The sequence below is a fragment of the Saccharothrix sp. genome (genome assembly GCF_031180885.1).
Taxonomy (GTDB): Bacteria; Actinomycetota; Actinomycetes; order Mycobacteriales; family Pseudonocardiaceae; genus Actinosynnema.
The window spans coordinates 346,029-441,358 of the sequence record NZ_JAPSLK010000002.1; the positions used below are offsets into that span (position 1 = coordinate 346,029).

The 95,330-nt window shown below is 71.3% G+C and carries 81 protein-coding genes, 1 pseudogene and 1 riboswitch (1 of these 83 only partly in view); of the genes and pseudogenes, 32 read left to right on the forward strand and 50 right to left on the reverse strand.

Annotation, left to right across the window (positions count from 1 at the left end):
* The 3 genes from RIN75_RS05700 to RIN75_RS05710 all read right to left on the reverse strand — a co-directional run.
* On the reverse strand, positions 1–189 hold the 5' portion of the coding sequence (locus RIN75_RS05700; protein ID WP_309110703.1) for a hypothetical protein. 36 nt of this gene lie to the left of the window's left edge; the window shows 189 of its 225 coding nt (coding positions 1–189); the start codon lies at positions 187–189; the stop codon falls past the left edge of the window.
* 65 nt (positions 190–254) lie between these two features.
* Positions 255–1,022: an ABC transporter permease gene (locus tag RIN75_RS05705; RefSeq protein WP_309110704.1), complete on the reverse strand. Its 768-nt coding sequence runs from the start codon at positions 1,020–1,022 to the stop codon at positions 255–257.
* Positions 1,019–1,921 (reverse strand): ATP-binding cassette domain-containing protein, encoded by a 903-nt coding sequence (locus RIN75_RS05710; protein WP_309110705.1) that lies wholly within the window; start codon positions 1,919–1,921, stop codon positions 1,019–1,021. The genes RIN75_RS05705 and RIN75_RS05710 overlap by 4 nt, the downstream gene beginning before the upstream one ends.
* Before the next feature lie 109 nt (positions 1,922–2,030).
* Between RIN75_RS05710 and RIN75_RS05715 the strand changes: the two genes are divergently transcribed.
* Together RIN75_RS05715 and RIN75_RS05720 are read left to right on the forward strand one after the other, a co-directional pair.
* Complete coding sequence (locus RIN75_RS05715; RefSeq protein ID WP_309110706.1) at positions 2,031–3,137, forward strand: histidine kinase; 1,107 nt, start codon at positions 2,031–2,033, stop codon at positions 3,135–3,137.
* Entirely contained in the window at positions 3,134–3,784 is a 651-nt protein-coding gene (locus tag RIN75_RS05720; protein ID WP_309110707.1) for a response regulator transcription factor, read from the forward strand. The genes RIN75_RS05715 and RIN75_RS05720 overlap by 4 nt, the downstream gene beginning before the upstream one ends.
* 66 nt (positions 3,785–3,850) lie before the next feature.
* Here the strand turns inward: RIN75_RS05720 and arc are convergent, their stop codons facing one another.
* Positions 3,851–5,647 carry a proteasome ATPase gene (arc, locus tag RIN75_RS05725; RefSeq protein ID WP_309110708.1) on the reverse strand — a complete coding sequence of 599 codons (1,797 nt, stop codon included), beginning with the start codon at positions 5,645–5,647 and terminating at the stop codon, positions 3,851–3,853.
* 239 nt (positions 5,648–5,886) lie between these two features.
* Here arc and RIN75_RS05730 point away from each other — a divergent pair, with 239 nt between their 5' ends.
* Complete coding sequence (locus RIN75_RS05730) at positions 5,887–6,666, forward strand: hypothetical protein (RefSeq protein WP_309110709.1); 780 nt, start codon at positions 5,887–5,889, stop codon at positions 6,664–6,666.
* Between the two features lie 158 nt (positions 6,667–6,824).
* Here the strand turns inward: RIN75_RS05730 and RIN75_RS05735 are convergent, their stop codons facing one another.
* The 3 genes from RIN75_RS05735 to RIN75_RS05745 all read right to left on the reverse strand — a co-directional run bounded on the left by RIN75_RS05735 (position 6,825) and on the right by RIN75_RS05745 (position 8,468).
* Positions 6,825–7,652, reverse strand: coding sequence for a tRNA (adenine-N1)-methyltransferase (locus tag RIN75_RS05735; RefSeq protein WP_309110710.1), 828 nt, complete (start codon positions 7,650–7,652; stop codon positions 6,825–6,827).
* 69 nt (positions 7,653–7,721) lie between these two features.
* Positions 7,722–7,925 carry a hypothetical protein gene (locus tag RIN75_RS05740; protein ID WP_309110711.1) on the reverse strand — a complete coding sequence of 68 codons (204 nt, stop codon included), beginning with the start codon at positions 7,923–7,925 and terminating at the stop codon, positions 7,722–7,724.
* Positions 7,926–8,468 carry a hypothetical protein gene (locus RIN75_RS05745; protein WP_309110712.1) on the reverse strand — a complete coding sequence of 181 codons (543 nt, stop codon included), beginning with the start codon at positions 8,466–8,468 and terminating at the stop codon, positions 7,926–7,928.
* A gap of 110 nt (positions 8,469–8,578) precedes the next feature.
* Between RIN75_RS05745 and RIN75_RS05750 the strand changes: the two genes are divergently transcribed.
* Together RIN75_RS05750 and RIN75_RS05755 are read left to right on the forward strand one after the other, a co-directional pair.
* The gene (locus tag RIN75_RS05750; RefSeq protein ID WP_309110713.1) at positions 8,579–9,685 is read left to right on the forward strand and encodes a histidine kinase; all 1,107 of its coding nucleotides are present in this window, start codon (positions 8,579–8,581) and stop codon (positions 9,683–9,685) included.
* Positions 9,682–10,311 (forward strand): response regulator transcription factor, encoded by a 630-nt coding sequence (locus RIN75_RS05755; RefSeq protein ID WP_309110714.1) that lies wholly within the window; start codon positions 9,682–9,684, stop codon positions 10,309–10,311. Before RIN75_RS05750 ends, RIN75_RS05755 begins: the two co-directional genes overlap by 4 nt.
* On the opposite strand, the gene RIN75_RS05760 is transcribed toward RIN75_RS05755, so the two are convergent.
* On the reverse strand, positions 10,308–11,435 hold the full coding sequence (locus RIN75_RS05760; RefSeq protein ID WP_309110715.1) for a site-2 protease family protein: 1,128 nt from the start codon (positions 11,433–11,435) through the stop codon (positions 10,308–10,310). The two genes, RIN75_RS05755 and RIN75_RS05760, sit on opposite strands and share 4 nt — an antisense overlap.
* 112 nt (positions 11,436–11,547) lie before the next feature.
* Between RIN75_RS05760 and RIN75_RS05765 the strand changes: the two genes are divergently transcribed.
* From RIN75_RS05765 to RIN75_RS05775, 3 genes are read left to right on the forward strand one after another with little or no spacing between them, the layout of a single operon-like run.
* Entirely contained in the window at positions 11,548–12,417 is an 870-nt protein-coding gene (locus RIN75_RS05765) for a RecB family exonuclease (protein WP_309110716.1), read from the forward strand.
* On the forward strand, positions 12,418–13,191 hold the full coding sequence (locus RIN75_RS05770; protein WP_309110717.1) for a thioesterase family protein: 774 nt from the start codon (positions 12,418–12,420) through the stop codon (positions 13,189–13,191). It begins immediately after the preceding gene.
* Positions 13,188–13,844 (forward strand): phosphoribosyltransferase, encoded by a 657-nt coding sequence (locus RIN75_RS05775; protein WP_375295919.1) that lies wholly within the window; start codon positions 13,188–13,190, stop codon positions 13,842–13,844. Before RIN75_RS05770 ends, RIN75_RS05775 begins: the two co-directional genes overlap by 4 nt.
* On the opposite strand, the gene RIN75_RS05780 is transcribed toward RIN75_RS05775, so the two are convergent.
* Both RIN75_RS05780 and RIN75_RS05785 read right to left on the reverse strand, forming a co-directional pair.
* Positions 13,818–14,726: an AEC family transporter gene (locus tag RIN75_RS05780; protein ID WP_309110719.1), complete on the reverse strand. Its 909-nt coding sequence runs from the start codon at positions 14,724–14,726 to the stop codon at positions 13,818–13,820. The two genes, RIN75_RS05775 and RIN75_RS05780, sit on opposite strands and share 27 nt — an antisense overlap.
* A gap of 16 nt (positions 14,727–14,742) precedes the next feature.
* The gene (locus tag RIN75_RS05785) at positions 14,743–15,006 is read right to left on the reverse strand and encodes a phosphoribosyl-ATP diphosphatase (RefSeq protein WP_121219213.1); all 264 of its coding nucleotides are present in this window, start codon (positions 15,004–15,006) and stop codon (positions 14,743–14,745) included.
* A gap of 101 nt (positions 15,007–15,107) precedes the next feature.
* Here RIN75_RS05785 and RIN75_RS05790 point away from each other — a divergent pair, with 101 nt between their 5' ends.
* A complete protein-coding gene (locus tag RIN75_RS05790) occupies positions 15,108–15,737 on the forward strand; it encodes a TetR family transcriptional regulator (RefSeq protein ID WP_309110720.1) in 630 nt (209 codons plus the stop codon).
* Positions 15,738–15,744: 7 nt separating this feature from the next.
* Here the strand turns inward: RIN75_RS05790 and RIN75_RS05795 are convergent, their stop codons facing one another.
* Together RIN75_RS05795 and RIN75_RS05800 are read right to left on the reverse strand one after the other, a co-directional pair.
* Positions 15,745–15,879 carry a hypothetical protein gene (locus tag RIN75_RS05795; protein WP_309110721.1) on the reverse strand — a complete coding sequence of 45 codons (135 nt, stop codon included), beginning with the start codon at positions 15,877–15,879 and terminating at the stop codon, positions 15,745–15,747.
* A gap of 56 nt (positions 15,880–15,935) precedes the next feature.
* Positions 15,936–16,373, reverse strand: coding sequence for an N-acetyltransferase (locus tag RIN75_RS05800; RefSeq protein ID WP_309110722.1), 438 nt, complete (start codon positions 16,371–16,373; stop codon positions 15,936–15,938).
* A gap of 128 nt (positions 16,374–16,501) precedes the next feature.
* Between RIN75_RS05800 and RIN75_RS05805 the strand changes: the two genes are divergently transcribed.
* Positions 16,502–17,683, forward strand: a complete 1,182-nt coding sequence (locus RIN75_RS05805; protein ID WP_309110723.1) for a GNAT family N-acetyltransferase — start codon at positions 16,502–16,504, stop codon at positions 17,681–17,683.
* A 109-nt stretch (positions 17,684–17,792) separates the two neighbouring features.
* On the opposite strand, the gene RIN75_RS05810 is transcribed toward RIN75_RS05805, so the two are convergent.
* Positions 17,793–18,401, reverse strand: a complete 609-nt coding sequence (locus RIN75_RS05810; protein ID WP_309110724.1) for a LysE family transporter — start codon at positions 18,399–18,401, stop codon at positions 17,793–17,795.
* Positions 18,402–18,420: 19 nt separating this feature from the next.
* On the opposite strand from RIN75_RS05810, the gene RIN75_RS05815 reads away from it, so the two are divergent.
* The 3 genes from RIN75_RS05815 (at position 18,421) to RIN75_RS05825 (ending at position 20,325) form a co-directional block, all read left to right on the forward strand.
* Complete coding sequence (locus tag RIN75_RS05815; protein ID WP_309110725.1) at positions 18,421–19,083, forward strand: (2Fe-2S)-binding protein; 663 nt, start codon at positions 18,421–18,423, stop codon at positions 19,081–19,083.
* A 69-nt stretch (positions 19,084–19,152) separates the two neighbouring features.
* Positions 19,153–19,343: riboswitch (cobalamin riboswitch) on the forward strand.
* 30 nt (positions 19,344–19,373) lie between these two features.
* Positions 19,374–19,559: a CbtB-domain containing protein gene (locus RIN75_RS05820; RefSeq protein WP_309110726.1), complete on the forward strand. Its 186-nt coding sequence runs from the start codon at positions 19,374–19,376 to the stop codon at positions 19,557–19,559.
* Between the two features lie 10 nt (positions 19,560–19,569).
* On the forward strand, positions 19,570–20,325 hold the full coding sequence (locus RIN75_RS05825) for a CbtA family protein (protein ID WP_309110727.1): 756 nt from the start codon (positions 19,570–19,572) through the stop codon (positions 20,323–20,325).
* Between the two features lie 281 nt (positions 20,326–20,606).
* Here RIN75_RS05825 and RIN75_RS05830 read toward each other — a convergent pair whose 3' ends face one another.
* Both RIN75_RS05830 and metH read right to left on the reverse strand, forming a co-directional pair.
* Positions 20,607–21,266 carry an HAD family phosphatase gene (locus RIN75_RS05830; RefSeq protein WP_309110728.1) on the reverse strand — a complete coding sequence of 220 codons (660 nt, stop codon included), beginning with the start codon at positions 21,264–21,266 and terminating at the stop codon, positions 20,607–20,609.
* A 26-nt stretch (positions 21,267–21,292) separates the two neighbouring features.
* The gene (gene metH / locus RIN75_RS05835) at positions 21,293–24,832 is read right to left on the reverse strand and encodes a methionine synthase (protein WP_309110729.1); all 3,540 of its coding nucleotides are present in this window, start codon (positions 24,830–24,832) and stop codon (positions 21,293–21,295) included.
* A gap of 49 nt (positions 24,833–24,881) precedes the next feature.
* Here metH and RIN75_RS05840 point away from each other — a divergent pair, with 49 nt between their 5' ends.
* Together RIN75_RS05840 and RIN75_RS05845 are read left to right on the forward strand one after the other, a co-directional pair.
* The gene (locus RIN75_RS05840) at positions 24,882–25,778 is read left to right on the forward strand and encodes a PAC2 family protein (RefSeq protein WP_375295913.1); all 897 of its coding nucleotides are present in this window, start codon (positions 24,882–24,884) and stop codon (positions 25,776–25,778) included.
* A 438-nt stretch (positions 25,779–26,216) separates the two neighbouring features.
* Positions 26,217–27,332, forward strand: coding sequence for an MFS transporter (locus RIN75_RS05845; RefSeq protein ID WP_309110730.1), 1,116 nt, complete (start codon positions 26,217–26,219; stop codon positions 27,330–27,332).
* A 55-nt stretch (positions 27,333–27,387) separates the two neighbouring features.
* Here the strand turns inward: RIN75_RS05845 and RIN75_RS05850 are convergent.
* From RIN75_RS05850 to RIN75_RS05865, 4 genes and pseudogenes are all read right to left on the reverse strand, one after another.
* Positions 27,388–28,482: pseudogene (locus RIN75_RS05850) on the reverse strand (MFS transporter); the annotation flags it as partial.
* Positions 28,479–29,036 carry a winged helix-turn-helix domain-containing protein gene (locus RIN75_RS05855; RefSeq protein WP_309110731.1) on the reverse strand — a complete coding sequence of 186 codons (558 nt, stop codon included), beginning with the start codon at positions 29,034–29,036 and terminating at the stop codon, positions 28,479–28,481. The pseudogene RIN75_RS05850 and the gene RIN75_RS05855, both read right to left, overlap by 4 nt.
* 43 nt (positions 29,037–29,079) lie before the next feature.
* Positions 29,080–30,672 carry an ABC transporter permease gene (locus RIN75_RS05860; RefSeq protein ID WP_309110732.1) on the reverse strand — a complete coding sequence of 531 codons (1,593 nt, stop codon included), beginning with the start codon at positions 30,670–30,672 and terminating at the stop codon, positions 29,080–29,082.
* Entirely contained in the window at positions 30,669–31,568 is a 900-nt protein-coding gene (locus tag RIN75_RS05865) for an ABC transporter ATP-binding protein (protein ID WP_309110733.1), read from the reverse strand. The genes RIN75_RS05860 and RIN75_RS05865 overlap by 4 nt, the downstream gene beginning before the upstream one ends.
* 92 nt (positions 31,569–31,660) lie before the next feature.
* Between RIN75_RS05865 and RIN75_RS05870 the strand changes: the two genes are divergently transcribed.
* Together RIN75_RS05870 and RIN75_RS05875 are read left to right on the forward strand one after the other, a co-directional pair.
* A complete protein-coding gene (locus tag RIN75_RS05870) occupies positions 31,661–32,149 on the forward strand; it encodes a MarR family transcriptional regulator (protein ID WP_309110734.1) in 489 nt (162 codons plus the stop codon).
* A 220-nt stretch (positions 32,150–32,369) separates the two neighbouring features.
* On the forward strand, positions 32,370–34,178 hold the full coding sequence (locus tag RIN75_RS05875; RefSeq protein ID WP_375295914.1) for a S8 family serine peptidase: 1,809 nt from the start codon (positions 32,370–32,372) through the stop codon (positions 34,176–34,178).
* A 305-nt stretch (positions 34,179–34,483) separates the two neighbouring features.
* Here the strand turns inward: RIN75_RS05875 and mshC are convergent, their stop codons facing one another.
* Positions 34,484–35,722 (reverse strand): cysteine--1-D-myo-inosityl 2-amino-2-deoxy-alpha-D-glucopyranoside ligase, encoded by a 1,239-nt coding sequence (gene mshC, locus RIN75_RS05880; protein ID WP_309110736.1) that lies wholly within the window; start codon positions 35,720–35,722, stop codon positions 34,484–34,486.
* 97 nt (positions 35,723–35,819) lie between these two features.
* Between mshC and RIN75_RS05885 the strand changes: the two genes are divergently transcribed.
* Both RIN75_RS05885 and ctaD read left to right on the forward strand, forming a co-directional pair.
* Complete coding sequence (locus RIN75_RS05885) at positions 35,820–36,632, forward strand: SPFH domain-containing protein (RefSeq protein ID WP_309110737.1); 813 nt, start codon at positions 35,820–35,822, stop codon at positions 36,630–36,632.
* Between the two features lie 74 nt (positions 36,633–36,706).
* Positions 36,707–38,509 (forward strand): cytochrome c oxidase subunit I, encoded by a 1,803-nt coding sequence (ctaD, locus tag RIN75_RS05890; protein WP_309110738.1) that lies wholly within the window; start codon positions 36,707–36,709, stop codon positions 38,507–38,509.
* Here ctaD and RIN75_RS05895 read toward each other — a convergent pair.
* The gene (locus tag RIN75_RS05895; RefSeq protein ID WP_309110739.1) at positions 38,506–39,099 is read right to left on the reverse strand and encodes a TetR/AcrR family transcriptional regulator; all 594 of its coding nucleotides are present in this window, start codon (positions 39,097–39,099) and stop codon (positions 38,506–38,508) included. The two genes, ctaD and RIN75_RS05895, sit on opposite strands and share 4 nt — an antisense overlap.
* 51 nt (positions 39,100–39,150) lie before the next feature.
* Here RIN75_RS05895 and RIN75_RS05900 point away from each other — a divergent pair, with 51 nt between their 5' ends.
* Complete coding sequence (locus tag RIN75_RS05900; RefSeq protein ID WP_309110740.1) at positions 39,151–40,656, forward strand: NAD(P)/FAD-dependent oxidoreductase; 1,506 nt, start codon at positions 39,151–39,153, stop codon at positions 40,654–40,656.
* Here RIN75_RS05900 and RIN75_RS05905 read toward each other — a convergent pair.
* From RIN75_RS05905 to RIN75_RS05920, 4 genes are all read right to left on the reverse strand, one after another.
* Positions 40,653–41,312: a lytic polysaccharide monooxygenase gene (locus RIN75_RS05905; protein WP_309110741.1), complete on the reverse strand. Its 660-nt coding sequence runs from the start codon at positions 41,310–41,312 to the stop codon at positions 40,653–40,655. The genes RIN75_RS05900 and RIN75_RS05905 overlap by 4 nt on opposite strands.
* A 122-nt stretch (positions 41,313–41,434) precedes the next feature.
* On the reverse strand, positions 41,435–42,001 hold the full coding sequence (locus tag RIN75_RS05910; protein ID WP_309110742.1) for a hypothetical protein: 567 nt from the start codon (positions 41,999–42,001) through the stop codon (positions 41,435–41,437).
* A 61-nt stretch (positions 42,002–42,062) separates the two neighbouring features.
* On the reverse strand, positions 42,063–43,997 hold the full coding sequence (locus RIN75_RS05915; protein ID WP_309110743.1) for a VWA domain-containing protein: 1,935 nt from the start codon (positions 43,995–43,997) through the stop codon (positions 42,063–42,065).
* Positions 43,994–45,379: a sigma 54-interacting transcriptional regulator gene (locus RIN75_RS05920; RefSeq protein WP_309110744.1), complete on the reverse strand. Its 1,386-nt coding sequence runs from the start codon at positions 45,377–45,379 to the stop codon at positions 43,994–43,996. The genes RIN75_RS05915 and RIN75_RS05920 overlap by 4 nt, the downstream gene beginning before the upstream one ends.
* A gap of 248 nt (positions 45,380–45,627) precedes the next feature.
* On the opposite strand from RIN75_RS05920, the gene RIN75_RS05925 reads away from it, so the two are divergent.
* Both RIN75_RS05925 and RIN75_RS05930 read left to right on the forward strand, forming a co-directional pair.
* A complete protein-coding gene (locus RIN75_RS05925; RefSeq protein ID WP_309110745.1) occupies positions 45,628–51,144 on the forward strand; it encodes a hypothetical protein in 5,517 nt (1,838 codons plus the stop codon).
* Positions 51,141–52,478, forward strand: coding sequence for a hypothetical protein (locus RIN75_RS05930; RefSeq protein WP_309110746.1), 1,338 nt, complete (start codon positions 51,141–51,143; stop codon positions 52,476–52,478). The genes RIN75_RS05925 and RIN75_RS05930 overlap by 4 nt, the downstream gene beginning before the upstream one ends.
* 11 nt (positions 52,479–52,489) lie before the next feature.
* Here the strand turns inward: RIN75_RS05930 and RIN75_RS05935 are convergent, their stop codons facing one another.
* The 7 genes from RIN75_RS05935 to fabG form a co-directional block, all read right to left on the reverse strand.
* Positions 52,490–52,945, reverse strand: a complete 456-nt coding sequence (locus tag RIN75_RS05935; RefSeq protein WP_309110747.1) for a hypothetical protein — start codon at positions 52,943–52,945, stop codon at positions 52,490–52,492.
* A 66-nt stretch (positions 52,946–53,011) separates the two neighbouring features.
* The gene (locus RIN75_RS05940) at positions 53,012–54,826 is read right to left on the reverse strand and encodes a glycoside hydrolase family 6 protein (protein WP_309110748.1); all 1,815 of its coding nucleotides are present in this window, start codon (positions 54,824–54,826) and stop codon (positions 53,012–53,014) included.
* 279 nt (positions 54,827–55,105) lie between these two features.
* Positions 55,106–55,882, reverse strand: coding sequence for a hypothetical protein (locus tag RIN75_RS05945; protein WP_375295920.1), 777 nt, complete (start codon positions 55,880–55,882; stop codon positions 55,106–55,108).
* Between the two features lie 70 nt (positions 55,883–55,952).
* Entirely contained in the window at positions 55,953–56,447 is a 495-nt protein-coding gene (locus tag RIN75_RS05950; RefSeq protein WP_309110750.1) for a YcxB family protein, read from the reverse strand.
* Positions 56,444–57,460, reverse strand: coding sequence for a ferrochelatase (locus tag RIN75_RS05955; protein ID WP_309110751.1), 1,017 nt, complete (start codon positions 57,458–57,460; stop codon positions 56,444–56,446). The genes RIN75_RS05950 and RIN75_RS05955 overlap by 4 nt, the downstream gene beginning before the upstream one ends.
* An 82-nt stretch (positions 57,461–57,542) precedes the next feature.
* Entirely contained in the window at positions 57,543–58,310 is a 768-nt protein-coding gene (gene fabI / locus RIN75_RS05960) for an enoyl-ACP reductase FabI (RefSeq protein WP_309110752.1), read from the reverse strand.
* A 34-nt stretch (positions 58,311–58,344) separates the two neighbouring features.
* Entirely contained in the window at positions 58,345–59,049 is a 705-nt protein-coding gene (gene fabG, locus RIN75_RS05965) for a 3-oxoacyl-[acyl-carrier-protein] reductase (RefSeq protein WP_309110753.1), read from the reverse strand.
* Positions 59,050–59,074: 25 nt separating this feature from the next.
* Between fabG and RIN75_RS05970 the strand changes: the two genes are divergently transcribed.
* Positions 59,075–61,798, forward strand: a complete 2,724-nt coding sequence (locus RIN75_RS05970) for an FAD-binding and (Fe-S)-binding domain-containing protein (RefSeq protein WP_375295915.1) — start codon at positions 59,075–59,077, stop codon at positions 61,796–61,798.
* A 1-nt stretch (position 61,799) separates the two neighbouring features.
* On the opposite strand, the gene RIN75_RS05975 is transcribed toward RIN75_RS05970, so the two are convergent.
* The 4 genes from RIN75_RS05975 to RIN75_RS05990 form a co-directional block, all read right to left on the reverse strand.
* Positions 61,800–62,804: a LacI family DNA-binding transcriptional regulator gene (locus RIN75_RS05975; RefSeq protein ID WP_309110755.1), complete on the reverse strand. Its 1,005-nt coding sequence runs from the start codon at positions 62,802–62,804 to the stop codon at positions 61,800–61,802.
* A complete protein-coding gene (locus tag RIN75_RS05980; protein ID WP_309110756.1) occupies positions 62,804–65,335 on the reverse strand; it encodes a glycoside hydrolase family 3 C-terminal domain-containing protein in 2,532 nt (843 codons plus the stop codon). The genes RIN75_RS05975 and RIN75_RS05980 overlap by 1 nt, the downstream gene beginning before the upstream one ends.
* Before the next feature lie 270 nt (positions 65,336–65,605).
* Complete coding sequence (locus tag RIN75_RS05985; RefSeq protein WP_309110757.1) at positions 65,606–68,536, reverse strand: glycoside hydrolase family 48 protein; 2,931 nt, start codon at positions 68,534–68,536, stop codon at positions 65,606–65,608.
* Positions 68,537–68,649: 113 nt separating this feature from the next.
* Positions 68,650–71,313 carry a glycoside hydrolase family 9 protein gene (locus tag RIN75_RS05990; protein WP_309110758.1) on the reverse strand — a complete coding sequence of 888 codons (2,664 nt, stop codon included), beginning with the start codon at positions 71,311–71,313 and terminating at the stop codon, positions 68,650–68,652.
* 448 nt (positions 71,314–71,761) lie between these two features.
* Between RIN75_RS05990 and RIN75_RS05995 the strand changes: the two genes are divergently transcribed.
* The 3 genes from RIN75_RS05995 (at position 71,762) to RIN75_RS06005 (ending at position 73,753) form a co-directional block, all read left to right on the forward strand.
* A complete protein-coding gene (locus RIN75_RS05995; RefSeq protein WP_309110759.1) occupies positions 71,762–73,096 on the forward strand; it encodes a glycoside hydrolase family 6 protein in 1,335 nt (444 codons plus the stop codon).
* Positions 73,097–73,180: 84 nt separating this feature from the next.
* On the forward strand, positions 73,181–73,357 hold the full coding sequence (locus tag RIN75_RS06000; protein ID WP_309110760.1) for a hypothetical protein: 177 nt from the start codon (positions 73,181–73,183) through the stop codon (positions 73,355–73,357).
* Between the two features lie 3 nt (positions 73,358–73,360).
* Entirely contained in the window at positions 73,361–73,753 is a 393-nt protein-coding gene (locus RIN75_RS06005) for a YchJ family protein (RefSeq protein ID WP_375295916.1), read from the forward strand.
* A 208-nt stretch (positions 73,754–73,961) separates the two neighbouring features.
* Here RIN75_RS06005 and RIN75_RS06010 read toward each other — a convergent pair whose 3' ends face one another.
* Genes RIN75_RS06010 through RIN75_RS06035 form a run of 6 tightly spaced genes read right to left on the reverse strand, consistent with a single transcriptional unit; the run spans position 73,962 to position 80,094 of the window.
* Complete coding sequence (locus tag RIN75_RS06010; protein ID WP_309110762.1) at positions 73,962–75,041, reverse strand: MlaD family protein; 1,080 nt, start codon at positions 75,039–75,041, stop codon at positions 73,962–73,964.
* Between the two features lie 14 nt (positions 75,042–75,055).
* Positions 75,056–76,018 (reverse strand): MCE family protein, encoded by a 963-nt coding sequence (locus tag RIN75_RS06015; protein ID WP_309110763.1) that lies wholly within the window; start codon positions 76,016–76,018, stop codon positions 75,056–75,058.
* A complete protein-coding gene (locus tag RIN75_RS06020; RefSeq protein WP_309110764.1) occupies positions 76,015–77,022 on the reverse strand; it encodes an MCE family protein in 1,008 nt (335 codons plus the stop codon). Before RIN75_RS06020 ends, RIN75_RS06015 begins: the two co-directional genes overlap by 4 nt.
* Positions 77,022–77,993, reverse strand: coding sequence for an MCE family protein (locus RIN75_RS06025; RefSeq protein ID WP_309110765.1), 972 nt, complete (start codon positions 77,991–77,993; stop codon positions 77,022–77,024). The genes RIN75_RS06020 and RIN75_RS06025 overlap by 1 nt, the downstream gene beginning before the upstream one ends.
* Positions 77,990–79,006, reverse strand: a complete 1,017-nt coding sequence (locus tag RIN75_RS06030) for an MCE family protein (RefSeq protein ID WP_309110766.1) — start codon at positions 79,004–79,006, stop codon at positions 77,990–77,992. The genes RIN75_RS06025 and RIN75_RS06030 overlap by 4 nt, the downstream gene beginning before the upstream one ends.
* Positions 79,003–80,094: an MCE family protein gene (locus RIN75_RS06035; RefSeq protein WP_309110767.1), complete on the reverse strand. Its 1,092-nt coding sequence runs from the start codon at positions 80,092–80,094 to the stop codon at positions 79,003–79,005. Before RIN75_RS06035 ends, RIN75_RS06030 begins: the two co-directional genes overlap by 4 nt.
* A 229-nt stretch (positions 80,095–80,323) precedes the next feature.
* Between RIN75_RS06035 and RIN75_RS06040 the strand changes: the two genes are divergently transcribed.
* Entirely contained in the window at positions 80,324–81,880 is a 1,557-nt protein-coding gene (locus RIN75_RS06040) for an AMP-binding protein (protein ID WP_309110768.1), read from the forward strand.
* Between the two features lie 340 nt (positions 81,881–82,220).
* Complete coding sequence (locus RIN75_RS06045) at positions 82,221–83,468, forward strand: helix-turn-helix domain-containing protein (RefSeq protein ID WP_309110769.1); 1,248 nt, start codon at positions 82,221–82,223, stop codon at positions 83,466–83,468.
* Here the strand turns inward: RIN75_RS06045 and RIN75_RS06050 are convergent.
* Positions 83,465–84,082 carry a hypothetical protein gene (locus tag RIN75_RS06050; protein ID WP_309110770.1) on the reverse strand — a complete coding sequence of 206 codons (618 nt, stop codon included), beginning with the start codon at positions 84,080–84,082 and terminating at the stop codon, positions 83,465–83,467. The genes RIN75_RS06045 and RIN75_RS06050 overlap by 4 nt on opposite strands.
* Before the next feature lie 249 nt (positions 84,083–84,331).
* Between RIN75_RS06050 and RIN75_RS06055 the strand changes: the two genes are divergently transcribed.
* Positions 84,332–85,540 (forward strand): DUF6801 domain-containing protein, encoded by a 1,209-nt coding sequence (locus tag RIN75_RS06055; RefSeq protein ID WP_309110771.1) that lies wholly within the window; start codon positions 84,332–84,334, stop codon positions 85,538–85,540.
* Positions 85,541–85,599: 59 nt separating this feature from the next.
* On the opposite strand, the gene RIN75_RS06060 is transcribed toward RIN75_RS06055, so the two are convergent.
* Both RIN75_RS06060 and RIN75_RS06065 read right to left on the reverse strand, forming a co-directional pair.
* Positions 85,600–86,301, reverse strand: coding sequence for a hypothetical protein (locus RIN75_RS06060; RefSeq protein ID WP_309110772.1), 702 nt, complete (start codon positions 86,299–86,301; stop codon positions 85,600–85,602).
* A 139-nt stretch (positions 86,302–86,440) separates the two neighbouring features.
* The gene (locus RIN75_RS06065; protein ID WP_309110773.1) at positions 86,441–87,166 is read right to left on the reverse strand and encodes a GAF and ANTAR domain-containing protein; all 726 of its coding nucleotides are present in this window, start codon (positions 87,164–87,166) and stop codon (positions 86,441–86,443) included.
* A 56-nt stretch (positions 87,167–87,222) separates the two neighbouring features.
* On the opposite strand from RIN75_RS06065, the gene RIN75_RS06070 reads away from it, so the two are divergent.
* The 3 genes from RIN75_RS06070 to RIN75_RS06080 are packed head-to-tail and all read left to right on the forward strand — an operon-like array spanning position 87,223 to position 90,119.
* Positions 87,223–87,891, forward strand: a complete 669-nt coding sequence (locus RIN75_RS06070) for a response regulator transcription factor (protein ID WP_309110828.1) — start codon at positions 87,223–87,225, stop codon at positions 87,889–87,891.
* Positions 87,892–89,247 carry a HAMP domain-containing sensor histidine kinase gene (locus RIN75_RS06075; protein WP_309110774.1) on the forward strand — a complete coding sequence of 452 codons (1,356 nt, stop codon included), beginning with the start codon at positions 87,892–87,894 and terminating at the stop codon, positions 89,245–89,247.
* Positions 89,244–90,119 (forward strand): TAXI family TRAP transporter solute-binding subunit, encoded by an 876-nt coding sequence (locus RIN75_RS06080; protein WP_309110775.1) that lies wholly within the window; start codon positions 89,244–89,246, stop codon positions 90,117–90,119. Before RIN75_RS06075 ends, RIN75_RS06080 begins: the two co-directional genes overlap by 4 nt.
* Here RIN75_RS06080 and RIN75_RS06085 read toward each other — a convergent pair.
* The 5 genes from RIN75_RS06085 to RIN75_RS06105 all read right to left on the reverse strand — a co-directional run bounded on the left by RIN75_RS06085 (position 90,116) and on the right by RIN75_RS06105 (position 95,236).
* Complete coding sequence (locus RIN75_RS06085) at positions 90,116–90,688, reverse strand: DUF5655 domain-containing protein (RefSeq protein WP_309110776.1); 573 nt, start codon at positions 90,686–90,688, stop codon at positions 90,116–90,118. The genes RIN75_RS06080 and RIN75_RS06085 overlap by 4 nt on opposite strands.
* 993 nt (positions 90,689–91,681) lie before the next feature.
* Positions 91,682–92,647 carry a VWA domain-containing protein gene (locus RIN75_RS06090; protein ID WP_309110777.1) on the reverse strand — a complete coding sequence of 322 codons (966 nt, stop codon included), beginning with the start codon at positions 92,645–92,647 and terminating at the stop codon, positions 91,682–91,684.
* Positions 92,647–93,528, reverse strand: coding sequence for a DUF58 domain-containing protein (locus RIN75_RS06095; RefSeq protein ID WP_309110829.1), 882 nt, complete (start codon positions 93,526–93,528; stop codon positions 92,647–92,649). Before RIN75_RS06095 ends, RIN75_RS06090 begins: the two co-directional genes overlap by 1 nt.
* Positions 93,529–93,587: 59 nt before the next feature.
* Positions 93,588–94,619, reverse strand: coding sequence for a MoxR family ATPase (locus RIN75_RS06100; RefSeq protein WP_309110778.1), 1,032 nt, complete (start codon positions 94,617–94,619; stop codon positions 93,588–93,590).
* 74 nt (positions 94,620–94,693) lie between these two features.
* Positions 94,694–95,236, reverse strand: coding sequence for a molybdenum cofactor guanylyltransferase (locus tag RIN75_RS06105; RefSeq protein WP_309110779.1), 543 nt, complete (start codon positions 95,234–95,236; stop codon positions 94,694–94,696).
* Positions 95,237–95,330 lie beyond the last annotated feature (94 nt).

Here is a 95,330-nt window from a genome sequence, read left to right on the forward strand (position 1 = left end):
GATCGGCTTGCCGTGCAGGTCGCACAGCTTCACGCCGCACACCTTGAGCTGCCCGTTCACCGCGGCCGGCGAGCCGGCGGGCAGTGCCGAAGCCTGGGGCGCCACGAGTGCGCCGGGCAGCAAGAGCGTGGCCGCCAGGGCCAGGACGGTCCCCGAGCCGTGCCATGCGTTCCCCCTCTTGAGGTCCATGGCGGCGGATTAGGCAGGAAAGTCTACTAACTATGGCCGACCCTGACGACCACGCTCCGCAGCCGTCAAGCGTCCCGACGCAGCAGCACCGCCGCACCACCGCCCAGCGCCACCGCCAGGTACGCCAGCATCGCCAGCCCGGCCGCCCACTGCCCCAGCGGCGCGCCCGGCAACTCCCCCGCCAACTGCGGGGCCAGGACCGGCGGCATCACCGAGTAGAGCCGGTCGTTCCACGGCGCGGGCAGCAGCAGCGTGATGCCGGGCAGCACGAACAGCAGCCCGCACAGCGTCACCAGCACGCCCGCCGTCGACCGCAGCAGGAACCCCAGTCCCAGCCCGAACAGGCCCATCATGGTCAGCGACGCGGTGTTGGCCAGCAGCGTCGGCAGCGCTTCGGCGAACGACTCGTAGGCCGAGATCGGCTTGGGCCGGTCCCCCGTGACCCATTCGCCGGACAAGAACCCCAGCAGCGTCGCCACCCCGCCCACGACCGCCGACACCCCTGCCACGACGGCGGTCTTGGCCAGCAGCAACGACCAGCGGCGCGGCACGCTGGTCAGCGCGGTCCGGATCATGCCGGTGCCGTACTCCGTGGTCACCGCGAACGCGCCCAGCGCGCCCAGCACGAACTGCCCGAACGGCAGCACCACCATGCCGGGGTCCGCCGCGCCGAAGTTGACCTGCACCTCGGGCGGCTGGCGGTCGTAGTCGGCGGTCATCAGGTACGCCACGAGGATGCCCGCCGCCAGCGCCAGGACCAGCGCCAACAGCAGGTAGAACGTCGAGCGGACGGTGCGCAGCTTGAGGAATTCCGAGGCCAGGACGTCGGTCATCGGGTCACCGTCCGGTACTCCACGCTGTCGTCGGTCAGCTCCAGGTAGGCGTCCTCCAGCGACGCGCTGCGCGGGGTGAGTTCGTGCACCGGGATGCGCTGGTGGGCGGCGGCCTCGCCGATGTCGTGGGCGCTCAGGCCGTGCACCAGCAGCGCGCCGTCCTCGCGCCGGACGGTCGCGCCGAGCCGTTCGACCACCGCCGCCAGTTCGTCGGGGTGCCCGGTGCGGACCAGGACGTCCCGCTGGAAGCGCTCGGCCAGCTCCTGCATGGAGGCTTCGAGGATGAGCCGGCCGCGCCCGATCACCACGACCCGGTCGGCGGTCAGCGCCATCTCGCTCATCAGGTGGCTGGACACCAGCACCGTGCGGCCCTCCGCCGCGAGGCCGCGCATCAGGTGGCGGATCCAGCGGATGCCCTCGGGGTCCAGGCCGTTGACCGGTTCGTCGAACAGCAGCACCGCCGGGTCGCCGAGCAGGGCCGCCGCGACGCCCAGGCGTTGCTTCATGCCCAGCGACAACGTCCCGACCCGCCGTCCCGCGACGCCCGTGAGCCCGACCTGCTCCAGGGTCGCCACGACCCGCCGCACGCCGATGCCGTTGCTGCGGGCCAGCACGCGCAGGTGGTTGTAGACGCTGCGGCCGCCGTGCACGGCGTTCGCGTCCAGCAGCGCGCCCACGTGGTGCAGGGGCTTGGGGGTGTCGGCGTAGCGCTTGCCGTCGACCAGGGCTTCTCCGCTGGTGGGGCGGTCCAGGCCGAGGATGGTGCGCATGGTCGTGGACTTGCCCGCGCCGTTGGGCCCGAGGAACCCGGCCACGTAGCCGGGTTTGACCTCGAAGCTGAGCCCGTCCACGGCTCGGTGGGCGCCGTAGCGCTTGGTGAGTTCGCATACTTCGATCACGGTGGGAAGCGTCGCCGGCGGACGTCTCGCGCGGATCGGACGGCGGTCTTCGATCGAGGTCGGACCGTGGTCCGATGTCGGCCCGGCCGGGCGCGATTACCTTCTGGTCGTGCGATCACGTCTGCCCGCCTGGCTGCCCACGGTCTACCTGTACCTGCTGGACGTGCTGGCGGGCGTGCTGGTGACGCTGGTCTACCTCGAGTTCGTCCCGGACGTCGCCGGTCCGCGCTGGCTGGGCTACGCGCTGGCCGCGCTGGTCGGGCTGCCGCTGGCGGTGCGCCGGACGTGGCCGCTGACCGTCGTGCTGGTCGTGGGGACCGCGTTGAACGCCGCCACGGTCCTGCACATGACGCGGGAGCCCTACTCGGCCGCCGCCTTCGCGCTCTACATGGCCGCCGCGACCGCGCCGCGCAACCGGTCGGTGGCGGTGCTGCTCGCCACGCTGGTGCCGGCCATCGGGGCGATCTTCCACGCCGAGCCGTCGCCGGACGACCTGGGTCTGGCGATCGTGGTGTCGGTGCTGCTGGTGGGGGCGTGGGCGTTGGGGCACTCGACGCGGGTGCGCCGGGCGTACGCCGAGCGTGCGGCGGCCGACCAGGCGGCCAAGGCGGTCACCGACGAACGGCTGCGGATCGCGCGTGAGCTGCACGACGTGGTCGCGCACAGCCTGTCGCTGATCACGGTGAAGGCGGGCATCGCCAACCACGTGGCCGAGACCCGGCCGGAGCTGGCCCGGGAGGCGCTGGCGGTCATCGAGACGACGAGCCGGGGCACGCTGGTGGAGATGCGGCGGCTGCTGGGCGTGCTGCGGTCGGAGGACTCGGCGGTCGAACTCGCGCCCATGCCGGGGTTGGCGGACCTGCCCGGCCTGGTCGAACGGGCGGGGCTCGCGGGGGTGCCGGTGGAGCTGGACGTGTCCGGTGGTCCGCTGCCCGACGCGCTGGGGCTGACCGTGTACCGGATCGTGCAGGAGTCGGTGACCAACGTGGTCAAGCACGCGGCGCCCGCGCGGTGCCGGGTCGAGGTGGCCGTCGGCGAGTCGTCGGTGCGGATCGACGTGTCCGACGACGGGCCGGGGGAACGGGTGCTCGCCGGCGGTGGCGGGCACGGGTTGATCGGGATGCGGGAGCGGGTGGCGGTGTACGGGGGGACGTTCGCGGCGGGGCCGCGCGGCGAGGGCGGGTTCCGGGTGCGGGCGGAGGTGCCGTTCGCGTGATCGACGTCGTGGTGGTGGACGACCAGGCGCTGCTGCGCGGCAGCTTGCGGGTGCTCGTGGACTCCGCGCCGGACCTGCGGGTGGTCGGCGAGGCCGGCGACGGCGCGGAGGCGGTGTCCGTGGTGACCCGCACCCGGCCGCACGTGGTGCTGATGGACGTGCGGATGCCGGGCATGGACGGCATCGCGGCCACCCGGGAGGTCGCGGTGTCCTCGCCGGAGTCGCGGGTGCTCATCCTGACCACGTTCGACCTGGACGAGTACGTGTACGCGGCGCTGCGGGCCGGGGCCAGCGGGTTCCTGCTCAAGGACACGCCCCCGGCGGAGTTGCTGTCCGCGATCAGGGTGGTCGCCGAGGGTGACGGCTTGCTGTCGCCGTCCGTGACCAGGCGGTTGATCGCCGAGTTCGCGCGCCTGCCCGAGGCGCGGCCGGTGCGGCTGGACGGCATCACCGACCGTGAGCGCGAAGTGCTGGCCCTGATCGCGCGGGGCCTGTCGAACACCGAGATCACCCAGACCCTGCACCTGTCGGTGGGCACGGTGAAGACCCACATCGGGCGGCTGCTGCACAAGCTCCAGGCCCGCGACCGGGCGCAACTGGTCATCGCGGCGTACGAGTCGGGCCTGGTGACCGCAGGCGGCACCTGACCTTCGCGGCGCGGACGTGCGGGAAGCCCGCCCACGCGAGGTGGACGGGCTTCCCGGGAGAGTGCCTTACAGGTACTGGCCGGTGTTGGTGGCCGTGTCGATCGCGCGGCCGGACTCCTGGTTCTTGCCGGTGACGAGGGTGCGGATGTAGACGATCCGCTCCCCCTTCTTGCCGGAGATCCGGGCCCAGTCGTCCGGGTTGGTGGTGTTGGGCAGGTCCTCGTTCTCCGCGAACTCGTCCACGATCGCGTCGAGCAGGTGCCGCACCGACAGACCCGGCTGCTTGGTGTCCAGCAGCGACTTGATGGCCGCCTTCTTGGCCCGGTCGACGATGTTCTGGATCATCGCGCCGGAGTTGAAATCCCGGAAGTACAGGACCTCCTTGTCGCCGTTGGCGTAGGTCACCTCCAGGAACCGGTTCTCCTCCGACTCCTCGTACATCCGCTCGACGGTGTGCTGCACCATGCCGTCGATGCAGGCCACCGGGTCGCCGCCGAACTCCGCCAGGTCGTCGGCGTGGATCGGCAGGTCGGGCGTGAGGTACTTGTTGAAGATGTCCTTGGCGCCCTCGGCGTCCGGACGCTCGATCTTGATCTTCACGTCGAGCCGGCCCGGCCGCAGGATCGCCGGGTCGATCATGTCCTCGCGGTTGGACGCGCCGATCACGATCACGTTCTCCAGGCCCTCGACGCCGTCGATCTCCGAGAGCAGCTGGGGGACGATCGTGGTCTCCACGTCGGAGGACACGCCGGAGCCGCGGGTGCGGAAGATCGAGTCCATCTCGTCGAAGAACACGATCACCGGGGTGCCCTCGGACGCCTTCTCGCGCGCCCGCTGGAAGATCAGCCGGATGTGCCGCTCGGTCTCGCCGACGAACTTGTTGAGCAGCTCCGGGCCCTTGATGTTGAGGAAGTAGCTCTTGGCCTCGCGCCGGTCGTCGCCGCGCGCCGCCGCGACCTGCTTGGCCAGCGAGTTGGCCACGGCCTTGGCGATGAGCGTCTTGCCGCACCCGGGAGGGCCGTAGAGCAGCACGCCCTTGGGCGGGCGCAGCTTGTACTCGCGGAACAGGTCGGCGTGCAGGAACGGCAGCTCCACCGCGTCGCGGATCTGCTCGATCTGCCGGAACAGGCCGCCGATGTCCTCGTACTTGACGTCGGGCACCTCCTCCAGCACCAGGTCCTCGACCTCGGCCTTGGGCACCCGCTCGTAGGCGAAGCCCGCCTTGGAGTCGACCAGCAGCGAGTCGCCCGCCTTCAGCGGCGAGTCCATCAGCGGCTGCGCGAGCCACACCACGCGCTCCTCGTCGGCGTGGCCGACGACCAGCGCGCGCCCGATGGAGGACTCCTCCTCGGACTCCAGCACCTCGCGCAACGTGCAGACCTCGCCGGTCCGCTCGAACCCGCCGCCCTCGACGACGGTCAGCGCCTCGTTGAGCCGGACCGACTGCCCCAGCACCAGCGACGCCGTCTCGACCGCGGGCGACACCGAGACCCGCATGCGCCGGCCGGAGGTGAACACGTCGACCGTGCCGTCCTCGAACCGCGCCAGGAACACGCCGTAACCGCTCGGCGGCTGCGCCAGGCGGTCCACTTCCTCGCGCAGGGCGAGCAGTTGACTCCGTGCTTCTCGAAGGGTGTCGATGAGCTTGGTATTGCGCTCGGTCAGTTGGCTGACGCGCTCCGTGGCCTCCGCCAGCCTCTGCTCGAGCAAGCGGACGTGCCGAGGGGATTCGGTCAGCTTGCGGCGCAACAACGCGATCTCGTCCTCCAGGAACCTGATCTGCGCTGTCAGCTCACCAGAGTTGTTGCCCTTGTTCAGCTCGCCACCCTCATCGGGCTGGCTGCCGGGATGACCGTGCTGCATGTCGGCACCCTCCTCCCGTGTTCGTACGACAACGGTACCGGCGATCACCGACAAAAGCGGCCACCCGACGGGTTCCCGGCGGTCCTGTGATCACACATTCCGCCCGCTCGGCCGGATGAACTGCTCCATACCGGTGTCTGACGGAACCTCCTGCCCGCTACGGTGCGTCCTAGTTCGAGTCACCTTTCGTGTTCCGGGCATCCTCGCCCGTCACCAGCGCAAAGTTCTAGGAGAACGTGATGTCCGTCCCCCCTCAGCAGCCGGGACCGTACGGTCAGCACCCTGGTGGATACGGCCAACAACCAGGTCAACCGGGTCCGCAGCAGGGGTTCGGCGGGCAGCCGGGCGGGTTCGGGCAGCAGCCCCCGGGCTTCCCACAGGGTGGGCAGCAGCAGCCCTGGGGGCCGCCCCCGGGAGGTTTCCCGCCGCCCGGGCAGCCGGGCGCGCCGGGCGGCGGTCCGCAGCCGTACGGGCCGCCCGGCCAGTTCGGTCAGCCCGGTTACGGCCAACCGGGTGGTTTCGGTGATCCTTACGGCGCGCCGCGCAAGAAGAGCCCCTTGCCGTGGGTCCTCGGCGGTGTCGGCGTCGTGGTGATCGCCGTGGTCGCGGTCCTGCTGGTCACGCTCCTCGGGGGCAGCTCGCCCAAGGACACCGCCGAGTCCTACGTCGCGCTGCTGAACAAGAACTCCGACTCGGACGCCGACGCCAACGCGGTCCGGGGCCTGCTCTGCAAGGCCGACGTGACGAAGTTCGACGACCTCCGCAAGGAGGCCAAGAAGTCCGAGGGCGACACGCCGGGCAGCAGCGAGCTGAAGAACATGAAGGCCACGCACACCCTCGGCGAGGTGACCGAGAACGGTGACAAGGCCACGGCCAAGGCGAAGGTCGCCTACACGGGCGTGCCGGACGACTACAAGGACTTCATCAAGGACAAGGACTACACCATCGACCTGGTCAAGGAAGACGGCGACTGGAAGGTCTGCGGCATGTTCAAGGACCTCGAAGGCATCGGCGGCTGACCCGCTCGCCCCGGCTTGTCGGCGGCCGCCCCGCTCGCCCGGCTTTGTCGGTACCCCGTGAGACGATCGAACCGGGGCCGGAGGCCACGCCCACCAAGACCGCGAACGGCCCGTGCGCACGAATGCGCACGGGCCGTTTCCGCTGGTCAAGCCGGTGGTCAGCCCTTCGAAGGCCGCCTCTGCGGTCGGGGCGGCGTTACGCCGTCCGCCAGTCGCCGGGTGGTCAGCAAGAACGCCGTGTGCCCGATCATCCGGTGCTCCGGCCGCACCGCCAGCCCCACCACGTGCCACGGCCGCACCAACGTCTCCCACGCGTGCGGCTCGGTCCAGTGCTGCTGCTCCCGGATCGCCTCGGTCACCTTCGACAGCTGCGTCGTGGTCGCCACGTACACGACCAGGACCCCACCGGGGATCAAGGCCCGCGAGACCGCCGGCAGCACGTCCCACGGCGCGAGCATGTCCAGGACGACCCGGTCCACCTCACCCTCGTGCGACGCGACGTCACCCACGGTCAGCGACCAGTTGCCCGGCCGCTCCCCGAAGAACTGCTCCACGTTGCGCACCGCGTGGTCGGCGTGGTCCTGGCGCACCTCGTACGAGGTCACGCTGCCCTTCTCCCCCACCGCCCGCAGCAACGAGCAGGTCAGCGCGCCCGACCCGGCCCCGGCCTCCAGCACCCGCGCACCCGGGAAGACGTCGCCGTACATGACGATCTGAGCGGCGTCCTTGGGGTAGATCACCTGCGCCCCGCGCGGCATGGACAGCACGTAGTCCGCCAGCAGCGGCCGCAGCGCCAGGAACGACGTGCCGCCCACCGAGGTCACCACGGACCCCTCCGGCTGCCCGATCAGCTTGTCGTGCGACAGCGCGCCGCGGTGGGTGTGGTACTCCTTGCCCGGTTCGAGCACGATCGTGTAGTGCCGTCCCTTCGGGTCGGTCAACTGCACCCGGTCTCCGGGCTGGAACGGACCACTGGCGGTGCTCACCGCGGCGAACCTCCTGCTTAAGTGCGGAACAACAGCGCACGATGGTCGCAGAAGCCCCGCATCGCCACCTCAGCGGCCTCGTCGTTCGGCCCGCATCCCCGACACCGCGATCACCCCGCCGACCACCACGAACACCACCGCGGCGGGCAACTGGGCCCACTCCGGCAGGTACCGGACCAGGAACCAGCTCTTGCCGTCCACGTCCAGCGCCATCAGCACCAGCGGCACCAACCCCTGCGGCACCGCGAGGACGATCCCCACGACCTCGCGCATCTACTCCCCCTTCTCCGTGACCGAGTGGTAGACCGGCCAGCCGAACAGCCAGATCAGCCCCACCACGGTCATCCCCCACAGCTGTCCCCACAGCGCCTGGGTGCGCCCGGGGTCCCCCACGACCAGCACCAACAGCCCGATCACCGCCCCGGTGACCCCCCACGCGAGAGCGAACTTGCCCCATTCGCGCCACTCGTGGCGCACCCTCGCGCGCCCCCTTTTCGGCGGTCGCCACGGCGGTGGCCCACCGGCGAACCGGTGCGCGAACCGCTGGTCTGCCCACCGCAGCACGCTGTGCCCGAACGCCACGCTCACGCCCAGGTAGATCGCCGCGAGCCCGTGCACCGACTTCGCCTCGCCCCCGTCCCGGAGGTCGAGGACGGTCGCCACCAGCAGCACCACGTCCACCAGCGGCGTGCACACCAGCAGCACGCCACCCACCCTGCGCATGCGCAGCACGTACCGGGCGAACAACCCCAGGCCGAGCACGACCCACAGCCCGACCTCGCACGCCACGATCACCACCACCAACGGATCAACCACGACGCCAAGCGTGCTGGTCGGACCAGGTCCGCCGCGTCGGCGACCGGATCGACCGGAGGTCATCACTTCGTAGGACGCACCTCGCGCCGGACGTGTGTTGTGATTCCGGTGTGCAGATCCGCCCGAAACGCCGAGAGGTGCTGGTCGCGCTCGGGTTCTTCGCCCTCGGGACGGTCATCTACCTGCTGAAGCTCGACCTGGTGTTCGGCGGCGACGACGTGCCGACCCCGCTGTGGATGCGCCTGGCGATCCTGGCCGTGGGCTGCTTGGGCACGCTGTTCCGCCGCTCGCTGCCGGGCCTGGGGCTGGCGCTGGCGTTCGGCGCGGTGCTGCTGGACCTGACCCGGGGCTTGGGCATTCCGGTGGTCATGGTGTTCATCGACGTGCTGTTCGTGGTGTCGCTGGACGGTCCGCGGCGGCTGCACCGGGCGCTGATCGGCATCGTGGCGGTGGCGACACTGGGCCTGACGCTGACCGTGGCGGTGCTCAGCTCCGACTGGCGCGAGTCGCTCTACGCGGGTTTGCAGATGTTCTCGCTGGTCGTGGTGCCGGTGTGGTGGGCTACCAACGTCCGGCAGCACCGGGAGAGCGCCCAACAGCTGGCCCGGATCTCCGAGCTGGACCGGCGGGCCGCGGTGAACGCCGAGCGCACCCGGATGGCCCGCGACCTGCACGACGTGGTCGCCGGGCACCTGTCGGCGATCGCGATCCAGTCCGAGGCGGTGCTGTCCATGCCCGCGGACTCGGCGACCGTGCGCACGGTGCTCAAGTCGGTCCGGGAGAACAGCCTCCAGTCGCTGGCCGAGATGCGCACCATGATCGACGTGCTGCGGGCCGACGACCCGCTGGACGAACCGGTCACCGTGCGGCTGGCGGACGCGTCCCGACTGGTGGAGTCGGCGCGCGCGGGCGGGCTGGCGGTGGACCTCGCGGCGGACGGCGTGGACGGGCTGCCGGTGGCGGTGGACCTGGCCGCCTACCGGATCCTGCAGGAGGCGCTGACGAACGCGTTGAAGCACGGGGCGGACGCCTCGGTGCGGGTGGAACGGCAAGTCAGGCGGTTGGTGCTGGTGGTGCGCAACGCGGTGCGGACCTCCGGGGACGGATCGGGGACGGGTTTGGTGAGCATGGCGGAACGCGCGCACGCGGTGGGCGGGACGTTCGCGGCGGGTCGGGACGGGGACGAGTGGGTCGTGCGGGCGGAGCTGCCGCTGTGATCCGGGTGCTGGTGGCCGACGACCACGCGGCGATCCGCGCGGGCCTGGTGCTGATCCTGAACGGGTCCGAGGACGTCGAGGTGGTCGGCGAGGCGGCGGACGGGGCTGCTGCCGTGCGGACGGCGCGGGAGCTGCGGCCGGACGTGGTGCTGATGGACATCCGCATGCCCGGCATGGACGGCATCGAGGCGACCCGCCGGCTGGTCGGGGTGTGCCACGTGCTGGTGCTGACCACGTTCGACCTGGACGAGTACGTGCACGGGGCGTTGCGGGCGGGTGCGGCCGGGTTCCTGCTCAAGTCGGTCGAGGCGGCGGCGCTGGTGGACGCGGTGCGGCAGGTCGCGGCGGGTGACGGGGTGCTCGCGCCGAGCGTGACCCGGCGGCTGATCGCCGAGTTCGCGGCGGCCCCGCCCAAGACCCGGCCGCCGGCGCTGGACGCGTTGACCGAGCGGGAAGTCGAGGTGCTGCGGTGCCTCGGCGAGGGTCTGTCGAACCACCAGATCGGGCGAAAGCTGCACATCGGCGAGACGACCGTGAAGACGCACGTGTCACGGGTGCTGACCAAGCTCGACCTGCGCTCACGGGTCCAGGCCGCGATCCTCGCGCAGGACGCCGGGCTGCTCTAACCGCGGTCGAGGGCGGCTTTCAGGTCCTCGCGGCGCAGCACGCCCGAGGGCCGTCCTTCGAGGTCCACCACCAGGTACTCCCAGGCGGGGGTGCCCATGACGCGTTCGGCCAGCTCGTCGCCGGTCTCGTTCTCCAGCAGCACGGTCTCCGGCCGGATCGGCACCGCGGCCTGCTCGGCGGGCGCGTGCGGGGAGGTGGTGGCCAGGCGCTCGGCCATGCCCCGGTCCAACAGACCCGCCGCGACACCGTCCGCGCGCACCAGCACCACGCCACGCCCGGCGGACGCGGTGAGCGCGCCCGACACGGGGCTTTCGGCCGGGAGTTGCAGCACGGGCTGCATGAGCTGGCTCAACGTGAGGCCTTCCGGCCAGGTCTTCCGGCGCTCCGCGCTCAGCTCGCCGCGCGCGCCGGCCACCACGAACCAGGCGGTCAGCAGGCACACGCCGAACCGCAGCCACCGGTCCTCGCTGCCGTCGAGCAGGCCCAGCACCGCCCAGCCGACCAGCAGCACGGCCACCACACCGCCGCCCGCGACCGCGGCCTTGGTACCCAGCGCCCGCCGCCCGGTGGCCGCCCACACGCCCGCGCGCAGGATGCGGCCGCCGTCCAGCGGCAGGCCGGGGAGCAGGTTGAACACCGCGACGGCGGCGTTGGCGAACGCGGTCTGCGCGATCAGCAGCCACACCGCGTCCGGGTGCGGGATCGCCGCCGCGCCGAGCGCGAACGACCCCGCGAGCACGATCGACACGATCGGACCCGCGACCGCGATCAGCCCTTCGTGGCCGGGCCGGTCGGGTGTGCGCATCACCTCGGACACGCCGCCGAGCAGGAACAACCGCAGCCGCCGCACGGGTATCCCCAGCCGCAGCGCGACCAGGCTGTGCCCCAGCTCGTGGGCCAGCACGGAAAGGCCCAACAGGACCGCGAAGGTGGCCGCCAGCAGCACCCCGGCCGTCCCGCCGATCCCGGGCACCAGCCGTTCCACCATGGGCGCGTACAGCACGACGATCGCCGCCGAGCCGAGCCACCAGGAGGGCGCGAGCAGCACCGGGATGCCGGCCACGCGGAACAACGGCAGCCCACCGTCCCGCCCGACCCGCCGCCAGCTCTGCTCGGTCACCACGGAGAAAGCCTAGGGGTTGCGATGTGTTGGCGCTGTGACCCGCGAGGCCGGAGGCGGCGCCATCCAACACAGCATCCGGATCTTGTCGGGGGTCTGCAATAAGGTCTGGGGCATGGCAGTGCCGACGATCTCCGAACGCCCAGTGCGCAGGCCCGCGCTGTCCCCGTCGAGAGCGGGCGACTTCAAGCAGTGCCCGCTGCTGTACCGCTTCCGGGCGGTCGACCGGCTGCCGGAGAAGCCGACCAGAGCGCAGGTGCGCGGCACGGTCGTGCACGCGGTCCTGGAAGACCTGTTCGGCCTGCCGGCCGCCGAACGGCTGCCCGAACGCGCCCGCGAGCTGATCGCCCCGGCCTGGGAACGGGTCCGCGCCGAGCGCCCGGAGTTCGCCGACCTGTTCACCGCGGCGGACGACGCCGAGCAGGCCGAGTGGCTGGCGTCGGCGGAAGGCCTGCTGGAGGGCTACTTCGGCCTGGAGGACCCGCGCCGGTTCGACCCGGACGCCCGCGAGCTGCTGGTGGAGTGGGAACTGCCGTCCGGGGTCCTGCTGCGCGGCTACATCGACCGCGTGGACGTGGCGCCGACCGGCGAGATCCGGGTGGTCGACTACAAGACCGGCGCCGCGCCGCGCGAGGTCGGCGAGGCCAAGGCCTTGTTCCAGATGAAGTTCTACGCCCTGGTGCTGTGGCGGCTGCGCGGCGTGGTGCCGCGCCAGTTGCGGCTGATGTACCTGGCGGACCGGCAGGCGTTGGCGTACACACCGGACGAGGCGGAACTCGCGCGGTTCGAGCGCACGCTGGAGGCCATCTGGGAGGCCATCCTGCGGGCGGCGAAGTCCGGCGACTTCCGGCCAAACCCGAGCCGGCTGTGCGACTACTGCGACCACAAGGCGCTGTGCCCCGCGTTCGACGGCACCCCGCCGCCCTACCCGGGGTGGCCGGAGCCGGACGCGGGCGTGGAGACGGCACTGGACAGGGCGGACTAGATGACGGCGTTCTACGAGCAGGTGGACGAGCAGCGGTTCCGGGCGACCGAGCACACCGCGGGGCCGTGGACCGACAAGCACCAGCACCTGGGACCGCCGTCGGCGCTGCTGGTGCGCGAACTGGAGCGGTGCGCGCCGCGCGAGGGCACGGTGCTGTCCCGGGTCACGTTCGAGGTGCTGGGGCCGGTGCCGGTGGCGGAGCTGACCGTCGAGGCGGCGCTGGAGCGGCCGGGGCGGTCGGTGGAACTGCTGTCCGCTTCGCTGTCCCACGACGGGCGGGCGGTGCTGCGGGCACACGCGTGGCGGATCGTGGGCGGCGACACGGCGACGGTCGCGTCCGGTGAGGGCGAGCCGCTGGTGCCCGCGCCGGGGTGCGCGCCGATGGCGATCCCGGACGACTGGCAGTGCGGGTACCTGGCGGCGATGGAGTGGCGGTCGGTGTCCGGCGGCATCTTCACCCCCGGCGACGCGGTGGTGTGGGCGCGACCGTTGGCGCAGGTCGTGGCCGGCGAGGAGGCGTCGGTGGTGCAGCGGCTGTTCACCGTGGCCGACTCGGCGAGCGGTGTGTCGTCCCGGCTGGACATCTCGAAGTGGTACGCGATCAACACCGACCTGTCCGTGCACCTGCACCGCGAGCCGGTCGGTGAGTGGTTCGCGCTGGACGCGGAGACGGTGGTGGGTCCGACCGGAGTGGGGCTGGCCAGCAGCGTGCTGCACGACGAGTTGGGGCCGGTCGGCCGCACGGCGCAGGCCCTGTACGTGCGGGAACGCTGAGCCGACGCCACGATGGTCGGGTGAAGTTCGCGGACCGCGCCGACGCGGGTCGGGTCCTCGCCGACGCGTTGCGGCGCTTCGAGTGGACCGATCCGCTGGTCCTGGGCCTGGCGCGGGGCGGTGTGCCGGTGGCGCACGAGGTGGCCCTCGCGCTGGGCGCGGAACTGGACGTGGCGGTGGCGCGCAAGATCGGCGCGCCGGGGCGGCCCGAGTTCGGGGTGGGCGCGGTCACGGCGGACGGTGAGCCCATCTTCGACCGCCGCGTGCTGGAGTACCTGGGCGTGTCGCCGGCCGACCTGGCATCCACGGTCGAGGAGGAGCGGCAGGAGGCGCGGCGCAGGCTCGACGTGTACCGGGCGGGACGGCACGCGCTGGCCGATCGGGACGTCCTCGTCGTGGACGACGGCTTGGCGACGGGCGTGACCGCGCGGGCCGCGTTGCGGGCGGCACGGCAGGGCAGCCCACGGCGGCTGGTGCTCGCCGTGCCCGTGGGCGCGACCGAGGCTGTACAAGAGTTGTCCGTGGAGGCCGACCTCGTCGTGTGCCCCAAAGAACGCTCCGACTTCCGCTCGGTCGGGCGGTTCTACCGGCGGTTCGACCAGACCTCGGACGCCGAAGTCCTGGCCCTACTTGAGCAGCACCGTCACCACTGACAGCGTGACCATCGACAGGGCCGTGGACAGCAACACGGCGTCCCGGGGCAGCCGCGCGTCCGGCCGGTACTGGCGGGCCAGCACGTGGACGTTCTGCGCGGTCGGCAGCGCGGCGCACACCACGGCGGCCAGCCGCAGCGGTCCGTCCACGCCCAGCGCGAGGCAGCCCAGGAACGTCACCAACGGGTGAAGCAGCAGCTTGAGCAGCACCGTGACACCGAGCTGGGCACGGCTCTCCCGGTCCGGCAGCCGCATCCCGCCCAGCGACATGCCGAGCACCACCAGCGCCGTCGGCACGCCCGCGGACCCGAGTGCGGTGAGCGGTTCCAGCACCAGGTCAGGGGGCCGCCACCCGGTCGCGCCGACCAGCACGCCCAGCAGCGACGCGAGCATGATCGGGTTCCGCACCGGCAGCGTGACCAGGGTTTTCAACGCCCCGCCGCGCTCGCCGGCGCCGACCTCGACCGCCGCCAGCACGATCGGCATCACGACCACCGGCTGGAACAGCAGCACGGCGACCATGAACGACGAATCGCCCAGGATGCCGACGGCCACCGGGATGCCCAGGTTGCCGGAGTTGACGTACGCGCCGGCCATCGCGGCGAGCGCCCGGTCGGGCAACGGCCTGCGAAACGCCTTCCAGTGCACGAGCAGACCGATCGCGCCCACTACGAACGTCGCCATGACGAACGCCAGCACACCTTTGTTGGCGAGCGCGCCGGGTTTGCCGTTGAGCAGCGTCGTGAACAGCACCGCCGGCATGGCCAGGTAGAACGCGAACCGGCCGAGCACCGTCTCGGCGCGGTCGCCGAGCACGTTGGTGCGCGCGGCGACGAACCCGACGACCGTGAGCACCCAGATGGGCACGAACCCGCTGAGCACTCCGGCCAAGGTCAGGTCACAGGTGCTTGTACACGTCTTCCAGGGTCAGCCCGCGGCCGAGCATGAGCACCTGGACGCGGTACAGCAGTTGGGAGACCTCCTCGGCCAGCCGCTCGTCGGACTCGTGCTCCGCGGCGATCCAGACCTCGCCCGCCTCCTCGAGCACCTTCTTGCCCTGCGCATGGACGCCCGCCGCCAGGGCCGCGGCGGTGGCGGAGCCCTCGGGGCGGGTGCGGGCGCGTTCGCTCAGCTCGGCGAACAGCTCGTCGAAGGTCTTCACGGGGGCTCATCCTCCCATCCCCCGAACGGTGGCACACAATCACCCCAAAGTTGCGTGCCCCGAAAACATGCGTGGCCCGCAAGTTCTGGTACCTTGATCGCATGGACGAGGAACCGGGCTTGAGAGAGCGGAAGAAACTGGCCACCCGCCAGGCGTTGAGCAGGGCGGCGGTGCGGCTGGCGGTCGAGCGCGGCCTGGAGAACCTCCTGGTCGAGGACATCGCCGCGGCGGCCGGGGTGTCCCCGCGCACCTTCAACAACTACTTCTCCAGCAAGGCCGAGGCCATCACAGCACCGCAGGTGGACAGGGCGCGGCGGCTTGCGGTCGAGGTGCGCCGACGCCCGCGCGGCGAGTCGCTCTGGGCGGCGATCCTCGAGGCCGCCGAGGCGCAGTACGGGGTATACGCGGAACCCGAAGCGGAGTGGACGGCGGGTGTCCGGCTGGTGCTGAGCGAGCCGGCCCTGATCGGCGAGTTCCACCGCGCCGGTTCCGCGGTCGAGCGGGAGCTGGCCGAGGCGATCGCCGAGCGCACCGGTACCAGCGTCGAGCAGCTCTACCCCCGGCTCGTGGCGGCCTCGGTGGGCGCGGCCATCCAGGTCGCGACCGACCGCTGGGTCCACACCACCCCACCCGTGCCGCTCACACCCTTGGTCCGCGAAGCGATCAGCCAGGTCGCCGCGGGCCTGCCCGAACCCACCACCGCACGCCCACGAGAGCAAGCCCGACCATGACCACCACTCACGCACCCCACACCCACGCCGCCGCCACCCGCGCCCCCGACATCCGCGCCCCCGCCACCCGCGCCCCCGACACCCGCGCCCCCGACACCCGCGCCCCCGACACCCGCGCCCCCGACACCCACAGTCCTGCCACCCACACCATCGACACCATGGCCATCGGCTCCGGCGGCGTGATCAGCCCGAGCCGCCTCAGAGCCCGAACTTCGGACTGGAGAACGGCCAGTCGCGCGCGATCCACTCCGGCACGAAGGCGTCCAGCGCGCGTTCGAGGTCCGTGCCCGCGTACTCGTCGACCACCCACCAGGAGATCAGGGCGTCCTCCGCCGGGTCGATGTAGACGCAGCCGAGCAGCGCCGTCTCGTCCGCGTCGAACAGGGCGTAGTTGAAGGACTCGTGGGCCTCGGCCTCGCGCTCGTGCCGGGCGAGGTCGATGCGGTTCTCCTCGGGGGTCATGGTCGCCGGCGGCCAACCCCACTTCTCGCCGAAGATCGACCACAGGCGTTCCCGCGAGCCCATGACCGCCGGGTAGTCCCGGTCCGCGTCGGACTCCCGGATCGGGCGCAGGTGGTGGCCCGTGCCCAGCTCGACGCGGGTGGGGTGGACGAAGTCGGACGGCAGCCAGGACATCCGCGGATTGTCGATCAGCGGGAGGTCGTGCGCCAAATCGGTTCGACGGACGGAAGTCCGACAGACGGAAGAACGACGGCCGGGAAAACCACTGGCTGGAAAGGAGGACGAGCCTCGACACTGCCCGAATGACGTTGCCCGACGGCTTGGTGCTGCGCACCGCCGAACCGCGTGACCTCGACCAGATCGGCGCGTTGCTCGCGGAACGCGGCGAACCCGAGGACGCCGTCGACCACCGCCTGGTGGTGGAGGACCCGGATGCCGGGTGGGAGGCGTGCGCGGTCGTCGTGGACGGTGACCGGGTGGTCTCCACCGCGACCCTGCTGGACGAGACGCTGTTCCTCGACGGCGTCAAGATCCCGGCGGGGCAGGTGGAACTGGTCGCCACCGACCGCGACTACGAGGGTCGCGGCCTGGTGCGCGCCCTCATGGGCTGGGCGCACGAGCGGTCCGCCACACGCGGGCAGCTCGTGCAGGTGATGCTGGGCATCCCGTACTTCTACCGGCTGTTCGGGTACACGTACGCGATCCCCATCTCACCGGTCCGGCCCGTGGTGGGCACGGCGTCCGCCGACGGCTACACCGTGCGGGAGGCGACGTTCGACGACATCCCGGCCCTGCACCGGCTCCAGGAGGCCGAGCAGGCACGGGCGGACCTCTCGATGCCGCACTCGCCCAGTCTGTGGCGGTGGCTGATCGCGCGCGACGGCAGCACGCAGTGGCTGGTGGAACGGGACGGCGTGCCGGTCGGCACCGGTCGCTCGACGCCGCCGGACGAGGGTGTGCAGCTGTGCGAGGTCGCGGCGACGGAGGCCGGCGCGGTGCACGCGCTCCTGGCGCACACCGGGGCGACGGAGGCGAACGAACGTCCGGGCACAGTGGCGGGCGAGGCGTTGGAACCGTTCCTGGGGCCGGCACCGGAGGAGGCGAACTCGTACTACGTGCGGGTGCCCGACCCGGTGGCGTTGCTGGACCACCTGCGCCCCGTGTTCGGGCGGCGCTTGGCCAAGTCGCCGTTCGCGGACGCGGAGGGCGAGGCCGTCGTGTCGTTCTACCGCTCCCACGTGCGCCTGCCTTACCACGCCGGCGAGGTGGGTGCGGTGGTCGCGGGCGGCACCATGCAGGCCCCGGGCGCTGCGGGCGGCTGCGGCGTGGCACCGGACATGCTGGCGTCCCTGCTGTTCGGCCCGCACGGCCTGCGCGGCCTGACCGCCCGCCAGCCGGACGTCTACCCCGGCCCGAACGCCGACCTGATGCACACCCTGTTCCCGCCAGTCCGCGCCGACCTCATGACGTTCTACATGCCCTGAACTCCGTGCCCTGAAGCCGACACGCCCCGAGACGTCAGGTGCCGAGACGTCAGGTGCCGAGACGTCAGGTGCCGAGACGTCAGGTGCCGAGACGTCAGGTGCCGAGACGTCAGGTGCCGTAGCCGGCGAACTCGATGCCCAGCGCGACCCCGGCCAGTGCGAGCAACACGCCCGCGCTCGTCAGGGCGCGCCGATACCCGACGTCGCTCAACCGACGCCGGCCGCGCGCAACCAGGACGGCGATGACGACCTTGCCACCGATGAGCATCACGTAGAAACCGACCAGCAGTGCCACGGCTGCCCCCGCCGACGCGCGCCACGTGGTGATCGTCAGCGGGCCGAGGGCGGTGGCCCAGGCAATCCACGGGTGTGGGCTGAGGAGGTTCACCAGCGCGGCTCGGCGCAGGGCGTCGCCGCCCGCCTCGCCCGAGGCGTCGAGGGTGGCGGTCCGCGCCTCGCGCACGGTCTGCACACCGCTCCACACGACGAACACCGCGCCCACCACCCCGAGGACGCCCAGCGCCCGCGCCGGGAGGCGGTCGAGCAAGAGAACCGTCACGCCGACCACCACCGCGTCGGACAGCAGCGGCGCGCACGCCGCCAACGCGCCGGCCCGCCACCCCGAGCGCAGCGCCGACGTCACGACCAGCACCAACAGCGGTCCGGGGCTGATGCTCGCCGCCAAGCCGAAGGTGAGTCCGAGCCCCAGTGCGTCCACGGGCGGCAGACTAGGACACGTGTCCGACTTCGCCGCCGTGCTGTCCACCCTGCGCCGGGTCCGCGGTCTCAGCCCGTTCTTCGCCCTCGACCTCGGCCGTCCCGGCGACGACTGGCACCCCGGTGCCGCCCTCCTCGACGGCCCCGCCCTGCCCCGGACCCTCGACGCCATCGCCGAGCGGTACCGAACAATCGAACGGCGGGTCGCCGCGTCGCTGTTCTTCCTCAGCTACACCGCCCGCCTGCTGTGCCCGACCGCCGCCGCACACGCCGTCGACGGCGTCGCCCCCGACATCCGCCCCGAAAACCTGTGGTGGCACTACGGACCGGACGGCCTGCGGGTGCGGATCGATCAAGCCACGCCGGGCGTCGGCATCGCGGAGTCGCTGGAACCGGTCGTCGAGGCGGTGCGAGCTGTGGTCCCGGTGGCCCGAGGACTCCTGTGGGGCAACGCCGCTTCCTCGATCGCCGGCGCACTGAAAACCGTCGCCCGCAGCGGAACCGCGTCGGCGGAACACTGCGTGGCCGTCGCCGAACGCCTGCTCTCGCAACCACCCCTCAAAGGCTCGGGCGACTTCATCCCGTTCCCCGGCGAGGTCGCCTTCCGCCGCCGAAGCTGCTGCCTCTACTACCGCCTCGACGGCGGCGGAACCTGCGGCGACTGCCCTCTGCCCGCACGCTGAGCGCCCACCCGGCACACTCGCCGCTGCGGACGTGAGGTGAATGACAACTCGTCTGGTCGGTTGTGCCCGGACGTAGTGGACCTTTACGGTTCCACCGCCGCAGTGGACGGGAAGCCGGTGGGAATCCGGCGCGGTCCTCGCCACTGTGACCGGGGAGCCAACCCGCCGAGAACGTCACTGGTCGCACCGTGCGGCTGGGAAGACGCGGGGACGGTGTCGATCCGGGAGTCAGGAGACCGGCTGCGGCGCGAGTTGTTGTTGACCTTCCACGAGGTATGGAGGAGGCCGTCATGACGAGCCCCGCGCACCACCTTTCCCCTCCCATCCCCCGGTGGGCCTATGCCGTCGCGCTGGTCGCGCTGATGGTGACCTGGCTCGTCCTCCAGGAGAACGGCATCGCGCTCGGCCACGCCGCCGAGTCGCTGCACGAGTTCTTCCACGACGGGCGCCACGCGCTCGGCGTCCCGTGCCACTAGGCACCCGACCATGACCACGTACAAGGGCGTGCTGCTGCGCGGGATCGGCGCGGGCGGCATCGCCGGACTCTTGGCGGGCCTGGTGGGGCTCGTCGTCGTGGAGGTGCCCATCCGGGCGGCGCTGGCCGTCGAGGAGGCACGTGCCGCCGCGGAACCCGCGGCGGAATCGGGACACGACCACGGTGAACTGTTCGGTCGCGGCACCCAGGTGGTCGGCGGCGTGCTGGCGGCGGTGATCGTCGGCCTGGCGATCGGCGCCCTGTTCGCCACCGCCTACGCGGGCGCCCGCCGCTGGTTCGTCGACCGCCCGCCGTTCACCCGGAGCGTCACCCTGGCCGCGGCGGCCTTCGGCGCGGCGGCCCTGCTGCCCGCGGTGAAGTACCCGGCCAACCCGCCCGCGGTGGGCAACCCGGACACGGTCGACTACCGGACGGTCCTCTACCTGGGCGTCATCGCGGCCGGCCTGCTGGTCGTCTTCGGATCGAGCTACCTGGCATCCCGCCTGACCCACCTGCCCGCGCCGATCCGCTCGACGGTGGTCGCCCTGGCGGCGATCGCCGGCGTGACGGTGATCCTGCTGGCCTTCCCCGCACCTCCGGACGCCATCCCGGCGGACATGCCCAGCGACGTCCTCTGGGACTTCCGCCTGGCTTCCCTGGCCGAAACCGCCACGCTGTGGCTGGGCCTGGGCGTGGTGTTCGGCCTGCTGATCGACCCGTCGGTCCGCAAGACCACGGCCAAGCCCCAGGCGGCCTTGGCGGCATGACCGAAGCGGTTCCGGGCAGACTTCGACACACCTGCCCGGAACCGCCCACGCCGAAAATTCCGGACCGCCCGCGCCGAAATTCCGGACCGCCCGCGCCGAAAAATGTCGTACCCCGCCGGCAAAATAAAAACAGGGGTCCCCTTGGCGGGGACGCTTGCGGCAGCGTTCGGTGCCGGCGGTCAAGGCGCGGGCGGTCAAGGCGCGGGCGGTCAAGGCGCTGGCATCAGGGCGCTGGCATCAGGGCGCGGGCGGTCAGGGCGCGGGTCAGGGCGCGGGCGGTGTCAGGTGGGCAGCGAGGCGAGTACGTCGTAGTCCACGCCTACCAACGACTCGCGGAAGATCCGTCGCTCCCCCGCCGGAACCGGCACGTCGCACGGCACCACCAGCACCGTGCAGCCCGCGGCCACCGCCGAAGCGACACCGGTCGGCGAGTCCTCGATGGCGACGCAGCGGGAAGCGTCCACGCCCAGCAGGCGTGCGGCCTTCAGGTACGGGTCGGGCAAAGGCTTGTTGCGGCCCTCGACCTCGTCGCCGCACACGGTCACGTCGAACAACTCACGGCCGATGGTGTCCAGGGCGACCTCGGTCAAGCCGCGCTCGGTGGACGTCACCAGAGCCATCGGCACACCGGAAGCACGCACCGCGCGCAAAGCGTCCTGGGCGCCCGGACGCCACGGCAGGCCAGCGCGGAACAGTTCCTCGGTGCGCCGCATGATCCACGCCGCGCCGTCCGCGGTCTCCTCCGGCGTCGGCACCACGCCGACCTCGGCGAACAGCAACGCCATCGTCGTCGGCACGTTGGACCCGATCATCGCCTGCCGGGTCTCCAGCGACAGGCTCCCGCCCAGCTTCTCGGCGAACTCGTAGAGCGGGACGTCCCACAGCTTCTCCGAGTCCAGCAGTGTGCCGTCCATGTCCCACAGCACGGCCTCGACGGTCATGCCGCCCCTCTCCACAAGTCCCGCCCTCACGCGTTGAAGTACTTCGCCTCGGGGTGGTGCGCCACGAACGCGTCCGTCGACTGCTCCGGGTGCAACTGCAACTCCTCGGACAGCTCGACCCCGATCCGCCCCGGCTCCAGCAGGTCCACGACCTTGACCCGGTCCTCCATGTTCGGGCACGCCCCGTACCCCAGGCTGTAGCGGGCGCCCCGGTAGCCGAGCTTGAAGAACTCCTCGACGTCCGACGGGTCCTCCGCCGCCACCGAACCGCCGTCCGGCCAGCGCAGCTCCTCGCGGATCCGGCGGTGCCAGTACTCGGCCAGCGCCTCGGTGAGCTGGACGCCCAGGCCGTGCACCTCCAGGTACTCCCGGTAGGAGTCCTTGGCGAACAGCTCACCCGCGTAGTCCGCGATCGGCTGCCCCATCGTGACCAGGTGGAACGCGATCACGTCCACCTCGCCCGCCGACCGCGGCCGCCAGAAGTCCGCCAGGCACAACCTCCGATCCCGCTTCTGGCGCGGGAACGTGAACCGGGTGCGTTCCGGGGCGTCGAGCGACGGCTCCGTGAGCACCACCAGGTCGTTCCCCTCCGACACGCAGGGGAAATAGCCGTAGACGACGGCCGCGTGCGCGAGCACGCCCTCGGTGGCCAGCCGGTCCAGCCAGTACCGCAGACGCGGCCGGCCCTCGGTCTCCACCAGTTCCTCGTAGGTCGGCCCGCCGCCGCGCGCACCGCGCAGACCCCACTGGCCCATGAACGTGGCCCGCTCGTCGAGCATCGCCGAGTACTCCGCGACCGGCACGCCCTTCACCACCCGCGTCCCCCAGAACGGCGGGGTCGGGATCGGCACGTCCACCGCCACGTCCGAACGGCCGGACACCAGGGGTTCTTCAGGGGCAGCCGCCTTGCGGGAGGCCGCGATGCGCAGCGAACGCTCGCGCCGGGCCTTGCGTTCCGCCGCCTTCCGCTCCGCCTCCGGGTCGACCAACGGCGCCTCACCGCGCTTGGCCGCCATGATCGCGTCCATCAGCCGCAGCCCCTCGAACGCGTCCCGCGCGTAGCGGACGTCGCCCAGGTACGTCTCGGCCAGGTCGTTCTCGACATAAGCCCTGGTCAGCGCCGCGCCACCGAGCAGAACCGGCCACCGCGCGGCGACACCGCGCGAGTTCATCTCCTCCAGGTTCTCCTTCATGACCACCGTGGACTTGACCAGCAGGCCGGACATGCCGATGGCGTCGGCGCGGTGCTCCTCGGCGGCGTCCAGGATCGCGTTGATCGGCTGCTTGATGCCGATGTTCACGACCTCGTAGCCGTTGTTGGACAGGATGATGTCCACCAGGTTCTTGCCGATGTCGTGCACGTCGCCCTTGACCGTGGCCAGCACGATCCGGCCCTTGCCGCCGTCCTCGGAGCGCTCCATGTGGGGCTCCAGGTAGGCCACGGCGGCCTTCATGACCTCGGCGGACTGGAGCACGAACGGCAACTGCATCTGGCCGGAACCGAACAGCTCGCCGACGGTCTTCATGCCCGACAGCAGGGTGTCGTTGATGATCTGCAACGCCGGGCGCTCCGCGAGCGCCGCGTCGAGGTCGGCTTCCAGCCCGTTGCGCTCGCCATCGATGATCCGCCGCTCCAGCCGCGCGAACAGCGGCAACGCGGCCAGTTCCGCGGCCCGAGACGCCTTCGACGAGGACGTGCTGACGCCCTCGAACAGCTCCATCAGCCGCTGCAACGGGTCGTAACCGTCGCGCCGGCGGTCGTAGACCAGGTCCAGCGCCACCGCGCGCTGCTCGTCGGGGATGCGCGCCATCGGCACGATCTTGGAGGCGTGCACGATCGCGGTGTCCAGCCCGGCCTGCACGCACTCGTGCAGGAACACCGAGTTCAGCACCTGCCGCGCGGCCGGGTTCAGGCCGAAGGACACGTTCGAGATGCCCAGCGTGGTCTGCACGTCCGGGTAGCGGCGCTTCAGCTCGCGGATCGCGTTGATGGTCTCCAGGCCGTCCCGGCGCACCTCCTCCTGGCCGGTGGAGATGGGGAAGGTCAGGCAGTCGATGATGATGTCGCTGGTCCGCACGCCCCAGTTGCGGGTCAGGTCCTCGATCAGCCGGACCGCCACGCGCAGCTTCCACTCGGCAGTGCGGGCCTGGCCCTCCTCGTCGATGCACAGCCCGACGACGGCCGCGCCGTGCTCGGACACCAGCCGCATGATGCGCTGGAACCGGGAGTCCGGGCCGTCGCCGTCCTCGTAGTTGACCGAGTTGACCGCGCACCGCCCGCCCAGGCACTCCAGTCCCGCCTGGAGCACATCAGGCTCGGTCGAGTCCAGCATGATCGGCAACGTCGAGGCGGTGGCCAGGCGGGAGGCCAGCGCGCGCATGTCCGCCGCGCCGTCGCGGCCCACGTAGTCGACGTTGAGGTCGAGCAGGTGGGCGCCGTCGCGGGTCTGGTCGCGGGCGATCTCGACGCAGTCCTCGAACCGGTCGGCGAGCATGGCCTCGCGGAACGCCTTGGAGCCGTTGGCGTTGGTCCGCTCGCCGATCATCAGCACGGACGCGTCCTGGCGGAACGGCACCGCCTGGTAAAGCGATGACACGCCCGGCTCGGGGCGTGGGCGGCGGGCGGTGGGCCTGTGGTCGCGCACCGCGTCCACGACCTGGCGGACGTGCTCGGTGGTGGTGCCGCAGCAGCCGCCGACCAGCCGCACGCCGAACTCCGTCACGAACCCGGACAAAGCGGACGCCAGTTCGTCGGGCGTCAACGGGTACACCGCGCCGCGCGGACCCAACTCGGGCAGACCGGCGTTGGGCATCACCGACAGCGGGACGCGGGCGTGCTTGGCCAGTTGCCGCAGGTGTTCGCTCATCTCGGCGGGGCCGGTGGCGCAGTTCAGGCCGATCAGGTCGACGCCCAGCGGTTCCAGCGCGTTGAGGGCCGCGCCGATCTCGGAGCCGAGCAGCATGGTGCCGGTGGTCTCCACGGTGACCTGCGCGATGATCGGCACGGTGACGCCCTCGGCGGCCATCGCCCGCTTCGCGCCGATGATGGCGGCCTTGGTCTGGAGCAGGTCCTGGGAGGTCTCGACGATCACCACGTCCGTGCCGCCGACCAGCAGTCCGCGCACCTGCTCGACGTAGGCGTCCCGGAGCGTGGCGAACGGGGCGTGGCCCAGGGTGGGCAGCTTGGTGCCGGGGCCGACCGAACCCAGCACGAAGCGGGGGCGGTTCGGTTCGGCGAACTCGTCGGCCACCTCGCGGGCCAGTTCGGCGCCCGCGCGGGACAGTTCGAAGATCCGGTCCTGGATGCCGTACTCGGCCAGGTTGGCCAGGTTCGCCCCGAACGTGTTGGTCTCCACCGCGTCCGCGCCGGCCTCCAGGTAGCCCCGGTGGACCTGCCGCACGACGTCCGGCCGGGTCACGTTCAAGATCTCGTTGCAACCTTCGTGACCTGCGAAGTCGTCCAGGGTGAGGTCGACGGCCTGGAGCATCGTGCCCATCGCGCCGTCCGCCACGACCACGCGGTCGGCCAAGGTCTCCAGGAATGGCGACGAGACACGATCGGGCATGGGCCAAGCCTACGGCGTGGGTCCGCGCCGGTGGTCGTAGGCTGACCCGGTGACCGATCCGGACCAGGCCGCCAAGACCCCCTTCGACCCCACGAAACCGCTCACCAACCCGATCATGGTGGCGGCGTTCGAGGGGTGGAACGACGCTGGAGACGCTGCCAGCACGGCGATCGAGCACCTCCAACTGACCTGGGACGCGCAACCGCTCGCGGAGATCGATCCGGACGACTACTACGACTTCCAGGTGACGCGCCCCACAGTCCGCATGGTGGACGGTGTCACCCGACGGGTTGAATTCCCGACCACCCGGCTGACCGTGTGCCGGCCCCCGGGGTCGTCCACCGACGTGGTCCTCGTGCACGGCATCGAACCGAACATGCGGTGGCGGAAGTTCGCCGGCGAACTGCTGGGGCACATCGAGAACCTGGGCATCACGACCGTGGTGACTTTGGGTGCACTGCTCATGGACACTCCGCACACCCGGCCGGTGCCGGTGACGGGGACTGCCTACGACGCCGCTGCGGCGGCCAAGTTCGGGCTGGAGCGGTCGCGGTACGAGGGGCCGACGGGGATTGTCGGGGTGTTCCAGGACCTGTGCGTGCAGGCGGGCGTGCCGGCGATCTCGTTCTGGGCGGCGGTGCCGCACTACGTGTCCCAGCCGCCGTCGCCCAAGGCCACGTTGGCGCTGCTGCACCGGGTGGAGGAGGTGCTGGACGTCGAGGTGCCGCTGGGGGCGCTGCCCGAGCAGGCGGAGGAGTGGGAGCGCACGGTCAGCGAGATGGCCGACGAGGACGAGGACGTGCGCAACTACGTCCGGGCGCTGGAGGAACGCGGGGACGCGGAGATCCAGATCACCGAGGCCAGTGGGGATGCCATTGCGGCGGAGTTCGAGCGGTACCTGCGGCGGCGGGGTCGCGGGCCGGGCCGGGGTCCGACGGGGCTCTGAGCGCGGTGTGGCCGGAGGGCCGGAGCCGCCGGAGGGCGGGCGGGTTCTGAGCGCGGACGGGGTCTGAGCGCGGACGGGTCTGGGGGCGGACGGGTCTGGGGGCGGGCGTTCCGAGGGCGGCGCGGGCGGGGCTGGTTGGGTTGGATTCGTCGCGTTGGGAGGTTTGTCCCGATTGGCTTTCTCGCGTTGGGCGTTCCACCCACCCCACCCTGGCCGCCAGGCACAAGCCGGGCGCGCGGTGCGCGCCAAGCGCGCTTCGCGCGCAAGCCGCCGCAGGCGGCCCGCCAAAGGCGGGTGCTTTTGGGGGCTTTTGCGAGGTGGCCTGGGTGGGGGTGGGCGGGCGGAACGCCCGAAGCGAGACGGCCTCCAACACAGCGACCAGACCGTGTCTGGTGAGGACGTTCGGGGCACCCCGAGCCGGTGATCTCGGGGAGGGTCGTGAGCACACGGCGGTTGGCCGTAGCGGGGCTCTACGCCGGCGGGTTCCTCGGCCCGTTCGGCGGCGCGATGACCTCCTCCGTGCTCCCCGAAATCGGCGCCGACTTCGGGATCTCCCCCGGCACCGCCGCCGCCACCCTCACCACCTACCTCCTCCCCTTCGCCGCCTTCATGCTCGTCTCCGGCACCCTCGGCGAACGCTGGGGCCCACGCCGCACCGTCCGCACCGCCTACCTCGTCTACACCACCGCCTCCGCCCTCTGCGCGATCTCCTCGACCTTCCCCCTCCTCCTGACCGCTCGCGCCCTCCAAGGCGCGGCCAACGCGTTCACCACCCCGCTCCTCCTCGCCACCATCGCCGCGATCACCCCGAAACACCGCCTCGGCCGCGCACTGGGCGTCTTCGCCTCCATGCAAGCCGCCGGCCAAACCTCCGCACCGCTGGTCGGCGGCCTGGCAGCCGAAGCCTCGTGGCGCTGGGCGTTCGTCGGGGCCGCCGTGGTCGCCGCAGGTCTAGCCCTCGCCGGGCTACCAGCCGACCCACCCCGCCAGGAGAAACCCAAGCTCAAGAACGCCTGGCGCCCCGACGTCCTCAAACTCGCAGCAGTCGGGTTCGTCGGCTGGGGGTGCCTCGGCGGCCTGTCGTTCCTGGTCGCCCTACGGCTCGGGGACGACTTCGGGCTGACCTCCGGCCAACGCGGCCTGGTCCTCACCGGGTTCGGAGTGGTCTCGATCCTCACCGCGCGGCTCACCGGGTGGCTGATCGACCACGTCGGCGCACGCCGGTGCGTGCTCCTCGGCGCGCTCACCGGCTCCGGCCTCGTCGCACTGGTCGGCGTGCTGCCGAGTCTTGTCGCGGTCGGGCTGCTGTGGGCGTTGGCGGGCGCGTTCAGTCAGCAGGTGATCGTCGGACTCAACGCCCTGGTCCTGCTGGGCGCTCACCGGGGCGGCTCGGTGTCGGTGCTGCAGTCGTTCAGGTTCCTGGGTGGGGCGGTGTCGCCGCCGGCGTTCGTGCCGCTGTACCACCTGGATCCGACGACGTCGTTCCTGGTCCCGGCCGCGCTCGTCGCCGCCGCCACCCCGCCCCTGCTGATGCGCCCACGACACCGATCCTGAGCAGCACGAGCAACCCGGCGGTCAGGTAGAGCGCCGCCTGCGCGTTCAGCAGCGCGCCCAGCCCGAGGGGCAGGACGCCCGCCAGGACCATCCCCAGCGCCTGGAAGGCGTCGAACAGGCTCAGGAAAGTCGCCAGCACCCGCCCGCGAACCTCGTCCGAGGCGTGCAGTTGCAGCACCGACATCATGCCCGCGCCCGCCACCACCCCCGGCGCACCGCAGAGCGCGAAAACCCCGAGGTAGAACGCGAACGCCGTGGTGAGGTGCACGCCGTTCCAACCGGTAGCCGCGATCGCCGCAAAGCCCACCAGCGACCAGCCCAACAAAGACCACGCCGACAGCCGCCGCGCCAGCCACCCCACAAGAGCGCCACCGACCAACCCACCGACCGCCTGGACGCCCCGCAGCAGCCCCACCTCGGCCTCGCCACCGCCCAACCGCTCGGTCACGAACACCACGAACAGCACCATGAACATGCCCTGGGCGACCGCCATCAACCCGACCACGGCGACCATCCCGCGCAACGGCCCCCGGATCGCGCGCAACCCCTCGACCCAAGCCCGCCACGGGTGCCGGGCCTCCACCACGCGCACCCGCTCCACCGGGAACCGCCGCGCCAGCAACGCCGCCGCCAGCACGAACGACGCCACGTCCACCCACAGCACCCCGGGCAGCCCGCCCCACGCCGGCACCAGACCGCCGAGCGAAGCACCGATCAGCCGCGCGAGGTTGGCGTTCAGCCCGGCCAGCCCGTTCGCGGCGGCCACCTGGTCGCGCCCCACCACCTCGGGCAGCAGCGCGTTCCGGGCCGGTTCGAACAGCGTGGCCAGCGCTGCCTGCACCGCCATCACGACGTTGACCAGCAGCAGGTCCCCGGTCAGCAGCGGCAGCAGGGCCACCGCCTGGGCCAGCGTCACCCCGAGCATCACCCGCCGCCGGTCCCACCGGTCCGCCAGCACCCCGGCCAGCGGCGACAGCGCCAGACCCGGCAGCAACGCCACGACGAACGTGGTCGCCGTCGACCCCACGGACCCGGTGCGCTGGTACACGTACACGGGCAGGGCGACCAGCAGCACCCAGTCCCCGATCTCCGACACGAACGCGGCGAGCAGCAACCGCCGGAACGCGGGCACCCCCAGTGGCCCGGTCACCGCGGGAACGCCCGCAGTCCGATGTGGGCGGCCCGGGCGCCTTCGGGCGCGTCGGTGCGCAGCGGCGTGAGGTAGGGCCGCAGGATGTCGTCGATCATGCCGAGCAGACCGGTCAGCTCCTCGGCGGTCACGTTCACCGAGTAGCCGTGCATCGCGGCGGCCTGCCGCCACTCCTCGGGCAGCTCGTGCTGCCGGTCCAGGAACCGCTGGGCCAGCCGGTTGTCCTCGTTGAGCTGCAACGCGACCAGGGCGTCCTGCTGGGTCCGCACCGCCGGGTCCTCGTCGAACGCGCCCACGTCCAGGCCGACGTCGGTGGCCCGCCAGGGCCGCTCCCGGCCGCCGGCCGCCCCGACCCGCTCGACGAACCCGAACTTGGCCAGTTGCCGCAGGTGCCAGCTGCAGTTGGAGGCGGTCGAGCCGACCTCGGCCGCGCACTCGCTGGCGGTGCGCGGCCCGACCGCGAGCAGGTGCTGCACCAGCGACACCCGCAACGGGTGGGCCAGTGCCTTCAGGGCGTCGACGTCGGTGACCCGTCGGGGCTCGGGGAGGTCCATGCCCCGACGGTATACCTGAAAGAGTTCTTTCGAAAGAGTTCTTTCAGCCGATGTCCCGCCGCCGGAACGCCCCGATCCCGACCACCGCGAACGCCAGCGCCACCACGGTCAACCACACCAGCGGCGTCGCCGTGGGGTCCGCGCCAGGCACCTTGGGGATGTGCGTGAACGGCGAGAGGTCCATGGCCCACTGGTCGAGTTCCAGCAACGGACCGAGTTGCCCCAGCACCAGGAAGACCACCAGGAACGCCCAGCTCACCGACGCCAGCTTCGGGACCAGCCCGAACAGCAGCAGCGCGATGCCCGCGACCACCCACACGGCCGGCACGTGCGCCAGCGCCGATCCGACCAGCCGCGCGACCTGGCCACCAACGTCGCCCACGCGTGCGCCGTGCACGAGCCCGGCGCCCAGACCGGCGGCGGCCAGCACCACCACGACCCCGAGCGTCGCGAACACGAGGTGGCTGCCGACCCACGACACCCGCCGCACGGACGTGGCCAGCACCGGCTCGGCGCGGAAGTCCGACTCCTCGACCCGCAGCCGCAGCGTCGCCTGCACCACGTAGATCGCGCTGAACAGCCCGATGATGCCCAGGATCGACGCCAGGTAGACGTCCACGATCGCGCCCGCCCCGCCCAGCTGGGACATCACCTTCTCCAGCGCCGGGTTGGCCTTGAGCATGTCCTCGACCGCCCGCGCGACCGCCCCGTAGACCGCGCCGAGCACGAACAGGCTCAGCGTCCAGCCCAGCAGCATCCCCCGCTGCAACCGCCAGGCCAGGCCGAACGCGCTGCCCAGCGACGCCGGTGCACGGGCCGGCCCGAGCCGGGTGGGCAGCAGCCCCGCGGTCAGGTCGCGCCGCGCCACCAGCACCGCGGCCACGCCCACCAGCACCACCGCCATCACCAGCGACAGCCCCAGCACCCACCAGCGGTCACCCGCGAAGGCCTTCACCAGTTCCAGCCACCCCAGCGGCGACAACCAGGTCAGCCACTGCGGACCCTGGTCACCGGCCGCGTCACCCACCGCGCGCAGCAGGTAGGACGCGCCCAGCACGCCGCCCGCGATCGCGTTGGCGGTCCGGGCGCTCTCGGTGAGCTGCGCGGCGACCGCGCCGACCCCGGTGAACACCCACCCCGCGCCGGCGAACGCCAAGCCCAGCGCGAACGAGCCCGCCGCGTCCTCCCCCAGCCCGATCAGCCCGAGCGCCACGAACACCCCGATGAGCAGGCTCGCCAGCGCCGCGACCAGCACGGCGGCGGCCAGCGGCGCGTGCCGCCCGGTGACCGTCGACCCGATCAGCTCCAGCCGGCCGGTCTCCTCCTCGGCCCGGGTGTGCCGGGTGACCAGGAACATCGCCATCAGGGCGGTGAGCAGGCCACCGAACACGCCCCACCGCCAGGCCAGGATGCCGCCGATGGTCGTGTAGTCGTAGATCGGGCCGAGCATGGCCAGGAAAGCGGGGTTCGAGCCCGCCGTCACGCCGAGCTGCTGCCGCAGCGCCTCCGTCCCGTACAGCTCGTACATCGCGGACGCGGTCGACAGCGTGATCCCCACCAGGCCCAACACCCACACCGGGATCAGCAGCCGGTCGCGCCGCAGCGCGAGCCGCACCAGCGCCAGGGTGCCGGTCATGACGTCACCTTCGGCAGTTCGTCCTCGTAGTGGCGCAGGAACAGCTCTTCCAGCGTGGGCGGCTGGCTGGTCAGGGTACGCACGCCGGAGGAGACCAGGGCGCGCAACGCCCCGTCGAGGTGGTCGGTGTCCACTTCGAACTTCACCCGCTGCCCCTCGACCACCAGGTCGTGCACGCCGGCCAGGGACGCCAGCCCGTTGGGCGCGCCGGCCAGTTCGGCGGAGACGCTGGTGCGGGTCAGGTGCCGCAGGTCGGCCAGCGTGCCGGACTCGACGGTGCGGCCGTTGCGGATGATGCTGACCCGGTCGCACAGCGCCTCGACCTCGGCGAGGATGTGGCTGGACAGCAGCACGGTCCGCCGGCCGCGCTCCTCGTTGACCGCCTCCTGGAACACCGCCTCCATCAGCGGGTCCAGGCCGGAGGTGGGCTCGTCGAGGATGAGCAGTTCCACGTCCGAGGCCAGCGCGGCGACCAGTGCCACCTTCTGCCGGTTGCCCTTCGAGTAGGTGCGGCCCTTCTTGCGCGGGTCCAGCTCGAAGCGGTCGAGCAGGACCTTGCGGCGCTTCTCGTTCAGGCCGCCGCGCAGCCGGCCCAGCAGGTCGATGACCTCGCCGCCGGTCAGGTTCGGCCACAGGCTCACGTCGCCGGGCACGTAGGCGAGCCTGCGGTGCAGGGCGGCCGCGTCGCGCCACGGGTCGCCGCCGAGCAGGATGGCGGTGCCCGCGTCGGCGCGCAGCAGGCCCAGCAGGACCCGGATGGTGGTCGACTTGCCCGCCCCGTTCGGGCCGAGGAAGCCGTGCACCTCCCCCTCGCGGACGGTCAGGTCCAGACCGTCCAGTGCACGCGTCGGGCCGAAGGTCTTGACCAGGCCCGACACGGATATCGCAGCTGTCATGCCGGGTAAGCTACAGTCATTTCACAAAGTCGTGAAGTTAAGGAAGCGTATAAACTGCCACCCGTTCGTGGACGGTGTAGCAAGATGCGGCGGTGACCCAGGTGAGTGAACGGGACGAGCAGGCGGTGCTCCGGTTCATCGAGCGCTTCGCGGCGGCGTTCGCGGAGTCGGGCATGCCGAGGATGCCGGCGCGCGTGTTCGTCGCCCTGCTCGCGTCCGACGACGGCACCCTGACCGCCGCCGAACTGGCCGACCTGCTCAAGGTCTCCCCCGCCGCGGTCTCCGGCGCGGTCCGCTACCTGACCCAGGTCGGCCTGGTCAGCCGCGAGCGCGAGACCGGCACCCGCCGGGACGTCTACCGGGTCTACGACGACGTCTGGTACGAGGCGATCTTCCGGCGCGACCAGCAGCTGGCCCGCTGGGAGGGTCCGCTCAAGGAGGGCATCGAGGTGCTCGGCGGCGACACCGCGGCCGGTCGGCGCATCGAGGAGACGCTGGCGTTCTTCCAGTTCTTCCACCGCGAGCTGCCCGGCATGCTCGAACGGTGGCGCGCCTACCGCGACGAACGCTTTAACACCTGACGGTCAACCTGTGTACCTGGGGTTTTCCACGGGACACCGATTGCGAGCAGGGGCAATTAGGCCAGGCGGCGCTGTTCGCCACCGGGTTTTGTCCCGACCATGCATGTGACCAGGTCGGTTCCACCCGTTCGCGCGAACGTCCCCAACCCTGCACCGCTCCCGCCGTCCGGCACACCCGCCGGCCCGGTGGGGCGACCCTGCCCTTAGGGAGAACCCTGTCATGGGAGACGCCCGCACAACCAGAAGAACGGCCATCCTCGGCCTGGCCGGCATATCGGCCGTGACGCTCGCGTTCAGCACCGCCGGCACCGCCGCGGCCGAGGCCGACGTGCTGGCCGCCGACCGCGCCGACGCCATCGCCGGCTCCTACGTGGTGGCCCTGCGCGACAGCGCCTCGCCGCGCGCCGCGTCCGCGGACACCGCGCAGGCCCTGGTCTCGAAGTACGGCGGCAAGGTCCAGGTGGCCTGGCAGCACGCCCTGAACGGCTTCCACGCCACGGACCTGTCCGCCACGCAGGCCCGCCGCCTCGCCGCCGACCCGCGCGTCCAGTACGTGCAGGCGGACCTGCCAGTGCAGGCGACCGGCACCCAGCCGAACCCGCCGTCGTGGGGCCTGGACCGCATCGACCAGCGCAACCTGCCGCTGGACAGCAGCTACACGTACCCGAACACGGCGAGCAACGTCCGCGCCTACATCATCGACACGGGCATCCGGACCACGCACTCCGACTTCGGCGGGCGCGCCACGTGGGGCACCAACACCGTCGACAGCAACAACACCGACTGCAACGGCCACGGCACCCACGTGGCGGGCACGGTCGGCGGCACCGCCTACGGCGTGGCCAAGGAGGTCAAGCTCATCGCGGTGAAGGTGCTGAACTGCCAGGGTTCGGGCACCACCTCGGGCGTCGTCAACGGCGTCAACTGGGTGACCCAGAACGCCGTCAAGCCGGCCGTGGCGAACATGTCCCTGGGCGGCGGCGCGGACACCGCGCTGGACAACGCGGTGCGCAACTCGATCTCGGCGGGCATCACCTACGCGGTCGCGTCGGGCAACTCCAACGCCAACGCGTGCAACTACTCGCCGGCGCGGGTGGCCGAGGCGCTGAGCGTCAACGCCTCCACCAACACCGACGCGCGGGCGTCGTTCTCCAACTACGGCACCTGCACGGACATCTTCGCGCCGGGCCAGAACATCACGTCGGCGTGGCACACCAGCGACTCGGCGACCAACACCATCTCCGGCACGTCCATGGCCTCGCCGCACGTGGCGGGCGCGGCGGCGCTGTACCTGGCGGACAACCCGTCGGCGGCCCCGGCGGCCGTCCAGACGGCGCTGGTGAACGCGGCCACCTCGGACAAGATCACCAACCCGGGCACGGGTTCGGCGAACAAGCTCCTGTTCGTCGGCACCGGCACCCCGTCCGGCCCGACGGTCAACAACCCGGGCAACCAGACCGGCACCGTCGGCACCGCGGTCAACCTGACCGTGACCGCGAGCGGCGGCACCCCGCCGTACACGTTCTCCTTCACCGGCCTGCCCCCGGGCCTGACCGGCGGCTCGAACGGGACGGTCTCCGGCACGCCGACCACGGCGGGCACCTACAACGTGACCGTCACGGTGACCGACTCGGCGTCGCGGACCGGTAGCGCTTCGTTCACGTGGACCATCCGCGAGCCCGGCACCGGTTGCGACCCGGTGACGAACGAGACGGACGTGGCGATCGGCGACTTCTCCGACGTCAACAGCCCGATCACGCTGTCGTGCGCGGGCAACGCCTCGGCGACCACGCAGGTGACGGTGAACATCGTGCACACCTACATCGGCGACCTGATCGTCGACTTGGTGGCGCCGGACGGGACCGTGTACAACCTGCACAACCGGTCGGGCGGCAGCACGGACAACATCAACCGGACGTACACGGTGAACGCTTCTTCGGAGGCGGCGGCCGGCACGTGGATGCTGCGCGTCCGCGACCAGGCGGCCATCGACACGGGCCGCATCGACAGCTGGACCCTCGACGCGTGACCTGAGTCCTTGTGAGACCGGAAACGGCCGTCCGCTCCTCGCGCGGGCGGCCTTTCCGCAGGTCGGAATGGTGTAAGATGATCACCGGACGCCGTCCCGACCAGAATCACCCGATCGTGCTTCGTCGTCCTGGGCCCATTTCGCGCCCCTCGCGCGTCCCGTAAAACAGGGAGCGCGGCGGGACGGCCCCAGAAGCTCGCACCGGGACCACTGGCTGGACACGCGCGTCGACGCCCTCCGCCAGGTGCGCCGAGGGAATGCGGGTCCGGGTGGCACCGGGAGCGCCACCCGCCCACACGGCAGAACTACAGCTCGACGCCCAGCAGGGCGTCCACGGCGTCGCGGAACAAGCCAGGGGCCGACGCGTCCGAACCGCCCGACGACAAGGCCGCGTCCGCCCAAGCGTCCAAAGCCGCCAAAGCCGCCGGCGTGTCCAGGTCGTCACCCAAGTGGTCGCGCAGGCGGGTAACGGTGTCGGCGGCCGACGGACCGGCCGGAAGAGCCGCCGCGCGGCGCCACGTGGCCAGGCGCTCGGTCGCACCAGCCAACAGCTCGTCGCTCCACGGCCGATCGGTCCGGTAGTGGCCCGCGAAAAGCGCCAGCCGGATGGCGCCGGGGTCCACCTTCTGCGCGCGCAGCTTCGACACGAACACCAGGTTCCCGCGCGACTTGGACATCTTCTCGCCGTCCAACCCGATCATTCCCGCGTGCACGTAGTGCCGCGCGAACGGGTGCTCCCCGGTCAGCGCCTCGGCGTGCGCGGAACTGAACTCGTGGTGGGGGAAGATCAGGTCCGAGCCGCCGCCCTGCACGTCGAAGCCGGTGCCCAGGCGGTTGAGGGCGATCGCGCTGCACTCGATGTGCCAGCCGGGGCGCCCGTCGCCCAGTTCGGACGGCCACGACGGCTCGCCGGGCCGCGCCATCCGCCACAGCAGGGCGTCCAAGGGGTGCCGCTTGCCCGCGCGGTCCGGGTCGCCGCCGCGTTCGGCGAAGTACTTCGCCATGGTCTCAGCGTCGTAGTTCGACTCGTAGCCGAACCGGCCGGTCGCCGTGCGGTCGAAGTACACGTCCGGGTACTCCGGGTCGTCCACCCGGTAGGCGGCGCCGTCGGCCAGCAGCTTCGCCACCGCCTCCACCACCTCGGGGATCGATTCGACCGCGCCGATGTACTGGCGGGGCGGCAGGACGCGCAGCGCCACCATGTCCTCGCGGAACAGCGCGGTCTCGCGCATGGCCAGGACCACCCAGTCGTCCTGGTCGCGCTCGGCCCGCTCCAGCAGCGGGTCGTCGATGTCGGTGACGTTCTGCACGTAGTGCACGTCGTGGCCGTTGTCCAGCCACACCCGGTGGACCAGGTCGAACGTCAGGTAGGTCGCGGCGTGCCCCAGGTGGGTCGCGTCGTAGGGCGTGATGCCGCAGACGTACAGCCTGGCGGTGTCCCCGGGAGCGGTGGGACGGACCTCTCCGGTGGCCGTGTCGTACAGCCGCAGCGGGCGCGGCTCCCCCGCGAGGCGCGGGACTGGGGTCGATGACCAGGTCTGCATGGAATCGACCCTAACCCGGCCTCCCAACCGCACGTCCGCCTGGCGGGACTCGCGGGCGTACCCTGATCGTGGGACCTGGTCGTGGGAGATGATCGCCATGATCCTCGACATCGTCATCGGCGTCCTCGGACTGGCCGCGTTGGGCCTGGCGTCCTCGGCCCGGGTGGTCAAGCAGTTCGAGCAAGGCCTGGTGTTCCGGTTCGGGCGCGTCCAGGAGGCGCTGCGCGGGCCGGGGTTGACCCTGATCGTGCCGGGGGTGGACCGGCTCAAGAAGGTGAACCTCCAGATCGTCACCCTGCCGATCCCCGCCCAGGACGGCATCACCCGCGACAACGTCACCGTCCGGGTCGACGCGGTCGTGTACTTCAAGGTCGTGGACCCGGTGCGCGCCGTGGTCAACGTGGAGGACTACCGGTTCGCCATGCTCCAGGTGGCGCAGACGTCCCTGCGCTCGATCATCGGCAAGAGCGAGCTGGACGACCTGCTGTCCAACCGGGAACGCCTCAACCAGGGCCTGGAGCTGATGATCGACAACCCGGCCGTGTCGTGGGGCATCGACATCGACCGGGTGGAGATCAAGGACGTCGCCCTGCCGGAGAGCATGAAGCGGTCCATGTCGCGGCAGGCGGAGGCCGAGCGCGAGCGGCGGGCCCGCATCATCACCGCGGACGGCGAGCTGCAGGCGTCCATGAAGCTGTCCGAGGCGGCGGCCCGGATGGCGGACACGCCCGCCGCGCTCCAGCTGCGCCTGCTGCAGACCATCGTCGAGGTGGCGGCGGAGAAGAACTCGACCGTGGTCCTGCCCTTCCCGGTCGAGCTGCTGAGGTTCCTCGAACGGGCTTCCGCCCACATAACGCAGCAGGTCAAGCCCGTTGAACCGGGTGAGCAGCCGGAGCAGTTGCCCGGCTGAGCGATTGCCGCCGGGTCCCGACGGGTGGACCATGAACCTGGCTCCCGGGACACCGTCGTACGAGGGAGGCGGTCATGACCGCGCTCAAGCCGGAACCCGTCATCACCCATCCGGGTGCCGCCCGACGACGGCCCAAGGGCGCCGCGCTGCTCGCGCTGTTCCGGACCACCGACCCGAAGCAGATCGGGCTGCTCTACCTGACCACGTCGTTCATGTTCTTCATGATCGGCGGCCTGATGGCGCTGCTCATCCGGGGCGAGCTGGCCCGGCCGGGGCTGCAGTTCCTGTCCACCGAGCAGTACAACCAGCTGTTCACCATGCACGGCACGATCATGCTGCTGCTGTACGCGACGCCGATCCTGTTCGGCTTCGCCAACTACATCCTCCCGCTGCAGATCGGCGCGCCGGACGTGGCGTTCCCCCGGCTGAACGCCTTCTCGTACTGGCTGTTCCTGTTCGGCGGCTCGATGGTCGTCATCAGCTTCATGACGCCCGGCGGCGCGGCGGACTTCGGCTGGACCGCCTACACCCCGCTGACCTCGGCCGTCCACTCGCCCGGCGTCGGCGCGGACCTGTGGATCATGGGCCTGGCGGTGTCCGGCCTGGGCACCATCCTGGGCGGCGTGAACATGGTGACCACGGTGTGCTGCCTGCGCGCGCCCGGCATGACGATGTTCCGGATGCCCATCTTCACCTGGAACATCTTCGTCACCAGCATCCTGATCCTGCTGGCGTTCCCGATCCTGACCGCCGCCCTGATGGGCCTGGCCGCCGACCGCCACCTCGGCGCGCACGTGTTCGACCCGGCCAACGGCGGCGTGATCCTGTGGCAGCACCTGTTCTGGTTCTTCGGCCACCCCGAGGTCTACATCGTCGCGCTGCCGTTCTTCGGGATCGTGTCCGAGATCTTCCCGGTGTTCAGCCGCAAGCCGCTGTTCGGCTACAAGGGCCTGGTGTTCGCCACGTTCGCCATCGCCGCGCTGTCGGTGGCGGTGTGGGCGCACCACATGTTCGCCACGGGCGCGGTGCTGCTGCCGTTCTTCTCGCTGATGACGTTCCTGATCGCGGTGCCCACGGGCATCAAGTTCTTCAACTGGATCGGCACCATGTGGAAGGGCCAGTTGTCCTTCGAGACACCGATGCTGTTCAGCGTGGGCTTCCTCGTCACCTTCCTGCTGGGCGGGCTGACCGGCATCCTGCTGGCCTCGCCGCCGGTCGACTTCCACGTCACGGACACCTACTTCGTGGTCGCCCACTTCCACTACGTGCTGTTCGGCACGATCGTGTTCGCCACCTACGCCGGCATCTACTTCTGGTTCCCGAAGATGACCGGCCGGATGCTCAACGAGCCGTTGGGCAAGCTGCACTTCTGGACCACGTTCATCGGCTTCCACCTGACGTTCCTGATCCAGCACTGGCTGGGCAACATCGGCTTCCCCCGCCGCTACGCCGACTACCTGCCCAACGACGGCTTCACCACCATGAACACCATCTCGACCATCGGCGCGTTCCTGCTGGGCGCCTCGGTCCTGCCGTTCGTGTGGAACGTCTTCCGCAGCTACCGCTTCGGCGACCCGGCCGAGCGCGACGACCCGTGGGGCTTCGGCAACTCCCTGGAGTGGGCCACCTCCTCTCCGCCGCCCCGGCACAACTTCACCGAGCTGCCCCGCATCCGCTCGGAGCGGCCCGCGTTCGAGCTGCACTACCCGCACATGGTGGAGCGGATGCGGGACGAGGCGCATTTCTCCATCACCAAGCCGGGCAAGCACCGGGTGAAGCCGGACGTGGCCACCGAGGTGGCGCTGGCGTCGACCGACAGAGACATCAAGACCACTGACAGGGACACCAAGACGACCGACAAGGACGACCAGTCCTAGCGCCGGATGCCGAGCAGGACCCGGACGGTGTCGGTCAGCACCCGCACCGGCAACACGTCCTGCACCACGAACCGCTGCACGCCCAGCCCGATGCCCAGGCTGAGCAGGGTCCGGGCCAACTCCCTGACGGGCAGCAACGGCACGAGCCCGAATTCGTCCACCTGGGACTGGATCAACTGCTCAAGGGCGCTCACCACCAGCGCGTCCCGCCGCCCGAGGTCCGCCTGCAACTCCCGGTTCTGCCGCGCCTGCAAGGCGAACTCCACCTCGAACTGCGTCCTCGGCGCGTCGCCCAGCATCCCCTCCGCGTACTCCTCGAACGCCCGGAACCGGTCCTCCAGCGTGCCGCCGGCGAACGCGCGGGCGATCTCGGCGATGCGCTCGGCGTACAACCGGTCCAAGACCACCAGGCACAACTCGTCCTTGTTGCGGAAGTTCGAGTACACCGCCCCCTTCGAGAACCCCGCCGCCTCGGCCACCTTGTCCAGGGACGTGGCGTGGTAGCCGTCCCGCAGGAACAGGCGCTGGGCGGTCTCGGTGAGCAGGTCCCGGGTGCGGGCCTGGCTCTGCGCTCGGGTCAGTCTGGGCACCCGTTCAGCCTACGTTGACAGACCGCCGGTATCGAAATACCGTCGGTATCCATGACGACGGTGGACGTTCTGGTGGTGGGTGCGGGCGCCTCGGGCATCGGGGCGGCCGTCGAGCTCAAGGAGGCCGGGTTCGACCTGCTCGTCCTGGAGAAGGGCGACTCGGTCGGCGGGACCTGGCGGGACAACACCTACCCGGGCTGCGCGTGCGACATCCCGTCGTCGCTGTACTCGTACTCGTTCGCGCCCAACCCCGACTGGGGGCGGGTGTTCGCCGAGCAGCCCGAGATCCGGGCCTACCTGGAACGGACCTCGGAGCGGTTCGGGGTCACGCCGCTGATCCGGTTCGGCACGACCGTGACCGAGGCGCGCTGGGACGGCGCGCACTGGCAGGTCGCCACCTCGAAGGGCCACTACACGGCCCGGGTCCTGGTCTCCGGCACGGGACCGTGGCACGAACCGCTCCTGCCGGACCTGCCCGGCCTCGCCGACTTCCCCGGCGAGACCTTCCACTCGTCCCGCTGGAACCACGACTACGACCTGACCGGCAAACGGGTCGCGGTCGTCGGCACGGGCGCCAGCGCGATCCAGTTCGTGCCCAAGATCCAACCGAAAGTGGCGGCGCTTCACCTGTTCCAGCGCACCGCGCCCTGGGTGCTGCCCAAGGTCGACCACCGGATGCCGTGGATCGAACGCGCACTCTTCCGGTACCTGCCGATCACCCAGCGGTGGTACCGCAACGCGTTCTACGGCGGGCTGGAGGCATTCAGCTTCGCGTTCCGCCACCCGAAGGTCATGGAATTCATCCAGAAGGCCGGTCTGTGGAACCTGCACCGGTCCGTCAAGGACCCGGAGCTGCGCGCGGCCCTCACCCCGGACTTCGTGCTGGGCTGCAAACGCCTGCTCATGTCCAACACCTACTACCCGGCGCTGACCAGGCCGAACGTCGAAGTCCTCGCCCGGGCCATCGCCCGCGTCGAGGGTCGCGACGTGGTCGCCGAGGACGGCACCCGGCGCGAGGTCGACGCGATCATCTTCGGCACCGGCTTCCACTTCAGCGACCCGCCGGTGGCCAAGCACGTCTACGGCGCGGACGGCCGCAGCCTGGACGAGGTGTGGCAGGGCAGCCCGCAGGCCTACCTCGGCACCGCCGTCCACGGCTTCCCGAACCTGTTCCTGCTGCTCGGCCCCAACCTCGGCACCGGCCACTCGTCGGCGTTCACGATCATCGAGACCCAGTTGCGCTACCTGCTCGACGCGCTGAAGACCATGCGCCGCAACGGGTGGCACAGCGTGGAGGTGCGCCGGCCGGTGCAGGAGGTGTTCAACACCGAGGTCCAGGAAGCCCTGCAGACCACCGTCTACAACGCGGGCGGCTGCATGAGCTACTACATCGACAAGAACGGTCGCAACAGCACGCTGTGGCCGTGGTCGACGGTGCGGATGACCAAGCGCATCAAGGACTTCTCCCCCGCGGACTACCTCACCGCGTCGGCATCGACGTGGCGTCCCACGCGGGTGAGGCCCGGCGCCGGGGTCGACGCCGGGCCGGACCGCTAGCCGAAGTTCACGTCACTGCACCACATGTAGGTCTGGTCCAGGTGCGAGGCCTGCCAGATCGTGAACACCACGTGGCGTCCCCGGTAGCTGCCGTTGGTCTGGACGTTGAACGTGATGTCCTTGGCCGGGGCGTACCTGCCGGTCTGCATGATGAAGTCCAGGTTGCCCCAACCGAGGCGCTGGGTGGTCGGGTCGAACCCGTTCTTGCTGATGTACACCCGGAAGTAGTCCGCGCCGTGGCTGGCCTGGTCGTACAGGTGCATCTGGAAGCTGCTGCCGACGTTGGTCGTCTTCCACGCCCCGGGGGTGTTCAGGGAGTTGTTGCGGGACAGCGCGTTGCTGCAGAGCTGTCCGTCGGGCGTGGAACCCTGGAAGTTGCCGCGCAGACCGTCCCGCAGCGCGCTCATCCAGTTCCACATCGTGTCGGCGTTGGCCTGGAACGCCTGCCAGCACATGGGGTCCTGCTGCTGCATGGCCGGGTTGGTGTGCTGGTTGCCCCAGGTCTTCCAGCACTGGTAGGCGCGGGTCGGCGGACCGACGATCGTGCCGTGGGCCGAGGCGGTCGGGGTCCAGACGAACATGCAGGCGAGCATGCCGACGACCACGGCGATGACGTTGCGCTTGCGGACTGACCTGGAGGAACTGCGCATGCGCATGGAAGAGCCTCCGTTCTCCGAAGGATGCGACGGCGGATCCTGGGAGCGCTCCCGGAGCAGGTTCCAGCCTATCCGTCACAGAACGAAACTTCAACGAAACTTTCCGTGATCGTCCGGACTGTTCAGCGCGTCGGCGTAGCGGGGATCGACTTCGGCACCGGAACGGGGAAGTCGCCCTGCGACACGCGGATGATGTCGCCGTACCGCTCGACCAGCTTGGCGCGGTCGGGGTCACCGGCGACGGTCGTGACGTGCACGCCGGACCCGTCGTGCGCCGGACCCCACGTCGTGAGCTGCACGCCCTGGCTCTTCCAGTGGTCCACGTCGGCGTTGAGCCGCTCCACGACGTCTTCCATCTTCGACAACGGGTACACCGAGTCCTTGAACGTCAGCCGCACGTCGGGCGCGGCCGCACGCGCGGCGTCGTCCAGCGCCTCGTCGGGCACCCGGTACACCACGATCGCGCCGTCCGCACCGTTGACCTCGAGCCCGGAGTAGGTGCCCCGGAACTTCTGCTTCAGCATCGGCTCCAGCGCCTGCGCCGCGGACTGGAGCGCCGGGTCGTTGTCCCGCACGTCCGGCGCGATGGTGGTCGTGGTGGGTGGAGCAGGCGGCGGGGTGCCCTGTTCCGCGCGGGCGCAGCCGCCGAGCGCCACCGCCAGCAGGACCACAGGTACGACCCGGTTCACTTCGATGACCTCCCGTTGTGCCGTCGCCCCCAGGACGGAAGCGACGGCGCACAGGGTTGCATCACCGCCGGCGGCGGGATTTCAGGTAGTCGCTGACCACGGCCGCGCCCAGGCCGTCCTCGCCGGGCGCGACCACGCGGCCACCGCTGCGCCGGGCGACCACGTCCACGAACCGGGCCAGCCTCGGGTCGTCGCCCAGCTTGAACACGGTGATCGCCGCGCCCAGCCGGGCCAGCCCGTCCACCTCGGCGATGGTCTTGGCCAGCGTGCGGGGCTGCGGCGGGTAGTAGAACTCCGCCTCGCCGTCGGCCTCCAAGTGCGCGGTCGGCTCGCCGTCGGTCACCACCAGCACCACGGGCTGCGCGTCGGGGTGGCGGCGGACGTGCCGGGAGGCCAGCAGCAGCGCGTGGTGCAGGTTGGTGCCCTGCTCCCACACGCCTTCCAACGCGGTGAGCTGCCCGATGTCGACGGTCTCGGCGTGCCGGCCGAACGTGATGAGCTGCAACGCGTCCGTGCGGAAGCGGGTGCGGACCAGGTGGTGCAGGGCCAGGGCGGTGCGCTTCATCGGCACCCACCGGCCGTCCTGCACCATCGACCACGACGTGTCCACGCACAGCGCGACCGCCGCCCGCGACCGCTGCTCGGTCTCGCTGATCTCGACGTCGACCACGTCCAGGCTGATCTCGCCGGTCCCGCCGCGCAGCACGGCGTTGGTGACCGTGCGGGGGACGTTCCACGGCTCGGTGTCGCCGAACTGCCACGGCCGGGTGCTGCCGATCAGCTCGCCCGCCGCGCCGGCCCGGGTGTTGTCCCGCTGACCCTGCGCGCGGACGCTGTCGATCACGCCGCGTAGCGCGGTCTCCCCCAAGCGCCGCAACGCTTTCGGGGTCAGTCGCAGGGAGCCGTCCGGGGCGCGTTCGAGGAGGTTCTGCTGCCGCAGCTCGCGTTCCAGCTCGGCCAGCCGCCGCGCGTCGACCCCGGCCTCGTCACCCAGCTGGCGGACCAGGGCTTCGAGGTCGATGTCCTCCAGCCGTGCGCCGGGGTAGGACTGGGCGAGCTGTTCGGCCAGCGCGTCCAGTTCGGCGAGGTCGGCCATGGCCTGCGCACCCTCGCCCAGGCCCAGCGGCTGGTTGCCGCGGAACCGGGCGGAGCCGGTCCAGTCCTCGCCGGGCCGCAGCGCCCGCAACAGCGAGTCCAAAGTGGATAGTTGCCGACCGATGCCGGAGTTGCCGAAAGCCTGCTGCGACAAGGCGCTCAGCTCCTGGCGCTGCTGCTCGGTCATCGAGTTCATCATGCGCTGGGCCGCCGCCGAGCGGGCCGCGAGCGCGTCGATCAGCTCCTCCACGTTGCGCGGGTTCTCCGGGAAGAACTCGCCGTGCTTGCGCATGAAGTCGCGGAACTGCTCGGGGGTGTCCTGGCCCTGGGCGTGGGCGGCGAGGAGTTGGTTGAGGTCGTCGAGCATGTCCTTGATGCGCTCGACGTCCTGCGGCGAGACGTTCTCCATCGCCTGCTTCATGCCCTGGAACCGCTGGTCGAGCAGTTCCTTGCCGAGCAGGTTCTGGATCTGCTCGTAGGACTCGCGGGCCTGCGGGGACCGCCAGTCGTACTCGGCCAGTTCGCGCACGGCCGCCGCGGTGCCCTGCGGCAGCGCGTCGAGCTGCGCCTCGCGGAACCGCGCCTCGTCGTCGGGGTCGGGGAACAACGCGGTCCGTTCGGCGTCCAGCGCCTGGTCGAGCAGCCGCCGGATCTCCTGGAGCGTGCCGTCGAGCCGGTGCCGGCGCTGGATGGACGCCCGGCGCTGCCACAGCCGCGACGTCAGGTCGTCCAGCCCGCGCTGCCCCGGCAGGCCCCGGCGCAGCAGCTCGCGCAGCGCCGACTCCGGGGACGCGCCCTCCATGACCTCGCGGCCGAGTTCGTCCATCGCCGCGCGCAGGTCGGTGGGCGGGGCCAGCGGGTCCGGGCCGTCGACGTACCGGCCGTAGCGGTAACCGGTCATCCGTACACCGTTCGGTCGTCGTCGCTGTCCTTGGACAGCTGACGGGTGAGGTAGAGCGATTCGAGGGCCAGTTCGACGGCCGAGGCGATGCGCCCGACCGGGTCCTTGGGCCCGGCGCCGACGCGCTTGGCCACCTCGTGCAGCAGCGGCAGCTCGGGCAGCGCGGCCAGCAGGTCGCCCGCGTGGACGCGTTCGCCGGTGGCCACCGGGTGCCCGTCGGACACCAGCTCGGCCAACGGCTTCAGGTTCAGCCCGGCGAACGTCGAGCGCGCGGTGTCGGCGATCGAGCGGCGCAGCAGGTGGGTCAGCACCTCGCGTTCGCGCCCCTCCTCGCCGGCCTCGAACTCCAGCTTGCCGCGCAGCACCTCCGGCACCGACTCCAGGTCCACCGGCCGCGCGATGGCAGGCGTTTCCCCGATCAACGCACCGCGCCGCAACGCGCTCGCCGCCACCGTCTCCGCCGCCGCCACCGCGAACCGCGCCGAGACGCCGGAGCGCTGGTCGATCGCGGACGACTCGCGCAGGTGCCGGACGAACCGGGCGATGACCTCCAGCAGGTGGTCGCCGACCTCCGCGACCAGGTCGGCCTCCTGGCGGACCAGGTCGACCTCGGCGGCGATCTCCAGCGGGTAGTGCGTGCGGATCTCGGCGCCGAAGCGGTCCTTGAGCGGGGTGATGATCCGGCCGCGGTTGGTGTAGTCCTCGGGGTTGGCGGTCGCGACCAGGAGGACGTCCAGCGGGAGGCGCAGCGTGTAGCCGCGGATCTGGATGTCGCGCTCCTCCATCACGTTGAGCAGGGAGACCTGGATGCGCTCGGCGAGGTCGGGCAGCTCGTTGACCGCGATGATGCCGCGGTGGCTGCGCGGGAGCAGGCCGTAGTGGATGGTCTCCGGGTCGCCGAGGCTGCGGCCCTGGGCAACCTTGACCGGGTCGACGTCGCCGACCAGGTCGCCGACGCTGGTGTCGGGCGTGGCGAGCTTCTCGGCGAACCGCTCGTCGCGGTGCTTCCAGGCCACCGGGAGGTCGTCGCCCAGTTCCCGCGCGCGGCGCTTGGACTCGGGGGTGATCGGGTCCAGCGGGTGCTCGTTCAGCTCCGCGCCCTCGATCACCGGCGTCCACTCGTCGAGCAGGGTCACCAGGGTGCGCAACAGCCGGGTCTTGCCCTGCCCGCGCTCACCGAGCAGGACCACGTCGTGGCCCGCCAGGATCGCCCTTTCGAGCTGCGGCAGCACGGTCCGCTCGAACCCGACGATGCCGGGCCAGGGGTTCCGCTTCTCCCGCAGCGCCGCCACCAGGTTGTCCCGCAGCTCGACCTTGACACCGCGCGGGGCGTACCCGGCGGCCTTCAGCTCGCCCGCGGTCTTGGGGAGTCCGCTCGTCACCCGTTCGACGCTACGCAAGTCGGCGCGACCGTGTCGACGTGGAGTTCCTCCAGGGAGACCAGTTGTTCGCCGACAGCCGAACGAGCGGGCAGAACGACGGTGCCGAAACGTCGTGGAGCAACAATTTTCCGCATATTTGCGGGATTTGCGTGATTCATTGCGCTGTCCGAGTGAGATATCGGCGTACCGCCTCACAATCGGCCATCGCTCGAAGGAGTTAACCGAGTTCTGGGGTATGAGTACCTCCCGTGACCGCCGATCTGGTCGTGGAACTGCGGAAATGGCTCGCGTCGCTGAACGACGCCGACTTCAGCGTGCTGCTCGCGGTGTGCGACCCGCTCCGCTTCGCCGCGCAGATGCCACCGTCCGCCAAGGACGCCCGGGCGCCGATCCGGCGGGAGATCCTGGCGGCCCGGGCGCACCTCGCGAAAGCGCCGTCGTACGTCCTGGAGGACCTGGCCATCGGCGCGCTGTCACTGGCCACCCGGGTGCTCCTGGCGCAGCGGCGGTTCGACCGGTCCGCGATCGCCGAGCCCGACCTCGACCAACTCCGCGCGATGCTCACGTCGCTGGGAAAGCAGTTCGGTCGGCTGGTGCTGTTCGGTTTGCTGCTCGGCAACGCGCAAGCGACCCCGTTGGCCACCCGGCGCAGGGCGGAACTGGAAGCCGCGCTCATCACCGCGCCGCGCACACCTCCGCTCATCCGCAATGCCGTCCACGACCGGGACAGCGACACCGACGAAGACTCGACAAGGGAATCCATGGAACCCGGGCTTCTCACCGATCCCACGACCGAGCCGTCCGCGAGCGACGAGGTCGACCCGCTCGTGGCCCGGCTCGACGAGGTCCGCGCCCTCGCCGCCGACACGGCCGCGCTGCTGCGCCGGGCCGGGGACGCCGTCGAGACCGGGACGGCCGCACCCGACGGCGTCGACGCGGCGCTGCGGCGGTTCCACGACCGGCGGCGCGAACTGCTCGACGCGGTGGCCGCCGAGATCGAGGTCCCGCCCGATGCCGACTTCACGGCCCTGTCCGACGCCATCACCGAGGCGCGGGCCGCACGCCGACGCGCGGCGGAGGAGCAGGCGGCGCTGTGGGAGGCCGAGTCGGCGCACGCGGCTCGACGTGCCGACCTGGAGCAGCAGCTCGCCGCGGTCGAGTCCATGCTCAGCGCCAACCACGGCGTGGCCTTCGCCTCGCTCAAGTCCGCGCGCGACGAGTTGCTGGCGGCGCTGGGCCGGCTCGAACCGCCGGTCGCCGTTCCCGAGGTCGACCCGGTGCAGGCGCCGGAGACCACCGACGCCGAGCCGGTGCCCGAGACCGCCGACGCCGAGCCGGTGCCCGCGACCGTCGAAGCGGAGCCGGTGCCCGCAACCGTCGAAGCGGTGCCGGCGACCCGACCGGCGGCGCCGCCCCCGCAAGCTGATCCGCCACCGGCCGAGGTCGCCGAGCCGGCCGAGGTCAACGACATGGCGCTCGGGTTCCCGTGGGAGGAGGGCAGTCCGCCGCTGGCGGTCGAGTTGGCCTCGGCCGGTCGGCTCGTCGAGGCCTACTGGGTGACGGCGGTGTCGGCCGAACCGGACCGCCGCACCGCCACGATGCGATTCGCCGCCATGGCGTTCGCCGTCACCAACAACGCCGACGCGACGGCCGTCCTCGCCGGCCTGGACCTCGACGTCCAGGACCTCGTCGGCGATCCCGACGCCACCGCCCTCGCCACGACCGCCGCCCTGCGCGCGGGTCTGCTGGCGGGTTGGGGGCACTCCGTGCTGACCGGCCTGCGCAACGGCCTCGTCCTGCCCGCGCGGTGGGGCGCGCTGGTCGACACCGCCATCGACGCCGTCCGCCGCGGCCTGCCCATCGACGACGGCGCCGGCTCGCTGCTGATCGACTCGCGCTCCGACGAGACCCGCGCGGAACTCGGCCGGCGCGCGCGCAACCTCGCCGAGGAACTGCCCCGCCGCAAGAACCCCTACCAGCGGGCTACCCGCGTGCTCCAGCGGCTGATGCTGCCCGGCCAGCCGCTGTCCACCGCGCTGGACGCGGTCGTGACGTGGTCGGAAGGCGGGGACGGCCGGGCGATCGCCGCCGTCCTCGACCGGTTGACCGCGCACGACGCGGTCCAGACGATGATCGAGGCGGCCGACGCCGCCATGCGCACGCCCAAGCAGGCCAGGGAACCCATCGTGGCCAGCGCCCTGCGCACGCTCGTCCGGGCGATCGACGAGGTCCGGGAGGTGGTGCGCGAGGCGGACGTGGTGAGCAAGCGGCTGACCGCGGCGGAGTCGGACGACCTCAGCCTGGCCGCGCGGCTGTCCCGCGCCCTGGCCGACGTCGAGGGCGAGGAACCCCCGCCCGGCATGGTCGGCGTGGCGATGTCGCTGTTCCGCCAGTGGCTCGCGCGGCCGAAGGACGCCGTCCTCGGCGGGTACGCCCTCGACGGCGACGCGACCTCGGCCGAACCCGGTCCCGACGTCCTGCTCATCCTGCCCGACCTGCCGCGCGACGCCGCGGGCCGGCCCGACCGGGAGGACCCGCGCACCAGCGCCGCGCTGGCCGAACTGGTCCGGCCGCCCGACGTGCCCGGCGCGGTGTCCGCCTACTGCGAGCGCGGCGACCTCCTGCGCGCCCGACGCGTCGTCGACCTCGCCGCGGCCGGCGCCTGGGGCGGGGACGTCGACGTCGAGCCGTTGCGCCAGTTGCTCGACCGCGCGACGGCGTCGTGGGTCAAGCGGCACCGGTCGGACTTCGACCGCGCGAGCGACCTGTTCGCGCGGATCCGCACGCAGAACCTCCTCGACCCGGTCGACGAGACCACCGTCGCGGGCCGCCTCCAGGCACTCGCGACCGTCGAGGACGGCGCGTTCGACGTGGCGGCGAAGAGCCTCGAAGACCTCGCCGGGGAACTGGCCGCCAAGCACGGGTCCCGCATCGACGAGCTGCGTGCCGAGATCACGTCCCTGGACGTCGGTGTCGCGGGCCGCGAACGGATCCTCGCGCTGCTCGCGGACGGCGACACGGTCACGGCGGCCGAGTTCCTCGCGTTCGTGCGGGCGGGCAAGTCGCTGCCCGACCAGGTCACCGACGCGCCCGACGACCTCGGCGCGTTCGCCGACCTGGTGACGGCGGGCGTCGCGCGCGGCGGGCCCGCGCCCGGCGACAGCGCGCAGGCCTGGGCCGAGCTGGCCGCCCGCGGCGCGACGCTGACGCCGCTCGCGACCGCGGGCGTCCACGCGTGGGACTCGCTGAAGAACCCGCAGGGCCTGGCCGGGGACCGGCTGGCGAACTCGGTCCACAGCATCCTCCGGGTGCTCGGCCTGCAGGCCCCGAGCCGGCCGCAGGAGATCGGGCGGGGCACGCGCCAGGGGTTCCGCAGGTTCCGCGTGCAGGGCACGCCGACCGACAGCTCGTACGTCTCGACCCTGGGTTCGGCGGCGAACCAGTACAACGTCGTGGTGATCACCGAGGAGCGCCGGGGTCGGCGGTCGGTGCTCGACGTGCTGGGCATGGAGGACACCGGGCGGGCGAACGTCCTGCTCTACCTGTACGCCATGGACCTCCCGGCGCGGCGCGCGCTCGCGGCGGAGGCCGATCGCGGCTCGGTCCAGGCGCTCGTGGTCGACCCCGCCGTCGTGGGCTGGGTCGCGGCCAACGCCCCGGGTTCCTGGCGCGCCACCCAGCGCGTCACCCTGCCCTGGACGGCGCTCAACCCGTACACGCCGTTCGTCGCCGGCCTGGTGCCGCCGGAGGTGTTCGTCGGCCGCGACCGCGAGATGGCCGAGGTGGTGGACCCGAACGGCGGGCTGTTCATCTACGGCGGTCGCCAGTTGGGCAAGTCGGCGCTGCTGCGGCGGGTGGAGGCGACGTTCAACGAGGGCGGGCTGCGCCACGCCGTGTACCTCGACCTGAAGGGCAAGGGCATCGGGGAAGCCGAACCGGCGTCCCGGATCTGGCGCGAACTCGCGGTCGAGCTGAAGCAGCGCGGCGTGCTGCCCGAGAGCATGTCCCAGGACCCGCCGCCGGACGTGGTGGTCAACCACGTGAAGGCGTGGCTCAACCACAACTCCAACCGGCGGCTGCTGCTGCTCGCGGACGAGGCCGACGCGTTCCTGACCGCCGACTCGCGCGGGGTCAAGTCCGAGGGTGGCGGGGTCGCGCACTTCCCGAACGTGTTGCGGCTCAAGGAACTCATGGAGTCCACCGAACGGCGGTTCAAGATCGTGTTCGCCGGTCTGCACCAGGTGCAGCGGTTCGGCCACCTGTCCAACGTGCCGCTGGTGCACGGCGGACCGGACATCCTCGTCGGCCCGCTGGACCCGGCCGACGCGCGCCGGCTCGTCGTCGCGCCGCTGGCCGCGCTCGGGTACCGGTTCGAGCGGCCGGAACTGGTGTGGCGGCTGCTGTCGGCGACCAACTACCAGGCGAGCCTGATCCAGATCTTCTGCCAGGACCTGGTGCGCACGCTGCACGACCGGGTGGCGCAGTCGCTGGAGCTGCCGGTGCCGATCCGGGAGGCCGACGTCGAGGCGGTGGCGGCCAGCGACCACGTCCGCGCGCGCATCGCCGAACGGCTGCGGATCACGATCAACCTCGAGGACCGGTACCGCGTCCTGACCCTCGTCATCGCGGTGCTCAGCCTCAACGACAGCTTCGGCGCCGACTACGGGCCCGAGGAACTGCTGGAGGAGACGCGCCTGCACTGGGCGGCCGGGTTCGACGACCTCACCGTGTCGCAGGTGCGCATCTACCTGGACGAGATGGTGGGCCTGGGCCTGCTCATCCGGCTGTCCGGCCAGGCCCGCTACGCAGTGCGCAGCCCGAACGTGGTGAACATGCTCGGCACCAAGGCGGACCTGCTGCGGGAACTCGCGGAGACCGACTTCGACCTGCCCTACGAGTACAACCCGCGCGACGCCCGCCGGCTGCTGGGCACCGAACCCTTCAAGCGGCGCAGCCCGCTGACCGACGGGCAGCTGTTCGAGCTGACCGCGGGCGGCGTGACGTCCGTCGTCACCGGCACGGTCGCGTCGGGAGTGGAACGGGTCGCGGACGCGATCAAGGACTACGCCGAACTGCGGGGCAGCAAGGTCGAGGTCTACGCGACGGCCGCCGACATCGCCAAGGCGGTCACCAACGCCGCGCGCCGGAAGAAGGCGACCGTGCTGGTGGCAGACCTGCGCGAGCTGCCGTTCACCGAGGTCAACCAGGTCGTCGCGCGCCTGCTGAAGGAGAAGCCCGCCTCCGCCGTGCTGGTCAAGCCCGAGGTCGCCGACCAGGTGGCGGCCCTGGCGGGGGTCGAGGTGGTGCAGCCGGCGCGGTGGACCTCCAGCAGCCTGCGCAGTTGGCCGGAGTGCCCGTTCGACGTCGTCCAGGCCCGGGTGCGGCTCATCGACGCCACCGGCGGGTGGATCGAACTGGTCGAGGAGGTCATCGCCAACGTGGAGGTGCGGGGCGCGACCCAGGCGCAGGCGCTGGACCGGGTGCTGAAGCTGCAGGCGGACCCGCAGTGGGCCGCCGCGTTCCTCACCCGGACGGAGCTGACGAGCACCGCGCTCGCGCGCGTCGACAAGTGGGCCTCGTACGTGGACCCCGGCGAGCCCCTGCCCCCCGTCGACGTCGCCGCGGCCCTGGACCTGGACCTGGCCACGACCAGTGAGTTCCTCGAGGAGCTGGCCCGGTTCGGCGTGCTCGACGAGGGCGTCGACGGCGTCGCGCTGGACCGGGTGCTGCACCGCTGCACCACCACACTCCGCGACAGCGCATGAACGCGGGCGCGGTGCCGCTGGACTCCCTCCCCGGTCCGGCGCGCCACCTGCGGGCGGTGGCGACGGACCTCGACGACGGGTGGAGCTGCGTCTGGCTGGTCCCCGACGCGCTCGTCGACGCGGGCGACGCCGACGACCTCCTCGGGGTGCTGGAGTCGCGGCCGGACGCCGTCCGGGTGCCCGCGCCCGAGTCCCGCCGCAAGCGCCGCGCGACGCCCAGGTCCTCTCCGGTGGAGGTGCCGGTGGACGTGCCGGCGTGGGCGCGCACGACGCTGGGCGTGTTCGACTGGGACTGGCCGCTGGAGTCGCCGCCGGAGAGCGGTGTGGAGAGCACGTCCACGGTCGCCCAACGGTTGTGGACCGGTTGTATGGGCGAGGAGGAGATGCCCGACGACCCGTTGGGGGAACTCGCCCTGCGGGGCGCGTTGCACGGCCGGGTGATCGTCCTGTGCGCGTGGGAGGAGAACGACCCCGAAGATGTGGGGTCGCTGCTCACGAGGCTCCCCGCCGACGCGAAGCAACGCGGTCTGCCGCCGGGCGAACGGCCCCGGGTCCTGGTCGCCGCCCGCACCGCGGACCTGCCGGTGCGGCTGCTGGACGGCCTGGACCCCGTGACCACCCGCGTGCACTGGTGGTGGGCCGCCTGCGGCCGGCTCGACACCGCCGTCGTCGCGGCCACCGCACGACCGCCCCGCCGGGCTGACTTCGTGCGCGACCTGGTGGCCGCCGAGGTGGTGGTGGAGGTCGCCGGACCGAACCTCGCGCTGGCCGCTTTCCTGGCCACGGGCTGGGACGGCCTGGTGGCCACCCTGCCCGAGCACCTGAAGGCGTTCACGCACGAAGGAGAGGTGGACCTGCCGCGCGACCTGCGGCACGTGCGCGGGAGCCCGGAGCGCCCGCCGGCGGAGCTGCGGCCGGCTTGGAACGCGGGACTCGCGGACTACTGGGACGGTCAACTCCGGCTGACCCCGGTCGGCGGCGCACCCACGCCGGTCGACCTGGCGACCCTGGTGTGGCGCGGGCAGAACCGGGCGCTGACCCCGCTGATCGACGCGCACCGGGCACGTTTGGAGGCCAGGGTCCGTTCGCGGGCCAGCCTCGCGGTGCTGGCCGAGATGTCCCGCGGCACCGCCCCGCCCGGCCATGAAGCGGATCGGCGCACGGTCCTCGAACTGGGCGCGATGGCGTGGGCCGCCCAGACGTCGCGGGTGCGTCTGTCCACAGTGGACAAACAGTTGCTGTTCCGCTTGCGCGACGCCCGGAACGCGCTGGCCCACCTCCGGCCGCTCGACGACGACGAACTGGCCGGGTTGGCGGACGTCCTGCCGCCGTGAAAGCGGTGGTGTCACGGCAGTTGGTCACGAACGGCCGCCCACGCCCGGACCTCGTGCTGGAGGTCGGGGTCTCGGATGTGGTGGGCGATGCGGTCGAGGGCGCCGGTGACGTTCTTGGCGTTGCGGAGGTTTCGGATCTCCTCGATCGGCCGGTCGCGCCAGTTCGCGGCCCGGCGCACCGCTTCCTCGCGGGGTAGCGGAATCAGGGCCAGGCCGCGGCGGGCCAACGTGTCCGGGTCGAGGCGGGCGGGCGGATCTCCGAGAGCTGCGGCGTGGTGGCAGAGGGTGAGGAGGCGGAGAGTGACCTCCCGCTCGTCGAGTCCGCCGGTGTCCAGGGCGATGCCGAGCACGCCGGCGCTGATGTCCGCCCACACCGCCCGCTCGACCGGGTCGCGCTTGGTGTCGTAGATGCGGGTGTTGAACGATTGGACCAGGCCCAGCCACCAGTTCGTGCGGTCGTCGGTCACCCGACCTGTATACAGCCCGTGGGCGGTGCCTGGAGGGCACCGCCCACGGGGGTTCGCGTCAACCCGTCAGGATAGCGGCGGGTAGGCGTTGCGCATCAGCTCCTGGAACTGGGCGGAGAACCAGTGGCCCGAGAGCGGGGCGTCAGGGAGGGCGCCCGACAGGTTGTTGCCGTTGCGGGGGTTGCCGGTGTACGTGGGGTCGCACATCCGGTCGAAGCCCTTGCCCTCGTTGTTCGGGATCTCCTTGCTCGCGCCGTCGGACTCGCCCGGCGGCTTGATCCAGACGTAGGCGTCGATGTTGGGCTTGGGCGCGGCCTTCGGGCGCTCGCCGAGACCCGCACCGCTCTGGTTGCACCAGTTGCCCTTCTGGATGCGGCGGTCGATGCGGGACTGGTCGACGTACTCGGCCGCGTTGGTCGAGGTCGACTTGCCGGTCGGGCGGTTCGCGCCGCCCCAGCCGTTGCGGGACGTGTCGATCAGCATGCCGATGCCGCTGTCGAAGCCCTGCTTGACCAGTTCGGCCCGGAACGCCGTGGCGAAGCCCAATTCACCGTTGAAGTCGTTCCAGTCGACCCACTTCGAGGCCTGCTTCACCGGCTGGCCGCCGACCACGTCGTCCACCGTCCAGTACGGCTCCTCCAGCGCGGAGTAGTTCGCCGTGTTGGTGATGAAGCCGTGCACGTCGGCCTTGGTCGCGCCCTCGCGGCCCAGGATCGTCGCCATCATCTTCGCCGAGGCGTAGAAGTTGTCGTACTCGGGAACCGTGTCGCCCCAACCGATCCAGCCGTGGTGGCCGGAGTCCAGGTAGTTGTAGACGTTCGGGATGTCGCCGAGCTTGGACACCGCGTACGCCACGCCGTTCTGGTAGTTCTGGTTCGCCTTCATCACGTCGCACTGCGGCGTGGCCGTCGCGCGCGGCGTGACGTTGGTGACCAGGTTGGGCAGCGAGTCGATCTCGATGACCGCCACGATCCGCAGCCGCGCGTACTCCGGCCGGGCCAGGATGCCCGCGATCTTGTCGATGTACTCGGCCTTGTAGCGCGGCAACTCGTCGGGCTTGAGTTCGCCGTTGGACGCCAGCGCCGCGCAGTCGCGGCCCGGCAGGTTGTAGATGACGACCTGGAAGACCAGCTCACCGGTGGGCGACGCGGCGCGCTGGCGCTCCGCCTCGTTCAGGTGGTCGGCCAGGCCCATGCTGCCGGTGGTCGGCGAACCGTTGCCGTCGATCGCGCTGATCCGGTCCATCCAGACGCCGGTCGGCTGGTTGGCGATCCGCGAACCACCCGGCTCGGCGGCGGCCTGCCGCTGCCACTGCGGGTTGACGTACACGCCGGCGCCCACGTACGGGTTGTCCACCCGCGTCCCCGGGTTCGGGTTCGTGGTGGTCGTGGTGGTGCTCGTGGTGGTCGTCGTGGTGGTGGTGGTGGTCGTGGTCGTTGTCGTCACCGTGCCGGTGCAGACCGTCCCGTTCAGCCGGAACTGGGTCGGCTTCGGGTTCGAGCCGGTCCAGGAGCCGTTGAAGCCGGGCGTGACCGAAGCGCCGGTGCCCAACGTCGCCGACCACTCCGGGTTGCGGACCGTCACCTTCGTGCCGGACTGGCTGAACCGACCGTTCCACCCCTGCTGGACCGTCTGCCCCGCGGCGAAGTCCCAGTCCAACGTCCAGCCACCGGAGATCGCGTCCCCGAGGTTGGTGACCGTGACATTGGCCCCGAAACCGCCCTGCCACTGGCTCGTGATGGTGTAGTCGACCCGACAGCCGGGAGCGGCGCTGGCCGTGGTGCCTCCAACCACGACCGCCGCCGCCGACAGCGCGGTCACCGACACCACCGCCATCGCTCCGGCCGCCTTGCGGGACCGGAGGAATGTGCGCGGACTCATGCATCGCCTCCTTGCGAGCAAATCGTCGTCTGGGAACGCTCCCAGATGGGTCGTGGGCTCAACGGTGAGCCGGAACCGGGGATTGGGGACTGGGAGCGCTCCCAGACGTACCGTAACCCACGACACATCACGTTGACGAGGGGTTCATTCACAGTCCGTGCGCGACCGTTCCGATTCCGAGCCCGCGACCAGCCGTTATTCGCACACAGTTGTACGAATGTCGAATTGAGGCACCGAAATGGGCCGCAACCGAAAAGACGAAGGAAACGCGCGAAAGGCCTAGTGCCGTCCGGCCGCTTGGTCGGACAGCACCCGCACCGCCTCGTCGACCGCCGCGAGCCGCGCCCGGCGGACCGCGTCGGACAACGGGCGCAGGGCCTCGGCGCGGGCGGTTTGGGCGGAGGCGGACATGGCGCCGCCGGGGGCGTCGGAGGCGGCGACCTGGAGGATCGCGGCGACCTCGGCGGCCCGTTGGAGGACCCGCAGTGCGCGCGGTGGCATGCCGGTGGGCCAGCGGAGTTTGGTGTGCAGGTTGGACAGTTCCGCGATCTCCTCGCGGACGTTCGGGCGGTGGCGGGCCACGTCGAGGGTGACCAGGGCGGTGGCCGCCTCGCGCATCGCGGACGCCAGGCCGTGCTCCGCCTCGCCGATCGGCACGTGCTCGGCCGGGGTCACGGTGGGCAGGTCGAACACCGTCCAGCGCAGCACGCCCTCGGCCACCAGGCGCGGCACCAGGCCGACGCCGACCTCCGGCAGCACGACCGCCTGTCCCGCGCGCACCGCGCTCGCGCTCAACGGGCCGCGCCCGCCCAGCCCCCGGACGTCACCGGCGACCGGCAGCACGAGCCGCGCCGAACCGGCCGACGCCCGGCGCAGGGCGGCGAGCAGCAGGGCCGCGCCCACCGGGGTCTCGTCCGGGCCCGGCAGGTCGAGGGCGGTGGCGGTGCCGTCGTCGTCGGCGACCACCTCGTGCAGCTCCGCCCAGAACCCCAGGGCGTCCAGGACGTCGTCGGCCGCCGCCGCTCCGTTCAACCAGGCGGACGTCCACACGACCATCGTCGCACTCGCACAGGACACGGCATCCAACACTACGCGCGCGCCCCGACAGTCCAGAGGGCCGGCCACCTCAGGCGACTGGGCCGACGTGTTCCACCAGCAGGGTTCGGAAGCGGTCCACGTCGTCCGAACCGGTGAACGCGCGGTGCGGCACCGCGTACATGGCGGTCGTCGCCGTCTTCAGCACGAACACGCCGCCGGTCTCAGACCAGCCCGGCAGGTCCGACCAGTCCAGCTCACTGCGCGCCGCCTCACCGACCGACATGCGCAACGAATGCGCGTCCGCCGAACCGGTGACGGTCTTCGCCGCGAGTGGGTGGTTGTGGAAGTTGACGGCGGTGCCGATGGGGACCAGTGCGATGATGATCACAGCCAGCGCCAGGCCGAAGACCCCGGCCCACGTCATGCCCATGAACAGCACCACGACGCCGAACACGCCCAGCGCCAACCCGAACCACGGCGCCCACCGGTACAGCGGAACGGCGGTGCGCAGCGCCTGTCGCCAATCCGACGGACGCGGCGACCACGTGAAGTCCACACTGGTCGCGCCAGTCTCCGCGCTCACCGCGCCGGCCTCTTCGCGGGCTCGCAGCACAGCGGCGCGCACGGCTCACCGTTCACCGTGCACCCGGCGGCGGTGAAGGACGAAAGCTTGCGTGCCGGAGCACCGGACGTCATCTCGGCCACCAACTCCGCGACAAGCGAAGCGAACCGGGGATCACCGTTGGGCGTGGCCGCGCGCGCGAAGCCCATCCCCAACTCGGCGGCGCGGTCCCGCGCCTCGGTGTCCAGGTCCCACACCACTTCCAGGTGGTCGCTGACGAACCCGATGGGACACACGACGACGTTCCGCACACCGCGCCCGTGCAACGCCTCGATGTGGTCGACGATGTCCGGCTCCAGCCACGGGATCCGCGGCGGCCCGGACCGCGACTGCCACACCACGTCGTACTCGGCGATCGACAGCGCCGAAGCCACCAGCCTCGACGCCTCCTCCACCTGCCGCGAGTACCGGTGCCCGCCCTCGGAAGGCGGCCCCGCGGCCTTGTCGGCCGACACCGGCACCGAGTGCGCGGTGAACACCAACCGGTAGTCGTCGAACGCCTCACCCGCGACCCGGACCGCCTCCGCGAACGACTCGACGAACAGCGGGTGGTCGAAGAACTGCCGCAGCTTCACCAGTTCGGGCGCGTCCGGCACGGCGGCGCGGGCCCGCAGGATGTCCTCGTCGTACTGCCGGCACGCGGAGTAGCCGCCATAAGCACTGGTCGGGAACACCAGCGCGCGCCGCACCCCGGCGGCCTTCATCTCGGCGAGGGTGTCCTCGACCATCGGGTGCCAGTTGCGGTTGCCGAAGTAGATCGGCAGGTCCACCAGCGGCTCGACGGCGGCGATGGCCTCGCGGTTGAGCGCGTTGATCGGCGACACCCCGCCGAAGTGCAGGTAGTGCTGCTCGACCTCGTCCAGCCGTTCAGGCGGGACACCACGGCCCCGCGTCACGTTCTCCAGGAAGGGCCGGACGTCCTCAGGCCCTTCCGGTCCCCCGAAGGACAGCCAGAGCAGCGCGTCGTAACTCACGGGCCCCATCCTCGCGCTGCCCGCTGAACGACGCACAACCGGGTCGGCGTGATCAACCGCACGCCGACCCGGTCGGGCCGAACTACAGCCCGAGGAAGTGCACGCCGCCGTCCACGAAGACCATGGAGCCCGTGGTGGCCGGGAACCAGTCGGACAGCAGGCCGCACACGGACTGGGCGACCGGGGTCGGGTCGTTGACGTCCCAGCCCAGCGGGGCCTTCTCGCCCCACATCGCCTCCAGGTCCGCGAAGCCCGGGATGGACTTCGCCGCCATCGTGCGCACCGGGCCGGCCGAGACCAGGTTGACCCGGATGCCCTGCGGACCGAGGTCGCGGGCCAGGTAGCGGTTGATGGACTCGAACGCCGCCTTCGCCGCGCCCATCCAGTTGTAGGCGGGCCACGCCTGGCGGGCGTCGAAGTCCAGGCCGACGACCGACGCGCCCCGGCCCAGCAGCGGCAGGGTGGCCTGGACCAGGGACTTGTACGAGTACGCCGAGACGTGCATCGCGGTGGCGACGTCCTCCCACGGCGCGTCCATGAACGGCGCGCCCAGGCACGACGGCGGGGCGTAGCCGATGGCGTGCACGACGCCGTCGAGGCCGTCCACGTGCTCGCGGACCCGGTCGGCCAGCGTGTCCAGGTGCTCCTGGTTCTGCACGTCCAGTTCGACCACGGGCGCGGGCTGCGGCAGCCGCTTCGCGATCCGCTCCACCAGGCTCAGCCGGCCGAAACCGGTGAGCACCACCTGGGCGCCCTGCTCCTGGGCGACCTTGGCCACGTGGAAGGCGATCGACGCGTCGGTGATCACCCCGGTGACCAGCAGCCGCTTGCCTTCGAGCAGACCCGTCACGTGTGTTTCCTCCGAGAGTTGGTGATGAGGGGGTTCAGTGGCCCATGCCGAGGCCGCCGTCGACCGGCAGCACCGCGCCGGTGATGTAGGCGGCGGCGTCGGAGGCCAGGAAGGTGACGGCGGACGCGATCTCCTCGGTGGTGCCGTACCGGCCGGCGGGCACCTGGGCGAGGATCTGCTTGCGGCGCTCCTCGGGCAGCGCGTCGGTCATGTCCGTGGTGATGAAGCCGGGCGCGACGACGTTCGCGGTGATGTTGCGCGATCCCAGTTCGCGGGCGATCGAACGGGCCACGCCCACCAGACCGGCCTTGCTGGCCGCGTAGTTGACCTGGCCGGCGCTGCCCATCAGGCCGACCACGGACGAGATGAACACGATCCGGCCGTAGCGCTTGCGCAACATGCCCTTGGACGCGCGCTGCGCCACCCGGAACGCGCCGGTCAGGTTGGCGTCCAGGACGCGGGTGAACTGCTCGTCGGTCATCCGCAGCAGCAGGGTGTCGTCGGTGATGCCGGCGTTGGCGATCAGCACCTCGACCGGGCCGTGCGCGGCCTCGACCTCGGCGAACGCGGCGTCCACCTCGGCGGCGCTGGTGACGTCGCACTTGACGCCCAGCAGGCCCTCGGGCGAGCCCGAGCCCCGGTGGGTCACCGCGACCTTGTCCCCCTGTGCGGCGAACGCCTGCGCGATCGCCAGACCGATGCCCCGGTTGCCGCCGGTGACCAGTACGGACCTCGACACGCCCTGCTCCCATCGCTGCTGGTTGATGCGGGGCGAGGCTATCTCCTACCGCCAGGTACGCCACCACGGGCCGGGGTGGATCACAATCGGCCGGGTGACCGGATTCGTGGAACAACTGCGCGCCGCCGTCGACGGCGACGTCCTCGCCGACCCCGCCAGCCGCGCGCTGTACTCGGTGGACGCCTCCAACTACCGGCACGTGCCGCGGGTCGTCGTGCGGCCCCGGTCGGTGGACGACGCGATCGCGGCGGTCGCGGTGGCGGCGGAGTTCGACGTGCCGATCACGAACCGTGGCGCGGGGACGTCCGTCGCGGGCAACTCGGCCGGGTCGGGCCTGGTCGTCGACTTCTCCCGGTACCTCGACCGGGTGATCTCGATCGACCCCGAGACCAGGACTGCCGTCGTGCAGCCCGGTGTGGTGCTGGACCGGCTCAACGACGCCGCCCGCCCGCACGGCCTGGTGTTCGGGCCGGACCCGTCCACGCACTCGCGGTGCACGGTCGGCGGCATGATCGGCAACGACGCGTGCGGCGCGCACTCGGTGGCGTGGGGCAAGACCAGCGACAACGTGCACGCGCTGGACGTCCTGCTGCCCGACGGCCGCCGCTTCGACACCCGCACGCCACCCGCCCTCGACCTGCCCGACGCCGACCCGTCGTGGTTCCCGGCGCTGGACCGGCGCGTCTCGGGCTACCGGCTGGACGCCCTGCCCGACCTGGCCCGCGCGCTGGTCGGCACCGAGGGCACGTGCGTGACCGTGCTGGGAGCGACGCTGAAGCTCGTCGAGGCCCCGAAGCGCCGGGTGCTGGCCGTCCTGGGCTTCGACGGCCCGTACGACGCCGCCGACCACGCCCCGCTCGTGCGCGACCTGCCCGTGCTGGCCGTCGAGGGCATCGACGTCAAGCTCGCCGAGTCGGCGGGCGACTCCCGGCTGCTGCTGCCGCGCGGCGTGAGCTGGCTGTTCGTGGAGACCGCCGACGAGGACACCGCGCACGCGGCGGCGGCGCTGGCCCCGCACTCGGTGGTGGTGACCGACCCGGCGCGGCAACGGGCGCTGTGGCGGGTGCGGGAGGACGGCGCGGGCCTGGCGACCCGGATGGCCGACGGCGGCGAGGCGTGGTCGGGGTGGGAGGACGCGGCGGTCCCGCCCGCGAAGCTCGGCGCGTACCTGCGCGAGTTCGACGCCCTGCTGGCTGGCCACGGCCGGCGCGGCGTGACCTACGGGCACTTCGGCGAGGGCTGCCTGCACGTGCGCATCGACTTCGACCTGCGCAGCGGCTACCGGGAGTTCCTGGAGGCCGCGGCGGACCTCGTCGTGGCGCACGGCGGGTCGCTGTCCGGCGAGCACGGCGACGGCCAGGCCCGGTCCGAGCTGCTGACCAGGATGTACCCGAAGGCGGCGATCGAGGCGTTCGGCCGGTTCAAGCGCGCGTTCGACCCGGACAACCGGATGAACCCGGGCCGCATCGTGGACCCGCTGCCGCTGGACGCCGACCTGCGCGTGGTGGTCGCGCCCCCGGTGATCCCGACCCGGGCGGCGCTCGCCCTGCACGCCGACGGGGGCGACCTGGCGGCGGCGACCCGGCGGTGCGTGGGCGTCGGCAAGTGCCTGAACACCTCCGGCGGCGTGATGTGCCCGAGCTACCGGGTGACCCGCGAGGAGAAGCACTCGACGCGCGGCCGGGCGCGGTTGCTGTTCGAGATGCTGGGCGGCCAGGTGGTGCGCGACGGCTGGCGCTCCACCGAGGTGCGGGACGCGCTGGACCTGTGCCTGGGCTGCAAGGGCTGCAAGCGGGACTGCCCGGTGGACGTGGACATGGCCACCTACAAGGCGGAGTTCCTGCACCACCACTACCGGAGGCGGGCGCGGCCGTTGTCGCACTACTCGATGGGCTGGCTGCCGCTGTGGCTGCGGATGGGCCTGGTCAACCGGGTGACGTCCCGGTTCGCCCGGTTCGCCGGCGTCGCGGCCGAACGCCCGCTGCCCACGCCCGCCCACCGCACGTTCCAGCGGTCTTTCCGGCCGGAAGCCGGAGATGACCGGGTGTTGCTGTTCCCGGACACGTTCACCAACTACTTCGAGCCGGGGATCGGGCACGACGCGACGGCTGTGCTGCGGCACGTCGGCCAGGCCGTGGAGGTGCCACGGCAGGCCGTGTGCTGCGGGCTCACGTGGTTCTCCACCGGGCAGCTCGACATGGCCCGCCGGACGATCAAGCGGACCGCCCGCGTGCTGCGCCCGTGGACCAGCGCGAACGTGCCGGTGGTCGGGCTGGAGCCGAGCTGCACCGCGTTCCTGCGCTCCGACGCGCTGGAGGTGGCCGGCGACGACCCGGACGTCAAGCTCCTGGCGGAGTCCGTGCGCACGTTCGCCGAACACGTCTCACCCCTGCTGGAACCCTTGCCCGCCAACGGTTCCGCCGTCGTGCAGCCGCACTGCCACCAGTACGCCGAGTCCGGCACTGCGGCCGACCGGGAGTTGCTGGAACGGGCCGGGGTGACCGCGTCGATGGTGTCCGGCTGCTGCGGCCTGGCGGGCAACTTCGGTTTCGAGAAGGGCCACTACGAGGTGTCGATGGCCGTGGCCGAGCTGGAACTCCTGCCCGCCGTCCGCGCCGCCGCCGAAGGCACCGCCGTGGTCGCCGACGGTTTCAGCTGCCGCACCCAGGTGCGCCAGGCGTCCACCGCGAAACCGGTCCACACCGCGAGCCTGGTGGCGCGGGCGTTGGGGGTGAATCCAGACCGCTGACTCAGGCGCGCGACCGGGTGCTGTCGCGGTCGGTCAGCCGGGGCGGCAGCAGGGTCAACGCCGGCGTCGGCGCACGGTTCAGCTTGGCCATCAACAACGCCACCGCGTGGTGCCCCAACTGCTCCGCCGGCACGTGCACCGAGGTCAGCGCCGGGTTCAGGCGTTCGGCCTGGTCGTCCGGGCAGATCGCGACCAGGGCCATGTCGTCGGGCACCCGCCGCCCCAGCACGCGCAGCACCTCCACCACCGACCCCAACGCGGCCTCGTTGTGCACCACCAGCCCGGTGAGCTGCGGGTGGCGTTCCAGCAGGCCGGACACGGTCCGGTGCACCGACTCGTGGTCGGCGTCCGTCGGCACGGTCGTCGAGGACACGCCCCGCCGCATCGCCGCCGCGCTGAAACCGGCCATGGTGCGGTGGGCGTAGCCGGTGTCGCGCTGGTACACCGCGCGCGGTGCGCCGATCAGGGCCACCGAGGTGTGGCCGAGGTCGGCCAGGTGGTCCACGCACCGGGCACCCGCCTCGGCGAAGTCCAGGTCCACGCAGGTCAGCCGGGCCGCGTCGGCGGGGAAGCCGATGAGCACCGACGGCCGGTCCAGCTCCCGCAACACCGGCACGCGCTCGTCGTGCATCTCGACGTCCATCACGAGCAAGCCGTCCACCTGCGCGCTGCCCGCCACCCTCCGGAGACCCGCCGCGCCCTGGTCGGCGGTCACCAGCAGCACGTCGTGCTCGTGGCGGCGGGCGGCCGAGGCCACGGCGACCACGAACTGCATCATCACCGGCATGTGCATGCCCTCGCGCATCGGCAGCACCAGCGCCAGCACGTTCGCCCGGTTGCTGGCCAGGGACCGCGCGCCGGCGTGCGGGTGGTAGCCCAGCGCCCGCACGCTCGCCTCGACGCGCGCCTTGGTGGCCTGCGAGATCGACCGGCGGCCGGTCAACGCGTAGGACACCGTGCTGGGCGCGACACCCGCGTGCCGCGCCACGTCGGCGATCGTGACCATCAGCCCACCTCCGCCACGCGCACGCCCGCGCGCTCCGCCGTCACCGTCAACACCCCGTCCGCCAAGTCCACCCGTGTGCCCGCCGGTGCCGTCCGGTGCTCGGGGGTGACGTCGTGGAAGGAGATCCACGCGCCCGCGTCGGTGAACACCACCGTGTCGTCCACCAGCCGGACGCCCTCGCAGTCGTCGAAGTCCACCGCCCGCAGCACGCCCGAGCGCGGCCCGATCAGCTCGCCGGGCACGTCCACCACCAGGCGCGCCCGGATGTCCCGTGAAGAAGCGCCGACCAGCAGTTCGTACTGCCCGGCCTCCACCACCCGCCGCCCGGACACCACGTCCCAGTGCCACAGGTGCGCCACCGGCAGCTCCACGACCCGCCGCTCCCCCGGTTCCAGGTGCACCCGCCGGAAGGACTGGAGCCGGCGCAACGGCTGCCGCACCCGTGACTCCAACGCGGTCGAGTAGAGCTGCACGACCTCCGCGCCCGGCACGCGACCGTTATTGGTCACGCCGACCGCGGCCACACCGTCCGTCCACTGGAGACTGTCGTACTCGAACGTCGTGTAGCTCAGGCCGTGCCCGAACGGGAACAGCGGCTCGCCCTCGAAGTACAGGTAGGTGCCGCGGGCCCGGATGATGTCGTAGTCGAACAGGTCCGGCAGCTGCTCCTCGGACGCGTACCAGGTCTGCGTCAGCCGCCCGGCGGGCGAGAACGCGCCCATCAGCGCCTCGGCCACGGCCCGGCCCTGCTCCTGCCCGCCGTGCGCCGTCCACACCACCGCCGGCACGTCCACGTCCAGCGCGTACGGGTAGCTGCTCACCACCACCAGCACGGTGCGCGGGTTGGCGGCGAGCACGGCCCGCACCAGTTCGGCCTGCGGGAGACCCAGCCCTGCCCGGTCCTGGGTCTCCCGGCCGTTGATGTGCGGGTCGTTGCCCACCACCACGACCGCCGCGTCGGCTTCGGCCGCCACCTCCGCCGCCGCGGCGATCCCGTCCACCACCGGCTCGACGGTGAACACCTCGGTTTCGGTGCCCTGCACGGCGTTGCGCAGCACGACACCACCGTCTTGAGCGCGCGGCTCGAACAGCTCGCGCACGTCCCACCCGCCCGGCGTGTCCGCCTGGGCCACCAGTTCGCCGTCCTCGGACACCCCGAGGTACTTGGCCGTCACGGCGTCCCGCAGCGTCCACACGCCGTCGCCCCAGTCGAAGAGGTCGAACCCGGCCCGCTCCCCCAGGCCCACGACCCCGTCCCGCACGCCCAGGTACCGGCCGTCCGCCGCGCGCAGCGCCACCCGGTCGACCCCTTCGGCGTAGGACACCGGCCCGTACTCCGACAGTCCACTCAGGACGGTCTGCGCGTACGGCAGGGTGCCGCTGTACCAGTCCTGGAACACCACGTCCGCGTGGGTCCCGACCACCGCGAGCTTCGCGCCCGGCCGCAGCGGCAGCAGGAAGTTGTCCCGCAGCATCGAGTCGTGGTCGGACAGGCAGTCGTTGCGCAGCAGCACCACCGCCTGCCGCGCCGCCTCCAGCGCCAGCTCGCCGTGCGTGCCGATCACGTCGGACGTGATGGCGGCGTAGGGGTTGTCCTCGGGCGGGTCGAACTCGCCGAGCCGGAACCGCAGCGCCAGCACCCGACCCACGGCCCGGTCGACCACGTCCCAGGTGAGCAGCCCGTCCTTCAACGCGGTCTGGACGCTCTCGATCGTCAGGGTCGGGTCGGCGTCCTGGTCGGTGAAGCTGTCCAGCCCGGCGTTGAGCGCGGCGGCGTGCCCCTCCGCCTGGGTGGGCAGGAACCCTTGCAGGCCCGCGATGTTCGACGGCGCGTAGGCGTCGCTGACCACCGCCACGTCCGGCGGCAGCAAGCCCAGCAACGGGCTCACGTGCGCGGGACGGCCGTTGACCAGGTTGTAGGACGGCATCACGGCCACCGCGGCCGCCAGCGGCCCCAGGAAGCACGGCAGCTCGTACTCGTGCAGCACCCTGGGCCGCAGGTCCGACGACGTGACGCAGCGGTCGGTCTCGTTGTTGTAGCCCAGGAAGTGCTTCAGCGTCGGCGCGGTGCGCAGGTAGCGCGGGTGGCCGCCGCGCAGCCCGGACGCGTACGCGGTGGCCAGCTCCGAGGTGAGCACCGGGTCTTCGGAGTAGCCCTCCTCGTTGCGGCCCCAGCGCGGGTCGCGCAGCGGGTTCACCACGGGCGCCCACACGTTGAGGCCGTGCGCCACCGGGTCGAGGTGGTGGAAGCCGCGTGCCTCCGTGCCGACCGCCTCGCCCACGGCGTGCACAAGCTCGGGGTTCCAGGAGGAAGCCAGTCCGATCGCCTGCGGGAACACGGTGGCCTCGCCCAGCCACGCCACACCGTGCAGGACTTCGGTCCCGGTGCGGAATTCCGCAACGCCCAACCGGGGCACCGCGGGTTGCCGCTGGTGCAGCATCGCCACCTTTTCCTCCTCGGTGAGCCGGCCCAGCAGGTCGGCCACGCGGGAGGACACCGGCAACGCCGGGTCGCGGAACGGGGGTTTCACCGGATGCACCTCGCGCGCACGTCGAACACTTCGAACGGACTGCTGGGTGAATCGAACCGTTTCGATTCGTCGACCGGGGAACAACCGCCCGATCACCTGCGGAGGAAGTAACGGAAATGTGGCACAGGCCGCACTGCGGCGTCAACACCCCGTGCGGTTTCGAACAATTCGATTCGAACGCGTTCGACACCATTCACAATTGGCGTTCGAAGGCACGCCGAACGCCCCTCGCACCACGGTGTGCGAGGGGCGACGGCGACCTTCGCGGGCCTAGCCGAACAGTTCCGCGTGCAGCGAGAACGCCGTGGCGATCTCGGCCTGCGCCCAGAACCGGTGGTAGGTGAAGGTCGGCGCGGGCCCGCCGTTCAGGTAGGTCTGAACCTTGGGCCAATCCGGGTCGTTGCGGTAGAACGAGCGGATCGACAGGAACGTCGCGCTGCTGTTGATGATGTCGCCGTTGGGCATGTCACCCGTCCAGCCCGGCGGGACGTAGACGCCCTCACCGGTGCTCGACACGTACGGGTCGTCGAACCGGTTGTAGTCCTTGCGCTCCTCCGGCACGGCGATGCCCTTGGCGTCCCGGTGCGCGAGCATCGCGTTCAGCAGGCCCTCGCCCGCGGTGCGGGCGGCGGCGTTGCCGGACTCGGCCGCGTAGTTCAGCAGCGTCTTGGCGTAGGAGGCCGCGACACCGACGTCCTGGCTGTGGTTGAGCACCCGCACCCGCAGGTTCGCGTTCGCGCCCGGCGAGGTCGGGTTCCAGTTGTCCGGCGCACCGGTCCACTCCAGGTCGTTCGGGATCTGGAACGCGCCGCCGGTGCCGACGGTGGTGTTGGCCAGCGCCCACGGGACCCACTTGTCGAGGATCTTCTTGGCGCGCGGGTCACCGGTCATCTGGTACAGCGAGGCGGTGCGCTCCATCTGCCACACCTGGAAGCCGAACCAGCGGTTCGACGGCGGGTCCCGCCACACCGGGTGGGCGTCGTAGAACATGCCGTAGAACGTCGGCGTGCCCGCCGGTGGCGTGCCGTAGTGGCCCTCCCAGGTGTTGGTGACACCGCCCGCGATGCCGCCGTCGGCGGACTGCAGCCACTGGAGCACCTCGAGCTGGCGGTCCAGCGACTTCGCCCAGTCCTGCTGGCCGGTGGCCGACTTCGGCTTCAGCGCGGGCACCTGCGCCAGCGCGTAAGCCGCGAGCGGGTTCTGGTAGCCCTGGTGCGACGCGCCGTCACCGATGCGCCACGCCCAGCCGGCGGACGTGTCCGTCGCGCCGCCCCAGGCGTAGTACCAGGACATCAGGTAGTGCGCGCTGTCCTTGCCGGTCCCGCCGGGGCAGGTCTGCGCGTTGGTGCAGTTGCCGATGCGCTTGAAGTACTTGTCGAACATGGCGTAGCGCAGGTAGTCGCCCATCTTGGCGGCCTTGTCGAGCTCCGGCGCGATCTCCGCGCCCTTGCCCTGCGCGGTCGCCCACTGCTGGGCCAGCAGCGCCACCTGCACCGCGCGCGCGTCGGCGTCCGGGGCGTTGGTGTACTTCCACTGCTTGGCGTAGGAGGCGTCCTTGGTGAACAGGTCGAGGAAGCCGTTGGGGCCGCCGTGCGCGAAGGTGTCGCACGAGGGCTGCGGGATGGTCTCCCACACCGACTCCGACGAACCGCGCTGGTAGGTGTTGATGTACGCGGGCGCGGTGTTGGTGCCGTCGCCGCAGCGGCCGAAGCCGTAGGTGTTGTCGACGTCGAGCAGCCAGTGCATGCCGTAGATGTCCGACGTGCCGTAGGCCGTCTTCAGCTCGTTGGCGATCGGGTCGGAGCCGACCGGCACGTTGCCGTCCAGCACCGACGGGTACTGGTCCATGCGCGGGTGCTCGGGCGCGTAGGTCGCCGGGTCGGCCGGGTTGTACTTGTCGTTGGTCGGCTGGTCCGCCTTGGCCGGGATGATGTACTTCTCCATCGAGGCCCACGCGGACTTGAACGACGCCCAGTTGCCGGTGATCCGGCCGTAGCTGGCCTCCAGCCACAGGTAGTAGCTGAACGCCTCGGACGTCGTCTGGTGGCCGTGGTCGGGCGCCTCGACCATCAGCGTCTCGACCGAGTGGTAGGGCACCTTCAGACCGTCGGAGAAGGTCCGGAAGTAGCCGCTGGCCGGGTCGTGGATCTTGTTGTACTGGTCCAGGAACGCCTGGGTGAAGTCCGACGAGCCCTTGGCGATCTCGGTCACCGTGGCGGTGGCCGAGGTGACGCCGGCGGCGCTCGCGGTGAACGTCGCGGTGCCCAGGTCGCCGCCGTTGTCCGCGGAGGTGACGGTGACGTTCTGCTTGGTGGACCAGTTGGTCGGGGTGAACGTCAGCGACACCGGGGAGGCGGTGAGGTCCGCGCTGCCGGTGCGGGAGATCGTCACGGTGACGTTCGACGTGGGCGCGGTGGCCAGCGAGACGCCGAAGGTGCCCGTGCCGCCCTGCCGGACGTTCAGCGTGGGCGGGCTGATCTGGATCGCCTGCCCGGCCAGCACGCGCACGCCGACGGCCGTCGACGCCCTGACCCCGCCCTTGTTGTCGGTGGCGCGGGCGACGATCGAGTGCTCGCCGACCGCCGCGCCGGTCCAGGACCCGGTGTACGGGGCGCTGGTGTCGGTCGCGACGACCGCGCCGTCGGCCAGGAAGTCGACCTTGGTGACGGTGCCGTCGCTGTCACTGGCGTTGGCCGCCAGCGGGATCGCCTGGCCGGACTGGAAGGTCTGGCCGGACGTGGGCGCGGTCAGCGACACGGTCGGCAGGACGTTCGGGCCCGTGCAGGGGGTCCCGTTGATCGCGAAGTCCTCGGGCGCGCGGTTCTGGCCGGTCCAGCTGCCGTTGAACCCGACGGTGTGCTGGGCGCCCGTCGCCAGGTTCGGCGCCCAGGACGGCGCGGCGACGGTCACCACGTTGCCGCTCTGGGTGAACGTGCCGCTCCAGCCTTGCTGCACGCGCTGGCCGTCCGGGAAGGTCCACGTGAGGCGCCAGTTGTTCACCGGGTCGCCCTGGTTGTTGATGGCGACACTGGCGCCGAAGCCGCCCTGCCACTGGTTGGTCACCTTGTACTCGACCGTGCACGTGACCGCGGCGTGCGCGGCCGGTGCCACGAGCGGCATCATGCCTGCGGCGGTCGCCGCCGCCGCGATCAGCGCGAGCGGTCGACTGCGCGACCGTCCGGCTCTGGTGCGGTACCTCATGCGTCCTCCTCCTGCACGGATCAGCCGTTGACCCGCGAGTCTTGAAAGGGCGGTGAAGTGGAATCGGCACGGGACGCCTGGGCGCGCAGAACGCCCCGTGCCGAGGCCTTGGGCTAGGGCTCGGTGCCCCAGACGAGGGCGCCGCCGCTGTGCGCGGTGACGCGGTCGAAGTCGGTCAGGGTCGCGCTGACCCGGTAGCTGTGGTCGTTGGTCTGGTCGAACTGCGACCAGTCGGACTTGGCCACCCGCAACTGGATGTCACCGGTCTGCGCGCCGGGGTTGAGCGTCCTGGCGGCGAAGGTGACCTGGAGGTAGGCGTCCGCGCCGGGCCGCGCGGTGGGCAGCTTGACCACCGTGGCGCGGACGTTGGCGCAGCCGACCACCGCCCAGTCGCACCAGACCTGGTAGTTCGCGTTGGTGGCGTCGCCGGTGAACCAGTACCGCAGGGTGACGGTGTCCAGGCTCGCGGCGGTGGTGCCGCGGTTGACCAGGTTGAGGGTGGCGCCGATCTGGTTCGCGGTCGCGCCGCCGTTGCCGCGGTGCTGGGCGACCAGGCCGCCGGTGGTGCCGCCGGCCTTGGTGCGGAAGGAGACCGGGGTGCTCGCCGCGGAGACGTTGCCCGAGGTGTCCTTGGCGCGCACCGAGAACGTGTAGGCCGTGTCCGGGGTGAGGCCGGTGAGCAGGTGGGTGGTGGTGCTCGCGGTGGCGGCCGTGGTGCCGTCCGCGCGCAGGACGTCGTAGCCCGCCACGCCGACGTTGTCGGTGGCGGCGGTCCACGTCAGCGTGGCGCTGGAACCGGTGACGTTGCCGGCGGTCAGTCCACTGGGGACGGTCGGGGCCTCGCGGTCGGCCGGGACCTCACCGGGTTCCTTGCCCCACTGGACGACGCCGTTCTCGCGCAGCACCAGGCGGTCGGTCTGCACGACGGTGTTGCCCGAGCCCAGGCCGGTGTAGGACCAGTCGTTGGTCGGGTCCCAGGTGCCCGCGCTGGTGATGCGGAACTGCACCTCGTGCCGGTGCGCGGACTGGCCGCCCGGGTAGACGTCCGGGCAGGGGATGTCGACGTAGAAGACGTTGCCGCTGAACCGGGTCGGACCGCTCGCGGTGCCGCACTGGTTGTAGTTCGTGGTGACCGTGATCTGCTCGGGCGTGGTGGCGCCGTCGAGGGTGAAGTAGTAGCGCAGCGAGCCGTTGAACGTGCGGGCGGGCCACGCGGACTTGTTGAGGATGAACGCCTTCACCTCGGTGAACTGCGCCGCCGACTGGTTGACCGACGCCTGCACGGTCAGCTCGGGGCCGTCGGGGGTCTCGGCGACCGGGAAGTTGGCCAGGGGCGTGCCGCCGTACTCCTTGTAGAGCCGGGCGAGCGCGCCGGTGAAGGCCGCGTTGTAGTCCAGCGCGACCTCGTTGGCCACGTAGTCCTGGCGGTTGTCGGTGTACTTGTCGTCGTTGGTGCTCGGGCCGCCGACCAGCGCGCCGTACAGGACGTGCCGGTTGGTGACGGGCTCCTGGATGCTGTCGGCCCACGCGCCGTGCGCGGTGCGGTGGTGCGGGTTGCGCGGCGGGTTGGCGCCGAAACCGACGACGTAGCTGGAGTTTCGGGGGTTGTCGCCCAGCGCGTAGTTGATCTGCTTGACGCCGAAGTCGTGGTAGGTGGTGGCGCGGGCGGCGTCGGTGGCGCGCAGCCAGTCGCTGTAGACCAGGGCGACGAACGCCGTGTTGGCCGCGTACCGCAGCGAACCCCAGGTGTCGAGCACGGCCTGGCCGCCGGGCGAGTAGCGGATGCGGTTGCCGTTGTAGCCGGTGGTCCAGTAGTCCAGCCAGCGGTTGGCGTCGGCGACGTACTCCGCCTCGCCGGTCAGCTTGGCCATCAGGGCGTAGGCGCCGTAGGACTTGTCGTCCCACGCGATGGTCCACTTGTAGGACCGCGTGGTGCTCTGCGGTTCGGTGGACAGCTTCGGGTACTCGGCCTTGGCCTTGGTCAGGTAGGCGGCGTCGCCGGTCGCGCGGTAGAGCCAGATCGCGCCCCACACCAGCTCGTCCTGGTAGCCGCTCCACGAGTTGTAGAAGCTCGCCGCGTCGGTGATGCAGGAGCTGTACTTGCCGCGGTAGGTGTCGGCGAAGGTGTAGAGCTGCTTGGCGTGGGTCAGCAGCGTCGCGGCGTAGGCCGGGTCGGTCGGCTTGAACACCATGGAGGACGCGGCGAGCGCGGCGGCGTACTCGCCGGCGAGGTCCGAGCCGGGGCAGGAGGCGTCCACTTTGTACGCCGGGCGCGCCATCCGCATCACCTCGGCGGGGCCCCACCAGGCGTGGTCGGGGTTGCCCGCGCCGACCTGGCCGTAGACCACGTTCGGGGAGGGGTGCGCCTTGACGATCCAGTCGGTGCCCCACTTGAGGTTGGACATCAGGTGGCGCAGCTGGCCGGAACCCTCGTAGGCGTCGCGGTTCTCCACCGCGCCCCAGGCGAGCATCGTCATGGAGGCGCCGAACGGCAGGCCGAACTTCACGTGGTCGCCCGCGTCGTAGAACCCGCCGGTGAGGTCGAGGCCGACGTCCGCGCCGTCGCGCATCGCCGAGTCGCCGCGCCAGTTCACGCGGTTGTCCGCGGGCAGGTCGCCGGAGCGTTGGGCGTCGTAGAACCAGATCGACTTCTGGAGCGCCTCGCCGTAGTTGAACGCGGGCGCGGCCGTCGCCGGGGACTGGGGTGCGGTGAGCGTCAGCGCGCCGACCAGCACCGCGAGCGTGCCGGCCGCCGCACCGGACATGCGTCGTCGCATGCGGTGCCTCCATGCAGCAGGGGATTCTGGGAGCGCTCCCAGTGCGGGACTGTAACGGCAACGCAACACCGTGAAAAGAGGTCGATCCGCAACCACCCGGACCGGTACGCCAGATGCCCCTGCCAGAACTGGACCGAATGCCGCAATTCTCGAATTGAGCCCCTTGGCCGTTCGATCGGTGCCAGTGTTACCGGAATGGAGCAATCGAGCCCGGAATCGCCTACTCAGCGTGCTCCCGAGTCTCCGACAGGCCGACGTGACGGCGTTTCACCGTCTATTCGATGCGATTCGATCCACTGAACGTGAAATCGATCAACGATGTGCGGCCGACGCTCGCAGCGGGTTGCCCCTTTTGCCGATGGGTTCGGAATGGTTACAGTGCCGCCGACTGGGAGCGCTCCCAACACGGGTGGTCCCACCGACATCGGCGTCGGCGAGAGGGAAGGCGATGAGGAAAGGCAAGGCGGCGATCGCGGGCGCGCTGGCCGGCACCCTGGTGGCGGGCGCGGCGGTCCTGGCGCTCGGCGGCGGCGCACCCGCGGCGCACGCGGCCGACTCGGCGTTCTACGTGGACCCGAACACCGGCGCGGCCCGGTGGGTGGCGGCCAACCCCGGCGACTCCCGCACGCCGGTGATCCGCGACCGGATCGCGTCGGTCCCCCAGGCGCGCTGGTGGACCACGTCCAACACCTCGACCGTCCGCGCGGAGGTGGACGCCTTCGTCGGCGCGGCCGCGGCGGCGGGCAAGATCCCGATCCTCGTCGTCTACAACATCCCCAACCGCGACTGCGGCGGCGCCAGCGGCGGCGGTGCCCGTTCGCACGCCGAGTACCGGGCGTGGGTGGACCAGGTGGCGGCCGGTCTGGGCGGGCGGCGCGCGTCGATCGTGCTGGAACCGGACGTGCTGCCGATCATGACCAACTGCCAGTCCGCCGACCAGCAGAACGAGACGCGGGCGTCCATGGCGTACGCGGGCAAGAAGCTCAAGGCGGGCTCGTCGCAGGCCAAGGTCTACTTCGACATCGGCCACTCGGGCTGGCTGTCGGCGGCCGAGGCCGCGTCGCGCCTGCGCAGCGCGGACATCTTCAACAGCGCCGACGGCATCTCGCTGAACGTCTCGAACTACCGCTACACCAGCACGGAGACCAGCTACGCCCACAACATCCTGAACAACCTGGGCGACTCGCGCCTCAAGGCCGTGATCGACACCAGCCGCAACGGCAACGGTCCGGCGGGCAGCGAGTGGTGCGACCCGCCCGGTCGCGCCATCGGCACCCCCAGCACCACCAACACCGGCGACGCCCGCATCGACGCCTACCTGTGGGTCAAGCTGCCGGGCGAGGCGGACGGCTGCATCGCCGGCGCGGGACAGTTCGTCCCGCAACGCGCCTACGAACTGGCCATCGCCGCAGGCCCGACGTCAACCACCACTACTACAACCACCAGTACTTCCACGACCACGCCCCAGCCCGGCAACGGGTGCGCGGTGCGGCACCGCGTGGTGAGCGCGTGGTCGGGCGGTTACACCGGGGAGATCGTGATCGAGAACCGGGGGGCGCCGATCGACGGCTGGACCCTGGCCTTCTCCGCGCCCGGCGTGACCGTCACCCAGGGCTGGAACGGGACGTGGACCGACACCGGCGACGTGGTCCGGGTCGTCAACGCGTCCTGGAACGGCAAGCTCGGCACCGGTGGAACCGCGACCATCGGCTACAGCGCGAGCTTCTCCGGAGCCACCCCGCCGTTCTCGTCTCCCACCTTGAACGGCGCGGCCTGCTCCTGACGGCCGTTCCCAGCCCTGCGGCTCCCCGTGCCCCGGTGATGGCAGTCCCGGCACGGGGAGCCGCCTCCGTCTTATCCTGGTCACATGACCCCAGACGAGGCGGCCACCGTCCTGACCGCCCCCGACTCCTCCCCCGAGGACCGCTACCAGGCCCACGCGGACCTGACCGCGGCGGCGGCCGGCGGCGACCCGGAAGCCCAGGCCACGCTCCAGTGGCTCCGCTGGAACCGCTCCGGCCGCTCAGCCTGCGACGTCGACTAGCGCATGCCCCACAATGGGCAGGTGCCGACGACCTGCCCCTGTGGCCTGGGCGAGCCCTACGAAACGTGCTGCGGCCCGTTCCACGCGGGCGCCAAGACCGCCCCCACCGCCGAAGCCCTGATGCGCTCCCGCTTCACCGCCTTCGCCCTCCGGAACGAGGCCTACCTCCTCCAAACCTGGCACCCCACCACCAGGCCCAAGCGGATCGACTTCGACCCGGACCAGCACTGGACCCACCTGAAGATCCACCACCGGACCGAAGGCACCCCGTTCCACACCACCGGCACCGTGGAGTTCACCGCCCACTACCGCTACCGCGGCGACCCCCAGGAACTCCACGAGAACAGCCACTTCGTCCGCGAAAACAACCGCTGGCTCTACGTCAACCCCGCCTAGCCCCCGCACACCCCACGACCCGCCGGCTGCTTTCGCGCCTTAGGCGCTGCTTTTGCTCGGGCTATCAGCACAGGAAGGGCCTCGGTGGCCTGCCGCGCGGCGAGCGCCGCTTTTGATCTTTCAAGCTTTGATCTTGAGAGCGCGCCAGCGCGTCCGCTTGAGAGCGCGAAGCGCCTCCCAAAGCGCTCGAACGCTTGAAAGCTTGAAGCTAGCGCGGAACGTTCTGCGACCCCCGAACCCCGGTCTCACTCCCGCGCGGCAAAGTGCAACTCGCCTCGGTGTTCAGCCCACCCACCGAAGTGTCCAGCCCACCCTTCTTCGCCGTGCCCTCATACCCCGCATGGCAAGGCGCGGGCTCGAAAAACGTCAAAGCCAGCCCGAACGAAGCCTGCCCACCCCGCACCGTCGAGGCCCCCACGCTCACCACATCCGGCACGGTCACCAACACCTGCTCCAACTGCCCCTGCCGAGTCACCATCACGTCCGCAGTGGTCAACAGGTTCGCCAGCACGATCCCCAGATTCGGCCCCGACTCGCGCAACAACGCGCTCACCTCCGCCGCCGCCCCCGGCGCGGAAGCGATCAACCGCCGCAAATCCCCATCCGCCGCCCGCAACCGCTCCGCCACCAACAACGCCGAATCGGCAAAGGAATTGATCGCCGCCGAATGATCCAGCTGGGTCTGCAACACGACCAGCGAATCGTTCAACAACCGGGTCGTCTGCGGCAGGTGCTGCCCAGCCGTCTCGGTGAACTCCCTGGTCGCGTCCAGCAGCACCTGCAAGTCCGGCCCGGTCCCCCGCAGCGCGCTGTCCAGCTCGTCCACCACGGTCTGCAACGACTCGATCGGCACCGACCGCGCCAAGTCGTCCAAGCTGGTCAACACCTGCTCCACGGGCAGCGGCAACCGGGTCTGCCACTGCGAGATCACCGACCCCTCCCCCAGGAACGGCCCACCGCTCCCCCGAGGCCGCAGGTCGACGTACTGCTCCCCCACCGCCGACCGGTTGGCCACCACGGCCTCCAGGTCCGCCGGGATGGCCGGCGCACCCGCCGCGATCCGCAACTCGACCTCGACCCGCTTGTCCACCAACCGGATCGGCCCGACCCGCCCCACCGGCACACCTCGATAAGTGACCTCACCACCGGTGAACAACCCACCCGTCCGGGCGAGTTCCAGCTTCACCCGGTACCCGTCGTCCACCACCACCAGCCCCGCGTACTTGGCCCCCACATAAGTCACGCCCAGCAACGCGATCACCGCGAACAACACGATCTGCAACCGCATCCGACCCGTGATCATCAACGGCCCCCGGTGTTCAGCGTCAGGTACGAGTTCAGGTAGTCGCCCCTGATCCCGTCGAGCACCGCGTCGGTGAACGGGAACGTCAGCAACAGCTCCAACGACTGCGGCAACGCCTGCCCCGCCTCGGCCAACTTCCGCAACGTCGGCTCCAGCGCGCGAAGATCCGCCACCAGGTCCTCACGGCTCCGGTTCACCGTGTCCACCGCAACACCGGACAGCTCGTGCAGGGTGTTCAGCATGGTCACCAACTGCCCGCGCTGCTCGTTCAGCACCCGCAGCCCCGGCTCCAAGCCGTCCAGCACCTCTGCGATCTCGGACTTCTTGGCCTCCAACGACTTGGCGAACCGGTCCATCCCCTCGATGGCTCGCGTGATTTCACCCTTGTGCTCGTCCAACGCACCCACAAATGTGTCCATAGTGGACAAGAGCGACTTCACCGCGGTCTCGTTGCCGTCCAACGCCGCGCTCAGCTCCCGCGAGATGTCCTGGATCTGCGATATCCCGCCACCGTTCAGCAGCATGGACAGCGCCCCGAACACCTCCTCCACCTCGGGGTTGCGGTTGGTGCGGGACAGGGGGATCACCGCACCATCCACCAACGGCGACGCCGACGACGCTTCCGGCCTGTCCAGCTCCACGAACTTCTCCCCCAGCAAGCTCGACTGCCGCAGCCGCGCCAGGGCGTTGGCCGGCAACCTCACATCCCCGCGCACAGCCAAGTGCACCAACGCCATCGACCCGTCCTCGGACAGTTCGACCCGCTCCACCTTGCCCACCGGCACGTCGTCCACCTTCACGCCGGCGTGCGGCACAAGGTCAAGAACGTCGTCGAACTCCACCACCACCCGGTACGGCCGATCGCCCAGATCGGCACCGCCGGGCAACGGCAGGTCGTACGCGCTGGGGATCGCCGAGCACCCGGTCAGCACGAACACCAGCAGCACAGCCACGAACCTCATCTGGTCCCCCCGGGCACGCTGAGCAGGTCGGCGACGAACTCGTTGAGGTTGGCCCGCGCGTTGAGCGTCCCGGTCGCGGGGTCGTAGGCGTTGACCACGTTGTGCAGCGCCACCGGGGCCACGTCCAGCACCTCGGCCAGCGACTTCTGCTGGTTCACCAGGGTCCCGGTGATCCCGGCCAGGTCGTCCAAAGTGGACTTCACTCGGCCCCGGTTGTCCCGCACGAACCCGCGCACCTGCTCCAACGCCGTGGCCAGCTCACCCAAAGCCGCACCCAGGTCATCCCGCTCGGCGGCGAAGAACCCCGAGACATCGGCCAACTGCTCGGCCAACTTGCCCACCTGATCGTCGTTGGCGGCCAACATGCTGGTGAACTCTTGAAGGTGATCCACAGTCCCGAACAGATCTTCCCGCGACCCGGACAGAGTGCGCGCCGCGTCCGCCAACTGCCGGATCGACTCGCCCAACGAAGACCCGGCCCCGTCCAGGTTCGCCGCCCCTGTCTTCAACAGGTCCGACAGCGCACCCTCCTTGTTGGCGCCCTCGGGCCCCAACGCGGTCAACAAGGTGTCCAGGCTCTTATAAAGATCATCCAGCTCGACCGTGCCCGCCGTGCGGATGGTGGTGATCACCGCGCCGGACGCCATCTTGTCCCCGCCCGTGTAGACGGGGGCGAGCTGCACGTACCGGTCGGCCACGATGTTGGGCGACACGACGACGGCCCGCGCGTCGGCCGGCACGTCGACGTCGTGGTCGATGGCCAGCTCCACCCGCACCGAGCCGCCCTCGGGCACCACGCCGACGACCTGGCCGACCTTCACCCCCAGCACCCGCACGTCCGACCCCTCGTACACGCCCACCGCGGCGGTGAAGTACGCGGTCACGTGCTTGGCCGCGGGGCGCAGGAAGATCCACCACACCGCGACAACAGCGACCAGCACCAACACCAACCCCTGTGCCAGCGCCGCGAACAGCCTGCGCCGCCCCTGCGTCCGGACGAACATCAGCGACCCCCGGGGGTGCAGTCGCGGCGACCGCCGGGTTGGGCGACCAGACCGCAGATGTAGGTGTCGACCCACTGCCCGTTGCCCAGCGAGTTGTTGAGCAGCCGGTAGTACGGGCCGGCCAGCGCGAGCCCGCGGTCGAGGTTCTCCTGGTTGCGCCGCAGCACGTCGGTGACCTTCTCCAGCTGCTCCAGCGCCGGGCCGAGCTGCTGCTGGTTGTCCTGCACCAGGCCCGCCAGTTGCCGGGACAGCTCGCGCGTGCCGTCCAGCAGCGCGGCGATGGCCTGGCGGCGGTGCCCGATCTCCTCCAGCAGCTTCACGCCGTCGGTGATGAGCGCGGCGAAGTCGTTGGTGCGGTCGGCGAGCGCGCCGCTGATCTTGTTGGCGCCGCTGACCAGGTCGGCCAACTGCTCGTCGCGCGAGGAGATCGTCTTGGACAGCGCGGACAGCCCGTCCAGCGCCTGCTTCACGTGCTGCGGCGAGTCGCGGAAGGTGTCGGACAGGACCCGGAAGCTCTGCGCGAGCTGGTCGGTGTCGATCTTGCTGATGGTGTCGGAGAGCCCGCTGAACGCCTCGATCACGTCGTAGGGGGAGGTGGTGCGCTCCACCGGGATCGGGGTGTCGGGGTCGAGCTTGTCGCGGCCCTCGGAGTCGAGTGCGAGGAACTTCTGGCCCAGCAGCGTCTTGATGCGGATGTCGGCGCGGCTGCGGTCGCCCAGTTCGAGGCCCTTCACGCGGAAGGTCACGCGCACCTTGCCGTCGTGCAGCCGCACGTCGGTCACCTGCCCGACCTTCATGCCGGAGACCCGGACCTCGTCGTCCTGGCGCAGCCCGGCGGACTCCTTGAAGTGGGCCTCGTACCGGGTGCCGCCGCCGAAGAACGGCACGTCCTCGATGAAGAAGGCGAGCAGCGAGGTGATCGCGATGAACGCGAGCCCCACCGCGCCGAGCAGGACCGGACGCCGGGTCATCGGTGGCACCTCTGTTCGGTGACGGGCAGCCCGACCGGTGGTCCGCCCGGCGCGGGTTTGGCGTCCGAGGACGCCATGCACAGGTAGAAGTTCAGCCAGGAGCCGTAGGAGGAGACGCGGCCGATGGCCTCGAACTTCACCGGCAGGTTGCGCACGAACGGCTCCAGCTCGGGCGCGTTGCCCAGGTTGCCCGCCAGCACGCCCAACGCGGCGATGTCGTCCTTCAACGGCTGTCGCCCCTGCTCCAGCAGGGAGGCCGTGCTCTCGCTCAACCCGGCCAGGCCGGTGATGGCGTTGCCGATGGGTTGGCGGTCGGCGGCGAACCCGGACACCAGTTGGCGCATGGACGTCAGCAGGGTGCCGAACCGGTCGTCGCGTGAGTTCACCGTCTCCAGCACGGCGTTGAGGTTCTCGACCACCTTGCCGATCACGTCGTCCTTGGCGGCCAACGTGCTGGTCAGCGAGGCGGTGTGGGCGAGCAGGCTCTCCACGGTGCCGCCCTCGCCTTGCAGCACCTGGATGATCTCGTGGGACAGCTTGTTGACGTCGTCCGGGTTCAGCGCTTGGAACAGCGGCTTGAAGCCGTTGAACAGCATGGTCAGGTCGAGCGCGGGCTTGGTGCGCTCCACCGGGATCAGGCCGCCCTCGGGCAGGCGGTCGGCGATGCGGCCGGCGGGCTGCTCCAGCGCGATGTACCGCTGGCCGACCATGTTGCGGTACTTGATGGTCGCGGTCACGGCGGCAGACAACGAACGGCCGTTGTCCACCGAGAACTCGACGTCCACCAGTTCGTCGTCGACCAGCTTCATTCCTTCGACCTGGCCGACCTTCACCCCGGACATGCGCACGTCGTCACCCTCTGCGACGGCGGTGACGTCGGTGAACCGGGCGGTGTAGGTGGCCGAGCCGCCGCCGTTGCCGCCCGCGATCGTCGAGGCGAGGAACGCCGTGGCCGCCACGGTGACCACCACGAACACCAGGAACTTGGTCAGCGGCGCCGCTATCGACCTCATCGAACCCCCATCAGCAAGCCGGCCCACCCCGGCACCTGGTCCGGCGCGACCGCGTTCACCGGCCCCGCCGGGCAGTGCGGCGTGCCGCCCCGGCGGATGACCGGGTCGTCGCGCCCCGGCACGTACTTCTGCCCCGGCGGCACGACGGTCACGTTCGCGTGCATGCCGGGCTGGTCGGTGCCCTTGCCGAGCACCTGGTCCATCCGCGGGCGCAGGTCGTTGACCGCCACCAGCACGCACGGGAACGACGGCGAGTAGGTGGCGAACAGCTCCAGCGTCGGGCGGCTGCGGTCGGACAGGCCCACGAAGTTCTCGCCGTGGTCCTTGAAGAACGCGGTCAGGTCGGCGGCGGCCGTGGTGAGGCTCGCGTAGACGGCGTCCAGGTCCGCGCGCTGCTGCGCGATGGTGCGGCTGGTCGTGGTCAGCTCTTTCAACGCCTGCACGATGTCCGGGCCCGCGTCGGCGTAGACGCCGGACATGTCGGCGAACTTGGTGATGTCCTGCTTGAGCACCGGTAGTTGCGGGTTCAGCTCGCGCAGGTAGGCGTCCAGCTCGGTGATGGTCTCGCCCAACGTGGCGCCGCGCCCGTCCAGCGCCTGCGCCATCGAGGTCAGCGTGGACGACAGCTTGTCCGGGCGCACCGCCTGCAACGTGGGGAGCAGGTCGTTGAAGACCCGTTCGATCTCGATCGCGCTGGACGTCCGGTCCTGCTCGATCACCGCGCCCCGGCCCAGCGCGCCGGTCGGGTCGTCGGGCAGCTCCAGGCTCACGAACCGCTCGCCGAACAGGGTCTTGGGCAGCAGGCGGGCGGACACGTTGGCCGGGATGCGCCCCACCTCCTCGGGCCACATCGCCAGCTCGACCTCCGCGCCCGAGCCGTGCGACCGGACCGCGCCCACCTGCCCGACCTGGACGCCGAGCAGCTTCACGTCCGAGTCGACCTGGAGCTGGTTGCCGACGTGGTCGGTGCGCAGCAGCACGGTCACCCGGGTGGTGAACACCTTGAGGTAAGCCGCGACGGACAGCCCGCACAGCGCGACGATCAGCGCCACGAAGAGCAGCCCCAGCAGCCGTCGGCGGAATGCCATCGGTTATTCTCCGGGAGGGATTTGTGAATACCGGCCGAAATAACGTTACCGGCGAGTACGTTACTGACCGGTGTCCGGCCGCACAAGCAGCCGAAAAGGCTTGTCACCGATGTGACAAATATGGTGGCACAGACCACTCACGCCCGCACAAAAACGAGTTCCGCCCTGGCGCTGGGCGGTTCGCCGGGCTACGAATGCGTCACCGAGGGCAGGAGTTGGGGGTGCTCGCATGGTCAAGTTGGTGCACTGCGTCCGGGTGCTGCACAGAGCCGGTCTGGTCGAACCGCTGCGGCCCGTTCGGGCGGTGCGGTCGCTGATCGAGGTGCGCGCCCACGGCCCGTTGCTCGGCTCGGTCCTGCGGGGCGCCCGGTACCAGCCCGACCACGTGGCGTTGATCGACGAGAAAGGCTCCCAGACCTATCGTGACTTGCACGAACGCTCAGCTGGGTTGGCCCGCGCGCTGCACGCCACGGGCATCCGCGCGCACCACGTGGTGGCCCTGCTGTGCCGCAACCACCGGGGCGCGGTGGAGGCGATGCTGGCGTGCGCCCGGATCGGGGCGCGGGCCTTGCTGTTGAACACCGGGTTCGCCGGGCCGCAACTGGCCGACGTGACGCGGCGCGAGCAGGTCGCCGCGCTGGTTCACGACGAGGACTTCGATCCGGTGGTCGCCGAGGTGCCGCCCGACGTGGCCCGGTTCCCCACCGGGGAGTTCGATGGGTTGGTTGCTTCGGCACCTGCGGTTGACCCTCCTCAGCCGCCCCGGCCCGGCCAGGTCGTGCTGCTGACCAGCGGCACCACCGGCACGCCGAAGGGCGCGCACCGGGAGGTCCGGTCGGCCTTCGCCGCGGTGGACTTCCTGGACCGGATTCCGCTGCGCGCCAGGGAGACGTCGCTGATCGCCGCGCCGGTGTTCCACGGCATCGGGTTCGCGCACCTGGTGCTCGCGTTGGGGTTGGGTTCGACGGTCGTGCTGCGGCGGCGGTTCGATGCGCGGGAGGCGGTGGAGTTGCTGGCGCGGCACCGTTGCACGGCGATCATGCTGGTTCCGACGATGTTGCGGCGGATTCTCGATCTGGGTCCGGTCGAGTTGGAATCGCATGACTTGTCGGCGCTGCGGGTGGTGCTCAGCTCCGGGTCTGATCTGCCGGCGCCGTTGGCGGAGGAGGCGACCAGGCGGTTCGGGGATGTCGTCTACGACCTGTACGGGTCGACCGAGGTGGCGGTGGCGACCGTGGCGACCCCGTCCGATTTGCGGGTTGCGCCTGGAACAGTCGGGTTGCCGCCGCGCACGTGTGTGGTCCGGCTTTACGACTTCGAGGGCCGGCGGGTGACGCGCGCGGGGGCGGTCGGGCGGGTGTTCGTCGGCAGCGGGCTGCGGTTCAGCGGCTACTCCGGGGGCGGCGGCAAGGACACCCTCGACGGGTTGGTGTCGACCGGCGACCTGGGGCACTTCGACGACGGCGGCCGGCTGTTCGTGGACGGGCGCGAGGACGACATGATCGTGTCGGGCGGGGAGAACGTGTACCCGTCGGAGGTGGAGAACCTGCTGGCCACGCACTACCAGGTGCGGGAGTCGGTGGTGCTGGGGGTGCCGGACGAGGAGTTCGGGCAGCGGTTGCGGGCGTACGTGGTGCCGGTGCCGGGGGCGCGGGTGGACCCGGAGGCTTTGAAGGTTTTTGTCAGGGATCGGTTGGCGCGGCACAAGGTGCCCCGGGAGGTGGTCCTGCTCCAGGCTTTGCCGCGCAACGCGACCGGGAAGGTGCTGCGGCGGGAGTTGCGGTAGCGGGGTTCGGCGAGGTGGCCGCTCAGGGTCTCGGGTGCGGTCGGGCGAGCGCGTGATCTGGTCGGGGCGGTGCGGGGTCGGCGGCGCGGAGTCGGCGGCGCGGGGGCGGAAGCGCATCGGTGGGGTGGAGGTGGCGTCGGATGGGCGGGTGGGCGGAACGCCCAACGCGACATGCCTCGGCGGACACCCAACGTGCCACGCCCCGCGAGGCCTTTTTGTCATGGATCGCACAAACCGCACTCCCGATTTGTCACCGGGGTGCGCCTTGGTTGACCAGACCCAAGATCAAAAATACAGTGTTCGGAATCACACCTGAGGCGTTAGGTGGTGGGCGAAGCGCATGAACAGAACCGGAGAACTGCACGCCCCGGAATTACCGCTCATCGGCAACGTGGACCTGTGGGCGCAACTGCCGGCCGACCTCGCGCCGAAGTTCCGGGCCAACGCGGGGGCGGTGGCCACGGACATGGTGCGGGAAATCCAGTGCTCGATCGCCGAATACTCCCAGAAGTTGGAGGGGATGTTCGGCCAGGTGGTCGTCGAGGGCGTCGAGCAGGCGATCCACCAGTTCATCGACCGGATGGTCGACCCGACCGCGCAGCGCGAGGACCGCGCGAAGCTGTTCCGGCTGCTGGGCAAGCTGGAGGTCAGCGCGGGCCGCAGCCTGGACCTGCTGCAGACCGCCTACCGGATCGGGGCGCGGGTCGCGTGGCGGCGGATCTCGGAGTTCGGGCTGCGCGAACGGGTCCCGCTGGCCACCATGTGCCTCATCGCCGAGGCGATCTTCGCCTACATCGACGAACTCTCCCTGCGCTCGATGGAGGGCTACGCCGAGGCGCAGGCCCGGCACGCCGGCGCCGTGCAGCGGCGGCGCAAGCGGTTGCTTGACCTGATCCTCGGCGAACCCGGCTACCACCCCGGCGCGCTCGCCGACCTCGCCGACGCCGCGCACTGGCCGGTGCCGGAGAAGGTCGTCGTGGTGGCGCTGGAGAGACGCACCGACCAGCACCAGCTGCCGATCCCCTCCCTCCACGAGGACATCCTGATGGACCTCGAAGGCAGCGAACCGTGCCTGCTGCTGACCGACCCCGAACGCCAGCTGGTCGCCCTGGAGCACAAGCTCGGCGGGTGGCGCGCGGCCGTGGGACCGTTGGTGCCGTTGGCCAAGGCGCGCCAGTCGCTGCGGTGGGCGCGGCGGACGGTCACGCTGATCCAGTCCGGGCTGATCGTCGACAAGCCGATGGTCGACACCACCGAGCACCTGTCGACGCTCCTCCTGCTCGGCGACGAGGAACTGCTCCGCGAGCTGGTCCGGCGGACGCTCGCGCCGCTCGACGGGCTGACGCCCAAGCAGCAGCAGCGGATGCGGGAAACCATGACCGCCTGGATCCAGACCCGGGGCAGCGCGCCGGAGGTGGCGTCGTCGCTGGCGGTGCACCCGCAGACGGTGCGCTACCGGTTGCGCCAACTGGAAGAGCTGTTCGGGGACCGCCTGCACGACCCGGACGCGTTGTTCGACATGGGCATCGCACTCAGGGCCCTGCGCCTGCTCGACTCCCGACGACCAACCCAGCCGAGATCGGCCTAGAGCTGCGCGGTCAGGGTCATGTCCAGCTTGTTGTCCGGTCCGGAGATCAGGCCGGTGAACAGCGGGTCGAGCCGCTCCGCGCCCTGGCAGTTCGCGAACCTGGGGATGGTGAAGGTCGCCTTCATCGGGATCTTCGCCAGGTCGAACGGCCCCTCCAGGTCGATCGACGCGGGCACCTCGGTCTTGCAGTCCGGGCCGACGTCGAGGAACTGGCCGTTGACGTGGACCTCGCTCAATTTGATGTACACCTGCGAGGTGGCTTTGATGTGACCGGCCGAGATCTTGCCGACGACCGGCGCGGAAGGGATCAGGTCCACCCGCGCGGTGTTCGGCACGAAACCGAACACGATGAAGTAGCCGTTGCTCGGGGGCAGCGTCAGATCGCCTTTCAGGTCGCCGGTGACCAGGTCGATCTCGGTGTCGAGGTTGCCCGGCCCGATCACCAGGTCGGACTGGAGCTTCGCGACCCGGTTGACCCCGTCGACCTTGTACTTCAGCTTCAGGCCGGCCGCCGGCACGGGCGGCTTGACCTGCGCGTACCGCACGACGTGGCCGCGCGGGAGGAGGGCGAGCACGAGCACCGCCACGACCGCGACGACCAGTGCGACCCTCACCTGCGTGATCCGTTCCGGCGCATTCTTGGAAACTACTTCCCGACACCTGCCGGGACAACTGTTACCCGGTGTTTTATCACCCGCGTGACAAAATCCGGGACAGGTTTTGTCGCGAGCCTGACAACACGTGCGAACACCCCGAAAATACTTGCCGAATACTGTTCCGCAGCGCTAGTTTACTGACCAGTAGCCGCGATTCGGCTGCCGCGATCGCGTCCTTCAACCAGTTGTCTCGACGAGGAGACGCACATGACCGGTTCCAGGAGGAGGTTCGTCGGCGGGCTCGCGGTCGGCGCGGTGGTGCTCGGCTCGGTGGCCTTCGCGGGCGCCGGGGTCGGCGCGGCGGCGACGGCCTCGCTCACCCTGGTCTACAGCTGCCCGTTCCCGCTGATCGGCACGCAGGACATGAGCGTGAAGATCGTCGTGGAGGACCTGCCCGACTCGGCCGTCGTCGGGCAGCCGATCCCGGCGGCGAAGGTGACGGCGACCGCGACCGTGCCGCCCAACGCCACGCAGGGCCTGGCCCTGGTCGGGGCGGCCACCGTGGAGGGCACCGCCAAGGCGAAGACCAAGGTGGACAACGCCGGCACGGTGCTGGACATCGTGCCCGACCTGACCGTGGCCAAGACACCCGTGCCACCGTCCGGCGCGTTCGACACGGTCGCGACCGGCGGCACCCCCTCGGTGTCGTTCACCAACGCCGGCCGCACGACCATCTCGATCGGCGACTTCAGCACCACCCTGACCCCGCGCAAGGCCGACGGGACGGAGACCGGCCTGGGCACGTTCACCTCGGACTGCACGCTCAAGCCCGGCCAGCAGACCCTGCTCCACGAGTTCACCGTCGCCCCCGGCACGACGACCACCACGACCACAACCACAACCACCACGACAACAACAACGACGACCCAACCCACCACGCCGACGACCAGCGCTCCGCCCAACGACCCGCTGCGGATCGACTACGGCGTCACGGGCGTCAGCGGCATCAAGAAGCTCGGCTCGGACCTCAAGCTCGGACCGGGCACCCTGAAGACCGAGGTCGACCTGCTCGGCGGCAAGTTCGCCGGCGACCTGGCCCTGCCCGACGCACCCGGCGAGTTCAAGCTCTTCGGGTTCATGCCGACCAAGGCCACCGTGCGCCTGATCCCGCAGGGACGGACCGTCGGCACCATCGCGGCGGGCGCGGTGACCGCCAACGCGAAGGTGACCGTCAAGCTCACCGACGTGCGGGTGCTGGGCATCCAGGTGGTCCGGCCGACCGACGCGTGCCACACGGTCACGCCCACCTCGATCGACCTGGTCTCCCAGCCCGGCTTCGACCCGCTCGCGGGCGGCAAGCTCGCCGGCACGTACGCCATCGACAAGTTCGAGCGGTGCGGCCTGGTGACCGCGATCGTCAACGGCACCATTCCCGGGCCGGGCAACACGCTCGACCTGACCATCGCCAAGAAGTAATTCCTGCTCACTGACGAAAAGCCCTTCCGGAAGACCCGGAAGGGCTTTTCGTCAACGATTCACGGGGTCGGGAGGCTGGTCAGCTGGTCGGGCGACGGCGGGGTGATGGTGACCGGCTTGCCCCAATCGCGGAACACCGCCGTGGTGGTCACCGGCTCGCCGTCCGGGACCGGCGTGCGCAGCTCGGTCTTCACCGGCAGGTCCGCGTCGTCCACCCACAGCTTGAGCACCGACGCCTGCCCGTTCACCGTCACGTGGGCGGTGTACCGGACGGTCTGCCGGCCGTCCACCGCCTCCTCCGCCTTCTCCACCAGCCGCGCGCCCTCGGGCAGCGCCTTGCGGATGTCGGCGGAGTCCCGGATGTGCACGGCCACGTCCGCCATCGCCTGCCCCAGCGGGTTGCGCGTGTCCGCCGGGTCGAGCTTCAGCCACGGCTTGTCCGGCTGCGGCGCCTGGCCGTCGGGGATGCGCACGAAGATCCCGTCCGGCACCATCACGTAGGCGACCTTCTCGGCGTCCGCGACCGAGATCTCGCACGCGGCCGAGTAGTCCGCGGTCCGCAGCCCGCAGCTGCCCTTGCCGTTGGTCGCCAGGTCCAGGTCGACGGTCACCGACTGCTTGCCCTCCGCCGCCACCCGGTTGGCCTCGGCCAACGCCTGCGGGCTGTCGAAGGTCCGCATCCCCGACGAGGACGACCCGCCGGAGCAGGCGGACAGGGACGCGGCGGCCAGGGCGGCCAGGACGACGCGGTGGGCGCGCATGCTTCTCCCCGGAAATCTCGAGCGGAAATCGCCGACCGGGTCACTGTAACCACCGGGAGAACAATTCGGATCAGCCCGCGCACAGCTCCGAACGAATGCGCAAACCCACCGCACCGGAATTGTCAACCCGGTGACAAAGCTACGGCTTGCGCACCGAGTCCAGCAGGTTGCGCGCCACCACCCGCAGCTTGGTGTTGCTGGTCTGCGACTCGGCGACCAGCGTCGCGAACGCCTCGTCCGCGCTCACCCCGTGCGCCGCCATCAGCACGCCCTTGGCCTGGTCGATCTCGGCCCGCGACTCCAGCGCCCGCTCCAGGCTCTTGACCAGCTCCCGCGACCGCTCGTAGCGCCGGAAGCCGGTGATGGCGGTGGACGCGGCGGTGGTGAACAGCCGCAGCAGGGCCTCGTCGAACGGGTCGAAGGCGCGCGACTCGGAGCTGTAGAGGTTGAGCGCGCCCAGCACCGCGCCGTCCACCATCAGCGGCGCGGACAGGTACGCCTTCACGCCCGCCCGTTCGGCCGCCGCGGCGAACTCGGGCCACTTCTCGCGCGCCTCGGCCACGCCCACCCGCACCGGCCGCTCGATCCGCGAAGCCTCCAGGCACGGGCCGTTGCCGGCGGCGTACTGGTCGGCGTCGATCGCCAGCACCTTCTCGTCGGTGGCCGCGGCCGTCTGCGCGCCCTCCGGGCCGACGACGGTGACCGACACGTTCTCCGCGTCGGAGATGACCCGGGAGGCCGACTCCACCAGCTGCTGGAGCACCTCGCCCAGCGGCTGCTCGTCGGCCAGCACGGCCGCGAGGTGCTCGAACGCCTCGCTGGCCTCGTCCAGCTGCGAGGCCGGCGCTCTGTCTTCGATGCTCACCAGCACTGTTTACACCCCACAAGCCATAATCGCCGCTACCGAAGGGGGTGGTCGTGGTGCGCGTGCTGCTGGTCGAGGACGACGACGGCGTCGCCGACGCGTTGGTGGAGGCGCTGGAGGCCAACGGCCACCACCCGCGGCGGGTCCGGCGCGGCTCGGACGCGTTGACCGCGCACCGGGACTTCGACCTGCTCCTGCTGGACCTGGGCCTGCCCGACACCGACGGGCTGGAGGTGCTGCGCAAGATCCGCAAGGTGGCGCAGACCCCGGTGCTGGTGCTGACCGCGCGCGGCGACGAGCGGTCCATCGTGCGCGGGCTGCGCCTGGGCGCGGACGACTACCTGGTGAAACCGGTGCGGCTGGGTGAGCTGCTGGCCCGGATGGACGCGGTGGCGCGGCGCAGCGTCCGGGTGGGGCCGGCGGACCGGCTGGTGCGGGTCGGGGACGTGTCGATCGACCTGGAGGGCCGGCGGGTCGTGGTCGGGTCGGCGGAGGTGCCGCTGACCACCAAGGAGTTCGACGTGCTGGCGGCGCTGGCGCGGCGGGCGGGCACGGCGGTGAGCCGGCAGCAGCTCATGGACGAGGTGTGGGGCGACGCGTACCTGGCGGTGTCGCGGTCGCTGGACGTCCACCTGGCGGGGCTGCGCGCGAAGCTCGACCGGCCGGGCCTGCTCACCACCATCCGCGGGTTCGGCTACCGGCTGGCCTCCGGGGACGGGGACTAGATGCGCCGCCGACTGCTGCTGGTGCTGCTGCTGTTCTCCGCCGCCGCCGTGACCGCGTTCGCGGTGCCGCTGCTGTCGGCGACCGCGACCGAGCGGACCCAGCGGTTCCTGATCAGCCGGACCGCCGACCTGGACCGGTTCGCGGCGCTGGCGCAGCAGGCGGAGACCTCCGGCGACAACGCGGCCCTGGTCGACGAGGTCACCGCGTACGTGGCCCTGTACGGGGAGCCGGTCGTGGTGGTGGACGCCCGCCGGCAGCCGGTGGCGCAGGCCGGGCTGACCGCCGACGACCCGGCGCTGGCCGACGTGCTGGACGCGGCGCTGCGCAACCAGCCCGCGCCGGCCGTGCCGACGATCAAGCCGTGGTCGACGGGGACGGTGGTGTTCGCGCGGCCGGTCGGGACGGGGACCCGGGTGGCGGGCGCGGTGGTGCTGCGGGCGTCGCTGGACCGGGCCGCCGGGGACGTGATGTCGCGGTGGCTGATGGTGCTGGCGGGCGCGTTGGCGGCGGCGGTGGGGTCGGTGCTGCTGGTGCTGGCGCTGGCGCGGTGGCTGCTCAAACCGTTGGCGGACCTCGCGGTGGGCGTGCGGGCGGTGGCGGCGGGCGAGCGGCGGGCGCACGTGCCCGAGCGCAGCGGTCCGCCCGAGGTGCGGGAGCTGTCGGAGTCGTTCAACCGGATGTCCGACGCGGTGACCGAGGCGGCGGACCAGCAGCGGCGGCTCATCGCGGACGCCTCGCACCAGTTGCGCAACCCGATGGCGGCGCTGCGGTTGCGCATGGACACGTTGAGCGGTCAGGTGAAGCCGGAGGGGCGGCGGGTCTACCAGGCCGGGGTGGCGGAGTTCGAGCGGCTGGAGTCGCTGCTGGACGGCTTGCTGGCGTTGGCGTCCGCGGAGAGCACGGCCACCGAGGTCGCCGCCGGCGGACGCGAACCGGAGCTGGCCGACCTGGGCGTGGTCGTGGCCGACCGCGCAGACTTCTGGCAAGTGCCCGTCCCACCCGCCCCGCAGGTCCCGATCCTGGTCCGGTGCCCCGAATCCGACCTGGCCCAAGTGCTGGACGTGTTGCTGGACAACGGGCTCAAGTACGGCGGCACGGTCCGGGTGACCCTGGGCGCGGACCGTGCGGCGGGCGTCGGCTGGCTCCAGGTCACCGACGACGGCCCCGGGATGACCGCCGAGGAGCTTTCCCTTGCCACGGAACGCTTCTGGCGCGGCCGGACGGACCAGCCCGGCACCGGCCTGGGCCTGGCCATCGCCGACCGCCTGGTCCGCGCACGCGGCGGCACCCTCGAACTGTCCACTGCGGACGGCTTGGTGGCCCGGGTCGTCCTCCCCCTGGAGCCGACCCTGTGAACCGCCGCCTGTTCCTCCTCGCACTGCTGGCCGCCGGCTGCACCTCCGGCTCCTCGGCCGCCGGACTGCGCATCGCCGCCGGCGAGAAGGGCGGCCTGTACTACGACTTCGCCACCCTGCTCGCGGCCCAACTGCCGGCCGAGGTCGTGGAAACCCAGGGCAGCCTGTCGAACCTGGAACTGCTCCGCGACGGCCGCGCCCAGATCGCCCTGGCCCTCGCCGACTCGGCCCGCACCGCCGACCCCGCGCTCGAACTGCGCGCCCTGGGCCGGGTGTACGAGAACTACCTCCAGTTGGTCGTGCGCCAGGACGACCCGGCCCAAAGCGTCATGGACCTCGCCGGACGCCGCGTGTCCCTGGGTGCGGCCGGGTCGGGCGCTTCCCTGTCCGGCGAACGGATGCTGGCCACCACCGGCTTGGACCGGTCGGTGCACGTGGAGCACCTGCGGCTGGCCGAGGCGGCGCAAGCGTTGGTGGAGGGCAGGATCGACGCCCTCCTGTGGTCCGGTGGCGTGCCGACACCCACCCTGGCCAGGCTGTCGAACATCCGCCTGCTGCCCCTGGCGGGTCTGCTCGGCGGTCTGCGGGCGGCGCACGGGTCGGTGTACGAGCAGGTCCCCGTGCCGGTCGGGGTGTACGGGGCGGTGCGCGAGGTGCCCACCATCGGGGTGGCGAACCTGTTGGTGTGCCGGGCTTCCCTGCCCGACGACCTGGGCGCCGAGGTGACCCGGACCCTGGTGTCCCGGGCCGCGGCCCTGGTGCCCGAGCAGGCGCTGGGCACCCAGTTCCTCGACGTCCGCAGCCTCATCGGCACCGCGGGGCTACCGCTGCACCCCGGTGCCGCCGAGACGTACCGGGACCTGCACGGTTAGCAGTTGCCGGTGTAGGCGTGCCGGAGCCAGGCGAGGGTCTCGTCGTCGATGTCGTCGGCGCTGGAGATCGCGATCCGGACGGTGATGGTGTCGTTCCCGAGGGAGGTGGCCCCTTCCAGCCGCCCTTCGGGTTGGTGGCCGGCGAGCCGGAGGCCGAGGTCGACGCGGGTGCGGGTGGAGGCTTTGACGATGGCGAAGGTGCGGCGGGGCGAGACGAGGGCGACGTAGGTCTTGCGGGCTTGGACGTGCATCGGGCCGAGGAGGGCGGCTTCGGCGAGCAGTCGGTCGAGGATGGGGCGCAGTTCGGGCCGGTCGGCGTACTGGCGGTCGACCAGTTCGTCGGAGGAGGCGGCCATGAAGTCGGGGTAGCCGAAGCGCTCCATGACCAGCAGCATCTGCGCGTACCCGGTGACCTGGCGGTCCCGCAACCAGTCGCGCAGCTCAAGCTCGGTGGCGGCCCCCGACTCCAGGACCCGCCGGTTCCACTCGGGAACCCCTTCGCCGGTGGTGCGCAGCAACAGGTCCGCGGACCAGTCGACCATCTCGCGCCAGTTCTTCACCTGCACCATGCCCTCATCCTGCCGCCAACCCCGCCCGCTCGCGATACGACGGATACGTGGGCTTGGTCGGTGGAGGGGGTGGAGGGCGGGTGGAGGGGGTGGCAGACGGGGCGGGCTCGCCGGCGGACGCGGCGGGCCGGCCGGCGGACGGCGAGTGGGCGGCCGGACGGACGGGCCAAGCCAGCAGGCCTGGCCGGCCCGGCTGGCCTGGCCAGGCCGGCTGGCCGGGTGGGCCGGCTGGCCGGGTGGGCCGGCTGGCCGGGTGGGCCGGGTGGGCGCACGGGCCAGCGGGGCAGGCCGGGCTGGCGGGACGGGGCGGGCTGGCGGGACGGGGCGGGCTGGCGGGACCGGGCGGGCTGGCGGGATGGGCGAGTGGCTGGCGGGCGAGTGGCTGGCGGACGCGGTGGACGAGGCCGCCGACAAAACCCAGGCGCGGCTGCCCGGCGCGCGGCCTAGCCGGGCGTGGCCTCCGGCCCCCGCTTCGATCATCGCACGGGGTACCGACAATTCCCTTCGTAGGCCGCACGCAAGCACATCCGCACGGCCTGCCGTCATCCCGACACGGCCTGCGACATCCCGACACGCGCTGCCGACATCCCGACATCCCGACACGCCCTGCCGAGCGCCGACACACCGACAAGACCTGCCGAGCGCCGAAGGCGCCGCCATGCTCGGGCTCGGGCTGCACAGCCCAAGGAAGGGCTTCGGTCTCCCCCCGTACGGCCTGGGCGCAGCCCAACCGCGCTTTGGTCTTCTCCGCAACCAGCTTTTCCGGTTGCGGAGAAGACCAAAGGGTGGTTGCCTCCGGCAGGTCGTGCGGGGGGAGGCCGCAGCCCTTCCGCCCCCGGGGGCCTCCAGGCCCGCTTTTGATCTTGAGAGCGCGAAGCGCGTCCAGCTTGAGAGCGCGTCAGCGCGTCAGTCCTGAGAGCGTCAGCGCGTCCTGAGAGCGTCAGCGCGTCAGTCCTGAGAGCGCGAAGCGCATCCCAAGAAGCGAAGCGCAAATCAAGGCAAACGTTGGCCCAAAAGCAGAGCGCCGGCGACAGCGACCAAAGCGGCCAAAGTGCCAAAGACGACCCAAGGACGACTCGCGTCCGCCTGCTTCTTCTCGTACCCGATCTGCTCACCCAACGTGTCGTACACCCGCCGCAACTCCTCGGCGCTGGCCGCCTTGAAGAACTCGCCCCCCGACAGCTTCGCGATCTCCTTCATCGAGTCGTCGTCCACCGGCACCTCCTGCCGGCGACCCTCGATCTCGACCACTCCATCCTCGGTGCCAAAGGAGATCGTGGAGATCGGAACGCCCGCCTTCTTGGCGTCCTCAGCCGCATCAAAAGCCCGCCGGGTACCGACCGTCTCCTTGCCGTCGGTCATCAGCACGATGCGAGCCGGCGGCGGACCGTCCGCGCCGCCCACCACCTTGCCGAACGAGTCGATCGCCGCCAACGCCGCCACGATCGCATCACCCGTCGCCGTGGCCTGGGCAAGCTTCAGACCGTCGATGCCCTGCGTCACCGCACCCCGGTCCGTCGTCGGCGCGACCAGCACCGTCGCACTCCCCGCAAAAGAGATCAGCCCCAGGTTGATCCCCGGCGTCAACCCCTCCGCGAACGACTTGGCCGCGACCTGCGCCGCCTCCAACCGCGACGGCTGCACGTCCGTCGCCTTCATGGACAGCGACGTGTCGATCACCAACATCACCGTCGCCCGGTTCCGCGGCACCTTCTGCTCCGCGGTCGGCCCGGCCAACGCGACAGTCAGCAAGATGAACGCCACCAACAACACCGCGGCGGGCGCGTGACGCCACCAACTCGGCCGCTTCGGGGCAACCTTCTCCAGCATCGACAGGTTCGCGAAGCGCAGCATCCGCTTGCGCATCACCCGCTGGATCACCACGTACAGCGCCGCCACGCCCGCCACCGCGATCAGCAGCAGGAACCACCACGGCGCGGTGAAACCCGAGAAGCTCATCAGGCCACCCCTCCCGACCAGCGGCGCTTGCGGGCCACCACGAACCGGACCGTGTCGGCGATCCAGTCCGAGTCCGTCCGCAGCACCAGGTGCCCGGCACCGGCCTGCCGCAACCCGGCCGCCACCGCCGCGCGATGTTCCGCCGCCGCCGCCGCGAACTCCCGGCGCAGCAACGGCGACGCCACGACCTCGCGCTGCCGACCGGTCTCCGGGTCGGCCAACACCACGGTCCCGACCTCCGGCAAGTCGATGTCACGCGGATCCACGACCTCGATGGCCACCAGGTCGTGCCGCGCCGACAAAGCGCGCAGCGGACGCTGCCACTCCATGCCACCCAGGAAGTCGGAGATCACCACGACCAACCCACGCCGACGCGGCGGCCGGCGCAGTTGCTCGACCAACTCCGCCAACGAACCCCGCGTGCCCTCCGGCGCACGAGGCGTCTCGGCCACCTTCCGGATCAGGCCACGCGCGTGCGCCAACCCACCCCGGGCAGGCACGCGAACCATCTTCTCGCCCGTCGACACCAGGGCACCGATCCGGTTGCCGCCACCCCTGGTCAAATGAGCCACAGCCGCCGTAGCAGCCACGACCAGGTCGCGCTTCTCGCACACCGCCGTGCCGAAGTCCAGCGACGGGGACAGGTCGATCGCGACCCACGTCTCCAGCTCGCGATCCGCCACCGTCTCCCGGATGTGCGGCACGGTGGTGCGCGCGGTGACCGCCCAGTCCATCCGGCGCACGTCGTCACCGGGCTGGTAGGGCCGGGCCTCGCCGGGTTCGGAACCGGGTCCGGGCACCAGGCCCAGGTGGTTGCCCTGGAGCAGGCCGTCCAGCCGGCGCCGGACCTCCAGCTCCAACGTGCGCAGCGCGGCCTCCATGCGACCGCCGTGCAGGACCGGCGGCGCCCAGGACGGCCGCGCGGACGTCTCCTCGGAGGTCACGGCCTACCCGCGGGCTGCGGCGCCTGAGGACGGGCGGAGACCTGCGGCAGCGGCACGGTCTGGAGCACCCGCGTGATGATGTGGTCCAGCGGGACGCCGTCGGCCAGCGCGTCGTAGGACAGCACGAGCCGGTGCCGCAGCACGTCCGGCACGACGTCCACGATGTCCTGGGGCAGGACGTAGTCCCGACCCCGGACCAGCGCCAGGGCACGCGCGGCGGCGATGATGCCCAGCGAGGCGCGCGGCGAGGCGCCGTAGGCGACCCAGCCGGCGACGTCGGTGAGCTGGTGCTCCTTGGGCGCGCGGGTCGCGATGACCAGCCGCACCACGTAGTCGACCAGCGCGTGGTGCACGAACACCTTGGACGCCACGCCCTGCAGGCGGACCAGTTCCTCGGGGCTGAGCACCTGGTGCGGGACGGGCGGCTCGACGCCCATCCGGTAGACGATCTCCCGCTCCTCCTCCGCGGTCGGGTACTCGACCTGGATCTTGAACAGGAAGCGGTCGCGCTGCGCCTCGGGCAGCGGGTAGACGCCCTCGTTCTCGATGGGGTTCTGGGTGGCCAGCACCAGGAACGGGTTGGGCATGGGGAAGGTCCTGCCGCCGATGGACACGTGCCGCTCGGCCATGACCTCCAGCATCGCGCTCTGCACCTTGGCGGGCGCGCGGTTGATCTCGTCGGCGAGGACGAAGTTGGCCACCACCGGGCCGAGTTCGACGTCGAAGCTCTCGCTGCCCTGCCGGTAGATGCGGGTGCCGAGGATGTCGGCGGGCACCAGGTCCGGGGTGAACTGGACGCGCGAGAACGAGCCGCCGACGACGTTCGCGAACGTCTCCACGGCCAGGGTCTTCGCCACGCCGGGCACGCCTTCGAGCAGCAGGTGGCCCTTGGCCAGCAGGCCGACGAGCATGCGCTCGACGAGCCGGTCCTGGCCGACGATCACCCGCTTGACCTCGAACACGGTGCGTTCGAGCAACTGGGCGTCACGAGCCGGCGTGTTGGGCGCCTCGGCGGCGGGCTCGGACAACGGTCCTCCTCGACGGGGTTGTGCGACGGTGCCCAAGTCTTCCCTGTCGGCGGTGTGGCGCTTGTGAAGGGGTCCTAACGCCCGAGATCACCCGGCGTGTCCACATCACTGGTCTCTTCGGGTGAACCCTCGACCCGGACGGGTAGAAGTGCGGCGACCACGGACCGCATGGACCGGTTCCGCGGGTCCTCGGGCAGCGCCGCGCGCAGGTCGGCCGTGCGCCACACCCCGGTCAGCCACTGCTCGCGGCCTTCGGCGTCGACCAGGACGGCGGAACCTCCCCCGGCCAGCAGCCGGGCCACGGTGGCGGCGGTGACCCTCGGTTGGTCCACGGCCAGCACCACCACCCGGGGCGCGCTGACCTGGGCGAGCCCGGCGGCCAGCCCCGCGACCGGTCCCCCGCCCGGCGGTTCCTCACGGGTCCACACGACGCCGGCCACGGGTTTCTCGGGCCCCACGACCACGATCCGGCGCGCACCGCGCACCGCGTCCAGGGCGTGGTCGAGCAGGGTGCGCCCGCCGACCTCGACCGCCGCCTTGTCCACCCCGCCGAGCCGGCTGCCGCGCCCACCGGCGAGCACCACGGCGTCCCACGCGTCGTCCACACCGGGGATCATCACACCCCGAGCCGGGTGCCGTCGGGAACGCGCGTTCCCGACGGCACCCGGCTCGGGGTGTGATGATCCCCGGTGTGGACGACGCGTGGGACGC

Coding starts and splice junctions, on each gene's coding strand:
- RIN75_RS05705 (WP_309110704.1), bottom strand. CDS start 1,022: ATGACCGACGTCCTGGCCTCGGAATTCCTCAAGCTGCGCACCGTCCGC.
- arc (WP_309110708.1), bottom strand. CDS start 5,647: ATGCAGCACGGTCATCCCGGCAGCCAGCCCGATGAGGGTGGCGAGCTG.
- RIN75_RS05730 (WP_309110709.1), top strand. CDS start 5,887: ATGTCCGTCCCCCCTCAGCAGCCGGGACCGTACGGTCAGCACCCTGGT.
- RIN75_RS05740 (WP_309110711.1), bottom strand. CDS start 7,925: ATGCGCGAGGTCGTGGGGATCGTCCTCGCGGTGCCGCAGGGGTTGGTG.
- RIN75_RS05765 (WP_309110716.1), top strand. CDS start 11,548: ATGGCAGTGCCGACGATCTCCGAACGCCCAGTGCGCAGGCCCGCGCTG.
- RIN75_RS05770 (WP_309110717.1), top strand. CDS start 12,418: ATGACGGCGTTCTACGAGCAGGTGGACGAGCAGCGGTTCCGGGCGACC.
- RIN75_RS05790 (WP_309110720.1), top strand. CDS start 15,108: ATGGACGAGGAACCGGGCTTGAGAGAGCGGAAGAAACTGGCCACCCGC.
- RIN75_RS05800 (WP_309110722.1), bottom strand. CDS start 16,373: ATGTCCTGGCTGCCGTCCGACTTCGTCCACCCCACCCGCGTCGAGCTG.
- RIN75_RS05805 (WP_309110723.1), top strand. CDS start 16,502: ATGACGTTGCCCGACGGCTTGGTGCTGCGCACCGCCGAACCGCGTGAC.
- RIN75_RS05820 (WP_309110726.1), top strand. CDS start 19,374: ATGACGAGCCCCGCGCACCACCTTTCCCCTCCCATCCCCCGGTGGGCC.
- RIN75_RS05825 (WP_309110727.1), top strand. CDS start 19,570: ATGACCACGTACAAGGGCGTGCTGCTGCGCGGGATCGGCGCGGGCGGC.
- RIN75_RS05830 (WP_309110728.1), bottom strand. CDS start 21,266: ATGACCGTCGAGGCCGTGCTGTGGGACATGGACGGCACACTGCTGGAC.
- metH (WP_309110729.1), bottom strand. CDS start 24,832: ATGCCCGATCGTGTCTCGTCGCCATTCCTGGAGACCTTGGCCGACCGC.
- RIN75_RS05855 (WP_309110731.1), bottom strand. CDS start 29,036: ATGGACCTCCCCGAGCCCCGACGGGTCACCGACGTCGACGCCCTGAAG.
- RIN75_RS05860 (WP_309110732.1), bottom strand. CDS start 30,672: ATGACCGGCACCCTGGCGCTGGTGCGGCTCGCGCTGCGGCGCGACCGG.
- RIN75_RS05865 (WP_309110733.1), bottom strand. CDS start 31,568: ATGACAGCTGCGATATCCGTGTCGGGCCTGGTCAAGACCTTCGGCCCG.
- RIN75_RS05875 (WP_375295914.1), top strand. CDS start 32,370: ATGGGAGACGCCCGCACAACCAGAAGAACGGCCATCCTCGGCCTGGCC.
- mshC (WP_309110736.1), bottom strand. CDS start 35,722: ATGCAGACCTGGTCATCGACCCCAGTCCCGCGCCTCGCGGGGGAGCCG.
- RIN75_RS05885 (WP_309110737.1), top strand. CDS start 35,820: ATGATCCTCGACATCGTCATCGGCGTCCTCGGACTGGCCGCGTTGGGC.
- ctaD (WP_309110738.1), top strand. CDS start 36,707: ATGACCGCGCTCAAGCCGGAACCCGTCATCACCCATCCGGGTGCCGCC.
- RIN75_RS05900 (WP_309110740.1), top strand. CDS start 39,151: ATGACGACGGTGGACGTTCTGGTGGTGGGTGCGGGCGCCTCGGGCATC.
- RIN75_RS05905 (WP_309110741.1), bottom strand. CDS start 41,312: ATGCGCATGCGCAGTTCCTCCAGGTCAGTCCGCAAGCGCAACGTCATC.
- RIN75_RS05915 (WP_309110743.1), bottom strand. CDS start 43,997: ATGACCGGTTACCGCTACGGCCGGTACGTCGACGGCCCGGACCCGCTG.
- RIN75_RS05930 (WP_309110746.1), top strand. CDS start 51,141: ATGAACGCGGGCGCGGTGCCGCTGGACTCCCTCCCCGGTCCGGCGCGC.
- RIN75_RS05940 (WP_309110748.1), bottom strand. CDS start 54,826: ATGAGTCCGCGCACATTCCTCCGGTCCCGCAAGGCGGCCGGAGCGATG.
- RIN75_RS05945 (WP_375295920.1), bottom strand. CDS start 55,882: ATGGTCGTGTGGACGTCCGCCTGGTTGAACGGAGCGGCGGCGGCCGAC.
- RIN75_RS05970 (WP_375295915.1), top strand. CDS start 59,075: ATGCGGGGCGAGGCTATCTCCTACCGCCAGGTACGCCACCACGGGCCG.
- RIN75_RS05975 (WP_309110755.1), bottom strand. CDS start 62,804: ATGGTCACGATCGCCGACGTGGCGCGGCACGCGGGTGTCGCGCCCAGC.
- RIN75_RS05985 (WP_309110757.1), bottom strand. CDS start 68,536: ATGAGGTACCGCACCAGAGCCGGACGGTCGCGCAGTCGACCGCTCGCG.
- RIN75_RS05990 (WP_309110758.1), bottom strand. CDS start 71,313: ATGCGACGACGCATGTCCGGTGCGGCGGCCGGCACGCTCGCGGTGCTG.
- RIN75_RS05995 (WP_309110759.1), top strand. CDS start 71,762: ATGAGGAAAGGCAAGGCGGCGATCGCGGGCGCGCTGGCCGGCACCCTG.
- RIN75_RS06000 (WP_309110760.1), top strand. CDS start 73,181: ATGACCCCAGACGAGGCGGCCACCGTCCTGACCGCCCCCGACTCCTCC.
- RIN75_RS06005 (WP_375295916.1), top strand. CDS start 73,361: ATGCCCCACAATGGGCAGGTGCCGACGACCTGCCCCTGTGGCCTGGGC.
- RIN75_RS06010 (WP_309110762.1), bottom strand. CDS start 75,041: ATGCGGTTGCAGATCGTGTTGTTCGCGGTGATCGCGTTGCTGGGCGTG.
- RIN75_RS06015 (WP_309110763.1), bottom strand. CDS start 76,018: ATGAGGTTCGTGGCTGTGCTGCTGGTGTTCGTGCTGACCGGGTGCTCG.
- RIN75_RS06020 (WP_309110764.1), bottom strand. CDS start 77,022: ATGTTCGTCCGGACGCAGGGGCGGCGCAGGCTGTTCGCGGCGCTGGCA.
- RIN75_RS06025 (WP_309110765.1), bottom strand. CDS start 77,993: ATGACCCGGCGTCCGGTCCTGCTCGGCGCGGTGGGGCTCGCGTTCATC.
- RIN75_RS06030 (WP_309110766.1), bottom strand. CDS start 79,006: ATGAGGTCGATAGCGGCGCCGCTGACCAAGTTCCTGGTGTTCGTGGTG.
- RIN75_RS06035 (WP_309110767.1), bottom strand. CDS start 80,094: ATGGCATTCCGCCGACGGCTGCTGGGGCTGCTCTTCGTGGCGCTGATC.
- RIN75_RS06040 (WP_309110768.1), top strand. CDS start 80,324: ATGGTCAAGTTGGTGCACTGCGTCCGGGTGCTGCACAGAGCCGGTCTG.
- RIN75_RS06045 (WP_309110769.1), top strand. CDS start 82,221: ATGAACAGAACCGGAGAACTGCACGCCCCGGAATTACCGCTCATCGGC.
- RIN75_RS06055 (WP_309110771.1), top strand. CDS start 84,332: ATGACCGGTTCCAGGAGGAGGTTCGTCGGCGGGCTCGCGGTCGGCGCG.
- RIN75_RS06060 (WP_309110772.1), bottom strand. CDS start 86,301: ATGCGCGCCCACCGCGTCGTCCTGGCCGCCCTGGCCGCCGCGTCCCTG.
- RIN75_RS06075 (WP_309110774.1), top strand. CDS start 87,892: ATGCGCCGCCGACTGCTGCTGGTGCTGCTGCTGTTCTCCGCCGCCGCC.
- RIN75_RS06085 (WP_309110776.1), bottom strand. CDS start 90,688: ATGGTGCAGGTGAAGAACTGGCGCGAGATGGTCGACTGGTCCGCGGAC.
- RIN75_RS06090 (WP_309110777.1), bottom strand. CDS start 92,647: ATGAGCTTCTCGGGTTTCACCGCGCCGTGGTGGTTCCTGCTGCTGATC.
- RIN75_RS06095 (WP_309110829.1), bottom strand. CDS start 93,528: ATGGAGGCCGCGCTGCGCACGTTGGAGCTGGAGGTCCGGCGCCGGCTG.
- RIN75_RS06105 (WP_309110779.1), bottom strand. CDS start 95,236: ATGATCCCCGGTGTGGACGACGCGTGGGACGCCGTGGTGCTCGCCGGT.